This is a genomic window from Sulfuricurvum sp. (assembly GCF_023229695.1).
GTDB lineage: Bacteria > Campylobacterota > Campylobacteria > Campylobacterales > Sulfurimonadaceae > Sulfuricurvum.
This window is the reverse complement of sequence record NZ_JALNYS010000003.1, coordinates 1-115,343: the sequence shown is the minus strand read 5'-3', so window position 1 is coordinate 115,343 and position 115,343 is coordinate 1. Positions and strand designations below refer to the sequence as shown.

The 115,343-nt window shown below is 45.8% G+C and carries 112 protein-coding genes, 1 other RNA gene, 1 pseudogene and 1 riboswitch (1 of these 115 running past the window's edge); of the genes and pseudogenes, 76 read left to right on the top strand and 38 right to left on the bottom strand.

Annotated features, from left to right (window positions below; genetic code table 11):
• Positions 1 to 1,305 carry the 3' portion of a class I SAM-dependent methyltransferase gene (locus M0P91_RS02975; RefSeq protein WP_295064295.1) on the top strand. Its footprint begins 72 nt before the window's first position, so 1,305 of the gene's 1,377 nt are visible here — the last part of the coding sequence; the start codon falls outside the window, past its left edge; it ends in the stop codon at positions 1,303 to 1,305.
• A 51-nt stretch (positions 1,306 to 1,356) separates the two neighbouring features.
• On the opposite strand, the gene lolA is transcribed toward M0P91_RS02975, so the two are convergent.
• Positions 1,357 to 1,869, bottom strand: coding sequence for a LolA-like outer membrane lipoprotein chaperone (gene lolA / locus M0P91_RS02970; protein WP_295064292.1), 513 nt, complete (start codon positions 1,867 to 1,869; stop codon positions 1,357 to 1,359).
• Between the two features lie 118 nt (positions 1,870 to 1,987).
• On the opposite strand from lolA, the gene secA reads away from it, so the two are divergent.
• The 15 genes from secA to rnpB all read left to right on the top strand — a co-directional run bounded on the left by secA (position 1,988) and on the right by rnpB (position 18,340).
• Positions 1,988 to 4,558: a preprotein translocase subunit SecA gene (secA, locus tag M0P91_RS02965; protein ID WP_295064289.1), complete on the top strand. Its 2,571-nt coding sequence runs from the start codon at positions 1,988 to 1,990 to the stop codon at positions 4,556 to 4,558.
• Positions 4,555 to 5,751: an ABC transporter permease gene (locus M0P91_RS02960; protein WP_295064287.1), complete on the top strand. Its 1,197-nt coding sequence runs from the start codon at positions 4,555 to 4,557 to the stop codon at positions 5,749 to 5,751. The genes secA and M0P91_RS02960 overlap by 4 nt, the downstream gene beginning before the upstream one ends.
• 234 nt (positions 5,752 to 5,985) lie before the next feature.
• On the top strand, positions 5,986 to 6,570 hold the full coding sequence (locus M0P91_RS02955) for a cytochrome c3 family protein (protein ID WP_295064284.1): 585 nt from the start codon (positions 5,986 to 5,988) through the stop codon (positions 6,568 to 6,570).
• 227 nt (positions 6,571 to 6,797) lie between these two features.
• Positions 6,798 to 7,781: an endolytic transglycosylase MltG gene (mltG, locus tag M0P91_RS02950; protein WP_295064281.1), complete on the top strand. Its 984-nt coding sequence runs from the start codon at positions 6,798 to 6,800 to the stop codon at positions 7,779 to 7,781.
• A gap of 99 nt (positions 7,782 to 7,880) precedes the next feature.
• Entirely contained in the window at positions 7,881 to 10,055 is a 2,175-nt protein-coding gene (locus M0P91_RS02945) for an NADP-dependent isocitrate dehydrogenase (protein WP_295064278.1), read from the top strand.
• A 186-nt stretch (positions 10,056 to 10,241) separates the two neighbouring features.
• Positions 10,242 to 11,198 (top strand): malate dehydrogenase, encoded by a 957-nt coding sequence (gene mdh / locus M0P91_RS02940; protein WP_295064275.1) that lies wholly within the window; start codon positions 10,242 to 10,244, stop codon positions 11,196 to 11,198.
• A gap of 2 nt (positions 11,199 to 11,200) precedes the next feature.
• On the top strand, positions 11,201 to 12,592 hold the full coding sequence (gene fumC, locus M0P91_RS02935; protein ID WP_295064273.1) for a class II fumarate hydratase: 1,392 nt from the start codon (positions 11,201 to 11,203) through the stop codon (positions 12,590 to 12,592).
• Between the two features lie 19 nt (positions 12,593 to 12,611).
• Positions 12,612 to 13,781, top strand: coding sequence for an ADP-forming succinate--CoA ligase subunit beta (gene sucC, locus M0P91_RS02930; protein WP_295064270.1), 1,170 nt, complete (start codon positions 12,612 to 12,614; stop codon positions 13,779 to 13,781).
• Between the two features lie 3 nt (positions 13,782 to 13,784).
• Entirely contained in the window at positions 13,785 to 14,657 is an 873-nt protein-coding gene (gene sucD / locus M0P91_RS02925) for a succinate--CoA ligase subunit alpha (protein ID WP_295064269.1), read from the top strand.
• A complete protein-coding gene (locus M0P91_RS02920) occupies positions 14,657 to 14,938 on the top strand; it encodes a heavy-metal-associated domain-containing protein (protein ID WP_295064267.1) in 282 nt (93 codons plus the stop codon). The genes sucD and M0P91_RS02920 overlap by 1 nt, the downstream gene beginning before the upstream one ends.
• A 23-nt stretch (positions 14,939 to 14,961) precedes the next feature.
• Positions 14,962 to 15,279, top strand: a complete 318-nt coding sequence (locus tag M0P91_RS02915; RefSeq protein WP_295064264.1) for a 4Fe-4S dicluster domain-containing protein — start codon at positions 14,962 to 14,964, stop codon at positions 15,277 to 15,279.
• Positions 15,280 to 15,290: 11 nt separating this feature from the next.
• The gene (locus M0P91_RS02910) at positions 15,291 to 16,436 is read left to right on the top strand and encodes a 2-oxoglutarate synthase subunit alpha (RefSeq protein ID WP_295064261.1); all 1,146 of its coding nucleotides are present in this window, start codon (positions 15,291 to 15,293) and stop codon (positions 16,434 to 16,436) included.
• Complete coding sequence (locus M0P91_RS02905; protein WP_295064258.1) at positions 16,436 to 17,293, top strand: 2-oxoglutarate ferredoxin oxidoreductase subunit beta; 858 nt, start codon at positions 16,436 to 16,438, stop codon at positions 17,291 to 17,293. The genes M0P91_RS02910 and M0P91_RS02905 overlap by 1 nt, the downstream gene beginning before the upstream one ends.
• Before the next feature lie 11 nt (positions 17,294 to 17,304).
• Entirely contained in the window at positions 17,305 to 17,871 is a 567-nt protein-coding gene (locus M0P91_RS02900; RefSeq protein WP_295064256.1) for a 2-oxoacid:acceptor oxidoreductase family protein, read from the top strand.
• Positions 17,872 to 18,003: 132 nt separating this feature from the next.
• An RNA gene (gene rnpB / locus M0P91_RS02895) (RNase P RNA component class A) lies at positions 18,004 to 18,340 on the top strand.
• A gap of 65 nt (positions 18,341 to 18,405) precedes the next feature.
• Here rnpB and M0P91_RS02890 read toward each other — a convergent pair.
• Complete coding sequence (locus tag M0P91_RS02890) at positions 18,406 to 20,175, bottom strand: diguanylate cyclase (protein WP_295064481.1); 1,770 nt, start codon at positions 20,173 to 20,175, stop codon at positions 18,406 to 18,408.
• A 356-nt stretch (positions 20,176 to 20,531) separates the two neighbouring features.
• Between M0P91_RS02890 and M0P91_RS02885 the strand changes: the two genes are divergently transcribed.
• The 6 genes from M0P91_RS02885 to M0P91_RS02860 all read left to right on the top strand — a co-directional run bounded on the left by M0P91_RS02885 (position 20,532) and on the right by M0P91_RS02860 (position 25,933).
• Positions 20,532 to 21,605 (top strand): HD domain-containing phosphohydrolase, encoded by a 1,074-nt coding sequence (locus M0P91_RS02885; RefSeq protein WP_295064254.1) that lies wholly within the window; start codon positions 20,532 to 20,534, stop codon positions 21,603 to 21,605.
• The gene (locus M0P91_RS02880; protein ID WP_295064251.1) at positions 21,602 to 22,576 is read left to right on the top strand and encodes a SpoIIE family protein phosphatase; all 975 of its coding nucleotides are present in this window, start codon (positions 21,602 to 21,604) and stop codon (positions 22,574 to 22,576) included. Before M0P91_RS02885 ends, M0P91_RS02880 begins: the two co-directional genes overlap by 4 nt.
• Positions 22,573 to 23,373 carry an STAS domain-containing protein gene (locus M0P91_RS02875; RefSeq protein WP_295064248.1) on the top strand — a complete coding sequence of 267 codons (801 nt, stop codon included), beginning with the start codon at positions 22,573 to 22,575 and terminating at the stop codon, positions 23,371 to 23,373. Before M0P91_RS02880 ends, M0P91_RS02875 begins: the two co-directional genes overlap by 4 nt.
• The gene (locus M0P91_RS02870) at positions 23,370 to 24,134 is read left to right on the top strand and encodes a GGDEF domain-containing protein (protein ID WP_295064245.1); all 765 of its coding nucleotides are present in this window, start codon (positions 23,370 to 23,372) and stop codon (positions 24,132 to 24,134) included. The genes M0P91_RS02875 and M0P91_RS02870 overlap by 4 nt, the downstream gene beginning before the upstream one ends.
• Positions 24,135 to 24,264: 130 nt before the next feature.
• Positions 24,265 to 25,080, top strand: coding sequence for a transglutaminase family protein (locus M0P91_RS02865; RefSeq protein WP_295064243.1), 816 nt, complete (start codon positions 24,265 to 24,267; stop codon positions 25,078 to 25,080).
• Complete coding sequence (locus M0P91_RS02860) at positions 25,067 to 25,933, top strand: transglutaminase family protein (protein WP_295064241.1); 867 nt, start codon at positions 25,067 to 25,069, stop codon at positions 25,931 to 25,933. The genes M0P91_RS02865 and M0P91_RS02860 overlap by 14 nt, the downstream gene beginning before the upstream one ends.
• 7 nt (positions 25,934 to 25,940) lie before the next feature.
• Here the strand turns inward: M0P91_RS02860 and M0P91_RS02855 are convergent, their stop codons facing one another.
• Positions 25,941 to 26,357 carry a hypothetical protein gene (locus M0P91_RS02855; protein ID WP_295064238.1) on the bottom strand — a complete coding sequence of 139 codons (417 nt, stop codon included), beginning with the start codon at positions 26,355 to 26,357 and terminating at the stop codon, positions 25,941 to 25,943.
• A 322-nt stretch (positions 26,358 to 26,679) separates the two neighbouring features.
• Between M0P91_RS02855 and M0P91_RS02850 the strand changes: the two genes are divergently transcribed.
• Together M0P91_RS02850 and M0P91_RS02845 are read left to right on the top strand one after the other, a co-directional pair.
• Entirely contained in the window at positions 26,680 to 26,982 is a 303-nt protein-coding gene (locus M0P91_RS02850) for a DUF1778 domain-containing protein (protein WP_295064235.1), read from the top strand.
• Positions 26,972 to 27,499, top strand: a complete 528-nt coding sequence (locus tag M0P91_RS02845) for a GNAT family N-acetyltransferase (protein ID WP_295064232.1) — start codon at positions 26,972 to 26,974, stop codon at positions 27,497 to 27,499. Before M0P91_RS02850 ends, M0P91_RS02845 begins: the two co-directional genes overlap by 11 nt.
• Before the next feature lie 43 nt (positions 27,500 to 27,542).
• Here M0P91_RS02845 and M0P91_RS02840 read toward each other — a convergent pair whose 3' ends face one another.
• The 10 genes from M0P91_RS02840 to M0P91_RS02795 form a co-directional block, all read right to left on the bottom strand.
• On the bottom strand, positions 27,543 to 29,033 hold the full coding sequence (locus M0P91_RS02840; protein ID WP_295064230.1) for a DUF2779 domain-containing protein: 1,491 nt from the start codon (positions 29,031 to 29,033) through the stop codon (positions 27,543 to 27,545).
• A 28-nt stretch (positions 29,034 to 29,061) separates the two neighbouring features.
• Positions 29,062 to 29,982 (bottom strand): DUF2971 domain-containing protein, encoded by a 921-nt coding sequence (locus M0P91_RS02835; protein ID WP_295064227.1) that lies wholly within the window; start codon positions 29,980 to 29,982, stop codon positions 29,062 to 29,064.
• Between the two features lie 97 nt (positions 29,983 to 30,079).
• Positions 30,080 to 30,301, bottom strand: a complete 222-nt coding sequence (locus M0P91_RS02830; RefSeq protein ID WP_295064224.1) for a KTSC domain-containing protein — start codon at positions 30,299 to 30,301, stop codon at positions 30,080 to 30,082.
• A 14-nt stretch (positions 30,302 to 30,315) separates the two neighbouring features.
• On the bottom strand, positions 30,316 to 32,088 hold the full coding sequence (locus M0P91_RS02825; RefSeq protein WP_295064221.1) for an ATP-binding protein: 1,773 nt from the start codon (positions 32,086 to 32,088) through the stop codon (positions 30,316 to 30,318).
• Positions 32,081 to 33,355, bottom strand: coding sequence for an SIR2 family protein (locus M0P91_RS02820; RefSeq protein WP_295064218.1), 1,275 nt, complete (start codon positions 33,353 to 33,355; stop codon positions 32,081 to 32,083). Before M0P91_RS02820 ends, M0P91_RS02825 begins: the two co-directional genes overlap by 8 nt.
• On the bottom strand, positions 33,352 to 33,765 hold the full coding sequence (locus M0P91_RS02815) for a hypothetical protein (protein WP_295064216.1): 414 nt from the start codon (positions 33,763 to 33,765) through the stop codon (positions 33,352 to 33,354). Before M0P91_RS02815 ends, M0P91_RS02820 begins: the two co-directional genes overlap by 4 nt.
• Positions 33,766 to 33,810: 45 nt before the next feature.
• Positions 33,811 to 33,951 (bottom strand): hypothetical protein, encoded by a 141-nt coding sequence (locus tag M0P91_RS02810; protein ID WP_295064214.1) that lies wholly within the window; start codon positions 33,949 to 33,951, stop codon positions 33,811 to 33,813.
• Position 33,952: 1 nt separating this feature from the next.
• Positions 33,953 to 34,942, bottom strand: coding sequence for a RhuM family protein (gene rhuM / locus M0P91_RS02805; RefSeq protein WP_295064211.1), 990 nt, complete (start codon positions 34,940 to 34,942; stop codon positions 33,953 to 33,955).
• Between the two features lie 11 nt (positions 34,943 to 34,953).
• Positions 34,954 to 35,112 carry a hypothetical protein gene (locus tag M0P91_RS02800; RefSeq protein ID WP_295064208.1) on the bottom strand — a complete coding sequence of 53 codons (159 nt, stop codon included), beginning with the start codon at positions 35,110 to 35,112 and terminating at the stop codon, positions 34,954 to 34,956.
• Positions 35,113 to 35,162: 50 nt separating this feature from the next.
• On the bottom strand, positions 35,163 to 35,471 hold the full coding sequence (locus tag M0P91_RS02795; RefSeq protein WP_295064205.1) for a DUF3293 domain-containing protein: 309 nt from the start codon (positions 35,469 to 35,471) through the stop codon (positions 35,163 to 35,165).
• 284 nt (positions 35,472 to 35,755) lie between these two features.
• Here M0P91_RS02795 and M0P91_RS02790 point away from each other — a divergent pair, with 284 nt between their 5' ends.
• The 3 genes from M0P91_RS02790 to M0P91_RS02780 are packed head-to-tail and all read left to right on the top strand — an operon-like array spanning position 35,756 to position 36,535.
• Positions 35,756 to 35,944: a DUF3596 domain-containing protein gene (locus M0P91_RS02790; RefSeq protein ID WP_295064202.1), complete on the top strand. Its 189-nt coding sequence runs from the start codon at positions 35,756 to 35,758 to the stop codon at positions 35,942 to 35,944.
• Complete coding sequence (locus M0P91_RS02785; protein ID WP_295064199.1) at positions 35,910 to 36,131, top strand: tyrosine-type recombinase/integrase; 222 nt, start codon at positions 35,910 to 35,912, stop codon at positions 36,129 to 36,131. Before M0P91_RS02790 ends, M0P91_RS02785 begins: the two co-directional genes overlap by 35 nt.
• 26 nt (positions 36,132 to 36,157) lie before the next feature.
• Entirely contained in the window at positions 36,158 to 36,535 is a 378-nt protein-coding gene (locus M0P91_RS02780; protein WP_295064196.1) for a YbgC/FadM family acyl-CoA thioesterase, read from the top strand.
• Here the strand turns inward: M0P91_RS02780 and M0P91_RS02775 are convergent.
• Genes M0P91_RS02775 through M0P91_RS02755 form a run of 5 tightly spaced genes read right to left on the bottom strand, consistent with a single transcriptional unit; the run spans position 36,527 to position 39,934 of the window.
• Positions 36,527 to 36,985 carry an ankyrin repeat domain-containing protein gene (locus M0P91_RS02775; protein ID WP_295064193.1) on the bottom strand — a complete coding sequence of 153 codons (459 nt, stop codon included), beginning with the start codon at positions 36,983 to 36,985 and terminating at the stop codon, positions 36,527 to 36,529. The genes M0P91_RS02780 and M0P91_RS02775 overlap by 9 nt on opposite strands.
• Positions 36,982 to 37,491 (bottom strand): ferritin-like domain-containing protein, encoded by a 510-nt coding sequence (locus tag M0P91_RS02770; protein WP_295064190.1) that lies wholly within the window; start codon positions 37,489 to 37,491, stop codon positions 36,982 to 36,984. The genes M0P91_RS02775 and M0P91_RS02770 overlap by 4 nt, the downstream gene beginning before the upstream one ends.
• Positions 37,492 to 37,549: 58 nt before the next feature.
• Positions 37,550 to 38,215, bottom strand: a complete 666-nt coding sequence (locus M0P91_RS02765; RefSeq protein ID WP_295064187.1) for a Crp/Fnr family transcriptional regulator — start codon at positions 38,213 to 38,215, stop codon at positions 37,550 to 37,552.
• Positions 38,193 to 39,275 (bottom strand): hypothetical protein, encoded by a 1,083-nt coding sequence (locus M0P91_RS02760; RefSeq protein ID WP_295064184.1) that lies wholly within the window; start codon positions 39,273 to 39,275, stop codon positions 38,193 to 38,195. Before M0P91_RS02760 ends, M0P91_RS02765 begins: the two co-directional genes overlap by 23 nt.
• On the bottom strand, positions 39,272 to 39,934 hold the full coding sequence (locus M0P91_RS02755) for a uracil-DNA glycosylase (protein WP_295064180.1): 663 nt from the start codon (positions 39,932 to 39,934) through the stop codon (positions 39,272 to 39,274). The genes M0P91_RS02760 and M0P91_RS02755 overlap by 4 nt, the downstream gene beginning before the upstream one ends.
• A gap of 134 nt (positions 39,935 to 40,068) precedes the next feature.
• Between M0P91_RS02755 and M0P91_RS02750 the strand changes: the two genes are divergently transcribed.
• A complete protein-coding gene (locus M0P91_RS02750) occupies positions 40,069 to 42,120 on the top strand; it encodes an SMP-30/gluconolactonase/LRE family protein (RefSeq protein ID WP_295064177.1) in 2,052 nt (683 codons plus the stop codon).
• A gap of 17 nt (positions 42,121 to 42,137) precedes the next feature.
• Here M0P91_RS02750 and M0P91_RS02745 read toward each other — a convergent pair whose 3' ends face one another.
• From M0P91_RS02745 to pta, 3 genes are all read right to left on the bottom strand, one after another.
• Positions 42,138 to 42,818: a hypothetical protein gene (locus tag M0P91_RS02745; protein WP_295064174.1), complete on the bottom strand. Its 681-nt coding sequence runs from the start codon at positions 42,816 to 42,818 to the stop codon at positions 42,138 to 42,140.
• Positions 42,819 to 42,921: 103 nt separating this feature from the next.
• Entirely contained in the window at positions 42,922 to 44,031 is a 1,110-nt protein-coding gene (locus tag M0P91_RS02740) for an acetate kinase (protein ID WP_295064171.1), read from the bottom strand.
• Positions 44,028 to 46,115 carry a phosphate acetyltransferase gene (gene pta / locus M0P91_RS02735; RefSeq protein WP_295064168.1) on the bottom strand — a complete coding sequence of 696 codons (2,088 nt, stop codon included), beginning with the start codon at positions 46,113 to 46,115 and terminating at the stop codon, positions 44,028 to 44,030. The genes M0P91_RS02740 and pta overlap by 4 nt, the downstream gene beginning before the upstream one ends.
• A gap of 150 nt (positions 46,116 to 46,265) precedes the next feature.
• On the opposite strand from pta, the gene corA reads away from it, so the two are divergent.
• Complete coding sequence (gene corA / locus M0P91_RS02730) at positions 46,266 to 47,333, top strand: magnesium/cobalt transporter CorA (protein ID WP_295064165.1); 1,068 nt, start codon at positions 46,266 to 46,268, stop codon at positions 47,331 to 47,333.
• Between the two features lie 32 nt (positions 47,334 to 47,365).
• Here corA and M0P91_RS02725 read toward each other — a convergent pair whose 3' ends face one another.
• Entirely contained in the window at positions 47,366 to 47,695 is a 330-nt protein-coding gene (locus M0P91_RS02725; RefSeq protein WP_295064163.1) for an SHOCT domain-containing protein, read from the bottom strand.
• A gap of 299 nt (positions 47,696 to 47,994) precedes the next feature.
• On the opposite strand from M0P91_RS02725, the gene M0P91_RS02720 reads away from it, so the two are divergent.
• Complete coding sequence (locus M0P91_RS02720; protein WP_295064160.1) at positions 47,995 to 50,601, top strand: chemotaxis protein CheW; 2,607 nt, start codon at positions 47,995 to 47,997, stop codon at positions 50,599 to 50,601.
• A 39-nt stretch (positions 50,602 to 50,640) separates the two neighbouring features.
• Here the strand turns inward: M0P91_RS02720 and M0P91_RS02715 are convergent, their stop codons facing one another.
• Positions 50,641 to 50,961 (bottom strand): hypothetical protein, encoded by a 321-nt coding sequence (locus M0P91_RS02715; protein ID WP_295064158.1) that lies wholly within the window; start codon positions 50,959 to 50,961, stop codon positions 50,641 to 50,643.
• Positions 50,961 to 52,145 (bottom strand): NifS family cysteine desulfurase, encoded by a 1,185-nt coding sequence (locus tag M0P91_RS02710; RefSeq protein WP_295064155.1) that lies wholly within the window; start codon positions 52,143 to 52,145, stop codon positions 50,961 to 50,963. Before M0P91_RS02710 ends, M0P91_RS02715 begins: the two co-directional genes overlap by 1 nt.
• Positions 52,146 to 52,279: 134 nt before the next feature.
• On the opposite strand from M0P91_RS02710, the gene M0P91_RS02705 reads away from it, so the two are divergent.
• The 3 genes from M0P91_RS02705 (at position 52,280) to M0P91_RS02695 (ending at position 57,518) form a co-directional block, all read left to right on the top strand.
• On the top strand, positions 52,280 to 53,278 hold the full coding sequence (locus M0P91_RS02705) for a virulence RhuM family protein (RefSeq protein WP_295064152.1): 999 nt from the start codon (positions 52,280 to 52,282) through the stop codon (positions 53,276 to 53,278).
• Between the two features lie 204 nt (positions 53,279 to 53,482).
• Complete coding sequence (locus M0P91_RS02700; RefSeq protein ID WP_295064150.1) at positions 53,483 to 54,967, top strand: hypothetical protein; 1,485 nt, start codon at positions 53,483 to 53,485, stop codon at positions 54,965 to 54,967.
• Positions 54,968 to 55,244: 277 nt separating this feature from the next.
• Positions 55,245 to 57,518, top strand: a complete 2,274-nt coding sequence (locus M0P91_RS02695; protein WP_295064147.1) for a glutamine--tRNA ligase/YqeY domain fusion protein — start codon at positions 55,245 to 55,247, stop codon at positions 57,516 to 57,518.
• Positions 57,519 to 57,539: 21 nt separating this feature from the next.
• Here the strand turns inward: M0P91_RS02695 and M0P91_RS02690 are convergent, their stop codons facing one another.
• Both M0P91_RS02690 and M0P91_RS02685 read right to left on the bottom strand, forming a co-directional pair.
• Positions 57,540 to 57,815, bottom strand: a complete 276-nt coding sequence (locus M0P91_RS02690; RefSeq protein WP_295064144.1) for a type II toxin-antitoxin system YafQ family toxin — start codon at positions 57,813 to 57,815, stop codon at positions 57,540 to 57,542.
• Entirely contained in the window at positions 57,815 to 58,069 is a 255-nt protein-coding gene (locus M0P91_RS02685; RefSeq protein WP_295064141.1) for a type II toxin-antitoxin system RelB/DinJ family antitoxin, read from the bottom strand. Before M0P91_RS02685 ends, M0P91_RS02690 begins: the two co-directional genes overlap by 1 nt.
• 329 nt (positions 58,070 to 58,398) lie before the next feature.
• On the opposite strand from M0P91_RS02685, the gene M0P91_RS02680 reads away from it, so the two are divergent.
• The gene (locus M0P91_RS02680) at positions 58,399 to 59,304 is read left to right on the top strand and encodes a macro domain-containing protein (protein WP_295064138.1); all 906 of its coding nucleotides are present in this window, start codon (positions 58,399 to 58,401) and stop codon (positions 59,302 to 59,304) included.
• A complete protein-coding gene (locus M0P91_RS02675) occupies positions 59,301 to 60,281 on the top strand; it encodes a DarT ssDNA thymidine ADP-ribosyltransferase family protein (protein WP_295064135.1) in 981 nt (326 codons plus the stop codon). Before M0P91_RS02680 ends, M0P91_RS02675 begins: the two co-directional genes overlap by 4 nt.
• 13 nt (positions 60,282 to 60,294) lie before the next feature.
• On the opposite strand, the gene clpX is transcribed toward M0P91_RS02675, so the two are convergent.
• The 3 genes from clpX to M0P91_RS02660 form a co-directional block, all read right to left on the bottom strand.
• Entirely contained in the window at positions 60,295 to 61,509 is a 1,215-nt protein-coding gene (gene clpX / locus M0P91_RS02670; protein ID WP_295064132.1) for an ATP-dependent Clp protease ATP-binding subunit ClpX, read from the bottom strand.
• Complete coding sequence (locus tag M0P91_RS02665) at positions 61,509 to 62,105, bottom strand: ATP-dependent Clp protease proteolytic subunit (protein WP_295064129.1); 597 nt, start codon at positions 62,103 to 62,105, stop codon at positions 61,509 to 61,511. The genes clpX and M0P91_RS02665 overlap by 1 nt, the downstream gene beginning before the upstream one ends.
• Positions 62,106 to 62,217: 112 nt before the next feature.
• On the bottom strand, positions 62,218 to 63,048 hold the full coding sequence (locus M0P91_RS02660; RefSeq protein WP_295064127.1) for an SIR2 family protein: 831 nt from the start codon (positions 63,046 to 63,048) through the stop codon (positions 62,218 to 62,220).
• Positions 63,049 to 63,326: 278 nt separating this feature from the next.
• Positions 63,327 to 63,419, top strand: a riboswitch (guanidine-I (ykkC/yxkD leader).
• 47 nt (positions 63,420 to 63,466) lie between these two features.
• Here M0P91_RS02660 and M0P91_RS02655 point away from each other — a divergent pair.
• The 11 genes from M0P91_RS02655 (at position 63,467) to M0P91_RS02605 (ending at position 76,099) form a co-directional block, all read left to right on the top strand.
• Positions 63,467 to 64,585, top strand: a complete 1,119-nt coding sequence (locus M0P91_RS02655) for a putative urea ABC transporter substrate-binding protein (protein WP_295064124.1) — start codon at positions 63,467 to 63,469, stop codon at positions 64,583 to 64,585.
• Between the two features lie 3 nt (positions 64,586 to 64,588).
• The gene (locus M0P91_RS02650) at positions 64,589 to 65,398 is read left to right on the top strand and encodes an ABC transporter permease (RefSeq protein ID WP_295064121.1); all 810 of its coding nucleotides are present in this window, start codon (positions 64,589 to 64,591) and stop codon (positions 65,396 to 65,398) included.
• Positions 65,398 to 66,189, top strand: a complete 792-nt coding sequence (locus M0P91_RS02645) for an ABC transporter ATP-binding protein (RefSeq protein ID WP_295064118.1) — start codon at positions 65,398 to 65,400, stop codon at positions 66,187 to 66,189. The genes M0P91_RS02650 and M0P91_RS02645 overlap by 1 nt, the downstream gene beginning before the upstream one ends.
• The gene (locus M0P91_RS02640) at positions 66,143 to 66,907 is read left to right on the top strand and encodes an urea amidolyase associated protein UAAP1 (protein WP_295064115.1); all 765 of its coding nucleotides are present in this window, start codon (positions 66,143 to 66,145) and stop codon (positions 66,905 to 66,907) included. The genes M0P91_RS02645 and M0P91_RS02640 overlap by 47 nt, the downstream gene beginning before the upstream one ends.
• Positions 66,900 to 67,541, top strand: coding sequence for an urea amidolyase associated protein UAAP2 (locus M0P91_RS02635; protein WP_295064113.1), 642 nt, complete (start codon positions 66,900 to 66,902; stop codon positions 67,539 to 67,541). The genes M0P91_RS02640 and M0P91_RS02635 overlap by 8 nt, the downstream gene beginning before the upstream one ends.
• Positions 67,542 to 67,719: 178 nt before the next feature.
• Positions 67,720 to 71,319 carry an urea carboxylase gene (gene uca / locus M0P91_RS02630; RefSeq protein WP_295064110.1) on the top strand — a complete coding sequence of 1,200 codons (3,600 nt, stop codon included), beginning with the start codon at positions 67,720 to 67,722 and terminating at the stop codon, positions 71,317 to 71,319.
• Positions 71,319 to 71,660 carry a multidrug efflux SMR transporter gene (locus tag M0P91_RS02625; RefSeq protein ID WP_295064107.1) on the top strand — a complete coding sequence of 114 codons (342 nt, stop codon included), beginning with the start codon at positions 71,319 to 71,321 and terminating at the stop codon, positions 71,658 to 71,660. The genes uca and M0P91_RS02625 overlap by 1 nt, the downstream gene beginning before the upstream one ends.
• A complete protein-coding gene (atzF, locus tag M0P91_RS02620; RefSeq protein ID WP_295064103.1) occupies positions 71,657 to 73,423 on the top strand; it encodes an allophanate hydrolase in 1,767 nt (588 codons plus the stop codon). The genes M0P91_RS02625 and atzF overlap by 4 nt, the downstream gene beginning before the upstream one ends.
• 62 nt (positions 73,424 to 73,485) lie before the next feature.
• Positions 73,486 to 74,715, top strand: coding sequence for an FprA family A-type flavoprotein (locus M0P91_RS02615; protein ID WP_295064101.1), 1,230 nt, complete (start codon positions 73,486 to 73,488; stop codon positions 74,713 to 74,715).
• Between the two features lie 44 nt (positions 74,716 to 74,759).
• Entirely contained in the window at positions 74,760 to 75,089 is a 330-nt protein-coding gene (locus M0P91_RS02610; protein ID WP_295064098.1) for a nitrogen fixation protein NifQ, read from the top strand.
• Complete coding sequence (locus M0P91_RS02605; protein WP_295064095.1) at positions 75,086 to 76,099, top strand: MoxR family ATPase; 1,014 nt, start codon at positions 75,086 to 75,088, stop codon at positions 76,097 to 76,099. Before M0P91_RS02610 ends, M0P91_RS02605 begins: the two co-directional genes overlap by 4 nt.
• Before the next feature lie 254 nt (positions 76,100 to 76,353).
• On the opposite strand, the gene M0P91_RS02600 is transcribed toward M0P91_RS02605, so the two are convergent.
• Positions 76,354 to 76,698, bottom strand: coding sequence for a HepT-like ribonuclease domain-containing protein (locus M0P91_RS02600; protein WP_295064092.1), 345 nt, complete (start codon positions 76,696 to 76,698; stop codon positions 76,354 to 76,356).
• Positions 76,691 to 76,990 carry a nucleotidyltransferase family protein gene (locus M0P91_RS02595; protein WP_295064089.1) on the bottom strand — a complete coding sequence of 100 codons (300 nt, stop codon included), beginning with the start codon at positions 76,988 to 76,990 and terminating at the stop codon, positions 76,691 to 76,693. The genes M0P91_RS02600 and M0P91_RS02595 overlap by 8 nt, the downstream gene beginning before the upstream one ends.
• Positions 76,991 to 77,412: 422 nt before the next feature.
• Between M0P91_RS02595 and M0P91_RS02590 the strand changes: the two genes are divergently transcribed.
• The 6 genes from M0P91_RS02590 (at position 77,413) to M0P91_RS02565 (ending at position 81,652) form a co-directional block, all read left to right on the top strand.
• Positions 77,413 to 77,703, top strand: coding sequence for a hypothetical protein (locus tag M0P91_RS02590; RefSeq protein ID WP_295064086.1), 291 nt, complete (start codon positions 77,413 to 77,415; stop codon positions 77,701 to 77,703).
• 245 nt (positions 77,704 to 77,948) lie between these two features.
• Complete coding sequence (locus M0P91_RS02585; RefSeq protein WP_366934052.1) at positions 77,949 to 79,091, top strand: VWA-like domain-containing protein; 1,143 nt, start codon at positions 77,949 to 77,951, stop codon at positions 79,089 to 79,091.
• Positions 79,066 to 79,773 carry a hypothetical protein gene (locus tag M0P91_RS02580; RefSeq protein WP_295064083.1) on the top strand — a complete coding sequence of 236 codons (708 nt, stop codon included), beginning with the start codon at positions 79,066 to 79,068 and terminating at the stop codon, positions 79,771 to 79,773. Before M0P91_RS02585 ends, M0P91_RS02580 begins: the two co-directional genes overlap by 26 nt.
• Complete coding sequence (locus M0P91_RS02575) at positions 79,766 to 80,008, top strand: hypothetical protein (protein WP_295064081.1); 243 nt, start codon at positions 79,766 to 79,768, stop codon at positions 80,006 to 80,008. Before M0P91_RS02580 ends, M0P91_RS02575 begins: the two co-directional genes overlap by 8 nt.
• Complete coding sequence (locus tag M0P91_RS02570) at positions 80,008 to 80,421, top strand: ArsC/Spx/MgsR family protein (protein ID WP_295064079.1); 414 nt, start codon at positions 80,008 to 80,010, stop codon at positions 80,419 to 80,421. Before M0P91_RS02575 ends, M0P91_RS02570 begins: the two co-directional genes overlap by 1 nt.
• A 400-nt stretch (positions 80,422 to 80,821) precedes the next feature.
• The gene (locus tag M0P91_RS02565; RefSeq protein WP_295064076.1) at positions 80,822 to 81,652 is read left to right on the top strand and encodes a D-alanyl-D-alanine carboxypeptidase family protein; all 831 of its coding nucleotides are present in this window, start codon (positions 80,822 to 80,824) and stop codon (positions 81,650 to 81,652) included.
• Between the two features lie 8 nt (positions 81,653 to 81,660).
• On the opposite strand, the gene M0P91_RS02560 is transcribed toward M0P91_RS02565, so the two are convergent.
• Together M0P91_RS02560 and M0P91_RS02555 are read right to left on the bottom strand one after the other, a co-directional pair.
• Positions 81,661 to 82,176, bottom strand: a complete 516-nt coding sequence (locus M0P91_RS02560; protein WP_295064074.1) for a hypothetical protein — start codon at positions 82,174 to 82,176, stop codon at positions 81,661 to 81,663.
• A 41-nt stretch (positions 82,177 to 82,217) separates the two neighbouring features.
• Complete coding sequence (locus M0P91_RS02555) at positions 82,218 to 82,691, bottom strand: hypothetical protein (protein ID WP_295064072.1); 474 nt, start codon at positions 82,689 to 82,691, stop codon at positions 82,218 to 82,220.
• 223 nt (positions 82,692 to 82,914) lie between these two features.
• On the opposite strand from M0P91_RS02555, the gene nifB reads away from it, so the two are divergent.
• The 14 genes from nifB to M0P91_RS02485 all read left to right on the top strand — a co-directional run bounded on the left by nifB (position 82,915) and on the right by M0P91_RS02485 (position 96,419).
• The gene (gene nifB / locus M0P91_RS02550) at positions 82,915 to 84,330 is read left to right on the top strand and encodes a nitrogenase cofactor biosynthesis protein NifB (RefSeq protein WP_295064069.1); all 1,416 of its coding nucleotides are present in this window, start codon (positions 82,915 to 82,917) and stop codon (positions 84,328 to 84,330) included.
• 94 nt (positions 84,331 to 84,424) lie between these two features.
• The gene (nifV, locus tag M0P91_RS02545; RefSeq protein ID WP_295064066.1) at positions 84,425 to 85,540 is read left to right on the top strand and encodes a homocitrate synthase; all 1,116 of its coding nucleotides are present in this window, start codon (positions 84,425 to 84,427) and stop codon (positions 85,538 to 85,540) included.
• On the top strand, positions 85,531 to 86,358 hold the full coding sequence (locus M0P91_RS02540; protein ID WP_295064063.1) for a GNAT family N-acetyltransferase: 828 nt from the start codon (positions 85,531 to 85,533) through the stop codon (positions 86,356 to 86,358). The genes nifV and M0P91_RS02540 overlap by 10 nt, the downstream gene beginning before the upstream one ends.
• A gap of 9 nt (positions 86,359 to 86,367) precedes the next feature.
• Entirely contained in the window at positions 86,368 to 86,592 is a 225-nt protein-coding gene (locus M0P91_RS02535) for a FeoA family protein (protein WP_295064060.1), read from the top strand.
• Between the two features lie 195 nt (positions 86,593 to 86,787).
• Entirely contained in the window at positions 86,788 to 88,134 is a 1,347-nt protein-coding gene (locus tag M0P91_RS02530; protein ID WP_295064057.1) for a Fic family protein, read from the top strand.
• Between the two features lie 77 nt (positions 88,135 to 88,211).
• Positions 88,212 to 88,409 (top strand): CCE_0567 family metalloprotein, encoded by a 198-nt coding sequence (locus M0P91_RS02525; RefSeq protein WP_295064054.1) that lies wholly within the window; start codon positions 88,212 to 88,214, stop codon positions 88,407 to 88,409.
• A gap of 11 nt (positions 88,410 to 88,420) precedes the next feature.
• On the top strand, positions 88,421 to 88,699 hold the full coding sequence (locus M0P91_RS02520) for a hypothetical protein (RefSeq protein ID WP_295064051.1): 279 nt from the start codon (positions 88,421 to 88,423) through the stop codon (positions 88,697 to 88,699).
• 173 nt (positions 88,700 to 88,872) lie between these two features.
• Positions 88,873 to 89,457, top strand: coding sequence for a cytochrome c family protein (locus M0P91_RS02515; protein WP_295064048.1), 585 nt, complete (start codon positions 88,873 to 88,875; stop codon positions 89,455 to 89,457).
• 9 nt (positions 89,458 to 89,466) lie between these two features.
• Entirely contained in the window at positions 89,467 to 90,999 is a 1,533-nt protein-coding gene (locus M0P91_RS02510; RefSeq protein ID WP_295064045.1) for a GGDEF domain-containing protein, read from the top strand.
• Between the two features lie 397 nt (positions 91,000 to 91,396).
• Positions 91,397 to 92,314, top strand: coding sequence for a nitrogenase iron protein (gene nifH, locus M0P91_RS02505; RefSeq protein WP_295064042.1), 918 nt, complete (start codon positions 91,397 to 91,399; stop codon positions 92,312 to 92,314).
• A gap of 192 nt (positions 92,315 to 92,506) precedes the next feature.
• Positions 92,507 to 92,866, top strand: coding sequence for a hypothetical protein (locus M0P91_RS02500; RefSeq protein WP_295064039.1), 360 nt, complete (start codon positions 92,507 to 92,509; stop codon positions 92,864 to 92,866).
• Positions 92,867 to 92,880: 14 nt separating this feature from the next.
• The gene (gene nifD, locus M0P91_RS02495) at positions 92,881 to 94,347 is read left to right on the top strand and encodes a nitrogenase molybdenum-iron protein alpha chain (protein ID WP_295064036.1); all 1,467 of its coding nucleotides are present in this window, start codon (positions 92,881 to 92,883) and stop codon (positions 94,345 to 94,347) included.
• A 154-nt stretch (positions 94,348 to 94,501) separates the two neighbouring features.
• Complete coding sequence (gene nifK / locus M0P91_RS02490) at positions 94,502 to 96,046, top strand: nitrogenase molybdenum-iron protein subunit beta (protein ID WP_295064033.1); 1,545 nt, start codon at positions 94,502 to 94,504, stop codon at positions 96,044 to 96,046.
• Positions 96,047 to 96,230: 184 nt separating this feature from the next.
• Positions 96,231 to 96,419: a hypothetical protein gene (locus M0P91_RS02485; RefSeq protein WP_295064030.1), complete on the top strand. Its 189-nt coding sequence runs from the start codon at positions 96,231 to 96,233 to the stop codon at positions 96,417 to 96,419.
• A 10-nt stretch (positions 96,420 to 96,429) separates the two neighbouring features.
• Here M0P91_RS02485 and M0P91_RS02480 read toward each other — a convergent pair whose 3' ends face one another.
• Positions 96,430 to 99,078 carry a PAS domain S-box protein gene (locus tag M0P91_RS02480; RefSeq protein ID WP_295064027.1) on the bottom strand — a complete coding sequence of 883 codons (2,649 nt, stop codon included), beginning with the start codon at positions 99,076 to 99,078 and terminating at the stop codon, positions 96,430 to 96,432.
• A 239-nt stretch (positions 99,079 to 99,317) separates the two neighbouring features.
• On the opposite strand from M0P91_RS02480, the gene M0P91_RS02475 reads away from it, so the two are divergent.
• The 6 genes from M0P91_RS02475 (at position 99,318) to htpX (ending at position 105,508) form a co-directional block, all read left to right on the top strand.
• Positions 99,318 to 101,414 carry a diguanylate cyclase gene (locus M0P91_RS02475; protein ID WP_295064024.1) on the top strand — a complete coding sequence of 699 codons (2,097 nt, stop codon included), beginning with the start codon at positions 99,318 to 99,320 and terminating at the stop codon, positions 101,412 to 101,414.
• The gene (gene glgP / locus M0P91_RS02470; RefSeq protein WP_295064021.1) at positions 101,401 to 103,548 is read left to right on the top strand and encodes an alpha-glucan family phosphorylase; all 2,148 of its coding nucleotides are present in this window, start codon (positions 101,401 to 101,403) and stop codon (positions 103,546 to 103,548) included. The genes M0P91_RS02475 and glgP overlap by 14 nt, the downstream gene beginning before the upstream one ends.
• 63 nt (positions 103,549 to 103,611) lie before the next feature.
• Positions 103,612 to 103,830 (top strand): hypothetical protein, encoded by a 219-nt coding sequence (locus tag M0P91_RS02465; RefSeq protein WP_295064018.1) that lies wholly within the window; start codon positions 103,612 to 103,614, stop codon positions 103,828 to 103,830.
• Between the two features lie 12 nt (positions 103,831 to 103,842).
• Positions 103,843 to 104,055 carry a hypothetical protein gene (locus M0P91_RS02460; RefSeq protein ID WP_295064015.1) on the top strand — a complete coding sequence of 71 codons (213 nt, stop codon included), beginning with the start codon at positions 103,843 to 103,845 and terminating at the stop codon, positions 104,053 to 104,055.
• 87 nt (positions 104,056 to 104,142) lie between these two features.
• Positions 104,143 to 104,628, top strand: coding sequence for an ankyrin repeat domain-containing protein (locus M0P91_RS02455; protein WP_295064013.1), 486 nt, complete (start codon positions 104,143 to 104,145; stop codon positions 104,626 to 104,628).
• Positions 104,615 to 105,508 carry a zinc metalloprotease HtpX gene (gene htpX / locus M0P91_RS02450; RefSeq protein ID WP_295064010.1) on the top strand — a complete coding sequence of 298 codons (894 nt, stop codon included), beginning with the start codon at positions 104,615 to 104,617 and terminating at the stop codon, positions 105,506 to 105,508. The genes M0P91_RS02455 and htpX overlap by 14 nt, the downstream gene beginning before the upstream one ends.
• Here the strand turns inward: htpX and M0P91_RS02445 are convergent.
• The 4 genes from M0P91_RS02445 to aspS all read right to left on the bottom strand — a co-directional run bounded on the left by M0P91_RS02445 (position 105,505) and on the right by aspS (position 109,306).
• Positions 105,505 to 106,248: a molybdopterin-binding protein gene (locus tag M0P91_RS02445; protein ID WP_295064007.1), complete on the bottom strand. Its 744-nt coding sequence runs from the start codon at positions 106,246 to 106,248 to the stop codon at positions 105,505 to 105,507. The genes htpX and M0P91_RS02445 overlap by 4 nt on opposite strands.
• Before the next feature lie 65 nt (positions 106,249 to 106,313).
• Positions 106,314 to 106,961: an adenylate kinase gene (gene adk, locus M0P91_RS02440; protein ID WP_295064004.1), complete on the bottom strand. Its 648-nt coding sequence runs from the start codon at positions 106,959 to 106,961 to the stop codon at positions 106,314 to 106,316.
• Between the two features lie 11 nt (positions 106,962 to 106,972).
• The gene (locus tag M0P91_RS02435) at positions 106,973 to 107,548 is read right to left on the bottom strand and encodes an adenylate kinase (protein WP_295064001.1); all 576 of its coding nucleotides are present in this window, start codon (positions 107,546 to 107,548) and stop codon (positions 106,973 to 106,975) included.
• A 3-nt stretch (positions 107,549 to 107,551) separates the two neighbouring features.
• Positions 107,552 to 109,306, bottom strand: coding sequence for an aspartate--tRNA ligase (gene aspS, locus M0P91_RS02430; protein ID WP_295063998.1), 1,755 nt, complete (start codon positions 109,304 to 109,306; stop codon positions 107,552 to 107,554).
• Between the two features lie 261 nt (positions 109,307 to 109,567).
• Here aspS and M0P91_RS02425 point away from each other — a divergent pair, with 261 nt between their 5' ends.
• The 4 genes and pseudogenes from M0P91_RS02425 to M0P91_RS02410 all read left to right on the top strand — a co-directional run.
• Entirely contained in the window at positions 109,568 to 111,241 is a 1,674-nt protein-coding gene (locus tag M0P91_RS02425) for an EAL domain-containing protein (RefSeq protein ID WP_295063995.1), read from the top strand.
• On the top strand, positions 111,229 to 112,731 hold the full coding sequence (locus M0P91_RS02420) for a response regulator (RefSeq protein WP_295063992.1): 1,503 nt from the start codon (positions 111,229 to 111,231) through the stop codon (positions 112,729 to 112,731). The genes M0P91_RS02425 and M0P91_RS02420 overlap by 13 nt, the downstream gene beginning before the upstream one ends.
• A gap of 40 nt (positions 112,732 to 112,771) precedes the next feature.
• Entirely contained in the window at positions 112,772 to 114,322 is a 1,551-nt protein-coding gene (locus M0P91_RS02415; protein ID WP_295063989.1) for a PAS domain-containing sensor histidine kinase, read from the top strand.
• A 14-nt stretch (positions 114,323 to 114,336) separates the two neighbouring features.
• Positions 114,337 to 115,343, top strand: a pseudogene (locus tag M0P91_RS02410) (chemotaxis protein); the annotation flags it as partial.

The following is a 115,343-nucleotide window of genomic DNA, read 5'->3' as shown; positions in this document are numbered from 1 at the left end:
GATTTTGGATGGGACAAAGGCTTGATAAATGCCCGAAACCACGGCTACAAAGAGGAGTGGATCGAGAAACTCCCTACGGCGATGTGGGACTATTGTGCCGCAGTCGGCAATCCTTTCTCGCTCGGGGAATTTCCTGAAGGTTTAACCGTGTTGGATTTGGGATGCGGTGCGGGTGTCGATCTGTGTGTTGCGGCATTACTCGTGGGTGAGAGGGGAAAAGCCATCGGGGTGGATATCACGCCGTTGATGGTTGAAACCGCACGCCGTCACGCCAAAGAAGCGGGTTTAGAGAATGTCGAAGTGATGGAGGGTAATCTTGAAAATATCCCCATTGCAAACGAAAGCATCGACATCGTCATCTCCAACGGCGCGATCAATCTCGCATCCTCCAAATCCAAGGTATTCGAAGAGATTTTCCGCGTCCTCAAACCTGAGGGCAAACTCTATTTTGCCGATATGATCGATATATCGGAGGGGAGCTGCACCACATCGTGCTGCTCACAAAGCGCTTCAGAGGGGGACTGGGCCAACTGTGTGGAGGGAACCCTTAAAAAAGAAGCGCTGACCCTGATGATGAGCGAAGCGGGGTTTGTAAGCGTCGAGTGCATGGGAACCAACCACTACACGACTGCCCCGACCACTGCGGGAGCGACGTTTCGCTCAACCAAAGGGGACGGTAACGTCAAGCAGCGCCACTGGGAAAACGTCTACACGACCAAAGATGTGAGCAAAGTAGGGTGGTATCAACAAGAGCCCTCAATCTCCCTCGCACTGCTGCAAAAAATAGGCTCGACGCCCAAAGACGTGGTTATCGATGTCGGGTGCGGTGCTTCTGCATTGGCGGATCGTCTGATCGAGAGGGGATACCCCGATATTACGCTCCTCGATATCTCATCAAACGCGCTGGAGATCGTCAAACAGCGGCTCGGTGCATCTGCGGATATTCCCCATTACTGTGTCGGAGATGTGTGCGCTTTTACGTCGGAAAAACACTTCGATGTATGGCATGACCGTGCGGTGTTTCATTTCCTGCAAAAAGAGGAAGAACAAAATGCCTATATGGAAACGCTGCACAATTCACTCTCTCCAAAAGGGTACGCCATAATCGGTACGTTTGCGGTAGACGGTCCTGATAGTTGCAGCGCATTGCCGGTGCGTCAGTATGATGAAGAGCGGATGAAAAAACTTATTAAAGAGCGTTTCGAACTCCTTGATGTCATCGAAGAGAGACATATTACACCAAGCGGCAGTAAGCAGAAATACTGCTTTTTCGTATTACGTCCGATGGAGAAAAGTGGGGTGTAGCGGACATCTGTCCCCGCCACTTTACGGGCTATGGGCGGAAAGTGCGTAACGTCAGTTAATGATATCAAAATCAGCGGGGATGGTCGGTTTGAAGCGGGAGGGGTCGATATTTTTGTTTTGGACGGGTGAGAGAAACTTGATGGTTACACGGTTGTCGTATCCGTCGGTATAGCTGATACTGCTGAGGAGCTCATTATGAAAGACGATAGCGTAGGTTTGACCCTTGACCGTGGCACTGTAGTGTTCATCATTGAGACGTTTCGCTTTTTGGATGATTTGTAAAAAATCGATCTCGTTATCGAGAGAACGGAGGGTTACTTGCTCAATTACGGGTTCAATGACCGTCACTTTATTTGCGTTGACATAAACACTTTTCTGAATCGGTTTTTGGTAAATCCAGAGGGCATTTTGCGGTTTCGAAGCCCAAAGCTCCCCTTTATAGAGGATAGTTTTGCCGTTGTCGTCGATAATCGTCTGTTCGAAACGGGAATTAAATGAACTCAGATCTTTCGGAGCGGCATATAAAAATGCTGAAATCAGCAAAAAGACGGGGAAAAAACGCACAAAAACTCCTCGATTGTAATGATTGTAACATTGTATCCAATGCTCATTAACCAAAACAATAGATTTCCTATGCTAAAATCAGCGACTTTTTAAATATTGCATATAATGAAGGCTTTTAATGATCCAATCGCTCGTCGGAAAAATCTTCGGAACCAAAAATGATCGTGAAATTAAAAAATATATCAAACGTGTTGGACAAATCAACGCGCTGGAGAGCAAATATTCGGTATTGAGTGATGAAGAGCTTCAAAATGCATTCAACGCTTTAAAAGAATCGGTTCTCGTTAAGACGAAAACATTGGACGATGTTTTAATCGACTCTTTTGCCATTACGCGTGAAGCGAGCAAACGGGTTCTCGGGATGCGCCATTTCGATGTTCAGCTGATCGGTGGGATGGTTTTGCATGAGGGGCGTATCGCCGAGATGAAAACGGGGGAGGGGAAAACGCTGGTCGCTACCCTTCCGGTTGCTTTGAACGCGATGAACGGCGAGGGGGTTCACGTTGTGACGGTAAATGATTATCTGGCCGGGCGTGACGGAACCCAAATGTCGGCTCTGTACACTTTCCTCGGCTACACGACAGGAATTTTGCTGGAAGGGGGATACGACCCGGCTAACAAACGTCTCCAGTATGCTGCCGACATCACCTACGGTACCAATAATGAATTCGGATTCGATTACCTGCGCGACAATATGACCTATTCCAAAGAGCACATGGTTCAACGTGCCCATTCGTTTGTTATCGTCGATGAAGTAGACTCGATCCTCATCGATGAGGCACGGACACCGTTGATCATCTCCGGTCCGACGAACCGCACGCTGGAAAATTACATTCATGCCGATACGGTAGCCAAAGCGCTGGTCAAAGAGGAGCATTTTACCGTTGATGAAAAAGATCGCCTTATTTTGACGACGGAAGAGGGGATTGCCCGTGCGGAGGAGCTCTTTGGAGTCGGGAATCTCTACAGTATCGAAAATTCGGCATTGTCTCATCATCTGGATCAGGCACTTAAAGCGAACTATATTTTCGAACGGGACGTCGATTATGTGATTCAAGACGATCAGGTTGTGATCGTCGATGAATTTACCGGACGCCTCTCCGAAGGGCGCCGCTATTCCGAAGGGCTCCATCAGGCGCTTGAAGCCAAAGAGGGGGTCGTGATCAAAGAAGAGACCCAGACGCTTGCCGATATCACGTTTCAAAACTATTTTCGTATGTACGATAAAATTGGCGGGATGACCGGTACGGCACAGACCGAAGCGACCGAATTCGCTCAGATCTATAATCTGGATGTTATCTCGATTCCGACCAATGTCCCGGTTATTCGTCAGGATCTTAATGACCTTATCTATAAAACGGAATCGGAAAAATTTGATGCCGTTATCGCCAAAATCAAAGAACTGAATGGAAAAGGGCAGCCGATTCTGATCGGTACCGCATCGATCGAAAAATCGGAAAAGCTCCATTTGCTTCTAAAAGCCGAAAAAATGGCACATACGGTTCTTAATGCAAAAAATCACACCCAAGAGGGGGAGATCATTAAGAATGCCGGTGCGAAAGGGGCGGTGACGATTGCGACCAATATGGCCGGACGGGGTGTTGACATCAAAGTCAGCGATGAAATAAAAGCATTGGGCGGATTGTATATCATCGGAACCGAGCGGCATGAAAACCGTCGTATCGACAATCAGCTGCGCGGACGTTCAGGCCGTCAGGGAGATCCGGGGACAACGCAATTTTATCTAAGCCTTGAGGACAGCTTGTTACGTATTTTCGGTTCGGACAAAATCAAAGCCATTATGGAGCGTTTGGGTGTCGAGGACGGTGAATACATTGAATCGGCCATGGTGACGCGAGCCGTCGAAAAAGCGCAGAAAAAAGTGGAGAACATGCACTTTGAGGGGCGTAAACATATCGTTGAGTACGATGATGTTGCCAACGAACAGCGTAAAATCGTTTACAAGTTTCGCGGTGAACTGCTTGACCCCCATTACCATATTGCGGATAAAGTTGATTTGATCCGCTCCGAATACGTTGACCGTACCGTTGCATTGTGCGGTATTTTTGACGGAATTCCCGAAGATGAAATTGAAATCGAGCGTCTTGTCTTGATGCTAAGAGAAGAGATGAATGCCGATATCGAAGCCTCCGATTACAGCGAAAAAACATTTGATGCGATTCGTGAGACAACGTTGAAAATGTTGAAGTCGCAATACGACGAAAAAATGGCGGTTGTGGATGAGACGCTTCGTTCCAATATCGAACGAGAAATCTATCTTAAAACACTCGATACCGCATGGCGTGAACACCTTTATCAGATGGACAGCATGAAAACGGGGATCCGTTTGCGTGCATACAATCAAAAAGACCCTTTGGTTGAGTACAAAAAAGAGAGCTATAATCTCTTTAGCGAATTGGTCGAAACCATTAAATACGATACGATTAAAACGCTTCATATCATCCGTTTCAAAGTGGACAGTATTGAAGAGGAAGCGGCAGCATTCGCACGAAAACTAGAGTTAGAGAAAAAGCAAGAAGCGTTTCAAATGTCTCTTAATCTGAGTGAACACGATGAAAATGAAGAGAAAAAAATTGCCCGAAACGATGAGTGCCCCTGCGGAAGCGGTTTGAAATACAAAAACTGCTGCGGAAAATCAGGACCTAAAAAAGGGGTATTTGCCTCTTGAGTATCGTCTCGTATCTGGTCAAACGCTTTTTACGTTTCGATAAGGAGCAGCCGTTTATTTTCCTCTCCGCACTCCTTGCTTTTTCGGGGATTGCCCTTGGGGTAATGGTATTGATCATTGCGATGGCGCTTATGAACGGTTTCGACAATGAGTTTAAGAAGAAACTCACCGTCATGAATTATCCGCTTACGATCCAGCCAAAATTTTACGGTTCAACCGATGCCGCCTTAGTGACAGCACTGCGTACACAATTCCCCGACCTCTCCTTCAGCCCTTACGTCACTTCAGCCGTTCTTTCGCGCAATAACGATCAAATGGAGGGGGGTTACCTCTTCGGAGTCGATTTTAAAGCCGAAGGGGAGGTCAATTCGGTTGTTAAAGAGGGGATGAAAACGGGCACGCCCAAAGGGTTTGAGGTGATGATCGGCAAAAGCCTCAAAGAGGAGTTTGTACTCACACCCGGTGATAAACTGACCTATATTTTCACCCAAATGGAGCCGGGCGGACTGGCACTCACCCCCAAGATCAAACGTTTCAAAACCGTTTCGACGTTTAATTCGGGATTAAGTGCTTACGATAAGGGTTTCTCTTATACCTCCCTTGATGCCTTGCAGCGGATATTGGGGGTTCCTGAAAATCTTTATGACGGTATCCATGTATTTTCTCCTAATCCCGAAGTTGATATCGTCCGCATTGGTGCGGTTTTGCCCAATACCGTATCGATACGGGGGTGGTGGGAAGATAACGGCAATTTTTTTGCTGCTCTGAAAATGGAAAAGATGTCCCTTTTTATTGTGTTGATGCTGATTATTCTGATTGCCGCGATTAATATTATCTCCTCGCTTCTGATGACGGTAATGAACCGTCGGAGTGAAATTGCTTTATTAATCTCATTGGGGGCTTCGAAACAGGAGGTTAAAAAAATATTTTTGACCCTCGGGATTGTGATCGGGTTTTTTGGAATTGTGACGGGGACCCTATTGGGCCTTTCGGGAATATGGATATTGGGGACATTTGAGATTATCTCCCTTCCCGCTGACGTCTATCCTACGTCAACTCTCCCGCTGGATCTGAATCTTTTTGACCTTTTTTCCATTATCAGCGGTGCTTTTGTCATTGTCCTCCTCTCCTCCTGGTATCCGGCCAAGAAAGCTTCGGAGGTGGATATTTTGACGGTCTTGCGAAATGAATAGTTACGTTGTTTTGGGAAAAAATCTATTCGTATAAAATAATATTATAATAGACATAGGTTGTTCAAGCATAAAATTTATTTATACCTAAGTGCGTCGTTATTACAATACGTCTTAACAACTCAAAAAAGACAATATATGTTTGATTTCAACTCTTTAACAAAATCTGTTCTTCTTATTGCCTTTTTGAACACCAGTCTATTTTCCGTTTCAAATATTCGACTCACGAAACACAATTTGGTAGCTAAAATCGGAATGCTGGAAGCGCAGAATGAAGAGTTATGTGTTTTTTGTCACACTCCCAATACGATAAAAGGGGGAAGCGGAGAGATTCCCGCCTGGAGTAAACGTATCACGCTGGAATCATTTAAAATATATTCGGCGGCAGAGCTTATCTCAAACGACTCTCCGGAATCTTCTAACCCCTCGATGGCCTGCCTTAGTTGTCATGACGGCATTAACGCGATCAATGTTATCGCAAATGTCCCGGGTTTGACAGAAGGAGTCACTTTAAGCCGAGAGAGCAACCTTGCTCAACCGAGGGATATTTTGTCGATGGCGGTGAGCGGACCGGTTACTATGAAAATCAGAAACGATATAAATCACCCCATCTCCGTCGAATACACCACCGGGAAAGCCAATTTAAAAATGACCAATTCACCCCTCATCGGTTGGGCAGGTGCAGACTCCATCAGTGCTTTACTCCGAAACAATAAAGTAGAGTGCGGAAGTTGCCATGATCCGCATGAAGCGACCAATGCAACGTTTCTTCGCGTTTCGAATGCAAATGCGGCATTGTGTACCGGCTGTCATGCTAAGTAAACCCTTCGTATTTTTATTCGGGATATCGATCCCTCTTTAGAGAAGTGTCTGAAAAGCACTCCAAGCGGGTGATTGTAGCCCGAAAATAGCTGATTTTCACTCTATTACGAGATAATTAATGGGATGGGCTAGAGAAAAATCTCCCCATTTAGGTATAATCCCATTTATCGGATTCCATCTATTCTATGATGATCACGCCATTACCCTCCACTTATAAAGCGATAATTGTGAAGAAAACAGCTAAAAAAATCAAAACAATCAAAAAAGTAATTAAACCCAAAAAGAAGAGTTTGAAATGGATGGCGGGTGTTGTTGCAGGTATTGCGGTGATTGTAACCCTCTACCTCTCCTCTACGGTCACTTCGCCTAAAACGGTCTATATCCCGCAAGGTTCTGTCTTTAAGTGTGTCGCCCATCTTCAAAGTGAAGGGGTTAACCTGTATAAAATCGATGCTTTGATTTTACGCCTTATCGGTAAGCCCCAGCAGGGTTGGATTGATATCAAGGATGAAAAGCTAACCCGATTCGGATATTTGTACCGTCTTACTACGGCAAAAGCGGCTACCCGTGTAATAACGCTGATCCCGGGCGAAACGACCGCACTTTTTTTGGAACAGATTTCAAAAGAGCTTCATCTGGATCTGGAGAAACTGAAACATGCGTATGAGACGTATGCCCCCTCACGGGAAGGGAATTTTGTCCCCGATACCTATAATATTCCTAATAGTATTACAGAAGAGAAACTGATCCGATTTCTATTAAATAGGTCAGAAGAAACCATGAAAAAATGGTCGAGAGAACTAACAGGAGGGTATGATAAAGATAAATGGTTACAAATTGTAACAAAAGCTTCCGTCATACAAAAAGAGGCCGCTTCACAAAGCGATATGCCGCTGGTAAGTTCCGTAATCGAAAATCGGCTGAAAGAGGGGATGCGATTGCAGATGGACGGAACGTTGAATTATGGAGAATATTCCCATCAAAAAGTAACGGCACTTCGGATCCGAAGCGACAAAACTCCCTATAATACGTACAAATACAAGGGTTTGCCGAAATCATCCGTTTGTAATGTAAGCAAGAGTGCCATCGTTGCCGCGATCCATCCGAAACAGACAAATTACCTCTATTTCGTTCGCGGAAAAAATGGGGAGCATATCTATAGTAGTTACTTTTCTACACACCGCAAAAACATAGTAAATGCTACAAAATGAAACATTTTTGCAACTTTTTTTCTCGTGCTAATCGACAAATAGAAAAAAAGATGAAGTAAGTGTTATGATGCTTGAATAAAAAAATAACAGGAGAACCTGATGGCAAAAATCATTTGGTCAGTAATTGATGAAGCTCCGGCGTTAGCGACATACTCGCTACTTCCAATCGTAAATGCATTCACACAAGCGGCAGGTGTAGAAGTTGTCACCAGTGATATTTCATTAGCAGGACGTGTTCTTGCGGCAATGGGTCTTGCAGAAGATGAGCTATCTAAGCTAGGTGAGGTTGTTTTTCAAGAAGATGCAAACATTATCAAGCTTCCAAATATTTCAGCTTCTGTTGGTCAATTGAAAGATTGCATCGCTGAACTTCAAGGTCAAGGGTATGATATTCCTAACTACCCTGAAAATCCGGCTAATGATGAAGAAAAAGCTCTCCAAGCCAAATATAGTACATGCCTGGGTTCAGCGGTTAACCCGGTTCTACGTGAAGGTAACTCAGACCGTCGCGCGGCCAAAGCGGTTAAAAACTTTGCAAAGAAAAATCCGCATAAACTTCGGGCATTCTCTGAGAATTCGAAAGCGTATGTTGCGCATATGGAAGGAAAAGGGGATTTCTACGGAAATGAGAAATCGGTAACTTCTGCAAAAGATCAGAAAGTGACAATTGCTCTTAACGGTAAAGAGTTGAAAACCATCAATGCACTTGCCGGTGAAATTCTTGACGGTACATTTATGTCAGTTTCTGCACTTAAAGCTTTCTATAAAAAGACCATTGAAGATGCAAAAGCAAATGGCGTATTGTGGTCATTACATCTTAAAGCAACCATGATGAAAATCTCTGATCCGATTATGTTCGGTTATGGATTTGTAGCATTTTTCGAAGATGTATTTGCAAAACATGCAGATACATTTAAAGAGTTGAATGTAAATCCAAATCAGGGTATGTCGGATTTAGAGAAAAAGATCAAAGGTCACGCCAAGGAAGCTGAGATCAAAGCTGACTTTCTGGCAGTACTTGAATCAGACTCTCCAAAACTGGCAATGGTTGATTCGGATAAAGGGACGACCAACTTCAATGCTTCGAATGACATCATCATCGACGCTTCGATGCCGGTAGTTGTACGTGAAGGTGGAAAACAGTGGGACAGAACGGGCGCTGCATGTGAATGTGTTGCCGTTATTCCGGATTCAACGTACGGAATGTTTCATGCCGAGATGGTAGCGGATTGTGTAAAACACGGTCAATACGATGTAACCACTATGGGTACCATGCAAAATATCGGTCTTATGGCTCAAAAAGCGGAAGAGTACGGTTCTCACCCGACAACTTTTGAACTCTCAGAAGCGGGTACTGTAACGGTTAGCGCTGAAGACGGTACAGTATTGATGAGTTTTGAATGTGAAGCGGGCGATATCTGGCGTATGTCCAGAGCAAAAGATATCCCAATCAAAGACTGGGTACGATTGACGGTTGAGAGAACAAGAATTGAGGGGATCCCTGCCGTATTCTGGTTGGATGAAAACCGTGCTCACGATGCTGAGATGATCAAAAAAGTTAAAACCTATTTGGCTGATTATGATACCGCTGGTTTGGATATTCAATTCATGGATATTACGAGTGCGACACGTTTCACTAACACACGTATCCGTGAAGGTAAAGATACTATTGCTGTAACGGGTAACGTTTTACGTGACCATTTGACCGATATGTATCCGATCCTTGAGCTTGGTACATCGGCTAAAATGCTCTCTATCGTTCCATTGCTTGCAGGTGGCGGTTTGTATGAAACCGGTGCGGGCGGATCGGCTCCTAAACACGTTGAGCAGTTCTTGAATGAAGGACACCTTCGCTGGGATTCACTCGGTGAGTTTTTGGCATTAGCTGAGTCTTTGCGTTTCCTTGGAAACAAGCACTCCGATGCGAAATTGGTGGCATTGACTGCAGGTCTTGACAAAGCGAACGATGCTTATTTGGATAACTCAAAAGAGCCTGGACGTAAAGCGGGCGAGCCGGATAACAAAGCGTCGCATTTCTATGTAGCTCAATACTGGGCTAAAGCACTTGCTGAAGGGGATAACGCTGAATTGGCCGCTAAATTTGCGCCGGTTGCTGCGTCACTGGTTGAGAACGAAGCAAAAATCATGGAAGAGCTTCTTGCCGTTGAGGGCAAGCCTCAGGATATCGGTGGATATTTCCATCCGGATAACGCAAAAGCATCTGCAGCAATGCGTCCATCTGCTACACTTAACGCGATTATCGACGCGATTTAAGTACTTTTCCGGCTTTGCCGGAAATCGTTTTTTATCTGCAGAGTTTACTCTACAGATAAAAGACGATAAACTCGTCTTAGACTATTTGCCCTTGACCGTATGCTTATGAATATTTTCACTGGAAAGTAGTATTGAGTATATTGGAAGAAATAGGGTGATGCCAAATATGACACCAGGAGTACGAAAATGGTTAAAGGAAAACGTGTCGGAATCGTAGGAGCCGGAAACGTCGGTTCTACTATCGCTTATTCACTTGCAATGAATGGGTCATGCCACGAAATTATCTTGCGCGATAATAAAATTGAAATTGCTAGAGGTAAAGCTCTGGATATGTCACAAGCCGCAGCAGCGGTTCGTAGCCACTCTGTCGTTATTGTTGCTGAGAGCATGGCGGATATGACCGATTGTGATGTTGTCGTTATCACCGCAGGGAGTCCCAGACTTCCGGGGATGAGCCGAGACGATTTGTTGATGATTAATGCGAACATTACCCGTGAAGTCATTGTCGGTGTAGCCAAATACTCTCCGAACGCTATTGTCATTATGGTTTCCAATCCGCTGGATGCAATGACCTACGTTGCTTTAAAAGAGAGTGGATTTGACCGCAACCGTGTTATCGGGATGGCAGGGATCCTTGACAGTGCCCGAATGGCCGCTTTCATTCAGGAAAAGCTTGGGTACGGAGGGGGACAAATCCGTGCCTCCGTAATGGGAGGTCACGGTGATGATATGGTACCGTTGCCACGCTATTCGACAGTAGCTGGGGTTCCGTTATCGGATCTCTTGAGTGCTGACGAGATTGAGGAAGTAGTTCAGCGCACACGAAAAGGGGGGGCAGAAATTGTAGCACTTCTGCAAACCGGATCGGCTTATTATGCACCGGCTAAGTCAACCGTTATTATGGTCGAAGCGATTTTGAAAGATACGAAGCAGATTCATCCGTGTGCCGTTTATCTGGAAGGCGAATACGGATATCATGATGTAGTCAGCGGCGTGCCGGTTATGTTGGGCGCCAACGGTGCCGAAAAAATTATTGAAATCACCCTTGACGATTCCGAAAAAGAGATGTTTGACAAATCATGTTCATCGGTTCAATCTTTGATTGACACCCTTAATTCTAATAATTTTTTTGAAGGAGAGTAAGTATGGATTTTCGCGTAGAAAAAGATACAATGGGTGAAGTTCGGGTTCCGAATGACACTTACTGGGGAGCGCAGACTCAGCGTTCTTTAGAAAATTTCCAGATTGGCGAAGAGAAGATGCCGTATGAAATTACCCGTGCATTTTCCTATTTGAAAAAAGCGGTTGCATTGGTCAACTGCGATCTTGGGATGCTTAGCAAAGAGAAAGCCGATGCCATTGCACAGGCAGCTGATGAGATGCTTGAGGGTAAACTTGATGAGCACTATCCGCTTGTCGTATGGCAAACCGGTTCGGGAACCCAATCGAACATGAACAATAACGAAGTGTTGGCTTCTCGTGCAACCGAGATCCTCGGCGGTGATTTCCGTACCCAAAAATTGGTTCATCCGAACGATGATGTCAACAAGTCGCAAAGTTCGAACGATACCTATCCGACCGCGTTGCACGTAGCCTCGGTTATTGCTGTCGAAACTCGCCTTCTTCCGGCAATTGAGCATTTACGTAAAACATTGCAAGCAAAAGCAGAGGGATTCAGTGATATCGTCAAAATCGGACGTACCCATTTGCAAGATGCAACTCCGTTAACATTGGGTCAAGAGATTAGCGGATGGGTAGAGATGCTCAATAAATGTGAAAAGATGGCGAAGGATTCTCTCGAATCGGTTCGTGAGCTTGCCCTTGGCGGTACGGCAGTCGGTACAGGGCTGAACGCTCATCCTGAACTCGGGAGTCGTGTTGCTGCTAAATTGAGTGAGCTTACGGGACACCAATTCATTACCGCTCCGAACAAGTTTCATGCGTTGACATCACACGACGCCCTTGTGTTTGCTCATGGCGCGCTAAAAGCACTGGCAGCCGATATGATGAAAATTGCCAATGATGTCCGTTGGCTAGCCTCCGGGCCGCGTTGCGGAATCGGCGAAATTACGATTCCTGAAAACGAACCGGGTTCATCGATTATGCCGGGTAAAGTGAACCCGACGCAAAGCGAAGCGGTCACGATGGTCACCTGTCAGGTGATGGGGAATGATGCGGCAATCGGTTTTGCGGCAAGCCAAGGAAATTTCGAGCTGAACGTTTTTAAACCGGTTATCGCCTATAACTTTTTGCAATCGGTCCGTTTATTGGCCGATTCAATTGTCTCGTTTAACGACAACTGCGCCGTTGGAATCGAGCCGGTACGGGATCAAATCGATCACTACCTAAATAATTCGTTAATGTTGGTGACGGCATTGAATCCGTATATTGGATACGAAAATGCGGCGAAAATCGCCAAAACCGCACACAAAGAGAACTCGACGTTAAAAGCGACTGCCGTTAAACTCGGATTGTTGAGCGAAGAAGAGTTTGATAAATATGTCGTCCCCGAAGAGATGACAAGACCGATCGCGTAAATTTAAAACAGGAGGAATTATGAATATACATGAATATCAAGCGAAGCAGTTATTCAAAAAATATAATGTGCCCACTCCACGTGGCCACATTGCCCTAACACCCGATGAAGCTGTCAAAGCGGCACAAGAGTTAGGCGGCACGATTTGGGTTGTCAAAGCTCAAATTCATGCCGGTGGGCGCGGTTTGGGCGGCGGTGTCAAATTGGCCCGTTCAACCGAAGAAGTACGTGCTTTGGCTCATGAAATTCTAGGAATGCAATTGGTAACGCACCAAACCGGCCCGGAAGGTAAGCTGGTTCAAAAAGTATACATTGAAGAGGGTGCCGACATTGCCAAAGAGTACTATCTTGGCATTCTTCTCGATCGTGCGTCTGAAATGCCGGTGATGATGGCTTCTACGGAAGGGGGGATGGCGATCGAAGACGTTGCTCATGACAGCCCGGAAAAAATCATCAAAGTTTCAATCGATCCGTTGACCGGTTTTCAATCGTTTCATGGTCGTAAATTGGCCTTCGGTCTCGGTTTGCCGGTTGCAGAGATCAATACGTTCATTAAATTTGCATCGGCTTTGTACAAAGTGTACATGGACCATGATGCGGAGATGATCGAAATCAATCCGTTGATTAAAACGGGTGACGGTAAATTTTTGGCACTGGATGCAAAAATGGGCTTTGATAACAATGCCCTTTACCGTCAAAATGAAGTACATGAAATGCGTGATTTAAGTGAGGAAGAGCCTACCGAGATCGAAGCGGGTCAATACGGACTTAGCTACATCAAACTCGACGGTGATGTCGGTTGTATGGTAAACGGTGCCGGTCTTGCGATGGGTACAATGGATACGATCAACTACGAAGGGGGCCGTCCGGCAAACTTCCTCGACGTCGGCGGAAGTGCGAGTGCCGAAACGGTGGCGAAAGGATTCGAGATTATCTTGAAAGATCCGAACGTTAAAGCAATTTTTGTCAATATCTTCGGTGGAATCGTACGATGCGACCGTGTTGCGAACGGTATTTTGGATGCAACAAAACTTACAAAAGTAGACGTTCCGGTCATCGTTCGATTGGATGGTACCAATGCAGTCGAAGCGGCTGATATTCTTAACAATGCAGGTATTTCAAACATTATCGCTGCAACAGACCTTGCAGACGGTGCACGAAAAGCCGTTGCAGCAGCGAAAGGAGCATAATTAATGTCTATTTTGGTTAACAAAGATACAAAAGTAATCGTACAAGGTTTTACCGGTAAAGAGGGTACTTTCCATGCCGAACAGTGTTTGGCCTACGGTACCAAAATCGTCGGCGGCGTTACGCCGGGCAAGGGCGGTCAAGAGCATTTGGGACAGCCGGTATTTAATACGGTTGCCGACGCTGTCGCTTCTACCGGAGCAACGGTCTCTATGATTTTTGTTCCGCCCGCTTTCGTTTCCGATGCGGTTATGGAAGCGGCTGATGCGGGGATCACCCTTGCGGTAATCATTACCGAGGGTGCTCCGGTCAAAGATATGATGTACGCAAAGGCGTATGCTACGAAGAAAAACATGATGACCATCGGGCCGAACTGTCCGGGAATTATCACGGCTGATGAGTGCAAAATCGGTATCATGCCGGGTTTCATTTTCAAAAAAGGGAATATCGGACTGATCTCTAAATCAGGGACATTGACCTATGAGTCAGCCAATCAGGTTGTTAAAGAAGGTTTCGGTATTACGACGGCTGTCGGTATCGGCGGGGATCCGATCATCGGTTTGAGCTACAAACAGCTTTTACCAATGTTTGAAGCGGACCCGGAAACGCATGCGATCGTTATGATCGGCGAAATCGGCGGAGATCTTGAGATTCAGGCAGCTGCCTATATTAAAGAACATATCACGAAGCCGGTTGTTGCATTTATCGCCGGTCAAACAGCGCCTGCGGGCAAACGGATGGGGCATGCCGGTGCAATTATTTCCGGCGGTGCCGGTACGGCAGCAGAAAAGATGGCTGCTCTTGAAGCGGCCGGTGTAAAAGTGGTTGTTTCCCCGGCGGACATCGGTAAAGCGATCGCTGAGGTAATGAACAAATAATGACTGAGATCTTTGAGGTAGATAATATTCGTTGCGGCGGATGCGCCAATACGATTACAAAAGCCCTTGAAGAAGCCGGTTTCCAAGAGGTTAGTGTTGACACGACGTGCGAGCCTCGTACCGTAACCGCAACAATAGCGGACGAGGCGCAATTAGCACTTTTTAAGTCTATATTAATAAAACTCGGATATCCTCTAAGTCATTCGAATAGAGGGCTTGTTGAAAATACGATACTGAAGGCCAAGAGTTTTGTATCGTGTGCAACAGGCAAAATAAATTAGTTGAATTTATCAAAGGAGAAGAAATGTCAATAATTAAAGCGCCTGAAAATACTCCGGTGTGGGTTGATGAAGCAAGATGTAAAGCATGCGATATCTGTGTCTCTGTGTGTCCTGCCGGTGTACTTGCGATGAGACTGGAACCGACGTCAACATTGGGGGCAATGGTTGAAATTATTGCTCCTCACTCTTGTATCGGTTGTAACGAGTGCGAGCTTACCTGTCCTGACTTTGCTATTTATGTAGCCGACAAGTCAGAATTTAAATTCTCAAAACTTACGGATGAGTCAAAAGAGAGACAAGAAGCTATCAAGAAAAATAAATACATGAAGCTTAGCGCTTAAGGAGAGATAGTATGGAATTGAGAGAAATAATTTCAACCGGTAACGATTTGGCGGCTGAAGCTGCGGTAGACGCAGGATGTATGTTTTTCGGAGGGTATCCGATTACACCGTCATCTGAAGTTATGCATACCATTTCAGATCTTTTGCCTGAAGTTGGCGGAACATGTATTCAGATGGAAGACGAAATTGCAGGTATCGCTGCGGCAGTAGGTGCCGGTATGGCGGGTGTCAGAACAATGACCGCTACATCAGGTCCGGGAGTATCGCTTAAAGCAGAAAACCTTGGTTTGGCTCAAATGGCGGAAGTTCCTTTGGTACTGGTTAACGTTATGCGCGGCGGTCCATCAACAGGTCTTCCGACACGTGTATCCCAAGGTGACGTTCGTCAGGCACGTAACCCCTCTCACGGTGACTACCGTTCAATCACCCTGTGTGCGGGTAACCTTGCAGAGTGTTACACGGAAACAGTACGTGCGTTTAATCTTGCGGACCGTTTCATGCAGCCGGTTATCGTCCTTTTAGACGAAACGATCGGGCACATGCACGGTAAAGCGATGATCCCAACGGTTGAAGAGGTTAAAAAAGGGATCGTTCCTCGTAAAGTTTTTACGGGAGCACCGGAAGATTACCGTCCGTACGGTGTCGGTGATGATGAAGCAGCGGTTCTTAATCCGATGTTTCAAGGATACCGCTACCACTTTACAGGGCTTCACCATGACGGCAAAGGGTTCCCGACCGAAGAGATCGAAACGTGCCGTAAATTGATCCAGCGTCTTGAAGATAAAGTCATGATGCACACGGATGAATTGGAATTAAACGAAGAGTATATGTGTGACGATCTCGAAGAAAACGATGTATTGATCATCGCGTACGGTTCGGTATCGTTGGCTGCAAAAGAGTCGATCCGTCACCTTCGCGCAGCAGGGATCAAAGCGGGTCTTTTCCGCCCGATTACCCTTTGGCCAAGCCCGGCAACACGTATCAAACATTTCACGGACAAAGTGAAAAATGTCCTGTGTGTTGAGTTGAACATTCGTCAATACACCGAAGAAGTTGAGCGTGTTGCAAGCCGTCTCGATATTCACGGTTTGTACAAAGTGAACGGACGAGCTATCTCTCCGTATGAAATCGTTAACAAAGTGAAGGAGATCATCTAATGGCTTTCAATTATGACCAATATTTACGTTTAGAAAAAATGCCGACACTCTGGTGTTGGGGATGTGGTGACGGTGTTATCCTGAAAGCGGTTATCCGTGCAATCGAGACATGCGGATGGGATCAAAACGAAGTGTGTGTTGTTTCCGGTATCGGATGTTCAGGCCGTTTTTCATCGTATGTCGATTTTAACACGGTTCATACAACACACGGTCGTACGGTAGCGTTTGCAACCGGTATTAAATTGGCATTTCCTGACAAAAAAGTTATCTGTGTAGCGGGTGACGGCGATGCATTGGCAATCGGCGGTAATCATACGATTCACGCATGTCGCCGTAACATCGACATTAAATTTATTGTAATCAATAACTTTATTTACGGATTGACCAATTCACAAACGTCACCGACGACTCCGCAGGGTATGTGGACAGTGAGCCAAAAATCGGGGAATATCGACCCAACGTTCGATGCTTGTAACCTTGCAATCGCTTCGGGTGCTTCTTTCGTAGCGCGTGAGACGATGCTTGACCCGAAAAAATTGGAAAAAGTATTGGTAAAAGGGTTCCAGCACAACGGTTTTGCGTTTTTTGATATTATGTCAAACTGCCATATCAACCTTGGCCGTAAAAACAAAATGGCAAGCGCTATGGAAAACCTTGCATGGATCGACAGTATCACTACACCGTTGAAAAAATGGCAAGCGCTTTCGGATGAAGAAAAAATGAATAAATTCCCTACGGGTGTTTTGAAGCACGACGAAAACGCGAAAGAATATTGCGATATGTATAAAGACGTTCAGGCTTATCATCAAGGTAAGCGAAAAGCGATCACTCAAGACGATTTCGCGAAGAAAATTTAAGGAGATACACAATGGCTAGAACATTAATGAGATTTACAGGTGTTGGTGGACAAGGTGTACTTCTTGCGGGTGAAATTTTCGCTGCCGCAAAAATAAAAGAGGGGGGACACGGTCTCAAAACCGCAACCTATACATCACAAGTTCGCGGCGGACCGACCGTTGTTGATATCACTTTGGACGATGAAGAGATTTTCTATCCGTATGCAAATGACGGTGAGATCGATTTCATGCTCTCCGTTGCGCAAGCGAGCTATAACCTTTTCAAAAACGGTGTTTCTGAGGGCGGAACGATTGTTGTCGAACCAAATTTAGTTCATCCGACTGAGGAAGATCGCAAACGATGGAACATTGTTGAGATCCCCATTATTACCATTGCGAAAGATGAAATCGGAAACGTTATTACTCAATCCGTTGTAGCATTGTCAATTGCTAATACTTTTATGAAAGCGTTGGATGATGATTTGCTTCGCAGCGTCATGCTTTCAAAAGTACCTGCAAAAGTACACGATGTAAATAATAAAGCGTACGATTTGGGCAAAAAATATGCCCTTGAAGCACAAGCGGCAATGGCATCGTAATTCCCTTTTATTTTCCCGCTCTTGCGGGAAAACCTTTTCTTCTTTGATGGATCTTTCCCCTTTAGTATTTTCATAGTTAACGGTTTTACGGTGCAGATTAGTGATCTTAATAATAGATTGCGTATAATTGCATCAGGTACACAGGTGATAGCTTGAACAACAAATTCAAGAGGAAAGTCCGGGCTGCTGTAGGACACGGTTCCATCTAACGGATGGCCACGGTAACGTGAGGGACAGTGCAACAGAGAGTAGACCGCCTTGTTTGCAAAAGCAGGGTAAGGGTGAAACGGCGGGGTAAGAGCCCACCAGTCTTCTGAGTAATCAGAAGAGCTATGTAAACCCAACCGCGCAGCAAGAAACAGATGGTTAGCGTCCTACATCGCTATTGTTTCGCTAGAGGCCCTGAGTGATCAGGGCAGTAGATTAATTATCACTAATCCAGAACCCGGCTTATTGTGTACCTAACTTCTTAAATCCGTTGCAGTTTTTTTACGCATGCGCCTTAAATAAGATTGTGTGCTATCACTGTAACATTCACCCTACTACGATTCTATTTCGTCCTTTTTCTTTTGCACTATAGAGTAACCCATCAACGCGTTGCACCAACGTATCTTCAACCTCATTTTCACGCAGACTGCTGACTCCGAACGAACAGGTGATGTGTCCAACTGCATTAAAATTTTCACGTTCAATCGTTTTACGCAAATTTTCAGCGACTTGTGCTGCAAAAACCACCGCTGTTTTGGGAAGAAGGATGATAAATTCCTCTCCTCCCCATCGCGCGATCACATCGCTTTGCCGAAGCATATTTTTTACCAAAGCTGCAATCTGGCGTAATACGTCGTCTCCTGCCAGATGACCGAACACATCGTTCACTTTTTTAAAATGATCAATGTCAAAAAATATGACGCTTAAGGGAGTGTTTTCTCGCTGTGCAATATGTAAAGCGTGTTCAAAAAGTAGATCAAAATGGAGTCGGTTGGCAACATGGGTGAGGGCGTCGCTCGTTGATTGATTTAGCATCAATGAGATATTCGTAAAGATGGCAATTGCACGAAATTGTTTTTTATCCCCTACCTTGGATACATCAATTTTAAAAATTGTGGTTTTGCTACTTATTGTGATTTTGGCTTTATGCTCACGTTCAGGGTGGGATAAAACGTATTGAATCCATACCTGATCGTCCATTTTTGGCTGGAGATATTCATCCGTGTCCCCCTCTTCAAAAAAATCGCACACACAATTATGGTTATCTTTTAAAGCCTCAAAGCTTTTATATCCCAGAAAAACAAGCATAGCTTTGTTTGCGCTGATTAAGAATTCTCCATTGGTTACAATAGTAGGATTCGGTGAAACATCGAGAATTGATTTGACATAGGCTTTTTCATATGAGTTTTTACGGTACATCCACCCCATTATTAATAAAAAGATTACGGTAATAAATGCGAAAGAAAAAATCATGATTCCGTATTTAGCCCAGATGTCTTTTAACGTAAAGATTTCAGGCTTGTCATAGGGAGGGATTCGGAGTGCCTGAAACATTTCATGTATTTCACTGTACTCCAGCGGAGATGACCATCCTATGTCCCCCTCTTTAGATGTTTTGGTGTCAATATGACGCCGAAGTAATGCGATAACTACTTTATTGGAGAGTTCTTTGGGTGTGTGTATCAACCGTGCAATAGGCCATTCGGGGTAGAGTGCCGTTGAAAGAAGATAAGGAAATTCTTTTGATTTTTGAGAATGAATAATTTTGAATTCACTTAGATCAATACTCCCTTCGCGTGACATACTTTCCAAAACATCCGTACGGATAAATCCGGCATCGGCTTTTTCCGCAAGGACCTCTTTGATTACTTTATGATGGGGCATCCCGGTAAAATACATATGGGCATTCTCTGCATCCATTCCATACCGAAACAGTTCAAACCTCTGAGCTGCATAGCCTCCCAGAGATTCGGCATCAACCGCAGCTATGGTTTTCCCTTTGAGATCATCGATCGTATTGATATCAGAGCGTCCGCTTTGTGTAAAAATAACCCCCCCGAAACGATCAATCCATTGGCCGTTTTGAAAACGCATCATTGTTGCAATACGTGAAATATGATACTGCTTTTCGAGATATACGTAATGGCCGGAATTGGTGATGATAAAATCAAGTTGTTTGTTTCTGACCGCTTTATTGATTTCGGGGTAGTCCATCGGGAGAATTGTAAAAGTATATTGGGGCTCTATCTGATGTAGATAGCGTGCTGTCGCTCCCCACTCTTTTACTGTTTCGGCTTTGGAACGAAATGCTAAAATGCCGATTTTAACGTTTTCAGATGAAAACGCGGCAGTAACAAATATGAATAAAACTAATTATATATTAATAATCATATTAACTATTCCTTATAATCACTTATGATTACATGGTACAGTAAATAATTTAAAAAAAAGAAAAATACGGGTAATAAAATATGAGAAATAGCTGTGTGAGATTGGTAGAAACTAAAATGGTCTTATAGGGTGTTTTGTATCATTTTAATTCATATAAATAATAACACTTTTGCTGTATTTGGTAAAAATATTTTATATTTATCAAAGAGTCATAAGAGTATATTCATAAATATGTCGAATAATGTTGTAAGTAACTCGGATACAAAAATAGATGGGGTTAAATGGGCCATTCAAATGAAAAAAGCAATGAGGAGCAGATTGTAGATGCTTTAGTCGCTACGATAGAGTTACGCGATGCCTATACCAAGGGGCACTCTAAGCGGGTTGCCCATCTTGCAGCACAGATTGCGACAACATTAGGGCTTTCCGAACAGGAAATCGGAGATCTCTATTTTGGAGGGTTGGTGCACGATTTGGGGAAGATAGGGATTCCGGATGCGGTTTTACTCAAGCCGGAGCGTTTGAGTAAAACCGAATACGAGATGATTCAGCAACACAGTACCCTCTCGGGGGTCATCATCGACCGGATGGAGAGCTGGCGCCATCTGATTCCTCTCGTTCGGCACCATCATGAGCGAATGGACGGAAAAGGGTATCCTGATGGTCTTGCGGGTGAAGAGATCCCTTTGGGTGCCCGGATTTTAGCGATTGCCGATATCTATGATGCCTTAACGAGCCGCCGTGTGTATCGGGATAGAATGAGTGCCGAAAAAGCGGTTGAATTGATGAAAAGCATGGCGGAAGAGGGGCATATTGATCCGGTATTAACCGAAATATTTCTTGCTAATGTTGAGCGCTACACTATTGCTGAAGAGTCAGAAGGGATTTATTTACCCAATCTTGAAATTGCGCGGAACACCTTTTTTTATAAAGATCCGCTCACCTCGTTATTTAACCGCAATGCCCTTTTGGTTTTTATCAAAAAAGGGGTTGCGAAAGGACTGCGTATCTCGTTGCTAAAGTTTGACATTAAGGGATTCAAAGAGATCAATAGCCGTTTCGGTCTTTCGCACGGCGATAAGCTTTTGACCAAGATCGGAATATTACTGCAAGATTTTTCCCCCTCAGGCGAACTTATGGAGGTAAAAGAGGGGGATATCCGGGCATGTAGAACGATGGCAGACCGTTTTTTTCTCCTCTATTTCGGAAATGCCGTCGATTTTTTTGAATTTAAATCGAATACCATTTTAAATAAGCTTCGCACTGAGACCGGTGTAGAGATTAAGCAAAACATGATTATCAATAACTATCATGCCGATCAAGCCAATAGCCTGGAGTGGGGATATTTGCTTTGAAACGTCTGCGCCGTTTTTTGGTCACCAATAAAAGTGATATTATTTATGCAAAAATCGAAATCGGGCACTTTTTTTCCGATTCTCATGAAAGAGAGATCTATCTTTTCGCCGTTATGGAGTTGGGAAGCAATATTCTGAAACATGCTCAAAGCAACGGTGAATTGTGGCTTCTCGAAAAAGGGGGATTTCTCGCCTTGGCAGCGTGTGACCGCGGAATCGGGATCGGAAATACGGAACTTGCATTGCAAAAAGGGTACTCCACCTTTACCGAATCGTCGTTAGGGATCGGGTTGAGTTCCCTAAATTCGACAGACGGGTATCAATTGGAAATTGTTTCACTGAATAAAAAATCACTACACGGTACCGTTGTTTATTTTGGTAGAATCACTGCCGATGAACAGGTAGATTGGCTTTCCATACCGTTTGATGAAAATTATAATGGGGATTTTTCACTTCAAAAAGGGAGACTCATTGCCTTCGGGGATGTATCCGGTCATGGGTTGAAAGCAGCTGCGGCTGCTATGGTCATTATGGATTTTTTTAAACGCCATTGTCACTCTATGTTGACAATTGACGATTTTTTCAAATCGCTTCACCGCTATTTATTGGAACAAAATGCTCGAAGCTGTGATTTAATCGTCGGTGCTGTCGAACCGGACGAACTCCTATTTGCAGGGCTTGGGAATATGACCCTCTGGGAACCGTCCGAGAATAGCTACATTTCCCATTCGCTGCATGCCGGGAGTCTTGGAACCCATTACAGTCGATCGACACACGGTCGGTTTGAATTATCTGCTTCAGGTCCACTTTTGATTACCAGTGATGGAGTGCTTAAAGGATGTTTTGAAAACTTGAGTGCTACAATATTCGGAAGTCAGACCAATGCAGCAATGTGTGCTGTCTTATATTTTTGCGGGTCACTTTCGGATGATGCGTCGATCATTTATATTAAAAAGAAGGAAATAGCATGAATGAGCTTTTAAACCCGTTAGTCGATATCGTACGGCAGGAGAGAAGTGCACTGATAGAGGGGTGGATTGAGTATTTTTCCCCCGAAGAACGGGAGAGTGAAATGCGCTATTATGCCGATTTTCTGAGTTTCTTTGAGGAGTGTTTGCAAAGCGATCTTGATCCGATGAGTGATGAATCGGTTGCGCTGTCCAATTTTTTGAAAAAAGTAGCCGAAATACGGGGGGATGAACGTTTTTACAATTTTCGAAACTCGGTGTACACCTGCTATCTAAAATTCCCTTTGTTTAAAGCTCTCGATAAAAAAGGGGTATTTCATTACGAAATCGCTGCAAAAATGACTGCATTTTTCGAATCGCTGACGTCTCGTCTCATTTTTAATGTATTGCAGGAAAACAATCGGATTCAGCAGGCATCAACTGCAGAACTCTCTGAACGTGAAGCTCCGATTAGTGAAATCTGGAAAGGGATTTTACTTGTCTCTATTGTGGGGACACTCGATTCCAATCGGGTTATTCAAGTAATTGATAAAATTCTCGGGACCCTCGAACGTCTTGAATCCGAGCATGTTATTATCGATATCAATGCCATTTTCGATGTCAATACCGAAGTGGCCAATCAGCTGCGGAAGCTCTACAGTGCCATATCGATGATGGGTTCGCAAGCGTATTTAACCGGTATCAGTAAAAATATCGCCAAGGCGATGACCCATCTGGACCTTTCGATCGGGGAAGTTAAAACGTTCCGTTCCACCCGGCAGGCGGTAGAGTTTATTTTAAAAGGGACAACGGTTTCGTGAAATCGGTATGTTCTCAAACCCTCTCTTTTGATAAAAAAACGGGTAAGAGAGTTTCTCCGGATCCGCTTCAGGAAAATGATTCGTTGCCCTCATCATGGGATGAATTTATGTCGTTATACCAAATCAAACAGGGGATCAAGGCATGCCCGTTATGTGACATATTGTATGATGAACAACCGCATGTGATCATAGTCTACCCGGAAGAAGAGAGGATTGTCTGCCATTGCATTGCAGCATCGCGGTTGAAAAATCTACTTGAATTACCCGATATGAATTCTTTGTATGACCCCTTGACCGGTGCCTTACGCAAAGAACATGCGCAGATGGAAACCGAAAAAAATTTGCGTAATTTTGTCCAATTTTCCATACCGTTTTGCGTTATATTTATCGATTTGGACCATTTTAAAGCGGTAAACGATACGTATGGGCATTTAATCGGGGATCAAGTCCTCAGTGAAATATCGCAACGGATCAAAAATACGTTACGGGAAGAGGACTCTCTCATCCGTTACGGAGGAGAAGAATTTATTGCCATTCTTCAACACGCTTCTTTACCGGTCGGTTTAAAAGTAGCAGAGCGTATTATCGGATCCGTTAATGCTCTACCGATTACGGTTGAGGATAAAAAAATAACCATGAGCGTCAGTATCGGCATAACGACTCCTGAACGTTCCGATACGGGGAGTTCTTTAATCGAACGTGCCGATACTGCACTTTACAAAGCAAAACGAAACGGTAGAAACCGTATTGAATACCTTTAAAAGTGCAATGAAAGTTTAAAGTCTAATTCTGAATGGTTCTACTTTAGGGGAACAAGTTGATTTAGCGGTATTATGCTGTAAGATAATCGTTCGATCACTATTCTGTTTTACGAATCCAAAGGATTTTCCGATGTGGCTCCATACTAGCTGTGATTTGACATTCAACATTGAAGTACCGACCCCATTTGTCCTTATGCTTCGACCGCAAAGTGGAGTGCAGCAATGGATTGCTTTCGAAGAATACCGGATTGTCCCCACAATTCCCGTATTTGAATTCATCGATAATTATGGTAATTTCTGTCAGCGGCTTATTGCACCGCCGGGAGATTTTGCCATATTTACGGCCGCAGATGTGATGACATCCGATTATATAGATCAAGCACCGGGTGCGGAGTTCGTTGAGATTCAAAACCTTCCGAACAATGTGTTGTGTTACTTATTACCCAGTCGTTACTGTGAATCCGATAGTTTTAGCCAGATGGCGGGCGAAATTACGGCAGGAAAGAAATTAGGGTATGATCAGGTGAGTGCCATTGTAGAGTGGCTGCGTGCCCGAATCCGTTTTGAACCTAATCGTAACAATATGCCGGTCTCAGCAAAAGAGGTCAATGTTCGAGGATGGGGAGTTTGTCGTGATCTTTCGCACCTCGGTATCGCCTTGTGCCGTAGTCTCAGTATCCCGGCAAGGATGGTTGTTGGCTATCTTTATGAATTGGAACCGATGGATTTGCATGCCTGGTTTGAAGTCTATGTCGGAGAGCGCTGGTACACTTTTGATGCAACACAAGTAGAAATGAAGGGGGGATATGTAGCTCTTGGTTATGGCCGTGATGCCGCAGATGTTGCTGTTTATAACCAATTTGGGCCTGGATTGCAACCAATATCTCAACAGATTAACGTCGTGCAAATAAATCACCAAAGCAAGACTCCCCATGCAGCGCTATAAAATTATCCATCGCACTTACTATAATTATTCTACTAATGTAACGCTTGGTTCTCATAATCTGCTACTGCGTCCCAGAGAAGACTATGAACTTCGGATTGAGTCTTTTTCACTTAAGATCATACCCGATGCAACCCTCCTATGGCATCGAGATGTTGAAGGAAATTCAGTTGCCATTGCCAATTTTATTCTCCCTGCACGTCAGCTCGTGATTGAGAGTGAAGTGATCATTCAACAATACAATGAATCTCCTCTTGATTTTATGGTGAGTGGTTATGCATTGCGTTATCCCTTCAGCTATCAAGATGAAGAGAATATCTTACTCTCAGCCTACAAATCATTACCCGATCAGATGACCATCGATGTCGTCAATAAATGGATTGCCAAGTTTTGGCAATCGGGGGAATCCATTCAAACGTATACTCTCTTGCAACGGATTGCCGATTACATTTATAAGACACTTACCTATCGTGTGAGAGAAGAACCCGGGGTACAAAGTGCAATGGAAACACTTCGATGCGGTACCGGTTCCTGTCGTGACTTTGCTTTTCTCTTTATGCAGGCGGTACGATGTCTGGGACTTGCTTCACGTTTTGTAAGCGGATACCTTTATGCCCCGCTGATGGCTGAAATCGGCTCGACTCATGCATGGGCGGAGGTGTATCTACCGGGTGCGGGATGGAAAGGATTTGACCCTACAATCGGTAAGATTGTCGGAAGCGACCATATCGCCGTAGCGGTAGCCAGACTTCCCGAATCCATTCCGCCTATAGCCGGCTCATTTTCGGGGGATGCGCTTTCAACCCTTAGCGTGGGAGTATGGGTAAGCCAATGTTTAGGCTATGCAGTAGGATAACACCGCATTAAAAGTCTTGATTATCACCGTGTTCTCTGATTTTAAAATTTGCAAAAGCCCCTTCGACACTCATGGAACTTTTATATTTTGATGGGGTCAGTTTAACGCTTCTTCTCATCAAATTACAGACGGCAATGCGAAAATAGGATCCCGTAAACGGTTCGACGATACAGATAATATTTCCATCAATTTCACGTGTGGCATGGATTATCCCCTGTAGGTTATGAAAAAAATATTTAGGATAACTCAGCGGCGTGATCTCTACCACCTCTGCATATCGGCTCCTATCGAGGGTATCTGCAATGAGTCTGGCATCGTCATAATTGTCAAACTGTACACACCACTCATCAAATATTTTGTTATAAAACTTTAAATCTTCATCCAAAAATCCACCTGCCGGGGATTGTAAAGCATAGATACTCACTGCATAAGCCTTAAATGGGGGTTTCAAAACAGATCAATACGATATCTGTCAAAACCTAATTGATTTTAGAATAGTACTAAACAATAATGTCAGGAGAAATAAAATGGAGAAAGAAATAGAGTAAAGTGCACACTTTTCGTTAGACTGCAGCTCAACGCAGAGTCCGAGAGTATCAAAGGGTAGGGTATCTACGACCTATTTCGTGTGCTATTTCTTTGGATGATCTTGTATAAATTATACTTCTGTCACACCTCAATTCTTTTAACTCTGTTAATCATAAATATGTTATAATGTCCGTACATAATCCGTATAGGAGTTAACAATGCAAGCACTCTCTTTTTACAATGGGATGTTAGACAATACTAAAGATGCAAGGTTTGAAGCGAAGCTAAATTCTAAACTCAAAGATTTCATCCAACTAGCCGCTGGATTACAGGGATGTGATTTGAGCGCCTTTGTCCTTTCGGCGGCAGCAGAAAAAGCAAGAGCAGTAGTCGCCGAAGCTGAAATGATCGCTTTGAACGAGAAAGACCACAAGGCATTCATGGAAATTTTGATGAATCCTCCGAAAGCCACTCCACAATTGAAAGAATTGATGGCAATGGATAGTTTGAATGAGCGTTAATACAATCGTATTAGAACGCTTCGATATTACAAAAAGCTACAACGGGATCAAAAAATTCGATTGTGGCCATGAGATGATCAATCGCTTTGCAATAAATTCTCTGAAACAAAATGTCAAAAATAATATGTGTCAAGCGTATGTATTGCTCGATACGTCATTAAATGACAAGTTTATCGGTTACTACAATATTATGGCTTTTTCAATCGCCAAAGAAGCGTTTAACACTGCTCCAAGTGGTTCAACAAGGCAAATACCGGCTTTGAGATTAGTAATGCTTGGTGTAGATCTCGCTTATGCGGGACAAGGACTTGGTAGCAAACTTTTAAAACATAGTCTCGAATTGACCCACAAACTTGCAGCACAAACAGGCATTGCAGGGCTTTATTTGGATGCCGAGGATGGTAAACATGATTTTTATCGGGATAGGGGCTTTTCGGAAATTCAAGAACCTGACTCAGTAACAAATATTCTTCCTATGTTTATCAGCGTTGCTACGATTGAAGAGGCAAAACAATAGGATTAGAACTTAATAATTCTGTAATAATTTGAAACAAATGTATCTATTTTTCTAGCAGTATTCTTTTTATTGCATTCAAAACTTTGACCATCGCCAGTGTATCGAGTTTACAGTATTCGAGAAGTGCACGGCGGATACGTTCTTGCTTTACCTCTTCCATTGTCGCAAGCTTCGCATAGCTATTCATCGCTTCACCCCCGTTTTGCACACCGTTGAGCTCTTTGTAGGCGTCTGCCATCTCGGGGACGAGGGCGGGGAGGACGTATTTGATCGAGTAGCTTCCGTTCATGGATGGGGTGACGTAATGTCCCTTTTGAAACGGCACCATCAGATCACGGATATTGGGAATGATACTTTTGAGGCGTTCGCTGAGATCGGGGAAGCTAAGGGCTAGCTTTTCGATCACCCCTTTTTCGAAGCTCATGTTATACGCCAGTACCGTGACGTTGCCCGGGATATCATGTATCAGCTGTTGTGCCAATGCGTAGCGCGGATCGGCTCCTGCGGGTGCTAAAAATTCCCGATGCTCCAGCTCCCCGTTCGCGTGTTCGATATGGAGCGAATACTGAAACGGTATCTGCTGATAGGGGCTGATCCCGTTCCATTGTGGAACCGCCTGCTGAAACGTCTCGAAATCGAGATGGTAAATAGGATAGGTGAGGGTGGAAAGGAACTCACGGATCGCGTCGCGGTCGATGTAAGTGCGCTTGGCTTTCCAGTTATCGACCTTTTGCTGTTGGATGGCGGTCATTTTATAGCTATCGGGAATCTCTTCGATCCGAACGATCCCCTGATTGTACAGCTCAACCTGATTCTTACTCCCGAGGTTAAAGATATTAAAGACGGAGTAATCGGGGATGCTTCGCTGTACTTTCCAGCAGTAGTGCATTGCGTCGCACTCATAGGGGGTTTTGCAGTGTTTTCCGATCTCGATGGCGGGTTCGTTCTCTCTATCTGCGAGATGGGCTTCAAACTCGGCAAGTTTGGCAGGGACACCGTTCATCAGTGCATCAACCGCACCGCTCACGTCGGCGATACTAAAGAGGGCGCTTAGATCGAGTTCATCGCCTCGAACATAGGAGGTGTCGATATGGACGACATAGCAGTTGGTGACGGTATGCCCGAGGCTCTCAATGACGTAACGCTGTACCGAGACATCGTGCAGATAGATCTCCTTGACCTCCGAGGAGCTTTTGACCTCGTATATCTCTACACCATCGGGAGTAACGCGGAGGACATCGACCATGACGACTACGCCATAATGGATAAACGTCGCCTCGTAGATGCTCTCTTGCCCCTCATCCATCCACTCCCGTGTCAGCTCCGCCATCCCTGCAAAGTTCTTCTCCCTATAGGGGATTTCACGACCGTTCGGGAAGAGGGCACATGCCAGATCACCGACGATGTTTCCCGTCTCGAACCGTGCGAGTGCGGTGGCATCGGGAGGGGTCAACACCTCAGAGCTGTACTTTTTCAGCCAGAGGGATTTTGAGCATTGGATTCCGCGGGTGTAAAGTGACTTAGAGAGGGTCATAATTTACATACAAACTTTATATTTTTCATCAACTGTTAATACTGAGCAAATTTAAATCAATGGAATGATCAACTCTCACTGCTTTAAAAAAATCTATTTTATAATCGAAACATTCTGAGCATAAAGAGATAATACTTTCAATATTGCTTTCACTGCAATTCAATCCAAAAATTATTCTTACTAGTTTTCCTGGGTAGTCATATAAACCAAATTTTTCTCTAATGTATCTCCATTCTTTTTCATATGCCCATTCGGTAGTTTTTGTAAAAAATATTTTTTGTAACTCAGGATCTTTAATTTGAAGAGAACCTTTTGATTCTAATTGCCCAGAGTCATTATAAAAATAATTAATTTCCACTAACCTTCCATTTGACAGCTCAAAATTTAAAGGCTCATCAGTATACTTTACATTATTAAAGTATTTTTGATTATATAAAATTGAATTATCATCAACTTCAAAGCCTAGTGCTATGCCTTGATGACTAGATGAATAATGTGACCACATAAGTTTATTCAATGGGTCTTCAGATAAACTAAAAATACCAATATTGTCTAATATATAATCTACTGATTCTATAAAATCTGTGGGTTTTGAAAAAGCTTTACCAGCTTTTTTTTCCATAATATTATTTGCAAAATCATATCTTTCTTCTAGAGAATTGGTTCTTTTTAATCTCCTTAATATTGATTTGACATCTTTTTGTCTCAAACCAAAAATGGGTTCTTGATTTTTTAATGCATGATTAAATGTCATAAAAAAGCCCATGAGCTGATTTATCATCGTACTTTCTTTTTCTTTTAAATATTCTTCTTCTGTGAATGCTCTGATTTTGCATTCATATGGATCATTGAGAGTATTAGGTTTAGCTAACCATATTTTTTTGTTTTTGAGAATTTCTATAGTTCTATCACTCATATCACGGTATTTATAGAAAATTTTGTTATTCATTTTTGCACTACTTTAGAAAATTTATTATATGGTTCATTGTAGGAAATGTCCTATTTAGGTACTATCAATGAGTTTCAATCATTGTATGTGGTTACAATTATTCAATTCGTTCGTATGGATAAACATTTTTAAAATTACGATGTAAATATGAACCTACCGATGGTGCATTCTTGAGTCCTTCAAATTCATGGGCCGGAACACCTTTGTAAACGTATAAACTGCCATTTAAAAACCTTACGCAGACTGTTTCTGTAGCTTCGTCGTAGCCAACACCTTGAATATTTGATGAACAAACTTGGATCATTTTATCTTCACACATTATTTTTCCTTTATTTATGAATTAAAATTTTGAGTTCGCCATGAAGCGATTGTTTTGCGATACTCGTCAATACTTGGGCTGTCTTTTTTCCATTGTTCAGTAACCAATGGGTCAGAACTTTTTGGAGCACTTGACGTTTTATAAAACTTTACCCTAGATGGTATTTTTACCGCTTCGCCAGAAATTAGACCTTCTCCTGTTCGAAGACTAGGCAATAAATCTACCATAGTCTGTAATTCATCTTGAACAGCTGATCTAATATGACTACGGTCTTTAGAATTATTCATACGCAATGCAATTAATGTCCCACATTGACTTAAAACTGTTTCATCCAATTCAGAAGGTCTTTGAGTAATTAATAAAAGTCCTGCACCATATTTTCGACCTTCTTTCGCAATAGTTTGCACGGTTCTTGAAGCAATAGAGTTTTCGCCTGCTTTGAGATAGTTATGAGCTTCTTCTAATACGATTAGTAGCGGTTGCTGCTTACCACCAGCTTTCGTATTCTGCCCCCAAAAAAGGGTATCATAAACAATTTTGAGTAAAGTCCCCGAAATAGAAACCATTATATCACTAGGAATACCTGATAAATCCAATATCGTAATTGGCTTCTCATCACCAAGCCATCCAAACAGTAATTGATCTAAATCTTTAGTAATTTTTCCTGTAAGGTCAGCTTCCCATTCTCCAGGATGAAATAAAAATTTATAGCGACTATCTTTTAATTTAATACGTATCCCATCTAAAAAACTCAAAAAACCTTTTGCCTTATTATTTAAGAAAGGTTCCCCTCCACCTGGGCTAGCAGGTGTATATTCTGAAGACTTTAAGCTTTCAGCATCACCCTTTGTTATTAAACATTCTGTAATACGATCTTTTCCAAAAGTTTTTCTTTCAAAATCATCTAGTTCAAACCATAATTGCTTTATGCTAAAAGGTATGGGGCTATCTGCCGTGACCATTTCAGCTTCAACAGTCAAACTATTTACAGTTATATTTTCAATCTTTTTCTCAACAATTTTTTCCCTAAGATATTCTCGTTGTGTATCTGATAAATTACCTGGGAAAATACTTATTAATTCATTAAATGGAAGTGCCCAATAAGGTATATAAAGTTTTTTAGTATCAGTTACTGCATTTATCTGGTAGACTTTGCTTTTATCTTTGATAACTTCACTATATTCACCATGCGGATCAATAACCAAAATTCTCGAACTATTAAATTCTCGCTTTGCAATAGCTTCGAGTAAAACAGATACAGTATTGGACTTTCCACTTCCCGTAGAACCAACTATGGCACAGTGCCGAGAAATAAGTTTATTCAAATCAAGTTTGGCTGCAAGACTTTCAGATACACTGATATTACCTACTGTAATGGAATCATCTTCTTTTAGTCCACCGTAAATTACGTCTAAATCATCAATTGTTACTAAATGGACTTTGTCATTAGTTGCTGGAAACTGAGTAATTCCTCGTTCAAATTTTTTGCCAACTTGTTCACCTACAAGTACAAGGCTAAGCCATTGTGTATTTTTCGCATGTTCATAATCACTGGCTAGCACTTCTCGAAGTGCTTCAGGTATTGCACTAGATCCAATTTGTGTGACAATTCCATAAAGATTAGCATACCCTAGAGGAATTTTTAAAAAAGAACCTATTTGCCCAACTCTATAAACAACCCCATCAATAATTGGCATATGAGATTTTATATTGTCAAATAATCGAATAGATATTGTATTGCCATTAATACTATCAATCTCACCAATTGCAGTTTGTTGATTAAGCATATTTCGCCCATCCAGCTATTTCATTTTCTGGCATTACTGAGCTTAAAAAACCAACTAGTCTTTTGAAGTCTGGCAAGATAAAATCACCTTTACCGCTCCAATATGCAGTACCTGCATCATGTGCACCTAATTCTTTAGTATCATCAAAATCCTCGTCGAAATAAAGATTTACTTGAACAGTGTCATCTTTATCAGGTTGATTTTTTAATTGCCATTCTCCATATTTTCCGCCAATAATAGCGTTTCGCATACCATAAACAGATATTTTATTATTTGTATTAGCAAATTTATATAGAGGGTGCTCATCATTCAAAGCGAATTTATATGTTTTACTTGTGTCACACCAGTACTTATCAAAAAGTAAAAAAATAACATGTGATGTAGTATTTGAATTCAGTGCCGCCTCAACTCTAGCATTGATATGTTCATCACCAAATGAATAACCACTAACAATAAGAATAGAATCATTCGTTTTCAAAAAATTAGACAAACGGTCCATTAAACTTTCGTAGGGTTGCTTCTTTGAGTCATTATATTTGAGCACTGATGGATAAATTAAAATATCTTGGTCATCACTGTTTGTACGAATAATCTTTTGAGAGGTTTCATCAATATGCCAACCAAGTGATCCGTGAATTTTCCATAACTTGGTCTGCTTAGGTAAAAAATTCATTTCTTCAACTGAGCTAGAATTGAAAAATGGTTTAAAACTGCCAGTAAACCCATCATAATACGGTACATTGCAATATTCCAGACCTAGTTCAAACAAATAATCATAGTTTGTCGTAAATATTTCCACTGGATATTTACGGTGAATTTGTCCAACCCATCTGGCAAAATCGGTTTGTACCATGTGAGGTGCGATCTCTTGTGTAAATGCTGTATGGATACTGATTCTGTCCCTTATTTCTTCTTTGAAATTGGTAATGAGGTTAATAAAACCGTCCTGATCTAATCCATTAAGTAGACCTTTTCCGATAATTTTGCATTTTTGTTCCAGATTGGTCAAAATTGTTTCGATATTGAATTTACTTCCAAGTTCTTCTTCAAGTTGTTCAAACAAAGTTTTGTACTTTGGATCCTTATCGGATAGAATTTTAACGATATCATTTGTTAGTGGACCAATAGCAGGTACTATCAAGGAGTGCTCATCTTTTTCCGCCATTGAAGTCCCAGCTCCGAATAAAAAGCCAATACGCTTCTTGTCCGAAATTAGTAATTGCTGAAGTCCTCTTATATATTCTGATGGATCATGTACCATACTCATTTATTCTCTCCAATTTGTTTAATACGACTATATTTTGAAAATTGTTTTTGAATAATTTTTTCTTTATAGGCAATAAGTTGTTTACGTTGTCGAATTGTAAAAAACAAAATAAAAGCAAATAAAGCAATCGATATAAAGCCTGCATAGAGCAGGGAATCAAGAATAAATGGAACTGCTGTTTTAATACCATCTACTGAATATTTTTTTCCTTCTTCGATGAGATTCATACTAAACCCGGATATAGAGGACAATATTGCACCGATTGAAGCCATGCTAATACCCATAAACCATTGTATTGTTTTTGTAAAGTCAGCTTCATTTTGTTGAATGAGTGTATTAACATGCTGATGTTCTAACTTTAGAACTTCAGTATTATTTATTGATTTTAGTATTTCTTCCCTAATTTCCATATTTTTCCTTAATTAACTTTAGTTTAATTTGAATATTTTTAATCATTACAACTCTATCACCCTCTCAAACATTTCCTTAATCTCCGTCTCATGAGAGATCAGAAATATCTGCCGATACGATTCGCTGATCGTGTGAAACGCTTCCATGATCTGGATGCGCCGTTCCTCGTCTTGGGATATAAACACCTTACCCCTCCGCCAACATATTGACGATCAACCGGATCACCGTATCTTTTTGCTGAGGGATACTTTTGGCAGTCATGAGGGCGAGGGCTACGAGGGCGTTGTCGTTGATTTTGAGTTCGCCGCTTTGTTTGTAGCGTGCGCGGTTTTTCTCCAGAAAGAGGATAAATAAAAACGCGCCGATCCGTTTGTTGCCGTCGTTGAACGGGTGATCTTTGATGATGTAGTAGAGGAGGTTGGCCGCTTTTTCTTCGATGCTTGGGAGGAGGTCGTCACCTCCGAAAGTTTGATAGATGTTTCGGACGATCCCCTCGAATTCGTTCGCTTTTTCCCGTCCGAAAAGGTCGCTGGCTTCCCCTTTGCGGAGCAGTTCGTGTTTAAGTACCGCTATCGCCGCTTTGGCTTCGTCGGCATCGAGGATAAAGCGCTGATCGTGTCCGAGTCGGTATTCGGGGAGAGAGTCTTCGTCGTACCCTTGCAGCAGCGACCATGTGCGCGAATAGTTTAGGATGATGTCGAGCATCCCTTTGGCTTCGTCCAACCCGATTTCGCTCTGTTGGATCGTAGAGCGTAATAGCTCCATCGTCTGGGTGAGTTCGTCCAGCCCTTTTTGCGCTAAACGTTTCTGGTTGAGGGTGTAGCCTTTGACAATATGCTCTTTGAGGATTTTGGTCGCCCAAATACGAAACTGGGTGCCGCGTGCCGATTTGACTCGATAACCCACGGAAATAATGACGTCGAGATTGTAATACATTACATCGTAGGTTTTGCCGTCACTTGCAGTTGTCCGGAAATTCCGGACAACTCCTTCCTTGATCAGTTCACCTTCTTTGAAGATATTGCTGATATGTTCAGATATGGTTTTTTTACTCTTATCGAAAAGCTGCTCCATTTGCTTTTGATTCAGCCAAACCGTCTCATCCTGAAGTTCAACGTCTAACCCGATCGTCCCGTCACTGCTTTGAAAGATGATGACGTTTTGCCGTTCTTCCATTATCTCCTCCCTCATAACTCTACCACTCTCTCAAACATCTCCTTAATCTCCATTTCATGAGAGATTAGAAATATCTGTCGATACGATTCGCGCTGGTTGATACCAGAGTCGTTGACGATCTCAAGATCGTTAAACTCCAGATGGGTGTCGGAGAAGTGGAGGATTCTCAACGCTAACCTTTGCACTTTCAAATATGTTCAATAGAGTAATATCTCTTTGCTTAAAATCGCCATATTTGGTTATTTTTAGATATCCGAATGATCGATGGGGAGTTTCGCATCACTTTGCACATCAAAGAGAAACCCAAACGACTGGACGGATGACCGTATTCTAAAAGCTTCTCAAAGAGCTGTTCATTGCGAATGGTATTTTCCTCAAGACTTAGTGGCTGATTGTTCGGATTCCATGCGGTGAGAATGGCAAAGGGTGCATCGAAGGGTGCGTAAATAGGTAGGGTGTCAATGGTAAAATCGATCTCTTCAAGATTGTGAGAGATTCTAAAATGGGTGTTATCGTAAATTTCTTTCATGCAATCAGTCTAGCATCAAGATGGCTTGAGCTTAGCTTAATGCCAAAGTCAAGCTTTGATGTCGAGATTTTGACCCAGAGGTCAGCTCAGCACCCAGAGATGTATTGGAATCTTGAGGAACGGGAACACTCTCAAGCAACTTCATAATATAAAAATCGCCGTGAAATCAAAAATGAAGTTATCACAGAGGATATCACACCAGCTAATAACCCTACTACAAAAAGGATTTTGCAAAAAATCGGTAAAATGGCTCCGCGTGAAGAGACTCCGAAAGGAGATGTTCTTTGAAAAATAATTACAAATATCAATTTGGGGATTTAGTTTTTACGATCCGCGATATAAAGGGAATTTGGAAGCTTGATTTTATTTATGATGGGAAACGACAACGTCCCTCAATGGAGATGAAAGCTACATCTGAGAATCTCGAAACGATTAAAAGTGAGATTTTACCAGGCACAGCGCAATATCTATAATACACGGCATACATTTGCCTCTCAGATGTTAGTGAAGAAAATTGATTTAGGGTGGATATCAAAAACGATGGGGCATTCTAATATTCAGATTACGCTTCAAAAATATGCGAAATTTGTACCAAAAAATGAAGATGAAAGAGAAGCATTTCTCAAGGGATTTGTCACACCTAAAGAAAAAATGGCTTAAAAAACCCTAAAATAGGAGGTTAGCTAATGCAAATACGTGTCTATTATGAAGACACCGATGTCGGCGGGGTCGTTTATCACTCCAATTATCTCAATTTTTGTGAGCGGGCGCGGAGTGAGCTTTTTTTCCGTGCGGGGCGTTCTCCTATTTTGAGCGGGGGGCATTTTGTTGCGAAGCGCATCGAAGGGGATTATCTCAAAAGTGCAAAATTTGGGGATGTTATCGAGGTGAAAACGGGTTTAGTGGAAATGAAGAAAACCTCGTTTCGTCTGTTGCAACAGATTTATCGAGGGGAGGAAGAGTTGTTTCGATTGAGTATTCTACTTGTTCATCTTGATTTTGAGGGGAAGATAACTAAAATTCCCGATTCGGAGAAAGATTTCTTGCGAAAAACTCTACAATAACGGTTTAAGCTTGGGGATTGTTTTTTCAATCTCTTTGGCGAGTATTTGGTTCTCTTTCATCCGTGCGATGTCCAGAGGGGTCATTCCGTCACTGCTTGTGATATTACCGAATGCGCCGTGTTGCAGCAGGTACAAGGCAATCGGGGTATTGGATTTCCACGCTGCCAGATGCAAGGCGCTCACCCCGTTCGTATCCTGGACATTGACTTTGGCTCCGGAGGCGACGAGATGTTCAACCGCTTCGCTGTTGCCGATCCAGCTGGCATACATCAGGATCGATTTGTTGTTGTCGCTGCGCATCGTATTGGCATCGTCGGGGGTTGTAATCAATGATTTGAAGGTACCCGTATCATTTGCATCAAGGGTGCGTACCAACTCCAGAATATCGGCCCCGAAGAGGGGATTGCCCAACATAAAAAATGAGAAGAGAAGGGGAGAGATGTGTTTCATGCGCGCTTCAGCTCTTGGATAAACTCTTCGATATCATCAAAAAGCGCTTGCAAATCCTCTTCATGTTCCACCTCATCGGCTAAAATCTGAGAGATGATATCGTAGGTCACGGTATCTTTTTCACGGGTAATGTCGAGCAGGCCGGAGTAGACGCCGATCGCGCATTGTTCCCCTTTAATGGCCTCTTGCAAAACGGTTCGGACATCGGGGTTTAACGGCGCGTCGTAGCCGCAGTTGGAATGGGTCAGCCAGTCGCCGGGATGGAGTATCGGCGTTCCCCCCAGCTGGATGATCCGGTCGCTGAGGAGCGTGGCGTGTCGTAGCTCATCGGCAGCATGTTGGGTGAGTTCGACGATGGCGGCATCTTTCATCAGCCCTTTCACGACTTTGGCTTCGATAAAATACTGGTAATAGGCCAGCCATTCATCACAGTAGGCTTTGTTTAGCAAATCAACAACATGCTGCGCTTCGATGCCTCGAAGCAACGCTATCCCTCTTTTTGCCATGGGTTCCCCCTTTTTTAGATAGGGCTACTTTATCACCCGCTCTCTTAAAGGAAAATTATCATCCGCAATAGTTTTCCAACCCTTGCAGATTTATAAGGGTAAATGATTTGAGGCCGTTTCCGGCGATAATCCCTTCTGTTTTCAGTTTTTTGATCATACGGGAGAGTGTTTCGGGGGTGATCCCCACCATCTGAGCGATCTCTATCCCTTTGCGGTGCTTGAAAATATCGGGTTCATCCCGTATCAGTTGGGCGACTTTGGCCATCGCGTTGGGGGCGCCGTGACGTTTGAGGGAAAGTTCCAATACCCCTATTTTTTGGGTCAGGGAGGCGATCAGTGAGATGCTGAGAGCCGGATCTTCGTGAAGGAGTTTCAAAAAAGCTTCCCGTTCGATTTTTAAAATTTCGGCAGCAGCGGCACACTCGGCGGATGCGGGATAGGGGATCTGTTTTAGGGTGGCGACTTCGGCGATAAGGGAGGGGGCATGAAAGCGATGAACCAGGATCGGGCCGCTGCCGGCCGAAGTTTTGAGAACGGATACCTCTCCTTTGAGGAGCAGATGGAAATAGGAGCTGTTTTCCCCTTCGTAAAAGATGATCTCCCCGGGTTCGAATGTGCGATTGATACTGATGTGCGAGAGCGATTGCAGCTGCTTGGGTGTCAGATGGCTAAAGAGATCAAATTTTTCGAGCATTTTTGCCTCACTTTGCCGTAATCGGTTCAAAACCGAACTCTTTTGCTTTGAGCAGTTGGACCGGATAGATCACCTGCGAACCGACGATGCGCATGGAATAGTCCCTTTCGCTGTTTTCGAGTTTGGCAACGAGATAATCGGTCCCGACGCTCGTGGCGTATTGGATCCAGTCAAAAGCGATATCGTTGTTCATCATAGCATTGGCATCGTCGATGCGGGCTGCGTGCTCGACGATCGAGTTGGCTAAAATCATATTTTTACGGTCATTATACTGAGTCAGGCTGATGAGCGTCGGATCGATGTTGATCTGGGTAGAGAGGATATTGCGCTCCTTGATACCGGTGAAGGTCATATGGGCGGTTAGGATCGCACTTTTAACGACCGGGATGTGGAGAATAACGCTTTTTTTAGCAAATGCCGACGGTTTGGAAAGATGGGCGATGATGTTATCCCCCTGTGCATCTACCGGATAGGCTGCGACACTTTTTTTGGCTCTGTCGCTCTCCAGAAAAAGCTCTTCGGTGATTTGTTTAAGCTGCGTACCTACCGCCGAATTATCGTAAAAAATGGAGATACCGTTACCCATATAGGGGAGGAGGGCTTCAATTTGTTTCATGTAATCGATCGCACCGAAGACAAAGTTTTCGGGCGCACCCGGAACATCGCGCTTATGGACGGTCGGGATGAATGTATCGATTGAATTCTCAAGATGAGAGAGACGCTGCACTCCGTTCACGGTCAACGGAGCGAGTATCGCATTGAACCCTTGCTGATGTATCGTAGAGATGACCTGTGCAAGAGATGCTTCGGATTCGTCGGGGATATCAAAGCGTGTGAGGGTATAGTTTTCGGGATGCTTTGCCAGCAAGGTCGCCAATGCAACGTTATAGGTCGATTGAGCGTATTTTCCGATCACTTTGGGTGCGCCGATCAGGGCAATTTTCATCTCTTTGGCCGGGGAATGCGGGGGGAGAAATACGTTCTGCGCGGAGGGTTGACGTGCTTTTTGGATCATGATACTGGTAACGGCCTCGGCGTTGAAAGAGACGAGGATACCAAGCAAGAGAAAAAATCGGCTGAAAAAATTCATTGTAAGCGCCCCTTAATGGTTTGCAGATCCCGCATCGCCTCTTTTTTGAGAGAGGGGTTGCGGATGAGAAACATCGGATGGTACATCGGGATGAGGAGGGCATCACCGTAGGGGATGACTTCACCGCGAAGCCGTTCAAAATCACGGGTATCGTTGGTCAAGAGGGTGTAGGCATCACTCCCCAATGCGACGATAAGGCGCGGCTTGATAATGGAGAGCTGTTGGGATAAAAACGGGGCACAGCTGCTGCACTCGCTGGGGGATGGCTGTTGAAAACCGAAAGGTTTGCATTTGACGGCATGGGTAAAGTAGACCTCATCGATGCCGAGCATCAGTACCTTTTCGATCATATCGCGCAGCATCATCCCGGAACGTCCGAGATAATATCCGTTCCCCTCATCTTCCGCCGTCGAAACATAGGCATCGACAAAGACAATCTGTCCGTTCGGATTGCCGAATCCCGGCATACTTTGCGAGCGTGATTTGCTCAAATCACACAGAAAACATGTTTCGATCGCGTTGTTTAAGGCAGTGAGCGATTTCGGAAGGGAAGCGGAGGGGTGCTGAACATTGGGAGTAATGGGGTCAACATACGAATAACCCAGAGCTTTAAGGCGGTAAAGGTTTTCAAGTAAAGCGAGATTTTGGTAGGAGTTCATAAAGATGAGTATAAGAAAAATGGTGTTAAAAGGAGATAAAACCCTCTGCAACGTTAAACAAGCGGGAAGAAACCGTTTAGGTCGCTTCGGTATAATGGCGGTACGTATTTATTAAAGATTCGGGAGCGGCACACGTGAAAGTTACTCTATCGGTTTTATTGTTTTTGATGACGCTTATAATGACGGGATGCGGCGGCGGAAGCAGCAATGACACCTCCTTGAGCGGGATTTCCGATGCATCGTTTGTGGAGTTGAAAACCATTTCCCATGCGCAAAGCTATGCAAAATTTTATAAGCCGGAACGGATTATCCAAGACGACGTATACCTCTATGTCAGCGATACCGCCAATAACTGTATTCGGAGAATTTCTCCGGACGGAACCGTTATCACGGTGATCGGGAGTGTAACCGGCGTTGCCGGCGACAATACCGATACGGCGCAGAAGGGGACGTCGGCGCTATTGTCGGGTCCTACCGGGATGGTAGCCGTGACGATCGGTGCCGAGCGGCACCTTTTTATCGCGGATACGGGGAACAACAAAATTCTCGATGCGAATATCACCGGCAACCCAAAGCTTCCGAGCGTGGTTAAAATCGCCGGAAACAAATCGAGTGGTTATCGGGATGATAGCAACGGAAGCAAAGCCTCCTTTTTCCAGCCGCACGGTCTGTATTCGATCGCCAATACCCTCTACGTTGCCGATACGATGAATCATGCCGTCCGATCGATTGACATTACGTCGGGGGGGAGTTATGGGGTTTCCACCCTGACGGACTCGATGGAGGCCACGTCTCAGCCCGTCGATTTGAGCGTGGACGGGAACACTACCCTTCTGGTTTTGCTCAAAGGGGCCAATCGCGTCGATGCCGTCTCGATCAGCAAACCGACGGTGATTGCATCGGGCGTTGTAACAGGGCTGAATGCTCCTGAGGGGTTGGTGCTTGATGGGACGACCCTCTATATCAGCAGTACCCAAGATCATACGGTGCTGGCATACGACATCACTACATGGAAAGAGCTTCCGAACGCGGCGGCAGGGGCCAAAAGCAAAAAAGGCAATTATGAGGGGACAACCCTTCGAAGTGCTTTGTTTGATGAGCCTGTCGGACTGTTTGCCACAACGAATGAGCTGTTTGTCGTGGATCGCGGCAACCACAAAATTCGAAAAATTTTAAAAACCGAAAAATTGGTGCGGACCGTCATGGGGAGCGGCGAAGCGGGGATAGACCTCGTCGCAGACGATACGAAACAAAAGATTGAAGAGTTTTACAAACCGGAAGGGATCATTGTGAACCCGGAGGGGAAACTCTATTTCTGCGATACCCAAAATCAAAAAATTCGTCGTATCGACATCGGCTCGGGGAGCAAAACGATCATTTCAACCTTTATCGGGCAAAACTCGGCGGGAAGTACCCAGGGCAACAGTGTCGGGACCCTGAGTACGACCAAATTGTACAATCCGACATCCCTCGTCGGATTATGGGATACCAATCAAACCTTCTACATCGTCGACAGCTACAACCATGTCATTAAAAAAGCGGTGGGGCAGAGCACGACGTTTTTTGCGGGAAGCAGTGCGGGATATGGGGACGGCAATACAACGCAGGCTCAGTTTAACCGCCCCTACAGCGCTGTAGCCGATCAGGGGGGGAATTTGTATGTCACCGATACCTATAACCATCGCATCCGTAAAATCACCCCCTCCGGAGTGGTGACGACGCTGGCCGGAAAGAGTGAAGGGGATACGGATGGTCAAGGGATCAATAGCCAATTTTCCTATCCTACCGGCATCGTTTTCGACGGGTCGAATACCTTGTACGTATTGGATAACGGAAACAAAAAAATCCGTAAAGTGACGTTGTCCGGTGCCGTCAGTACCGTGACGATCACAGGACGTTCGTTTATCAACCTTTACGGCATTGCAATCGCTCCGAAGCGGGGAACTTTATACGTATCGGATATCGGGGAAAATAGAATCTGGGCCATCAATCTTGCGACGTTGAAGGCGAGAAGTTTGATCGATGCGACAACGGGACAGTGGGTAGATGGAAACAATTCGAATACCCCCTTTACCCATGTGCAGATCAACCACCCCAAAGGGATGTTTTACGATGAAAACTCGGATAAACTTTACATCAGCGATACGGATAACAATATTATCCGGATCTTGAGCGTGAAATATTAGAGTAATGGCGGAGAATTTTAGCGGGGGTCGAGACTCTGAGCTTTGGATGCTGCCTCTTTTGCCTTGAGCCTATTTCCCCCTTTCGCATAGATGATTGATGCTTTGCGAAGATACTCCGGATCATTGACATTATCGATCTCTAAGACAACGGTGGCATTGATCAATTGATGAAGTTCCACGAAACATTCGGCTATCTCCAGCGAGTGTGCCTGCTGTGCATGCGATTCAAAACTGTAGTACAAACCGGTTTCGTAAATGGCGTCGCGTGTCGTTTTGGCCCGTGAATATACCGAAGCCGCTTGGGTGCATTTGCCGTTTTTGAGAAGATCGGCGATCTCTACGATTTGAGAATGGTAGAGATCTTGAAGTTCTTTCACTTTCCGGTGTTCCCTCTCTGAAAGGATAATGACGGCGGCAACGGCGGCAATCGTAAAAATTGCAGCGAGCGTCATAACGGTAGAGAACACTTTTTTTGATCGTTTCGGTGTCGGTACCGATTCGCGTTGTTTGCTTCCTGGCAGAACCGATACCTCTTTTGCCTCTCCCCCATGGGGGGAAAATTCGGCTTCGGCTCCGGTATAGGGTTTCGGGGATGTCGGGGTGCACTCTTCGGCTAAGAAGCGGTATTTAGAGCCGTCTTCCCCTCGAATATATCCGATTGAAGTTGTATCGGTATACTCTAAAATTTTACCTCGCATGGTCACTTTTCCCTTTCTAATCTATTTTTCATGGTTGATGTAATATGTAATAAAAAAAACCAATGAATCATCAGCACGTATTATAACGTTGAATTAAGTTTTATTATCGCAATTGCAGCACCTCTTTGACTTCCAACGCGATCTGCAGCTCTTCATCGGTGGGGATGACCAGCAGATCCAGTGCGCTGTACTCATCGTGGATCATCGTCTCATGGGCGTTGTTCTTGGTCTCATCCAGAAGGATCCCTATGTGTTCGAGCCCGGTACAGATCATGGCACGAATCCGCGCCGAGTGTTCGCCGATCCCTCCGGTAAAGACGACGGCATCGACAGGACTCATGATCGCCATGTAGGCGCCGAGCTGTTTTTTGAGGCGGTAGGCAAACATTTCAAGTGCCAGCTGCGCATGGTTGTCCCCTCCGTCGGCGGCATCGATGATAATGCGCATATCGTTGCTCCCCGCAATCCCCGTGAGGCCGCTTTGTTTGTTGAGCATGGCGTCGATTTGATCGGGGCTCATCGAGGCCTGACGCATCAGGTAGGTGATGATTCCCGGGTCGATGCTTCCGCTGCGCGACCCCATCATAAGCCCCTCCAGCGGGGTCATCCCCATCGTCGTGTCGATGCTTTTCCCTTTGCGGATGGCACAGGCACTCACCCCGTTACCGATATGAAAAGTGATCAGGTTGAGCGATTCGCTCGGTATGTGGAGTGCTTTGGCCGCCTGCGACGCGACGTAGCGGTGCGAAATCCCGTGAAATCCGTAGCGGCGTACATGGTACGATTCGTAGACGCGAGTCGGGATAGGGTAGAGGTAGGCGTATTCGGGGATGCTTTGGTGGAATGCGGTATCGAAAACGGCAATATGAAAGGCGAGGGGGGCGATTTTTCGCGCCGCAACGATCCCCTCGATATTGGCAGGGTTGTGCAGCGGTGCGAGGGGGGAGAGTACTTTGATCTCTTCGAGGAGTTCGTCATCGATCAGGGTGGGTTCATGAAAACGTTCCCCACCGTGGACGACTCGATGGCCGATAGCCTCGATTTGGGTAATATCGATATTATGGATCTGCAACTGGGTGCGCATCACCTCAAATCCTTCGTGATGGTCGCTAATCTCTTCAATAAGGCCGTGATCAATGACTCTGAGCGTTTTGGACTCAAAGAGGGTATACTTGATGGAGGAACTCCCCGCATTGATGATGAGTAGGCTCATAGTGTCTCGCTTTGTGCCTGAATGGCGGTAATAAGGATGGTATTGACGATATCGGGAATCTCACAGCCGCGACTGAGATCATTCACCGGTTTTTTAAGCCCCTGGAGCATGGGACCGATGGCGATGGCTCCGGATGAGCGCTGTACCGCTTTGTAGGTATTGTTTCCGGTATTGAGATCGGGAAAGATAAAGATGGTCGCCTGTCCGGCAACCGGATTGTTCGGAAGTTTTATCCGGGCGACATCGGGATCAATCGCCGCGTCATACTGGATCGGCCCTTCGATGAGGAGGTCGGGACGGCGATTTTTGACGATTTGGGTGGCAAGGCGCACTTTATCGACATCATCCCCTTTTCCTGAAGTTCCCGTAGAGTAGGAGAGCATCGCGATGCGCGGTTCGATTCCGAACGCTTTGGCACTTTGTGCCGAAGCGATAGCGATTTCGGCCAATTCGGAGGCGGTGGGATCCTGGATGAGGGCACAGTCGGAATAGACCAGTACTTTCGTATCCAGACACATAAAAAAGAGGCTGGAGACCAAGGAGATGTCGGGGGCGGTTTTAATGATCTGCAAGGCGGGAAGGACGGTCTCTTGCGTCGTATGGAGCGCACCGGAGACCATACCGTCCGCTTCGCCGTGATGAACCATCATGGTGGCGAAATAGGTGGAGTGGGTCATCGCCTCTTGTGCCGTTTGCCGACTCAACCCTTTATGGCGCCGCAAGGCATAAAAATCGTCCACATACCCCTCCATCCAGGGGGAGTGGGCGGGGTCTATGATCGTTGCTTTGGAGATATCGAGACCAAGGGCCGTGGCATGATGCAATACGGCGGCCGGATCACCCAGTAAAATCAGATCAACGACATCACGCCGCAATACGATTTCGACGGCACGTAAAATACGTTCGTCATCGCTTTCGGGGAGGACGATCCGTTTGCGGACCTGACGGGCACGCTGATAGAGGCTGTATTCGAACATGGCGGGGGTGGTAACGCTGCTGTGCGACGTACGTATCCGTTCCTGAAGCATCTCTATATTGACGGCATTCATAAATGCCCCCATGGCGAGGGCAATTTTACGGGTCTGTTCGGGGCGGAGGGTTGCCGGGATGTGATCAATCAGCTGCGTGGTTCGGTAGGTATCGTAACGGATCGTGAGGATCGGGATGTTAATGGAGTTGACTCCGGTGATGAGGTCTAAAAAACGCTCCGGCGGCGTCAACCCTCCGGTGAGGAGGATACCCGAGATGGAGGGAAACTTTTTGGAGGCATTGGCATAGAGGACGGTCAAAATAATGTCAAGCCGATCCCCCGGGACAATGATCAAATCCCCCTCTTCAAAATGGTCCAGAATATGTTCAACGTTCATTGCCGCGATCTTCGGGCGGCGGACGATCCGGTCAAGATCCGCTTTTCCCCCTACAATCTGATCGCATTGAAGGGCATGTTTGACTTCCCCCATCGTGATGCGGTCGAGTTCATCGATCTCGGTCATAAAAAAGAGAGGAACATCGCAAAAAGGGTCGGCGTCACAAAAATGTCGATGCGCATCGGGATCAAGGCGGTTGATAAAAATCGCAAGGTGCTCGATATGCTGATTTTTGATGGCCGTCACCTCCAGGGTGATTTCGGTGGAGAGGTGCTCATACGTTTTGTGGTGTCCGCTGATGACGCTCAGATAGAGGGACTGGAGATTTTTGGCGATGAGGTGGTTCAGATTATAGTTAATGACTTTACTGTATAAACTTTGATTTAACCCCTGAATGAGGACAAAATCGTATTCGGACTCCAACGCACGGTAGAGCTCGATGATCCGTTCGATAAGATAGTGCTCTTTCTCCTGCGCCAGAAGCGATTCCACTTCGTTGAGCTCAAATGCGTAGCAGCTCTCGATTCTCTGATCGAGGTTGAAATGGTTGAGCATAAAGTGGATCGCCGTGTCGTGGAGGGGGTCTTCTTCGATAACGGGACGGAAATAGGCAATTTTGCCGACACGGCTTTTAAGCAGCTCCATAATCCCCATCGTAACAATGAATGAACCTGCATTCGGTTCCTGCGAAGCAATATACATGTTTTTGACATTCATGGAAATTTTCCTTATAGTTTGTAGCTGACCTTACGCCCTTTGTCTAAACACGTGCGAAAAGGTTGGCAATCTCCCGTATCCGAAAGATACGGGAAGCTTCAGGGGGTTGCATAACATTTGTAAGAGGATGATACCGAGAATAGATTACGAGTGCAACGTTTCGGAGAAATTCAACCGTTTCGTAACGGCATCGTCGCAATCGGATGCTATACTGCGATACGAATACAAGATCAAGGTAATACAATGGTGACCTGTTATACGCGTGATGAAAACCGTTACTCCGCATCGGTTTTTACTCCACTAAACGACCCGGTTTCGAACGACGGTATCGTCTGGATCGATATGGTTCAGCCTACGGAGAAGGAAGTGAAGGGGATCGAAGAGCGTTTTTCGATTGAATTGCCGACCAAACAAGAACGCGAAGAGATTGAGATCAGTTCGCGCTACTGGGAAGATGACCGGAGCATTATGATCAATGCCTACTTTTTTGTCTCTTTCTTTTTTGTCGATCAGTCCAAAGCCCCCTATAATGAAACGGTTACGTTCATCCTTCAGGATAATATGTTGATTACGGTACGCGATACGCAGCTTCAAACGTTCGATGCGGTGCACAAAATGATTACCACTACCACCCATCCTAAAGGGGTGTTGTCGGGATATGACGTTTTCATGGAAATTTTCGATATCCGTATCGACCGGGATGCCGATCTCCTCGAATATGCGGCCAAAGAGAGCGATGCGATCCGGAAAATACTGCTGTGGGATTCGGGGGGAAAAGCGGCGGAGACCCTCCGGAAAATCTCGACGCTTCAGGAGTTCACCCTCAAAGTGCGTCAGTCGGTTTTTGACAAGCGGAGGATTTTGACCTCTATGGCGCGCTCTTCGAAGCTGACCAAACCTCTCAAAGAAGAGCTGTTCATTATGATGAAGGATATCAACTCGTTGGTGGAGTTTACTACCGTCGATATCAATACGCTGGACAATCTCCAGAACCTTTTTTTGGCGCAGATCAATATTGAACAAAATAAGATTATCAAACTCTTTACCGTTGCCAGCGTCGCGTTGATGCCGCCGACTTTGATTGCGAGTATTTACGGGATGAATTTTCAGTTTATGCCGGAGCTTGTTTGGGCAAAAGGGTATCCGCTCTCGTTGATGATGATGGTTATTTCAGGGGCGATACCGCTTCTGTATTTTCGAAAAAAAGGGTGGTTGTAAAACCTCTTTTTCGGAAATCGAAATTGGAGACATTAGCGTAAAAGTTTCTCTTTTTCGGCTTCGAACTCCTCTTGGGTAATCACCCCATCATCTAAAAGATTTTTGATTTTTGCCAGATGATCGTATTTTTTGTTGGTCTCATCGTCGTTCGGGGGGGAAATTTTTTTCATCGACCGGCCGATTAACAGATAGACCACCATTCCGATAAAAGGCAAGAAAAAGACGACCAACAGCCAAATCACCTGCATCAAATCTTCGGTAAAACGGGAGGTAATAATATCGATAAGAGCCCAAATCCATAAAATAAATGCCCCTATCACCATAAACAGTAAAAAGAGATTCAAACCGATAAACATTTCCATATTAATCCTTCTTCCTGATGTTACGCACTTTTCGGGCGAAGCTCGTAAAGTGGCAGGGACTAAAGTCCCTACAACCCCCTAAAGCTTCCCGTATCTTTCGGATACGGGAGATTACTAACCTTTTCACACTTCTTTAACTAAAGTGCGTAAGGTCAGCCTCTTACTTTTAATTTACGTATTATCGCAGTTAATGGTAAATAGAACAGAGGAGGTGAGTACTATTAGTTATTTTTATAGTATAGAATAAAATATGCATACAATCTCCGGCTATCGCCTATGTTACAAAGAGGGAGTAATGGATGGATCATCGTTTATTGAAATACATGCAGTCGGTAGAGCGATACCAAAAAGGGCTTGATGCGCTGTCGGAAAAGTGGAATCTTTTAACGATGCTGGGAAAAATGAGCAATACCGAAATGGATATGAATGATACCCGTTGCGCTTTTGAGACGCTGACGGCAGAGCTACTCGATAAACTCGGAGCGGAAATACTGAAAAAAACCACCTCCGAGATGGAGGCTAAGGCTCAGGTAGCGGTGGATATCGTCATACGAAACCTTTTTGAACGGACGGCAGACATCGGTTTTTTGGCAACGGATGACGATATACGGGCATTTTTACTGAATACGCAAACCCTGCCCGCCGATGAGGTCGCACGCCATTCACTACGAGAACAAAGACAAGCGCTGAAAAATAGATTTAAAGAGTATGTCGCCAAATACAGCGTTTACAGCAACATCATCCTCACCGATACGCGCGGTTTTGTCGTCGCGCAACTCGATGAACGCAACGCCATCACCGGCAGCACCGATCCGTTGATCAAAGAGGCGTTAGGGACCTCTGCGGAATACGTAGAGGTTTTTCGCCATACCGATTTGGTCCCGAGTGCCGAAAGATCGCTGGTCTACAGTTACCGCGTGAGCCGATCAAGCCGCGATGAGTCGGAAAATATCGGCGTCTTAAGCCTGATTTTCCGGTTTGAAGACGAGATGGAGGGGATTTTCAAGAATCTGATTAGCGAGAAAGAGTGGATGGAGATACTGCTCCTGGATTCGGACGGGTATGTGATCAGCAGCAGCGATACCAATCATATCCGTCTCGGTGTCAGAATGGAAAAGGTGCTGGACGAACCGTATAAAATCGTCCGTTTCGCCGGCAGGGAATATCTGGCAAAAACCTGCGCGACCAAAGGGTATCAGGGATTTTTCGGCTTGGGCTGGTACGGTCATGTCATGGTTCCCCTCGAACACGCATTTGAAAAAGCTCCCCATCCGTATGAAAGTATCACGGCCGATATCCTCGACACGGTTTTGAAATACTCTTCCCTTTTTTCCGCAGAGTTGAAAATTATTCCGCAAAAGGCCGATCAGATCCAAAAAGAGCTTGACGTGACCGTTTGGAACGGAAATGTCCAAATCGCCAACTCGAAAGCGAGTGAGAACTCGTTTTCCAAATCGCTTTTGAATGAGATTTCCAAGACCGGATATCAAACCAAAAAAGTGTTTGAAGACTCCATCAGTAACCTTAATCAGACGGTCCTTTCCGCCTATCTCGACGATGCCCGGTTCAATGCCTCTTTGGCGATCGATATCATGGATCGGAATCTGTATGAGCGGGCAAACGACTGTCGATGGTGGGCATTGACTTCGGTGTTTAAGGAGAAGCTCTCCTCTGTGGAGCTTACCGGCGATGATCTTCGTGAACTCGAAGCTATTTTGCGCTACATCAACAACCTCTATACGGTCTACAGCAACCTCTTTTTATTTGATCGAAGCGGGACGATCCTCGCCGTATCCAATCCGAACGAGAAGCGTTTGGTGGGGAATAAAGTGGATGAGGGGTGGGTGGAGGAGTCGCTCAAAATGAGTGATTCGCAGCGCTACAGCGTCAGCCACTTCTATAAAACCCCTCTCTATGACAACCGCTATACCTACGTCTACAGTGCGGGAATCAGCGATCCGTTATCCGAAGAGATCGTCGGAGGGATCGGGATCGTTTTTGACTCTCAGCCCCAATTTGAAGCGATGCTTCTGGACGCGCTTCCCCATGACAAAGAGGGGAATCGGCTGGAGGGGAGTTTTGCCCTCTTTTGTGATCGCCAAAAAAACATTATCGGATCGACAAGCTCTGCGTATGCGGTCGGTTCGCGTCTGCATGTGGATGATGGCTATTTTCTCCTCGAAAAGGGGAGTGGCAATTCGGGAATTGTCGAGTTGGACAATGACTATTACGTGATGGGGCTGTTTACATCGAATGGATATCGTGAATACAAAAAACACGATTTTTACCAAAACGACATTATCGCTTTTATTTTTCTTTGCATCATAAAACGATCAGACCTCCCTCAAGTATGCAGTATCGTCAACCATTATCAGCCGTGCAGTTACCCGAGCGTGCAGGGGTCGGAAGAGACGGTGGATATCTCGACCTTTTATATCGGCACCAAATTTTTCGGTGTTGAATCCCATAATGTAGTCGGTTCGCTCAGTCATCAAAACATTACCCGTATTCTGGGGAGCGATGCGAACTTTTTGGGGGTAATCGGTACGAAAGAGGGGGGGACGATCGGTGTGGTGTCGTTAAATGAGCTTTTGGGAATGCCGAGCAGTTACAATCCGAATGTCGATGAATTGATCGTATTGAAATCGTCCCGTGAAAATGAGACCAAATTTGCCATTGTCATCCGTCATATCAAAGATAGTCCTGAAATTCCTCTTCGCTGTATCAAATCGTATTCGGGTTCACTTGCGGGGGTCTCTCCCCTTACCAAAGCGGTTGTTGTCCCCGATGAGGGGTCCGTTCGGGGTGAAATGCTCTCCATCCTCGATATCGAAGCGATCTTTAAAACGCTGATTAAAAAGAGGGAGAAGCTTTCGGGAGTAGATGGAGTGAACGTTAAGCGCTAATCGGGGACAACCGTCCGCTAACGGAGGGGCCCGTCGCTTTTAAACGTTTTTGAACAGATAGAGCTGTCCGTAGCAGTCACAAAATTTCTTGCAGCCGCAGGAGGTGTAGATGTTTTTCCCCGTTTGGAGGTTGTAGCTGCCGAAATCGGTTTTGATCACATCCCCCGAAATCCTTTCAACGGTAATGGTTTTCACCAGACACGGATCAAGAGGATCAAGGCGCTGAAATTTTTCACGGGTTGAATGGACCCATAGAATCTGAGCCGGGAGGGGGAGCGAAAGGGCCGTTTTGATATCCCATTCGCGTGTGGCACCGAGTGTTTCGAGTTCGATATCGGTGATGTTTCGATAGGGGCGCATTAGCCCACTTCGTTCGTATAGGCGTAGGTGGAAGAGATGGCGCGCAGACGCTCAGCGGCTTTGATGAAAACGTCGATCGTATAATCGATCTCTTCGGCGGTGGTGAAACGGCTGAGGCTCAGGCGGATTGCCGTATGGGCGAGTTCCGGGTCTTCGCCGATGGCGGTCATGACGGGATTGGCTTCAAGCGACTCGGAAGCACAGGCACTTCCTGTAGAAGCGGCGATACCGGCACGGTTCAAGTCCCACAGCATCGATTCGCCTTCGATCCCGCGCAACGAGATCAAAATGGTGTTCGGGGTGCGGCGTGCACGGTCTCCGACGATGATTGTATCGGGGATGAGGGCCAGTGCGTCTTCGAGACGGTCACGCAGGGCACGCACGTCGCTGTTCATTTTGTCCAGATGGCCGACAGATTGTTTCATTGCCAATCCCATCCCGATGATGTAGGCGACATTGAGAGTACCCGCACGACGGCCGCCCATCTGCTCACCACCGTGAAGAAGGTTCGGGAGTTCGGACCCTTTGCGGACATACAATCCGCCGATCCCTTTGGGACCGTGGAATTTGTGGGCAGAGAAGGTGAGGTAATCAACCGGCGTTTTGGTCAGATCCACCGCTACTTTTCCGATCGCCTGTACGGCGTCGGTATGAAACAGTATCCCTCTCTCTTTTGCGATGGCCGCTACCTCTTCGACGGGGAAGATCATCCCCGTCTCATTATTCGCCCACATCATTGAGATGAGGATCGTTTTGTCGGTGATTGCCGCCGCGATCCGCTCCGCACTGACGTATCCGTACTGGTCGACATCGACGAAGGTCACTTCCGCTCCGTGTTCTTCCAAAAAGTGGAGGGTTTCGAGGACGGAAGGGTGCTCCACCGCCGAAGCGATAATGTGGTTTTTGGACGGATTTGTCAGAATATGTTTGAAAAACACCCCTTTCAGGACAGTATTGTTACTCTCGGTCGCACACGAGGTAATTAGGATGTCATCGGCATCGGGAGCATTTAGCGCATCGTACATGTATCCCATCGATTCGTTCAGGTACGGGCGCACTTCGATCCCGTACTGGTGGAGGGAATTGGGATTGCCATACAACTCTTCGAAAAAGGGCTGCATTTTGACTTTGACGATCGGATCGAGTTTGGTGGTGGCGTTGTTGTCGAGATATACACGTTTCATGGTTTGTCCTCATAATGTCGGAGATTATGAGGAGAGAATGCAAGATTTGTTCGAGAATAGGGGATGTGACAATTTGTCATATAAAAAATGAATTCTTTTTCATCCTGATATAATATCTTGAGTAAAGGAAAAGAATGTACGAGAATAACGTTATTATTTACAATACTTCGGATGGAAAAACATCGGTATCACTTCTTGCACGTGACGGCACTGCGTGGATGAATCAATCCCAAATTGCAGAACTTTTCACCACCTCAAAACCGAACATCAGTATGCACATTTCAAACATTTTCGAAGAAGGGGAATTGGATGAAAATTCAGTTGTTAAGGATTACTTAACAACTGCCGCCGACGGTAAAAACTACTCCGTATCATATTATTCTCTCGAAATGATTTTAGCGATCGGATTTCGGGTACGGAGCAAACGGGGAACACAGTTTCGCCAATGGGCAAATAAAAACCTGAGCGAATACATGGTAAAAGGTTTCATCATGGATGATGAACGGCTTAAAAATCCTGACGGGAAACCTGATTATTTTGATGAGCTTTTAGCACGTATCCGAGATATTCGTGCTTCCGAAAAGCGTTTTTATCAAAAAGTACGAGACCTATTCGCGCTCAGTAGTGACTATGATCCGACCGATAAAGCTACACAACTTTTTTTTGCAGAAGCTCAAAACAAACTTCTTTACGCGATTACAGGGCAAACCGCCGCTGAGATTATTGTCAACCGTGCCGATGCAGCGGCACCGAATATGGCACTGACAAGCTTCAAAGGTTCTGTGGTTAGAAAACAAGACATTTATACAGCAAAAAACTATCTAGTCGAGGATGAAATCGACAGTTTGAATCGTTTTGTCATGGTATTCCTCGAAACGGCAGAATTACGGGCTAAAAATCGTCAGGATGTCAGAATGGATTTTTGGAGAGAGAATATCGACCGTATCATAGAGTTTAACGACAAAGAAGTTCTCAAAGGGTACGGAAGCATAAGCCATCAGCAGATGGAAATTATGGTCGAAAAAGTTTATGAGACATTTGATACTGAGCGCAAACGATTGGAAGCCATCGGGGCAGATGAGGAAAATCTGAAAGAATTACAGCAAATTGAAGAGAAGGTTAAATCGAGATAATATTGTTTCTCCTCATGTGTCGGAGATTATGAGGAGAGATTGCAAGATTTGTTCGAGAAGACTGAGAGTTGTTGAATAATTAATATTTGCATAAATTGATAAAAATTATTTATCAATGCAAAAAAAGTTTATTTTTAAGGTAAATATAAATAAAATAAATATTTTTAATATATGATTTATTTTAAATTAATGAGGTAATTATAGATGGACATTAAAGACTGGTTTCCTGAATTTCAGATTTCTGCTGAAACTGATACAGATTTGCAAAGTTATTTTTTTCAATTACCGGAAGTGAATCAGATTACAAACAGCCGATCGTGGCTCGTTTTGGGCCGAAAAGGTATGGGGAAGACAGCAATATACGAATATTTAAAAAATTCAGGTGCAAGTGCACTGAATGGTTATCATACTATCTGTATTAATTTTAGCGATTATCCGTGGCCAGCTCATCAACTATATAAAGAATCATTGGCCGGTGAGCTTTCTGCTTATCAGAAAAGCTGGAAATATTTATTTTTGGTTAAAGCATTGTCAAAACTAATTGAGATAAAAGAGTCAAATAATGAAACTCTAAATAAAGAATTAAAATGGGCTAAAAATTATATTGAGAAAATATATGGAAACCCCGATCCAAGTCTAGCAGAAGTCATATTTTCAAAAATAGGACGTATATCGAAAATTGGTGGGCCGGGTATAGATTCTGATGATATATCATTTGATATTGGAGAAATTTCTTTCGAGGATGTAGCCAAAGATAAAGAGCTTCAGTCAAAACTTCGGTCTAATGCATTTACGCTACTGAGTTTTTTTGAAAAAATTTTTAAAAATAATTGTGTGAAATATAAAATTCTTATTGCTTTAGATCAGTTGGATGAAAACTGGCTACATGGAGAGATTGAAGAATATAGCAAGGTGCTTATCAATCTTGTTAATGTTTGTAGGGCAATTTCAATTGAAATGGATATTAAAGATAAATTAAAAGTAGTTCCATTTTTAAGAATGGATATTTATAATTCATTACGATTTAACGATAAAAATAAGCTTCTGCAAGACAGTGCTGTTGTAATTTCATGGGACACAGAGAGTTTAGATGAAATGTACTTTGAACGGATTAAAAAATATGCACCTGATGATTTTGTAATCGATGAGAAAAAAAAGTCTGGAAATATATTTGATTTCAATTTTGCAAGACAGGGGACACCTCCTTTTAAATACATTACGCGCCGTTCATTCTTTAGACCAAGAGATGTGATTGTTTATTTTAATAAAATTCGAGAGTGTCACCAACCTAATAAAAGTGGTTTATACACGACAGCTGAATTATATGAAGCAGATCGGGAAGCCTCTGCTAGTGTTTATAATGAATTAATTGATGAATGGTCCAATCAATTTCCAGAAATAGAAGCTTTGCTTTCTGTACTTCAAACAATACAAATTGAAACATTTTCATATAATGATTATTCTGAAAAGTATATCAATGAATTTCTAAATGTGACAGAAAGCCAAAAACGTGAACACTTGGCATTTTTATTCGAAAACTCAATAATTGGGCAAAAAAAGCAAGGCCGATGGGAATATGTTTGTAGTATGCCTAATCTAAAAATGAACATTGAACAAGAATTTAGAACCCACCATGCGCTTAAATATCGATTACACCTTGTCGAGAGTAGACCTAGTCAAATGTGCTAATTTCGTATGAAATTCATTCTTACTATTCGTAACAAATCAAAAAAATAAGTTTTTAACTCATTCCCATCGTCCTCCTCTATGGGAATGCATACTGCAAACTGGGCCACCCCTTTGGTTGAATTCCCACATTCCCATCCGCACAGTCTGAAATTGCTGAGTTTTTAGTCATTATATTACGCGATTCATCTCAGCAATATCGTTATAATTCGGCTATTACAGACAAATTCGATAAAATACGCCCAAATAAAGCAGTTTCACAATCAAGAAGGTTTTTTATATGAATGAGAGCAAAGATTTTTTACGCGTCATCGTCGAAGAGGATTTAAAAAAAGGCAAATACAGCGAGGTCGTGACCCGCTTTCCCCCCGAGCCAAACGGCTTCCCCCACATCGGACACGCCAAATCGATCGCGATCAACTTCGGTATTGCGCGCGACTACAAGGGGCACTGTAACCTTCGGATGGATGATACCAACCCGACGACTGAAGATACCCGCTACGTCGAGGCACTCAAAGATGCCGTCGAGTGGCTGGGCTTTCAGTGGGAGGGGAATGTCCGCTACACCTCCGACTATTTCCCCGAAATCTATGAATATGCGGTTCAACTCGTGAAAATGGGCAAAGCCTACGTCGACAGCCTGAGCGAAGAGGAGATCCGCGAGTACCGTGGAACGGTGATGGAGCCGGGTCGCCGCAGCGTTTATGCCGAGCGCAGCGTTGAAGAGAATCTCGACTTGCTGGAGCGGATGAAAGAGGGCGAGTTCAAAGACGGTGAGCACGTTTTGCGTGCCAAGATCGACATGAGTGCGGCGAACATGAAGATGCGCGATCCGCTCCTCTACCGTATCCGCCATGCGCACCACTACCGAACGGGTGATGCGTGGCATATCTACCCGATGTACGATTTCGGTCACTGCCTCTCCGACTATATCGAGGGGGTGTCACACTCCATCTGTACTCTGGAATTTGAAAACAACCGCGACATTTACGACTGGGTGCTCGAGACACTTGGGTTGAGCGCTCCGCGCCCGTATCAGCACGAGTTCGCACGTCTGGGGATCAACTACACCGTCATGAGCAAACGAAAGCTTCTCGAACTGGTCAACGAGAAATACGTCAGCGGCTGGGACGATCCGCGCATGCCGACCATCGCGGGATTGCGTCGACGCGGGTACACCCCCGAGTCGATTCTGAACTTCTGTCATCAGATCGGTATCGCCAAAGCCAACTCGATGGTCGACGTCGCACAGCTGGAGTTCTGCATCCGCGATGATTTGAATACCAAAGTGCCGCGCGTGATGTGCGTCCTTGACCCGCTCAAAGTGACGATCGAAAATTACGAGGGGAGCGAAGAGCTCGATGCCTCCTACTACCCTGAGGATGTACCAAAAGAGGGAAGCCGAAAACTTCCGTTCTCCCGCGAGATTTTCATCGAGCGTGAAGACTTCAGCGAGAACCCTCCGCAAGGGTTTTTCCGTCTCACGCTGGAGCAGCCGGTAAGACTCAAGCACGCCTACATCATCACCTGCAAAGAGGTGATCAAAGACGGCTCCGGCACCATCACGGAGATTATTGCAACGTACCATCCCGAATCCAAAAGCGGTTCCGATACGAGCGGGATTAAGGTCAAGAGTGCGATCCAGTGGGTCGATGCCCGGAGCGCCAAAACGGTCGAGGTCAGACTCTACGACCGTCTCTACACCTGCGAAGCGCCGGAGGGGGTCGAAGATCTCAACCCAGACTCGCTGAAAGTGATCAAAAACGCTCTGGTCGAACCGGCTCTCATCACCGAGAAACCCGACGTCCGCTTCCAGTTTGAGAGAGAGGGGTATTTTTATGCCGATCCGGTCGACTACAGCGACGAACATCCGGTCTTTAACAAAATCGTAGGGCTCAAAGACTCTTGGAACAAAAAAATAGAAAGAATCGAAGCTTCTGTCGATAGAATCAGTGCATCTGTACCAAGAATAAAAGCAAAAATTGTCCAGATCGATGGTGAAGTCTCACCGATGAGCGAAGCCGAGCAGGCACGTTTTGAGAAATATACCGGCGAGCTGAATCTGAACAATGAAGTCGCCAATACCCTCACACGCGATGAGAAACTTTCAAGCTTCTTCGAAGCAGGGCTGGCAGACCATAACAGCCCCGTAACCCTCGCCAATATCGTGGCAAACGAGGTGGCTCGAGAGCTGAAAGAAAAAGAGGCGAGTGAGCTGAAATTCACTCCCGCGCAGATCGCCGAGCTGGTCAAAATGCTCGATGATGAAATCATTTCGAACAAGATCGCCAAACAGGTATTCGAAGAGATGGTCCAAAGCGGCAAAAATCCCGCCCAGATCGTCGAAGCACAGGGGCTGGTACAGATCAGCAATCCCTCAGTCATCGGGCCGATCATCGATGAAGTGATCGCGAAAAACCCGGACAACGTAGAAAAATACAAAGCGGGGAATACCAAACTGTTCGGTTTCTTTGTCGGACAGGTACTCAAAGCGACCGGCGGAAAAGCGAATCCTCAAGTGGTCAATGATCTGGTGACGCAGAAGTTACAATAAGAAGGTCAAAAAGGATGCGGTTTATCTAAAAAGTTGAGCGTGTGAACCGATCCGCATGAGGACGATTTGTTTATTGTCTTCATCGATGTGGTAGATTAGGAGCATATCTCCGCCCAGATGAAATTCCCGAAAATTTTTCCATTCTCCGTTTAGCGGATGATCTTTCGATTCTATCGGTAGATCATTGTCTTCGATCAGTAGTGAGAGATATTGAATCATCTTGGCAAACTGCTGATCGGTTAAGGTGACTTTATCGAGGTCTTTTTTGAAAAGCTTATGCCGTATGAGTTGGCGCATTAGGCAGTTTTTCTCTCTTTTTTCAAATCATCGAGTGAAAACGATTCGAGGTTTTTCCCTTCCAAAACGTCTCTCATTACCGCTTGGGTCTCTTCGTTTGGGATTTCGATGTCGAAAGGGATCCCTTTGCGCAGTCGCACCTGATTTAAAAAGAGGTTGACTGCTTCACCGAGACTCAGCCCCAGTTCATTGAAGATTTTTTGGGCTTCTTGTTTGACTGCAGGGTCAAGTTTGATACTGGTAGTCTGACGCATGGGTGACCTCCGATTTAAAATAATACTATAGTATTATATATTCTCTATATCGGAATGTCAAATTGAAATTTTTACGCCTCCGCATGCTCTTCTTTGTAGATGAAAATAGGGTCCTGCGTCGGGTCTTCGATGAGGGCTTTCTCGTTCCCACTTTCTAAGTGGGAACGCAGATGTTAGGGATACCAAGATACACTCCCACTCGGGAGATGGGAGCGAGAGAAAATCAGGTGTAAAGTAATACTTGACAGCTGACACAATGCTATACTTATGATTATTTTCATCCTATCTTGATATAATGTAATTCAATTTTATACGAAGAATGATTATATATGATTACTTATGTACGTACAAACATTTTTGAATCTAATGCGCAAGTGTTGGTCAATACTGTTAATACGGTTGGAGTAATGGGAAAAGGGCTTGCTCTTAAATTTAAGCAATTATATCCTGACATGTTTTCCAGCTATCAAAAGTATTGTGAAAATGGACTATTGAATATTGGTAAACTTCAACTCTTTAAAACATCAAATAAATGGATTTTAAATTTTCCGACGAAAAAAGAGTGGCGTAAAGCTTCTCGTTTAGAGTATATTGAAGCAGGTTTGCAAAAATTTGTTGACCATTATCAGCGGCTTGGTATTCGTTCGATTTCTTTTCCGATGTTAGGTTGCGGTAACGGAGGTCTTGAATGGGATGAAGTACGTCCTTTAATGGAACGGTATTTAAAAAATCTACCGATAGATGTGTATATACATATAGCTGAAAAAGATGATTTGACTCCTGAACATTTACAAACATCTGCAATGGAATCGTGGTTAAAGAGTGATGCCGTGTATTTAAGTAATCATGAGTTTGTTTCTTTAGTGCGAAAAGAATTTGAGTCTCTTATTCCAAAAACGATTCAGACATTGGATGGGTCTTTGCTTGAAGTTGTGTGGGAAAATTATGGAGAGGATGATGGCATAAAAATATCAAGCGAAAGTTTTGAAGTACATATGTCAACAGATACATTAATTAATTTATGGTCGGAATTAAAAGCGAACGGTATTGTTCGCAAATCCATGTTACCTGCGCATTTGGCTGTTCATGGTGATGCAGTCATGAACGTGTTGAGTTCTATGGATTTGATGACCACGACAAGAATCGGAGAAGGTGATAAATCAGAAGTAGGGCTTAGATTATTACCTCATATGCAACCTAAAACGGAAAATGAGTCAGGAACATTCGCAGCATGACGAGAGAGGATTTCGTTAAGAAGTTTCAAGCTGAATTGTTAGCAAATTTCCCAAGCGGATTTCAAAGTTGGTGGCCAAAATTTATTTTTCATTATAGTGATGTGAATAATATCGCCTCTGTTCTTAATGCAGGGATTCTTTATAGTCGTGATCAAGCAATTAGACAAGGTTTGATGAACAATGATAATGCAAACGATGCGGTGATCAGTGGGACAGATAATGAACTAAAAAAATACGTACGATTTTATTTTGGAGCGAAAACACCTACCCAATTCCGCAATGAAGGGATTAAGACTCTTGCTTCTATCTCGAATAATGCGCACTGTCCTGTGCCAGTATTTCTACTCTTCGATTTTGTAAAATTGCTCTCATTACCGGACATTCACTTTAGTAATGGAAATATTGCAGCGGCTAAACCTGAAATCTATGATGACATTACCGATTTGAAAAAATTGGAATTCAACTATATCTATAACAGAGAGTCACTTCCTTCTGACCCTTACAGTCGGCATGTTATTTATTGCCGACATGCAGAGGTGTTGGTACGTGATAAGTTGAAAATAGAGGAATTTTTGAAGTATATCTGTGTCAGATCAGAAGCTGAACGAGAAACGCTTTTGAGTCTAATGAATAAAGATGTCCAAAAATTGTATAGCGATAAAATAAAAGTCTTTACCAAAGATGGGATATTTTACCGAGATCGATTATATGTCAATAAAGTGACTCTAAGTGGGCAATTACTAACAATAGAATTGGCGAATACAAAAATGAATTTATTTGATGTGAAAACACAATATACAGTCATCGATAGTGGTCTGACGCGCATATCGAGCTATTTGCAGATGGCTACACCAACACCATTGAGATTTAGTTTTTCAGTACCAGTTGGTCCAAACGGTATCGATTTTTCCTTATTTTTTGATGAAAATTTGGTTTATAAAGGTCGATTACTTCCTGATACGGATGTACCTTTCTAAAATTTAAGAAGCCTCACGCTTCCGCGTGCTCTTCTTTGTAGACGAAAATAGGATCTTGCGTCGGGTCTTCGATGACTGCCTCGGTGATCGTGACGCTTTGGAGGTTCTTTTTCGATGGGCAGCTAAACTGTAATGGAAGCATCGACTCTTCGATGATGCTGCGCAGTCCCCGTGCTCCGACACCTCGGTCGATCGCTTTTTGGGCGACGGCGTCGAGGGCTTTGGATTCGAAATTCAGCTCGATGCCGTCCATGTCGAACAGGGCCTGAAACTGTTTGATCAGGGCGTTGTCGGGTTCCTGAAGGATTTGTACCATCTGATCTTTGGTCAGTTCGCGCAGTTGGGCGATGACGGGGATACGGCCGATGAATTCGGGGATGATTCCGTAATGGACGAGGGCTTTGGCATCGATTTTTTTCTCTTTTACCTCCCCTTTTTCGGTTGTTTTGCTGAATCCCACTTTGTTCGATTTTTTCGTGTGGGTATCTGGGACGAGTCCGACGAATGCTCCGCCGCAGACGAAGAGGACATGGGAGGTGTTGAACAAGACCGTCTCGGTCGTGGAGTTTTTGCGACTCCCTTTTACGGGGACGTAGACTTCGGCCCCTTCGAGGATTTTGAGGAGTCCCTGCTGAACCCCCTCTCCTGAAACGTCGCGCCCCATCGTGGAGCTCTCCGCTTTGCGGGCGATTTTGTCGATCTCATCGATGTAGATGATCCCCCGCTGTGCGAGGTCGATGTCGTAGTTGGCCGCAGCGAGGAGGCGGCTGAGGATGCTCTCGACGTCTTCGCCCACATATCCCGCTTCGGTCAGTGCCGTTGCATCCGCTACGGCGAAGGGGACCTGCATGATTTTGGAGAGAGATTTGGCCAGAAGGGTTTTACCGCTTCCCGTCGGTCCGACGAGGAGGATGTTGGATTTTTCGAGTTCGACGTTGTTGTAGACCGGGTTCTCGATCCGTTTGTAGTGGTTGTAGAGGGCAACGGCGAGGACTTTTTTGGCATCGAGCTGACCGATGATGTATTTGTCCAGAAACTGGACGATTTTTTCGGGGGTAGGGAGCTGCTGCTGCATGGCGGAACGCTGTTCGTAGCGTACCTCTTTTTGGAGTATGCTAGAGCAGGTCGTGACACATTCGTTACAGATATGGGTCGTCTCCGAAGAGAACATTTTTTTGACTTCACTTTGTTTGCGTCCGCAGAACGAACAGGTTTTTTCAGTACTCATCACACATCCTTAGCGCTGAATTTGGTGAGAATCTCATCGGCCAGACCGAAGCTGATCGCCTCGGAGGCTTCCATATAGTTGTCCCGATCGGATTCTTTTTCGATCACTTTGACGCTTTTTCCGGTCGCGTCGGAGAGGATCACGTAGAGGCGGCGTTTGAGATTGAGAATGTGTTTCGTATGGATTTCGATATCGCTTGCCTGACCCGAATAGCCCCCCAGCGGCTGATGGATCATCACTTCAGCATTGGGGAGCATGTAGCGGTGCCCTTTTTCGCCGCAGGTGAACAATACCGCCGCCATCGAGGCGACAAGCCCCATCGCGTAGGTATATACGGGAGCATTGATCAGATTCATCGTATCGAGTATGGCAAGCCCTGCCATGACGGAACCGCCGGGTGAGCTGATGTAGATATGGATCGGCTCTTCCGAATCCATCGCTTCGAGATACAGCAGCTGGGAGACGATAACTCCCATCATGTGATCATCGATCGCTTCGGTGATAACGATGACGCGGTCGCCCAAAAGTTTGGAAAACAGATCGAAATATCGTTCTCCGCGAGGCGAAACATCTTTTACGGTTGGTATCATTGGCATGACGGTCTCCTTTTAGATAATTGTCATTCTGGTATACACGAAGCGGAAGTCACTCTCCCGCTCCAACGCCGGCCGCTTTACCCTAACCAGCCGTCCCCGGGGGGAGGGCTGCTTAGACAAACGCCTTGATAAATTCACTGAGCGGCATCGGAATCACTTCCAAATGGTGTTTGTCAATAAATTTTTTTTCTTTCTTTCCGAGCTCTTTATCGGTGATGACGTAGCCCCCTTCGAGATCGAGACTCAGTTCGTTGGCTACCATCCGATCGGTATCACGGTCGAACGAGGTCCCCAAAAAGAGGTATTTTTTCGCTTTACGGTAGGTTTTGAGCACTTTCGGGATGGCGAATCCCCCCATCGCTTCGGTGAGCCAATCGACGTAATCGGCGTCGCTGATGACGAAACTGGGCTCCGGAAGGGGAGATCCCATCGGTTTAAAGAGGATTTTTTCGGCGGTTTCGAGGACCTCCTCTTCTACCTGAAAATATTTCTGGTTTTCGATGTCGTATTCGTACACTTCATAACGGTAGTCATTTCCCATAATCCGCGATTTTCCGATGACAAGGCAGTGGGGGGTGTAGGCCAGTAATTCCTGAAATTTCGTATCGCGATTGGTATCGACGATGTAGCGCGGTAACATATCGACAATCGCTTTGTGCAGCGGTGTCGGGTCGAACGGTTTGGTATATATATGGTTGATGAGCTGGGTCATGTATTCGACCCCGCGTCGCTGTTCGAGGTGCATCGCGGCGCGGGAGTACTCAAACATCAGCCTAGCCGACATAGGGCGTCCGTTATTCATCGCCAAAATCAGCGAATCACTGTCATAGGGGACGGCTTCGCCGTCCTTGGTCACAATTGCTTCAAACACACCCAATCCGAAGTAGGGGATAGTGGTTTGATTGCGCAGCTCTTTCTTGATCGTCTCTATTAGTATGTCCATCGTGATCCCTTTTGGAACTTTGATAGAGATTTGCAATTTGTATTCTTGTTTAAATAAGAGTTGATTTGTCTTATTTTGTCGCTTCAAAAGGGCGAAAAAGGGTAAAATAGGACAAAAATGTTTACGAAACGACTTCAAAGCCGATTTTATGATAAAAAAGTAATTTTTTTAGAGAGTGATTAAAATTTAATCAGTAATATCCGTATTAGCTGCACCGATTTTATTATAATTTCTGCATGTAGAAAATTCGGGGGGAGCATATCTCCCAATAATGTTTGACAAATGGATGCTAGGGTTCCGACTGAAAAGTGCTGGTCCGAGAGCATCCGGCCTCGTAAGCGGCTACACGGAGGGACAAAAGCCCGGGAGAGAGATATTTCTCCCCGTTTTTTCTCGATACACCGTTTAGGAGGATTTTATGACACATTCATTCACTCAGTGCACATCTGCTGCAGGCTCATCCAAACTTACCTCACCGAAACTTTCCACCCGCCTTTCATTGGCTCTCTTAGCGCTCGCGGTAGCTTCATCGACCGCATTTGCCGCTCCGAAAACCCATTTTAAAGTGGCATGGACCATTTATGCCGGCTGGATGCCGTGGGATTACGGCGCCCGTAAAGGGATCGTCAAAAAATGGGGAGACAAATACGGTATCAAAATCGATGTCGTTCAGCTCAACGATTATGTCGAATCGATCAACCAATACAGCGCGGGATCATTCGACGGATGCGTCATGACCAATATGGATGCGTTGACGATTCCGGCGGCGGGCGGGGTCGATTCGACCGCCGTTATTATCGGAGACTACTCCAACGGCAATGACGGTATCGTCTCCAAGAGTGCCAAAAGCATGAAAGAGCTTAAAGGGCAGAAGATCAACCTCGTCGAGTATTCGGTTTCCCACTATCTGCTGGAGCGGGGGCTTGCATCGGCGGGTCTGAATGCAAAAGCGGTCAAAACGATTAATACGTCGGATGCGGATATCGTTTCGGCGTTTAATTCCCCATCCATGAAAAACGTCGTCACCTGGAACCCGCAACTGGGCGAAGTGAAAAAAGCTCCGAATGCGACGCTGTTGTTCGATTCGAGCAAAATCCCCGGCGAGATCATCGACATGATGGTCGTCAACACCCAAACCCTCAAGGACAATCCGAAACTGGGCAAGGCGTTGAGCGGAGCATGGTATGAGATCATGGGAATCATGGCGAAAAACGATGCCAAAGGGGTAGAAGCGCGTACTTTGATGGCAAAAGCGTCCGGTACATCGCTCAAAGAGTATCAGTCACAACTTGCCACCACCAAGATGTTCTATACGGCGGCCGAAGCGCAAAAATTCACCGAAGATCCGAAGCTGATCGCGACGATGGGAGAAGTGAGCAAGTTTTCATTTTCTCATGGACTTCTGGGGAGCAAAGCGAAAAGCGACGGTTTCATCGGGATGACGTTTCCGACCGGAAAAACCCTCGGGAATACCAAAAATACGAAACTCCGGTTTACCTCCGAATACATGAAACAAGCGGCAGAGGGGAAACTGTAAACCATGCGGCTGATCAATCTGAACGCTGGACGGTTCTCACCGCTTTTAAAGATTTTACCGTTTGTGATTCTCGGGTTGGTCTATTGGATTGCGGCGGATGCCCGCCATGCGCTGAACCCGGAGGATAAACTTCTGCCGACGTTTGAAGCGCTTGGTGAGGCGATCAAGACGATGGTTCTGGTACCGGACGAACTGACGGAGGAGCCGATTTTGTATACCGATACGGTGGCAAGCCTCACCCGGATTGCCAAGGGGTTGGGGATTGCGACCGCGATCGGCCTGGTTCTGGGGATTTTACAGGGGACGTTGCCTCTGTTTCGGAGCCTTTTTTCGCCGTTTTCGGCGGCGGTGTCATTGATACCGCCGATTGCGGTTCTGCCTATTTTACTGGTGCTCTTTGGGATGGAGGAGTCGGCGAAAATAGCGCTGATCGCGATTGGAGTGGCGCCGTTTCTGGTACGCGATACGCAGCAGCGTTCGATGGAACTCTCCGAAGAGCTGCTGATCAAGGTGCAGACGCTGGGGGCATCGACCTGGCAGATCATCCTCCGTGTCGTATTGCCCCATGTTATGCCACGATTGTTGGACGCACTGCGTCTTTCATTGGGGGCTGCGTGGCTGTTTTTGATCACGGCAGAGGCGATCGCCTCGTCCGAAGGGCTGGGATACCGGATCTTTTTGATGCGCCGTTATATGGAGATGGATGTCATCTTGCCTTATGTCGCATGGATTACGCTGCTGGCATTTCTGATGGACTGGGCACTTGCGGTGATTATCCGTAAAGCATTTCCGTGGTACCGGAAGGAGAAGTGATGAGTTATCTGCAAATACGAAACGTATGGAAAACCTATGAAGAGAACGTGATTCTCGAAAAACTCAACTTTACGATCGAAAAAGGGGAGTTTTGTACCCTGATCGGACCTTCGGGGTGCGGGAAAAGTACCTTTTTGCGGATGCTGCTGGGGCAGGATACCCCATCTCGCGGCACGATTTTGCTCGAAGGGGAGCCGCTGAGCAACGAGCCCGGCAGCGACCGGGGGGTTGTCTTTCAAAAATACACCCTGTTCCCGCACTTACGTGCATTGGAAAATGTGATGCTGGGGCTGGAGATGGAACACTCCGCGTTTCTGGGAAAAACCTTCGGAAGTACCCGCCGGCGCATCAAAGCCGAAGCGATGGAGATGCTTTCATCGGTCGGGCTGGAGCAGTCGGCGAGAAAGTACCCCTCCGAACTCTCGGGGGGGATGCAGCAACGTCTCTCCATCGCTCAGGCGTTGGTAAAAAAACCGAAAATCCTCCTGTTGGACGAACCGTTCGGCGCACTCGATCCGGGAAGCCGCTCCGATATGCAGGAGCTTGTGAAGGGGCTGTGGAAGCAGTACGGACTGACCGCATTCATGGTCACCCATGACGTCAAAGAGGCCTTTGAACTGGGGACGCGGCTGCTGGTCTTTGATAAGGTCCGCAACGATCCCCAATCACCAAATGCATTCGGTGCAACGATCGTCAATGATATAAAACTCGATAAAAACAAACGAAAGAATAAAGGAGAAGAGCATGTCAAAAATAATGAAACCACTATTGCCACAGAACGTCCTCTTTGACGAGGTCCTCCCCGGCGGCGGACGATGGAGCAAAATCATCCGCAAAGGGCAGGTTCTGCGCATCGTCAACACAGAGGCAACAAGCGGTCTATCCGCACTGTTTTACAATGTCCATGAACGCACGGAGCGTTACAACGCCGCCGATACGGTCAAAATCCAGTACAACGCTTATCTCTCGGAGGGGAAAGCCCTCTACTCGGATATGGGACGGATTTTGATGTCGATCATCACCGACAGCTGCGAAACGCACGATACGGTCTGCGGCTATACGATGGCCGCCGATATCGAAAAACTCTGCGGAATCGGAAACTATCAGAGCAAACGCAACTGCTACTACAAAAACGATTTCGACAACTTCCTCGTGGAACTGGGGAAATACGGGATGGGACGCCGCGACATTATGCCCTGTCTCAATCTTTTTGCCGATGCGAAAATCGGCGGGAGCGGAGAACTCCTCTATCGTGAGGATACGATTAGCGCGGGGAGTTTTATCGAACTGCGCGCCGAGATGGACGTGCTGGTGATCCTCTCCAACACGGTGCACGTACTGAGCGAGAACGAATCGTACGAGGTGAAACCGGTTGCTTTGAGCATCTATCAGGGTGAGGAGACGGCAGCGGACGATACGTGTGTGATCGACTCGGAGCGGAGTGAGCGCGCCTTTGTCAATACCCGAAACTACATGAAACAATTTACCCTAGGGGGCGCAAATGTCTGAGATGATTACGGTCGATTTGACCCTGAACGAACCGATATATGATGAAACGATCCCTGCGGGAGAACCGTGGTACCGTGTGGTGAAGGCCGGAGAAATATTGCGGATCGTCGATACGGAGGGGTGCCAGGCGGTGGATACCCTTTTTTACAACGCCCATGATGTAACGGAGCGCTACAGCGCTCCCCAAACCATTGTCCGCCAAAAAAATATCTTTGTCGAGACGGGGACGGAGCTGATCTCCAATCTCGGAAACGTCATGATGAAAGTGATCAGCGATACCTGCGGCCGCCACGATACACTAGGGGGAGCGTGCAGCGCGGAGAGCAACACCGTCCGCTATGCGCTTGATAAACTCGACATGCACTCGTGCCGGGACAATTACCTTCTTGCGCTAGGGCAGATGGGGATGGACAAGCGCGATCTTGTCAGCAATATCAATTTTTTCATGAACGTTCCGGTCGAAGCGGACGGCACGCTGGCAATTATCGATGGGATATCGAGTCCGGGAAGTACGATCGAATTGATAGCACTGATGGATACATTGGTATTGATTTCGAACTGCCCGCAGCTCAACAATCCGTGCAATGCGTTTAATCCGACTCCCGTTCGACTGAGTATCTATAAACCTTTTTGATGTGATGTTACACACTTTTCGGGCATAGCCCGCAAAGTGGCAGGGACAGATGTCCCTACAACCCCCTGAAGCTTCCCGTATCTTTCGGATACGGGAGATGACTGCTCTTGCAGTACTTGTCTAGACAAGGTGTGCAAGGGCAGATGATAATTTATATTCTATAATATGAGGAAAGAGTATGTTTGCTAAAGTATTGATAGCCAACCGTGGAGAGATAGCGTGCCGTATTATCCGCACTCTCAAAAAAATGAAGATTGCATCGGTTGCGGTGTATTCGCATGCCGATGCCGGATCGCTTCATGTGATGATGGCGGATGAAGCGATCTGTATCGGGGAAGCGCCGGCAAAAGAGAGCTATCTGGATGCGGAGAAAATCATTCGGGCGGCGAAAGAGTCGGGGGCGGAGGCGATCCATCCCGGATACGGTTTTTTGAGTGAAAACGCCTCGTTTGCCCGCCGATGTGCGCAGGAGGGGATCGTCTTTATCGGTCCGACACCCCTGCATATGGAAGAATTCGGTCTCAAACACACGGCGCGTGCAATGGCAAAAGCTCAAAACGTTCCGCTCCTGCCGGGGACGGAACTTCTGGAGAGTGTAGAGGAAGCGTTGAATGCGGCCGAGGCAATCGGTTATCCGGTCATGCTCAAAAGCACCGCCGGAGGCGGGGGGATCGGCATGCAGCTGTGCGGCAGTGCCGAAGAGCTGCAAAACGGGTTTGATTCGGTCGGACGTCTGAGCAAGAGCAATTTTTCGCAAGGGGGGATTTACCTCGAAAAATTTGTCGCTTCCGCCCGCCATATCGAAGTGCAGATCTTCGGTGATGGAAAAGGGGAGGTGATCGCATTGGGTGAGCGGGACTGTTCACTTCAACGCCGCAACCAAAAAGTGATCGAAGAGACGCCGGCACCCGGCCTCTCCGAAGCAATCCGTGACGCGTTGCGCGGCGCGGCACTCAATCTGGCCCGATCCGCATCGTACAAATCGGCGGGAACGGTCGAATTCGTCTACGACACGGTCGAAGCAAAATTCTATTTCCTCGAAGTGAATACGCGGCTTCAGGTCGAGCACGGGATTACCGAAGAGATTTACGGGGTGGATCTGGTCGAGTGGATGATTCTCGAAGCCTCCGGAGAACTGGGGGAGACACTGAACCAACAGTTTGAGCCTCACGGCCACTCGATTCAGGTGCGGGTCTATGCGGAAGATCCGCTGAAAAACTTTCAACCCAGCTCCGGGGTACTCAGCGAAGTGGTTCTGCCCGATGGGGTGCGATGCGAGACATGGATCGAGCGCGGTAGTGTCATCTCTCCGTATTACGATCCGATGATCGCCAAACTCATCGTCCATGCCTCCACGCGCGATGAAGCGATCGCATCGATGCGATCGGCGCTTCGAAAGACAACCCTGTACGGGATCGTCACGAATCTCGGATATCTGGAATTCGTACTGGGTCAGGAGGTTTTTGCCCGAGGGGAACAGACGACGAAATATCTCGGGAGCCTTGCTTATGCCCCCAAGATTGTCGAAGTGATCAAACCGGGGACCCATACGACGGTCCAGTCGGCCCCCGGACGGATCGGCTACTGGGACATTGGCGTACCTCCCTCAGGTCCGATGGATGCGCTCTCGTTTCGGCTGGGCAATCGTCTTTTGGGCAATGATGAAAAGGCTCCCGGTCTGGAGATGACCGTGACGGGTGCGACGCTGAAGTTTCATTATCCGACGCGGATCGTTTTGTCCGGAGCCGCCATGAAAGCGCAGCTCAACGGAACCGAAGTCGCGTATTGGGAAACGATTCCAGTCTTGGCGGGCGATGTCCTGAAAATGGGAATGATTGAGGGGGCTGGTGCGCGCACCTACCTGCTGATTGATGGCGGATTCAACGTACCCGAATATCTGGGGAGTACGGCGACGTTCACGCTGGGAGAGTTCGGCGGCCATGCGGGGCGTATCCTTCAAATCGGCGATCAGCTGAGCTCCCATCCATCGGATACGTTGAAGACTCCGGCGGTTTTGGATGCCGCGCTGCGTCCCCAACTCTCCAAAGGGTGGAGTATCGGTGTCATGTACGGCCCGCACGGGGCCCCCGATTTTTTCATGGAAGAGTACATTCGGACGTTTTTTGAAACCGATTGGGAGGTGCACTACAACTCAAACCGCACCGGAATCCGCCTCATCGGTCCCAAACCCCTCTGGGCCAGAGAAGACGGAGGAGAGGCGGGGCTGCATCCGTCCAACCTCCACGACAACGCCTATGCGATCGGTGCGGTCGATTTCACCGGAGATATGCCGGTGATTCTGGGGCCTGACGGTCCCAGCCTGGGCGGGTTCGTATGCCCGGTGACGATCATCGGCGCGGAACTGTGGAAAATGGGGCAGCTGGGTCCGAAAGACCGGGTTCGGTTCGTCCCCGTAGCGTATGCGGATGCTGTATTGATGGAGCAGGAACTTGAAGAGAAGATCGCGACGCTGGAGGGGGCATTACCGTCTATCTCACCCTCCGCCATTGTCGATCCGGTTGCGCTTGAGATAGCGGCGAATGATCGTCACGATGCGGTGAAAATTCGTCTCTCCGGGGATCATAACGTTTTGATCGAATTTGGTCCGATGGAACTCGATCTGACATTGCGTTTTCAGGTGCACGAACTGATGCGCCGTCTCAAAACAGCAGAGGATACGCGGCTGATCGACCTGACACCGGGGATCCGGTCGCTGCAGGTCCATTACGACTCCTTGAAACTTCCCCTCTCAGAGCTGTTGGATCGAATTCAGACCCAGTTATCGGAAATGCCGGCGACACGCGATATCGTCGTCCCCAGCCGTACGGTGTATCTTCCCCTCTCATGGGATGACCCGGCGACCAAACTGGCGATCGAGAAGTACATGCAGTCGGTACGCAACGACGCTCCGTGGTGTCCGAGCAACATCGAATTCATCCGCCGTATGAACGGTCTGGAGAGCATTAGTGACGTACAGAACATCCTGTTCGAGGCTGAATATCTCGTTATGGGGCTGGGGGACGTTTATCTGGGGGCACCGGTTGCGGTTCCCGTCGATCCGCGTCACCGTCTGGTCACGACCAAGTACAACCCGGCCCGTACCTGGACGCCGGAAAATGCCGTCGGAATCGGCGGCACCTATATGTGCGTCTACGGGATGGAAGGCCCCGGCGGGTACCAGTTCGTCGGACGGACGGTACAGATGTGGAACCGATACAAATCGACTCAAGATTTCAAACCCGGCAAGCCGTGGCTTTTGGAATTTTTCGACCGTATCCGCTTCTATCCCGTAACGCAAGAAGAGCTTGCCCGAATGCGTCAGGAATTTATCCACGGGACGTTTTCGCTGACCATCGAAGAGGGGGAATTCTCGCTCTCCGAGTATCTCTCCTTTTTGGAACACAACAGTGAAGAGATTGCCGCATTTAAAAAAGTACAGCAGGAGTCGTTTAAAGACGAACGCGAGCGCTGGGCGGCATCGGGCATTTCGGCGTACGTGAGCGAAACCCTCGAAACGAACGATGAGAGCGATTTTGCGGAGATTCCTGCGGGATGCGAGGCGATTTCGAGTTTTCTCTCGGGGAATGTGTGGGAAATATCGGTCAAAGTGGGCGATCGTGTCGCTGAGGGGGACACCCTCGTCGTTATCGAAGCGATGAAATCGGAAGTGATGATCGAGTCGCCGGTTGCGGGTGAAGTGGTGCAGATTCTGTGCTCCCAGGGGGATACCGTCCATACGGGCAACACCCTGGTTATCATCAAAACAGAGGGTGTGTGATGAACAGCTGGCTTTTACTGGCTTTGGCCATTCTCCTCGAAGTCGCCGGGACGACATCGATGAAGCTCTCGGATGGGATGCAGAAGATTTTTCCGACGGTGATGATATTTGTTTTTTACGCGATGGCCTTTGTATTGATGCCGTTCGTGATGAAAAAAATCGAGATGAGTACGGTCTATGCGATCTGGACGGGTGCGGGGACGGTGATGGTGACCGTGATCGGGATCGCCTATTTCAGCGAATCCTCCAATCCGGTCAAACTGGCCAGTATCGCGCTGATCGGTCTGGGAGTCGTAGGACTCCATTTTGCTGAACGGACACAACAGGGAGGTTTGGGATGAGTCAATTGAAAACAATCGGGGATTATTTGCGCCGGTATCGCACCGATGGGGCATCGGTCCGCGACGTCATACAAAATTGTCTGAAAAGCGCCGAAGTGTACGACGCTCACAACATCTGGATCACCAAAGCGGATGCGAGTTTTCTGGAACCCTATTTTCGTCGACTGGAGGGGTGTGATCCCTCCTCTTTGCCTCTCTACGGCGTTCCGTTCGCGGTCAAAGACAACATTGACGTCGCAGGGATGACCACAACGGCGGGATGCGCCGAATTCGCCTACGTTGCCGAGGAACATGCGTTTGTGGTCGGGCAGCTGATCGAAGCGGGGGCGATTCCGATCGGAAAGGCCAACCTCGATCAGTTCGCATCCGGTTTGGTAGGGACGCGAAGCCCTTATGGAGAGGGGATCAACCTCTTTAACCCTGAATACGTCTCGGGCGGGTCGAGTTCGGGCTCCGCACTGGCCGTGACGGCCGGGATCGTCCCGTTTTCGCTGGGGACCGATACGGCCGGCTCCGGCCGTGTCCCCGCCGCTTTCGGCAATATCGTCGGATTGAAACCGACGCGGGGGGCGCTGAGTATCCGAGGCGTCGTCCCCGCGTGCAAAAGTCTCGACTGCGTCGCGATCTTCGCCCAAAACTGCGAGGATGCCGCCCGTGTGTATGACCTGTGCAGTATCCGGGATGAGGAGGACTCATATTCGCGTTCGAAACCTTTCGTCAAGAGCTTCAGCGGGACATTTCGTTTCGGAGTACCGCGTCCGGATCAGCTGGAGTTTTTCGGAAACGGGGCGTACGAATCGCTGTTTTGGGAGAGTGTCCGAAACCTCGAATCTTTAGGGGGGATTCAGTGCGAAATCGATTTTTCCCCCTTTATGGATACGGCCAGACTCCTCTACAGCGGACCGTGGATCGCCGAGCGCTATTGCGGGATCAAAGAATTTGCCCAGACGCGCAGCGATGCGATGCTCGATGTGACCCGGGGGATTGTCCTCTCAGGGGCCAACCCCAGCGCGGTCGATGCTTTTGAGGGATTCTACCGCCTCGCAGAGCTCAAACGTCTCAGCGACCGGATACTGAGAGAGGTCGATATGATCCTTACCCCGACGGCCGGGACGATCTATCGTAGAGACGAGATTCGCGAGGAGCCGCTTGCACTGAATACGAATCTGGGGTATTACACCAATTTCATGAACCTCCTCGATCTGAGCGCATGCGCCGTTCCTGCGGGATTTACCCCGGAGGGACTCCCCTTTGGGGTGACGCTCGCGGCACCCGCCTGGAGTGAACACGCACTGATTGCCATCGGGGCAAAACTGCACCGGGTAGCCGGATTCGAGAGCGGTCTCATCGACGTTGCCGCGTCCAAATCGGTCGTTTTAGCCGTCTGCGGCGCCCATATGTCGGGATTGCCGCTGAATCATGAACTCACCGCAAGGGGGGCAAAGCTGGTGGAAAAAACCTCTACCGCCGCGCTGTACCGATTTTTTGCGTTGGAGAGTTTTTCCCCGCCGCGTCCGGGCCTCGTACACGTCAGCGAAGGGGGCGGGATGGTTCAGGTCGAACTGTGGGAAATCCCCTCCGAGAACTTCGGATCGTTTTTCAACGGTGTCCCCTCACCGTTGGCATTGGGAAGTTTGATATTAAATAATGGAAAAATAGTCAAAGGCTTTTTGTGTGAAAGCTATGCGGTAGAAGGGGCAAAAGAGATTACGAAACTGGGTGGATGGCGAAGCTATCTCTCCCAAAGCAGTGCCGTCCTCTAAAAGGGGACTGTATCGTGAACATAATATGCATTAATCTCTTAAAGATTTAAGAAGGAAACTAAATGCTCCCCGATATCGTCGAAATAAAAAACGGTGTCTACTTTACCGGTGCGTTTGACCCAAAAATCCGCACCTTCGACATCATCATGAAAACCGCCAACGGCAGTTCGTACAACAGCTACGTCGTTCGCGGAAGCGAAGGGGTAGCCGTCATGGATACCGTCAAAAAAGAGTTCAGCAATGATTTTTTCGCACGGCTGGAGCGGGTTTGTACTTATGATGAGATCCGCTATATCGTACTGCACCATCTCGAACCCGACCATTCCGGCGCGTTGATCGAGCTCATGCAGCGTGCCCCCGAAGCGAAACTCATCATATCGGGGAGAGCGGTGATGATGCTCAAAGGGATTGTCAAAACCGATATCGCTTATGAACTGGCAACACCGGGGAAAAGGATCTCTCTGGGAGATAAAACGATTGAGTTTATCATGACCCCTTTTCTCCATTGGCCCGACACGATGAGCAGCTATCTGCAGGAAGAGAAGCTCCTTTTCAGCGGAGACGTATTCGGGAGCCATTACTACGATGAGCGTCTTTTTGATGATAAGGTCGGCGATTTCATGTATGCGTTTCAATACTACTACGACCATATCATGCGCCCCTTCAAACAGCATGTTCTGAATGCTCTTGAACTCTATAAAAAGTTTGACATTGACCTGATTGCCCCTTTACACGGCCCGATTTTGCGTACCCATCCCCAAAGCTACATTGACCGATATGCTCAATGGAGTTCGCAGGCGAAATTTCGTAAAAACGAACTCGGGATGAAGATGCTGTCGGTTTTTTACATCTCCAGTTACGACAATACCCACAAAATGGCCGAAAAAATGATGCAGGGGGCGGACTCGGTCGAGGGGATACGGGCGAGCATGTACGATCTTGCGTCGCTGGATGAAAACAATATGATTGATTTGCTCGAAGAGTCCGATGCGATACTGATCGGTTCTCCCACCATCAATGGCGATGCGGCGAAGCCGGCTTGGGATCTCCTCTCCTGTATGGCGTATCTGGAGAGTGCGGGAAAAATCGGGGCGACATTCGGATCGTACGGATGGACCGGGGAAGCACCCGAGATGCTCCATGAGCGGCTGCGCGGGCTGAAATTCAGAGTACCGGTCAAACCGTTTAAAATCAAGCTGATCCCGACCGAAGAAGAGTTGGAAGGGTGTGTCGCATACGGACGCGAGATTGCCGAGATCGCGATGGGAAAAATGATCGAGATGGAGTTGTAGTACAAAAATTGCATTTTCTTTTGAAACCGTTCAGGGGGAATAGAATGAGTGAACACGACACACTCCGCCATGAGATCGAAGGCTATCTCAAAAAATATGCCATTGACGATGAAACACGCTATGTCATTGCACCGCATATTGCTCTTAAATCATTGGAGATGAACCATCTGTATCAGGATCTGGGGTTTAAAAGCCGTACGCAGATGGGGGCCTATATGTCCCAACATTTCCCCCGCCTCGCGGAGATGAAACCCAAAGACAAATTGTGGAAAAAATTCCTCTACGATGCGATCGGTAAAGTGGCCCCCGCCTGTGCGACGTGCAATGATCAGGAACACTGTTTTACCTGTCTGATCGCGGAGGCGAGCGCGTGAAGACCCCATCGATTACGACTACGGAACTCTACCGCCATCTCGATACCCTCATCGCCGCCGATATCCCTGTCTTTATCCACGGAAGCCCCGGAATCGGTAAATCGTACATTGTCGCGGAGATTGCGGCAAAACACAATCTCGAATTGGCCGATGTACGCCTCTCACAAATGGATCCGGTCGATTTGCGCGGTGTACCTGCTATCCGAGATGAGCAGACGGTATGGATGGCTCCGGTATTTTTCCCCCGCGATCCGGATTCCAGCGGAATTTTGTTTCTGGATGAACTCAACTCCGCCCCCCCTTCGGTGCAAGCGGCGATCTATCAGCTGGTTTTAAACCGGAAGATGGGGGAATATGAGCTTCCCAAAGGATGGCGTATCATTTGCGCCGGTAACCGTATCAGTGACCGAGGCGTCGTTTTCCGCCTTCCGACACCGCTTGCCAATCGTATGGTGCATCTGAGCGTCGAGGCGCGGTTTGAGGATTTTAAACTCTTCGCGATTCGTGAGGGATTGCACTCGTTTGTGATCGGATTTTTGGGATTTCGTCCCGATCTGCTCACCTCTGAGAGCGTGAGCGAGGATGACAGCAATCCTGCATTTGCCACGCCGCGCAGTTATCACATGCTCTCCAATATCCTCAAACATTCCGATAACACGGCTCAAATTGCTCCGATCATCTATGGTTTGATCGGATACGGTGCAGGAATTGAGTTTTTATCGTACGTCAAGGTGTACGAAAAGCTCCCCGATGTTCAGGCGATTTACCTTGGTGAGTATCCGAGTATCGATAAGAGTGAACCGGCGTTGCTCTATGCACTCGTTTCGGCGATGGTGGAACTGTATCGCGGAGGCTCAGAAGCCTCGAAACATCTGTTCGGTTTCGCCCAAATCTTGCCGACCGAGTTTGGGGTGATGTTGATCAAAGATGCCATCGTCAAAGATGCCTCTATCGCGGAGTGTCGTGAGTTTGATGAATGGATAGAGAAGTATGGGGATTATATTCTTTAACGAGGACTGGAACTGTACGGCTGTTTATTATCAGCTGACCTATTTCGCACCTTTTTAAAAAGGTGCGAAATAGGTCAGCAATCTCCCGCATCCGAAAGATGCGGGTAGCTTCAGGGGGTTGTATGGGTGAAAAGCGTTAAAAAAGCCAACTGCTTGGCTTTTTTAGCTTTGGAACCCGGCCGATGTACGCAGTACCGGCTGGGCCGTCCCTGCCATTTTCTGGGCTTTGCCCAGAAAGTGCGTAACATCAGTTATCAGGTGTATTTTACTGTTAATATTTTTATATCATTTTTCAGTGGCAAAAGCTTATTGTTAATAATATCCCAAATTTCATCCGCATCAATACCGAAATAATCATGCGCGATAATATTTCTAAAATCTTTTATTTTTTGCCAAGGTATCTCTGCATGATCCGTTTTGAATTTTTCATCCAAACGAGCAATAATTTCACCTATAACGACAAATTGCATCATGGATGCATCAAAACTCTTTTGGTCATGATAAAACCCATCTGCATCTTCAAAATCTTTTGAATATAACTCTATTTTTTCAATAGATTCAATCAGCGCATTGAGATTAAAAGCAATGTTGCTATACATATAATGTATCTTTTAAAATTTGTTCTCTTGCATACGATTTTAAATATTTTTCACGAGCTATATCTACGCTACGGTTAAAAGATAGGGAGAGAAATTGTTTAAGAGAATCTTTTAGATCATAAATATTTTGGGTTCCCTCTTCGAGTTCTATCAATAGATCAACATCACTGTTCTCTTTTTGTTCATTACGGGCGAATGAGCCGAATAAACCTATTTTTGTAACATGATATTTTTCCAAAAGCAGGTTACGATTGTTTTGCAAAAATTCAACTATTTCATGTTGTGTGTTCATGAGGTGTATTCTATCATATTCATGTCAATATCGTATCTCATACACGGAATCTATCCGCTTTTCTTTTTACCCACTGCCCATAAATAAATCACGCAATCTAACGAAATATTTTCAAATACAATTTCATCTTGCTATAATAATCCAAACTAACAGAGGGGATAGTATGGTTCGTCGCATCACGACTACTTCCCCAGCTCTGCGCTCTTCGAGAGAGAGAGAGAGAGAGAGAGAGAGAGAGTAAACGCGGTGTTGCCGCACACTGCTTAGTTTTTAATTCCGAATTTCATTCTACCATCCTAAACGCCACTTCCCCACCTTGAATCCTCTTGTGTTCGTCATCCCGTGCTTGACACGGGATCTAGATTCTGAATCAAATGCAAAATGACAAAGAAAAAAAACATAAAACCTAAAAAGGAATCTCCATGAATTTTAAAAGTGCAAAAATCCTAACAACCCTGATACTCTCAGTGTTGTTGTTTATCGGATGCGGTGGGGGAGATGATGCCCCGCCTACATCTGATACCACTGCTCCCGTCTTTAGCTCTGCTGCCGTAGCCGATGATTTACTCGACGGTAACTTCACCACCTCTACGGTCATTTATGACGCAACGGCGGATAATGATATTAACGTCACCTACACCCTCGCTTCAGGAGTAGGAAGTAACGATTTGTTTAAAATGCCTATGATTCATTTAAGTTGCCCAGCTGTATAATTTCGCCACTCCTCAGAGGGTGTCGAACCGTTCAAGATGTTTGGCTGTATCAGCTTTGAGCTGAAACTCTCTGAGATTATCCCTACGGACTTTCCCTAAAACCAAAATCTTTTTTGTAATCTAATCACTTAATTTTTGCATCGATTTGAATAGCTCTTATTTTAGCCAAAAATATAATTAATTGTTGTATTTTATGACACATAGTATGAAAATTGCATTTTTTAGGGATAAAGTAATCCAAGGATATTCCCATCAAAAATCGTCTCGAAAAAATACGGGTTCAGTTTCTCTTTGATCACCCGTTTTTAAGCGTTCTGGCCCTCTCGATCCCCCATAAATACCAAAACAACCCCCACATGCTTTTCGAAACCGACGGGGTGAGTATCCGGGTTGATGAGACCAAAACGCTGGGCTACGACGATTCCCGTCTCAAATACCTCTACGCCCATGTACTCTTGCATATCCTCCTCAAACACCCGTTTCGTATGCGCGGACGGGATAAAGCGACCTGGAACCGCAGCTGCGACATCGTCATCGGATTGCTCCTGAGTGATTTTCAGCGGGTCGGAGAGCCGGATGAGGAGGCGATCGTGATCGAATCATTCCGCGACAAAAGTGTCGAGGAGGTGTACCATGCCCTCTACCGAGAGAGTGACGAGGGGGAAGGGCAGCAAAGCGAGGATAATCCCACTCAGCAAAAGATGGACATCATAGAGCATGAGGGGGACACGCAGGTCGCGGAGGAGGAACTCGACGCGCTGATCATTCAGGCTATGGGGGCGGCGCGGAAGCAGGGAAATCTCCCTTCCTCTTTGTTGGAGATGTTTGATGAGATCACGAAACCCTCCATCGATCTGCATACGCTGCTGCACTCCTATATGTCGGAGAGTTTTTTCGATAAAGAGTCCGATTTCTCTCACCCCAACCGCCGTTTTATTCATCAGGGGCTTTATCTCCCCGGTTATCGCTACGATTGCAACCGTTTGAGCTTTTTTATCTTTTTGGATCGGTCGATGAGTATCGCATCGGATGTATTTGCCCGCTTTTTAGGGATTATCGACTCTATCGTTCGCATGAGCCACGATTTCGAGGTGAGCGTCATCCCTTTTGATGAGCAGGTTTATAGCGAGGAGAAAAAGAGCTACGACGCGCAAGGGATATTACCGGATATTAGCTTTGCTAAGGGGAACGGCGGGACGCAGTTTGGTCCCGTATTGGAATATCTGAACACTCATGCAGGGGAGAAGAATCTTGCCGTCATTTTGAGCGACGGCTATTTCACGGTCGAAAAAGCCCCCGCGATGCAGACACTCTTTTTGCTGAGTGAGAAAAAAAATATGAAAAGGTTTGAGCGCTATGGAGATGTCGTCTACTTTGACCTATCGTGAGCATATCGAAACTCTGAAAGACGATTTGGATTTCGAGGAGCAGGGGGATGCGACCTATTTGCATCATCCTGACGATGAAGCACGGCTGTTGTGGGCCTTTCACCGTCCCAGCGGTTCTCATCCCATTCAGGTGGGTGATCCCAATACCGATGTCGCGATTATGGCGTTTAACCACTCCCGTCTGGGGGCATTGGAGCGGTTTACGCGACTGAACCCCGCCGTGATCAGCGATCCTGATCTGCGCCGCCATATCCGCAACCGCAGCCGGATGCTCTTTCGCGCCCTCGTCGATAACGATTTTACCGAACTGCTGGCGGTCTTGAAGTTCGCCCCCGTCTTTATGGACCAGGCCTGTGATCAGATGATCAACGGGCGTATCTGGAATGAACACTATGCTTCCCCTTTTCTGGCATCGGAGTTTTTGACGATGGCGGGGGAAGAGTGCGACGAAAAACTGACAACGGGGGTGATTCGACGGCTAAAGCCGCTGAATCGTTACACTTTTGATGAGGCAAAAGAGCTTTTGAGCGAGCTGAGTACCCAAGTACAAAAATTGCATGATTCCCTAAAAGAGCATTACCTCCAAGCGTTTGAACGGTGGATCGGGGTTGAAAAACTTCATCCGCTTCAAGCCATTGTGCTTAAAAAACAGTTACACCAGCTAAAGGGATCTTATGAATGAGACAACGATCAAAGTGATGAAAACCATTTTCAACCTCAGTGACGAAACCGAGTACAACATCTACGATGCCGCCGATATCGCCGAATATGCCCGTCTCGATTCGGATGAAGTCCATTCCATCATTCGTGAACTCTACGACGAAGGGTATTTGGGGGAGTGTATGAGCATGGGGGATGACGGGTATGAGACCTTTTATTTGAGCCGAAAAGGGCGCATTTTAATCGGAGTCGAGTGATGCGTCTCGTCGTCTTTTACGAAAAACCGTTTTGTGCGGCCAATGCCAAGCAAAAGCAGATACTCCGCTCCTGCGGATGCACTCTGATCGAGCGCAATCTCCTCGAACACGGATTAAAGGGAGAGGAACTTCGCATTTTTATGGGAAAAAAAACGATTACTGAATGGTTCAATCCGGCCGCCCCCGCCATTAAAAACGGCTTGATCCATCCGGAAACGTTAAACGAAGAGGAAGCCCTCGCCTTGCTGATGGAAGACCCAATCTTGATCCGCCGCCCGTTGATGGTGATCGGGAGAGAGAAATTGTGTGGATTTGATGCGGCGAAAGTAGCTGAGCTTCTTGATCTATACGTCGAACCGATGCCTAAAATCAACTGCATGGAAAAAGGGTGTCTACAGAAGCAGGGAGAATAAGAAACTGACCTTACACACCTTGTCTAAACAGGTGCGAAAAGGTTAGTAATCTCCCGTATCCGAAAGATACGGGAAGCTTTAGGGGGTTGTATGGGTGAAAAGCGTTAAAAAAGCCAACTGCTTGGCTTTTTTAGCTTTGGAACCCGGCCGATGTACGCAGTACCGGCTGGGCTGTCCCTGCCACTTTACGGGCTTTGCCCGAAAAGTGCGTAAGATCAGTAAGAAAATAAAAAAACGTTCCGATTCCCCACATGTGGATAAAAAAGGGGATTGCATTTTTTAAATTTGGAGATACGTTCACTTTTTTAGGGAATGATACGATTACATTATGGGGGACTCAAAAATAATTTTTGAAAATAAAATCGATAATGAACAATAAACCGCAAAGTAACCGTTACGAATGATATATCGATATTTTACCTTCTTATGTTTTCTCCTCACATTTTCGCTTTATGCCCAAATCGATAAAGAGGGGCTCGATAAACTCGATGTTGAAGCTCTGTTGGTCAAAGAACTCACAACCGGGGAAATGATCTACTCCAAAGAAGCGCTAAAGGAGGTCAAACCCGCGAGTCTGACGAAAATTATGACCGCCATATTGGCCATAGAACAAGGGGATTTGAACCGTTCGGTTATAATCACCCCGGAAATGATCTCCGTCGAACCGACCAAAGCAGGATACAAAGCGGGGGAAATGATTCTCCTGGAGGATCTTGTCAAAGCGGCAATGATCCAATCCGATAATGACGCGGCCATGGCGATTGCCGTTGCGGTAGGGGGGAGTGTAGATACCTTTGTCGAAAGGATGAATGAAAAAGCCAGACAGATCGGGATGAACAATACCCGCTTTACCAACCCGTGCGGTTACGACATCGGAGATCACCATTCAACACCGGTCGATCTTCTCGCTTTGGCGGAATACGCGATACAAAATCCCCTTTTCAACGACATGACCCGACAAAACCGGCATCTCTATTATTCGCTCAATACGAACCGAAAATTTGTTGCCAAAACGCATAACCGCCTTTTGGGGCGCTATGAGTATGCGGTGGGGGTCAAAACGGGGTACACCTCCAAAGCCGGTCCGTGTTTCATTGCCCGTGCAAAAAAAGAGGGGAATGATTGTCTGATCGTTATGCTTAACTCGAAAGCCAACCGATGGAGTGTAGCCCGGCAGATATTCGAACAGGTTTTTGTTCAGCCGGCCACTGCGTTATCGGAAGAGGCGTAAACCGTACTTTAATGGCACCCTTTGCCCGTATAGCAGTTATTGGCGGCAGCGATTTTGGAGAGGGCTTTTTCGAGTGAAAACAGAGTGTTCAGATCGTTTGGAATGTCGTTGTAAAAGAGTGCTCCGTCTTTGGAGACGATGAAGAGGGCTTTGGCAAATTCACCGCCGAGTTCCCCTTTAGCGAGACGGACACCGTAATAATCTCCGAACGCCTCGTCCGTATCGATACCAAACTGCCACCCCTCTATCTGCGGATCGGTATGTGAGTCATTGGCAACGATGAGCGTTTTACTGACTCCTGTGAGGGCATTGAGACTCAATAGGGTATTCAACTCCTGAAGCTGTGCGATCAATGGCTCATCGATAAAAGGGACCGAGAGGATAAGCTGGGTGAAACCGTTTTGTCCTCCGAGGGCAAACGTTTCGCCGGAGGGGTTTTTGAGGGTCACCTTCTCAGAAGCATAGCCGACGTCGAGGGGCATATCTTCGAGGTGGAGGGTGGAATTTTGGTAGTTGATCTTCAAAAGAGACTCCTTAAATGGCGTGATATCCTCTATAACTGCATTTAACGTTCTTGAAGTCTTGCGGTAGGTGAGGGTGCTGTGAGATGGATACGGCGTAAATCATCGGCGATTCCCGAACCGATGATAAAATGGTGGATCGCTTCATCGCCGTTTTTAATAAACGGAGGGAGTTTATAAATTTTGATCCCGACATCGCGCATGGTATAGAGGGTATTGAGACAATACAGATCCGCGAGGAGGTAGTCGGTCTTCCCCAATGCTTTGAGCAGCGTATAGTGCTCACTGATGTGTTGCGGGTCTTCTTTTTTTTCGTTGCTGCATTGACACGCTTTCATGTCGGGATCACGTACCATCTCCCCTTCCCATTTTTCCCAGGGATTCAGTTTCGTCTCCAAAAAACGGTAGTGAACATGATGACGATCTCCGTTAACTTCATAAAGCGCAAAGAATGTCGCACTGCATGGATTCTTGTGGTAAACACGTTCGCGTGCATCCATCGGTATGGCTACAATCATTGTCCAACTCCTTTATATTAGGTAATAACTGCAAATATTGTTCTTGATTATTTTACGGTTGTTTTGAACCCCAGGCGCGGACCGGATTGTTGGTTTGGATACAAAAATGTCGTATTTGTCTTATTCGCCCCCCAAAAAGGACAAGAACGGCAGTTGCATCCGTTTCGAAAATGGTTGGTGCTGGATGAGGCAGGATCATTGCAATTAATTTAAAGGAGTTACTATGAGCTGTTCGTCAAGTGGAAACGAAGCTTTTATGCCCGATGACATCAAGGAAAAGATCCATAATCATCCATGCTATTCAGAGGGCGCACACCATCACTATGCACGTATTCACGTAGCCGTTGCTCCGGCGTGTAATATTCAATGCAATTATTGTAACCGTAAATACGACTGTTCGAACGAAAGTCGCCCCGGGGTAACCTCTGAGCGCCTGACTCCCGAAGAGGCGGCAAAAAAAGTGCTTCTCGTCGGCGGTGAAGTACAGCGGATGAGTGTCCTTGGGATCGCCGGTCCCGGAGATGCGCTGGCCAATCCGGGCAAGACGTTTGAAACATTTGGGATGGTACGCGAATTTGCCCCCGATCTTAAACTGTGCCTCTCGACGAACGGTTTGGAACTCGCGACGTATATCGATGAGATGGTCGAACACAACATCGACCATATCACCGTCACGATCAACAGTGTCGATGAGACCGGAGAGATCGGAAGTCAAATCTATCCGTGGATTTTCTACAACAACAAACGTATTTACGGAAAAGAGGCGGCACAGATTCTCCTCGAACGTCAGTTGGAGGGGATGAAAAAATGTGTTGAAAAGGGGATTTTGATCAAAGCCAACTCGGTATTGATCCCGGGGATCAACGACAAACATCTCCCCGAAGTCTCTAAAAAACTCAAAGAGATCGGGGTTTTCTTGCACAACATTATGCCGATCCTCTCCGAGCCAGAATTCGGAACGGCGTTTGCCCTAAACGGAGTACCGAGCGCGACCGATCAAGAGCAGATGGCGGTCCAAGAAGCGTGCGGCATGGACATGAAACTGATGCAGCACTGCCGCCAATGCCGCGCCGATGCGGTAGGACTGATCGGTGAAGACCGCGGAGCGGAGTTCACCAAAGATACGTTTGCGGGTCTTAGTTTTGACGAGCTCCAGATCAAATACGATCTCGAAGCGCGCCAAGCGGCTCAGGCGAAGATCGAAGAGTTCCGATTCTTCCTCGATCAGGCCAATGAGCGTGTCCGCAAAGAGAAAGAAGAGCTCAGCTCTACGGGTGTGACGATCCTTGTCGCCGTTACGACCGCAGGGGAGGGGATGATCAATCAGCACTTCGGAAGCGTTAAAGAGTTTTTAATCTACGAAGCGGGGGATAAAGGGATCCGATTCATCCACCACCGTAAAGTCGATTATGAGTACTGTGCTGGGCCTGATGGCACCAATCCGCTTGCTCCGATCTTGGAAAAACTTAAAGACGTGCAGCTGATTCTCACCGCGAAAATCGGCGGATGTCCTCAGGATGATCTCAAAGCTGCCGGTATTATCGCCGATCAAAGTTATGCGTATGAGCCGATCGAAATCTCGGTCCTCAAAGCATCCCGTAAATACTTCGGTATGGATGAAAATGCGGAAGTGAATTAATACATCGTCATTCCCGCGAAGGCGGGAATCCAGCTACGCATTTATGAAGATGGATCCCCGGGTCAAGCCCGAGGATGACGGAAAGGAAAAAGTTATGGCTCTTATAAATGACACTACATTACGTGATGGAGAACAAGCTCCTTATGTCGCGTTCAATACCGATGAGAAAATCAAAATTGCGACGCTGCTTGATGCGTGCGGAGCCGATGAGCTTGAAATCGGTATTGCGGCGATGGGTGTCAAAGAGCGTGAAGATATCAAAGAACTTTTAGCATTAGGTCTAAAAGCACGGATGATGACGTGGAACCGGATGAAAATGGAAGATTTGGATGCTTCTCTCTCCTGTGGTGTTAAAGCGGTCGATCTCTCTATCCCCGTTTCAGATATTTTGATCGATGTCAAATTCGGCGGAAGCAAATCCAGAGTATTAAGCGAACTCGAACGCGTTGTAACCTCCGCAACGCGTGAAGGGTTATTTGTCTGTATCGGCGGTGAAGACAGTTCACGCGGCAGCTACGAATTTATCCGTGACGTGATGGAACTTGCCCGCGAATGCGGTGCACACCGTTTTCGTTACTGCGATACGGTCGGTATACTGACACCGACGGAAACGTATAAGGCAATCAAATCGTTGTGCGACCTGAATCTCCTCCCGATAGAGATGCACACGCACAATGATTTCGGACTTGCCAACGCCAATGCCCTTAGCGGAATAGACGCGGGGGCGATCAGTTTAAATACGACGGTTATCGGACTGGGCGAACGTGCCGGAAATGCCTCATTCGAGCAGATACTCATGGCACTGAAACATCTCTATGGCGAGGCACGTCCCATTGACCCGGGCATGATCCGTAATTTGGTGCAGACGGTGGCGGGGGCGGCCAATATGGTCCTCTCCCCCAATGCCCCTATCGTGGGTGAACGTATATTTGCCCACGAGAGCGGCATTCATGCCAGCGGTATGATGAAGGATTCGCATGCCTATGAGCCGTATGAACCGCAGGAGGTGGGGCTTAAAAGTTCATTCCCTATCGGAAAACACTCCGGCAGTGCGACGATCCGCTACCATTTGAGTCAAATGGGGATCAGTGCCGACAATATTATCCTCAGTGCAATGCTCCCCAAAATTCGCGATATCGTCACTTCACGCAAGCGGGTACTGGAATCGTATGAACTCAAATCTCTTTATCAGGATCTCGCATGTATATAGGTTGGCTAAAATACGGTGATGTACCGGAATTGATCAAGATCGCCGAAGAGGTAGGGTGGCTGCTTGATGGCTACCATGTCAAACTGATGATGATGCATGCCCCCCATTTGTGTTACGGTGCGTACGAAGAGGGGGTTTTGGTCGGTGCCGTTATGGCCATCGAGTTTGAGTTCTCGGCAATGATCAAGTATTTTATGGTCAAACCGACCCATCAGAAACAGGGGATTGGACGGAGGCTTTTCACTACCCTCTTCGGTGTTCTCAAAGATGAACATCCCTCCCTCTACCTCCATGCCAATCCCGATTTGCGCACTTTTTTCGAAAAGAGCGGCTTTGAATCGGTGATGGAGGTGGGGAGGTTTTTAAATGTCGGGAAAGTCCCCCCCTTCAGTTTTACGAATGCCCAGGCCAAAGAGCTTGACGGCGGTAATTTCGATGCCACGATTCGCCGTATCGATCTGGAAACATTTGGAGAAGACAGGATGGCATTTATGCTCGATGAGATGGAGCGGAACAGTTCGCTTAAATTCGCTTTGCCGAACTCTTTTCAGCACTCCAGTGTGATTAATGCGCGCGGGGTCTATCTCGGACCGTGGCAATGCCGCGAAGGGTTCGAGGAGGAAGCGGAGAAGATGATGCAGGGGGTCTTGTATTTTCGGGGTCTGAAAAAAGTGATTGCCGATGTTCCGATGGATAACCAAAAAGCGGTGGAACTGTTTGAACGGTATCACTTCCAAAAGAAAGGGAAGTTTCTTCACATGGTATACGGCAAAGGGAAAAAGGTGAAGTTTGAAAATATCTATTCCTTTTCATTATAGGGGTAGAAGATGAATTTATTAGAAAGCTGTGTGAACGAAAAATGCAGAGTCTTGTCAATCGATCTCGATGATACTCTCAAAGAGCATCTATGCGCGATGGGACTGTGTACGAATGCGACGCTGTGCGTTAAGCGCTACGGTTTGTTTAAAAGCAGTGTTCAAGTACAGATAGGAGAACGGCTGATCGCACTTGGAAAATCGCAAGCCCGAAGCATTGAGATACGGGTTGCGTAAATTAAACTGCTTACTTCTGTCACATTATCATTCTTAACCTTCCACTTTTTACATTAGATGTCAAAAAATTATTATTCATTTTCTGTTGCGCTATAATATTCTCACTGAAAAGCCCTAAAATCGGCCAAATCTTATGTGATTGGAAAAGATAATGAGCTATGAACGCAACAATGATTGCTTATCATGGAACACACAATGAACACGAAAGAATCCCAGCTTCTCGAATGGAAAGAATCGTGGAGGGACGAATATCTTAAATGGATTTGTGGTTTTGCGAATGCAGAGGGGGGCACGCTCATTATCGGTAAGAGCGATGATGGTGTGATCGTCGGGATCGATAATGCCAGACGGCTTCTCGAAGATATACCTAACAAAATTCGAGATATATTAGGTATTATCGTCGATGTCAATCTCGTCATGAGTGATACTTTAGAGACCATAGAGATCGTTGTTGAGTCTTATCCCTATCCTATCAGCTACAAAGGTGAGTATCATTACCGTAGCGGCAGCACCAAACAAGAGCTAAAAGGTGCTGCACTGGATCGATTTTTACTCCGAAAACAGGGAAAAACATGGGATGGTGTACCCGTTCCCCATGTGAGCTTAAGTGATTTTGACCCGAAATTGTTTGATAAATTTCGTAAAAAAGCTCTAAAAGCCCAGCGATTAAGTCAAGAAGCAATGGGTGATACCAATGAACAACTTTTGGAAAAATTGCATCTCGTTGAAGGAGACTATCTCAAGCGAGCAAGCATTCTCCTCTTTCATCCTGATCCACAGAGATTTTTTACGGGAGCGTATATTAAAATAGGATTTTTCAAAAATGATGCTGATTTGATGTATCAAGATGTAGTGGAGGGTGATTTATTTACGCAAGCCGAAACAGCACTCGATCTTTTACAAACCAAATATCTCAAAGCTCGTATCACCTACGAGGCTCAGCAGAGGGTTGAAAAGTTCGATTATGCTCCCGCAGCACTTCGAGAGGTTTTGCATAATGCAGTGGTGCATAAAGACTATGCTAGCGGTGCTCCTATCCAAATCAGCGTATATGATGACAAACTGATGTTTTGGAATGCAGGGCAACTGCCTGAACGTTGGACGGTGGATACTCTAAAAGATAAACATCCCTCTCATCCGTTTAATCCGGATGTTGCGAATGTATTTTTTAAAGCAGGTTTTATCGAATCATGGGGACGGGGAATCGAAAAGATTATTACTGAATCACAAAGCTACAACGGGACAACACCACAATTTAGATACGATGGAGGACTTTGGGTTACTTTTAATTTCGCTCATGTGGAGGATAAAGCGCAAGTCACCACGCAAGTCACCACGCAAGTCACCACGCAAGTCCACAAACTCTTAGAGATTATGAACGGTGAAATGTCGCGGGCAGATATGATGAATGCTTTAGGGTTAAATAATCGAGAACATTTTCGAAAAGAATATCTCGTACCCGCAATAGATTTAAAGATGATTGAGTTGACTATACCCGAAAAACCTACGAGCAGTAAACAAAAATACAGGCTAAAAATTTAGATTAAGTCTAAGAAAATCGCCACTAAAAGTTAATACCATGAATAGAAATTGCATAAAAGATTCAAAAAGGAGTGATTATGTCTGAAATGACCGAAGTAGAACACAAAAAAGAGTTGGCAAAGCTCAAACGCCTTGCCGTTGAGATTGCATCGGAGATTCATGATATCGTCGAGGATACGGTGTGGAGCAATCATGTCAAAATGCCGGAGTTGGCTGAAAAACTGTACAATGCGGTTGAAAAAGCAAACCGTTATAAAGCAGAGCATTCTCTGTAAAGGAGGCTTTTATGCCTACCAAAGATGAAGTTTTAGCGTGTGAAATCTGCGAATGCGGCGGCAAGAGCGTCGCCGAAGCGATCAAATTATTTCAAGAAACGTCGCTTCCGTACAAGAAAGCAAAAAAGCTGGTGACTGAGTGTGATAAGAGCTGCTGTCGTACAGCCCTTACCAGACTGTTTGACATGGCCTATTTCGGAAATTTTGATTACGACGAGATTCATCGTCTGATACAGCTGCGTCACGATAAATTAGGGGAGATGATCGAGAGGATGAAAAGTGGACGCTGAGGTCAATCGCTTTTTATCAAAAAGACGGTTTTGAAACCGGTCGTATAGGATTACTCTACCGATACGCCTAGCCTGCATAAGAGGGCTTTATCCCTCCGCCTCCTCCCTGATGGACTATGTTTTTTTAGTAAATTTATGCTATAAGATTCTTTAGTTACAGTATATGAGGAATTATGAATTTTAGGCATTTAACGGCAGTTTTTACGGTGCTCTGTCTCTGTACGGCGGATGGATGGTGCAGTGAGAACGCACGGGTAATGGATGAATTAAACAGTCCGTTGACCCCAAATCCTCTTAAAAGTGCGATAGGCGAAGCGCTTTATAATGAGGCGATAGCGTCGGGAGAATACCGTTACACGGGGAACGATAAATGTCGTTTGTGCCATCGCGATTTCTTTATCGGACGCAAACACGATCAGCATGACCATTCGATGGACTACATCAGTTCCGGTGAATTTAAAAACAATCCCCGCTGTCTGGTCTGTCACTCAACCGGATACGGGACGCCGAGTGGATTTGTTTTGCTTGAAAAGACACCCCGTTTGTCCAATGTTCAATGTGAAGGGTGTCACGGTCCCGGAAGCAATCACATCAAAGTAGCCTCTCTTAAAAAAACGGGAGGGGGGCTTCTTGCCGGCGAAGATAATCCCGAGCGACTCAAGAAGATGTGCAAAGTGTGTCATACCTCACGATGGAACCGCTCTTACAACGATTTTGAAAGTGCCTATTCAAAGTATAAAAAAGCCGTTCCCAAGTAAAGGAATTGAATGATTGAGTTTTGGAAACGGTACAATATTACGATTGTACTTTTTACCCTTGTATTCTCCCTTAGCGGACTCTCTTTTTATAACTATTTGATCCAAAAAAACCTTCTTCTTGAACAAATGCGCAATGATGCACAAGATACCGCCGGTTCCATCATCGCTGCTATGAACCGTTTTCACGATATCAAATCGACGATGAAAGTTCAAAAACTGGTGAGTGATATCTCATTAGGGCTTGAAATTTTTGAATTTCGTTATATTGAACCCGACGGGGTGATTCGCAACTCGATGTTTAAAGAGGAGATCGGAACCGTCTATCAGGGGAAAAGTTTCCAAGAGACGCGTACGGGTACGATCCCCATGGGAAAGTTTTTCTTTGAAACACGCGATTTTGTCCCGGTCATGTCGATCTATTACCCGATCAGGATGGACGATCAGCTGATCGGGATTGTCGATCTTTGCGTGGACATTTCAGAGTATAAAATTCTTTTGTCCCCAGCCCAAACCGATTTTTTATTGATGCGGCGGCAGGTGGATATCCTAAATCTTCTCAAATCGATTGAAGGTTCGGTCCATAACAGTGTAGAGATCACCTCCAAAACCGATTTCCATAATTTTCTAAAAAAGTATGTTGAAACGGCCAATAATATCATTCAGATCTCTCTGGTCGATCAGCAACACCGGATCATCATGAGCAATGAGGGTTCGATCATCGGAAAAAGGGTGGATCGTACCTACGTCTCTTCAACGGAAATTTTTGAGATGAACGGACGGCCGACCTATCGGATCGTGATGCCGGATATTAACATGAATGGCAGCAAGAAAAAGGAGCAGCTGATTCTCCTGCTTGATGCGGGATCGTACGTTAAAAATGAACACCGTATCCTCCGGACTGCCTTGTTAACATCGGCCATGGCGATTCTCTTTGCCTTGTTTATTGCCCGGATCATCTATTACAGTGCGATTGAGAGTTCTCGCAAAGAGACCGAACGATTGGAACAGCTTGTGAAAGAGCGGACGCAAGCCATTGAGTTTTTGAGTAAAACCGATGCGCTGACCGGATTGTGGAATCGCGGTTATCTTGAAGAGATGATGGAACTGGAGTTTAAACGCTCCCGCAGGTACCATAAAGATATGGCGATTATGGTGATTGATCTGGACTATTTCAAAAAAATCAACGATACCTACGGACACCTTGGCGGAGATGAAGTACTGCGCAGAGTCGGCAAGAGTCTGTTGAGCGGTTTGCGTGAAACCGATTTTATCGGCCGATACGGAGGAGAAGAGATAGTCGTCATTCTCTCCGAGACCCGTGCTGAAAAGGCTTTTGAACTGGCCAATAAAATTTGCAGCGATATAGCATCTGAACCGATCGAATTCGGCGATGCCGTGATCTGGGTAACGGTCAGTATCGGGGTCAGTGCTCTGCGCCCTGAACATACGACGTATGAAGAGATCTTTTCTGAAGCCGATGATGCCCTGTATGCATCGAAAAACAACGGACGAAATCGCGTAGGTCTCTATTCACACTCTTAACTGATGTTACGCATTTTTCGCTCATAGCCCGTAAAATGGCAGGGACTAAAGTCCCTACAACCCCCAAAACAAGCGAAGCGCTCCCGAAGGGATGTTTCCTGAAACGTTACCCGCATCTTTCGGATGCGGGAGATTACTAACCTTTTCGCACTTGTTTAGACAAGGTGGGTAAGGTCAGTTATTCATTTCCCATTTCTTTAAAGAGTCAGCTTTTAAAATAGAGGAATTGAACACGTTTACTTCCCCTAAAATAGTCACTTTTTTACACCTGCAAAACCTATTCCTACAAATTTGTATCATTGTCATCTTTTTGTCGCGCTACTTTTGCTAAATGTCCCAAAAACCATAGAACAACCATTGCATCAACCTAAGTGAAGTTCAAAAATAAGGGGATAACATGGCTGGATCAGCTAGCTTGCGTCAAATCGCGTTCTACGGAAAAGGTGGGATCGGTAAATCTACTACATCTCAAAATACATTGGCAGCAATGTCACACTATTTCGATAAAAACATTATGATTGTTGGATGTGATCCGAAAGCGGATTCAACTCGTTTGATTCTTCATGAGAAAGCTCAAGATACTATTCTTTCTCTTGCAGCAGAATACGGCACGATTGAAGATGTTGAGATGGAACAAGCGCGTCTTTGGGGTAAAGGTCTTTTTGATAAAGAAACTCCGGGCGGTTGGATCAACTGTACAGAATCTGGCGGACCAGAGCCGGGAGTAGGGTGTGCAGGTCGTGGTGTTATCACCGCAATTAACTTTCTTGAAGAAGAGGGTGCATACGATGAAGAAGGTTTAGATTTCGTTTCTTATGACGTTCTTGGTGACGTTGTTTGTGGTGGATTCGCTATGCCAATTCGTGAAGGTAAAGCACAAGAAATTTACATCGTAATGTCAGGTGAAATGATGGCGATGTACGCGGCAAACAACATCTCTAAAGGGATTTTGAAATACGCAAACACTGGTGGAGTTCGTCTTGCCGGTCTAGTATGTAACGCTCGTATGACAGACAAAGAGTACGATTTGGCACTAGAGCTTGCTCAACGTCTTGGAACTCAATTGATCCACTTCGTACCACGTAACAACATCGTTCAACATGCTGAACTTCGCCGTATGACGGTTGTTGAGTACAGCCCATATTCTGACCAAGCTCGCGAATACAAAGAGCTTGCTCGTAAAATCGTTTATAACGATATGAAAATTATCCCGACTCCGATCAGTATGGATGAGCTTGAAGACTTGCTCCTTGCATTCGGTCTCGAAGACGAAGTTGATGAGTCACAAGTCGGTAAAGCGGCGCACGAAGCGTAAGCAACAAAACGGTTCCTCTTTTGAGGAATCTTCAATGGCCATTGGTTTAATGCTGAATTCTTTTAATAAGCACCATAGGTGCTTGGGCCTACTGCCGAAGTAAACTCAGCGTTAGCGTAGTGATAGGGGCTTTGCTCCTATCGCGTATAACATCTTACTAATGAAAAGAAAACAACAGAAAAAGGAGATTAGATGTTTGTATTAGGTTTTCACTTCCCAGCTTCAATGGGGAATATTATTCCAGACGAAAAAGTAATTGAAAAGTTAGGTGATGTAGATGTCAGTGACGTTAAAGAGATCAAACTTTTGATGGGTACAAAAGATAAAGATAAAGAGTGGATCAGCTACACCAACAAAGATACATTTTTGTTCAAAGCTATGGTTCATTACTTCAAAGAAGAGAACCCTGAAAAAGCTCAAAAATACATGATCTACATGAACCGTTACCAAATGTCTGCTATCTCTAAACGTGTCGATGCAGCTGATGATGAAACAATGAAATTGTGTCATAACCTAGATTCGATGGAACAATTCCGCATCGAAGTCGCGTAAGGAAGGGGTGTAGTATGGGACCAGAATCACTAGAAGCCAAACAAAAAGCGGCCATTGAAGAGATCTTAAAAGCGTATCCGGAAAAAGCGGCAAAAAACCGTGAAAAACACCTCGGTGTCGGATCTCCGAATGATGAAAATCAAAAAACCTGCGGTGATGTCCGCTCTAACAAAAAAACCGTTCCGGGTGTTATGAGTCAACGCGGTTGTGCTTATGCAGGGTCAAAAGGGGTTGTATGGGGTCCTGTTAAAGATATGATCCATATCTCTCACGGTCCTATCGGATGCGGTCAATACAGCCGTGCCGGTCGTCGTAACTATTATATCGGAGTAACCGGTGTTGATACATTCGTTACCATGAACTTTAGCTCGGATTTCCAGGAAAACAACATCGTTTTCGGTGGAGATAAAAAATTGGGAATTTGTATCGATGAGATCGAAGCACTTTTCCCATTGAATAACGGTATCACGGTTCAGTCCGAGTGTCCGATCGGTTTGATCGGGGATGATATCGGTGCGGTTGCAAAAACAAAAGCAAAAGAGATCGATAAAACAATCGTTCCAGTCAACTGTGAAGGTTTTCGTGGGGTTTCTCAATCACTCGGTCACCATATCGCCAATGACACCGTTCGTGACTATATCTTTGACGGAAAAGTCAACGTAACAACCAATGATGTTGAAGTAACCGATTATGACGTTGCAATCATCGGAGACTATAACATCGGTGGTGATGCATGGTCAAGCCGTATCCTTCTTGAAGAGATGGGTCTTCGTGTTGTTGCACAATGGTCAGGCGATGCGACGATCAAAGAGATGGCATTGACTCCTAAAGTGAAATTGAACTTGCTTCACTGCTACCGTTCAATGAACTACATCAGCCGTCACATGGAAAAAGAGTACGGGATTCCTTGGATCGAGTACAACTTCTTCGGACCGTCACAAACGATCAAATCTCTCCGCAAAATCGCGGCGTTCTTTGACGAAAGTGTACAAGCTAAATGTGAAGAAGTGATCGCGAAATATCAGCCGATGATCGATGCGGTTATCGCAAAATACAAACCTCGTCTTGAGGGCAAAACGGTTATGTTGTTCGTCGGCGGTCTTCGTCCTCGTCACGTAATCGGTGCCTATGAAGATTTGGGTATGGAAGTAATCGGAACCGGTTATGAGTTCGCTCACGATGATGACTACAAACGTACCAAAGAAGAGATTTTCCGCTCAACCGTTATCTACGATGACGTCAATGAGTATGAGCTCGAAGCATTCGTTAAAAAACTTCAGCCGGATCTTGTCGCTTCGGGGATCAAAGAGAAGTATGTATTCCAGAAAATGGGTCTTCCGTATCGTCAGATGCACTCATGGGATTACAGCGGACCGTACCATGGGTATGACGGATTTGCGATTTTCGCCCAGGATATGGATCTCGCGATCAACTCTCCTGTATGGGCACATTCAAAAGCACCATGGGAGAAAGAAGGCTGAAGCCTTCTATTCTACGCTGACCGAACGAAGTCCGGCTCAGCTGCTTTATAAACACTGAGTTGGCTTTTTCGTGAGGCCCTTGCGCCCTCTGGCGCTTTGAAAAAATTCCTTGCCTCGTATGAGGCAGAATATTGTCTATACCAAGGAAAATAAGATGCAAGAAGTAGAAAAAATTGTAAACGGGAAAGACCTGTTTAAACGCCCTGAGTACCAAGAAGTCTTGGCTAACAAAAAACAATTCGAATCCTCAATGCTTGCGGTTAACCCTGCGAAAGTGGAAGAGATTGCGGAATGGACCAAATCATGGGATTACCGTGAGAAAAACCTTGCTCGTGAAGCGATTACCGTTAACCCAGCAAAAGCGTGTCAACCCCTTGGTGCGGTTATGGTTGCTCTCGGGTTTGAAGGTACTATGCCTTACGTTCACGGTTCACACGGTTGTGTCGCGTATTTCAGAAGTTACTTTACCCGTCACTTTAAAGAGCCGACTCCATGTGTATCGGATTCTATGACTGAAGATGCAGCGGTATTCGGTGGTTTGGTAAATATGAAAGAGGGTCTTAAAAACTGTGCTGCAGTTTATAAACCTAAAATGATCGCGGTTTCTACTACTTGTATGGCGGAAGTTATCGGGGATGACTTGATGGCGTTTATCACTGCGGCAAAAGAAGAAGACGGTGGAGAATACCTACCGGCTGAATATCCAATCCCGTATGCACACACTCCATCATTCGTAGGAAGTCATATTACTGGATATGATAACATGATGCACGGTATCATGTCTCAGCTTACTGAAGGTCAAAAAGGTGAAACGAAACAACGTATCAATATCATCCCTGGTTTTGAAACGTATATCGGAAGCCTCCGCTCTGTAAAAAGTATCGTAGAAGCATTCGGAACTGACTACATCATGTTGGGTGACCACTCGGATCAGTGGGACATGCCGGCTGGTAGTTACGAAATGTTCCAAGGCGGAACAAAATTGGATGATGCAAAAGATTGTATCAATTCAAGTGCAACGATCTCTCTTCAAAAATATGCAACGTCTAAAACGATGAAAATGGTCGAAAAACGTTGGAAACATGCTGGTGGATTCTCTAACCCGATCGGTCTCAAAGGGACAGACGAGTTCGTTATGAAATTGGCTGAATTGACAGGAACCGAAGTTCCACAAAAACTTAAAACTGAGCGCGGTCGCCTTGTCGATGCTATGCAAGACAGCTATCCGTACATGCACGGTAAAAAATTCGCGATCTGGGGAGATCCTGACTTCCTAATCGGTGCCGTATCATTCTTGTTAGAGATGGGTGCTGAGCCAACTCACGTTCTTTGCCACAATGCGCCTAAGGGCTGGGCTGAAGAGATGAGAGCAATGCTTGATACCTCTCCTGCTAAAGATAGCTTGAATGTATGGGCTGAAAAAGATTTGTGGGCAATGCGTTCACTTCTTTTCACTGAGCCGGTTGATTTCATGATCGGTAACAGCTATGGTAAAGAGTTGATGCGTGACACCGGTACTCCGTTGATCTACATCGGATTCCCGATTTTCGACCGTCATCACCTACACCGTTACTCTATCAGCGGATACGATGGAGCGTTGAACCTTCTTACTTGGATCACGAACAAAGTTCTGGATCAGTTGGATGAAGATACCAAAGGTATCGCAACAACGGACTACTTCTTCGACCTCGTTCGCTAACATTTGCTTTAAACGCCAACGGAGCTTTGCTCCGTTGGGCTACGCTTTAAAGCTTACCTCTATGAGGTAAAATCTGTTCTATCTTGGAACAAAACTTCATTGATTCTTCGTCACTTTCTCCCAATTGGGAGATTTTTTTGGTTAAATCTTTTTCGAAAGATTAAGTCAAAAAACAGGACACTTTATGGCCGCCGTACACGATAAAATTAAAGCCGAGCTTATGGTAGAAATCTACGCAAGCATCGACCGGATTTACGATTCGATCGAACAACATTTCGAACTCGATGAGACACGCCGTAATAATGTCGTCAAATCCCTCAATGCCTTAAAAGACGAACTCTATTTCGTGGTTCAAACAACACCGCTTTCGTAAAGATTAAAAATTAATCGTAAGTGAATTGAAACCCTTTTTCGAGAAAAAGGCGGCTGCATGCATCGACGACGGCGGAATCATACTGGATCCCTTTGCCCCTTTCGATCTCATTCAAAGCCGGTTCTATCCCTAAAGCGGCGCGGTAAGGGCGGTGAGAAGACATCGCTTCCATAATGTCGGCTACGGTGATGATCTTCGCTTCAATTCGTATTGCATCCCCTTTGAGACCGTTTGGATAGCCGCTGCCGTCGAGTTTTTCATGGTGCTGGAGAATGGTTTCGGCAATCGGCCACGGGAAATGGACCTCTTTGAGGATATTGTACCCCTCTTGCGAATGGGTTTGAATCAGCATGAATTCGATGGCGTTGAGCCGTCCGGGCTTGGAGAGGATTTCGGCCGGTATATGGATTTTGCCCAGATCGTGGATGATGGAAGCAAAATGGATTCCCCGAATTTGCTCTTCCTCAAGTTGCATCTCTCGGGCAATCGCCGTTGCCAGTTCGGCGACCCGGCGCTGATGACCTGCGGTATAGGGATCGCGCGCTTCGACCGTAGCGGCGATTGTCTGGATCGATTCTTCCAGACTTTGGCGCAGAAGTGCCGCTTGCTGTTCGTGGGCAACCCGGGTACGGAGGTTCAGTATCCCGTAGGCAAGATCGTCCGCGAGCTCTTCGAGAAGCTTGATTTCTGCCGTATCGAAGGCATTTTCTTCGGTTGAATAAATACACAGGGCACCGAAGGGTATCTCATCGTTGAAAAGGGGCAGAGCGATATTGGAGACATACCCCTGAGAGAGGGCACTCTCTTTCCATGGATTGAATCCGATTGCACAGGCGATATTGTGACACACCTGTGTCTCTTTGCTCCGTATTGCGAGAGAGACGGGCAATTGTCCCTGCGGAGTATCCGCCCATGTGAGCTGTGCCGCCCAGTCGTGGTCTTGGCCGTTCATCCCGGCTCCCGCCATGAATGAGATCGTTTTTTCGGCGTTGTCATCGGCATATACGACGGCAGCGAGGCTGTATCCCGCTTGGTCGACAATAATGTCGCATACCGTTTTGAGGAGATCGTTTTCGGTTTTGGTCCGAACCAGAGCCATATTTCCGGCCGAGAGGGTTTTGAGGGCGCGGTTGGCGCGGTAAAGAGACTCTTCGGAACGTTTGCGTTCGGTGATATCCCGGGTAATGGTAAACGTCATCGCTCTATCGTCGATTCTCAGTCCGCTGATGCTCACCTCCGCATCGTAGTACGATCTGTCCTTGCGGCGATGACGGGTTTCGATCGTCATATTGACGTTGGGGATGTCGGCAAAGTTTTTCCGGATAGCGTTTTCATCCGATACCCCCTCAAAATCCCATACGTGCAAGCCGAGCATCTCTTCGGGGGTATAGCCGAGCATTTTAGCCATTTGGGCATTGGTCTCGATAATCTGGAAGTGATCGTCAATGACGGCAATGCCGTCATGGGAGTTTTCCATCAGCAGTTGACGCCGATGGGCTTCATTGCGTAACCCCTCTTCAGCTTTTTTCCGCTCTGTAATGACGTCAAAAACGGCTACGAAATAATCTTTCTGGGTGCTGTAAATCGAAATAAAAAACCACATCTCCATCGATTGCAGATAGATTTCAAACTGCTCCGGTTCACCTCCTTGCGCCACTTTGGCATAGCGCATGAGAAGCTCCGGATCCGATTCGCGTATGCCCGGGATCACTTCGCTGACCCGTTTTCCGGTGACGTTTGTCAATCCGGTCTGCTGTTCAAACGCTTTGTTGACCATCAGGTAGATGAAATCGATCGGATTTCCCCCCTCATCATAGAGCATCCGGCAATAGGCAAAACCGTTGAGCATCGTTTCAAAAAGGGAGCGGTATCGCTCTTCGCTCTCCCGCAGACCATTTTCTGCGGCTATCCGTTTGGTAACGTCCCGGTCGATTCCCCGGTACCCGGCAAACTCCCCCTTTTCGTCAAAATAGGGAACCCCGCTGGTTTCGAGGGTTTTGAGGGTGCCGTCCTTGCAGAGATTGGTATTTTCCAACCCCACGATGGGGGAGCGTTGGGTGATAAGGGTTATGAATTCGTCGGAAATTCGCTGTGCCTCATCCGGGAACATTAAATCAAAAGGAGATTTGCCCAGTACCTCTTGCGGAGTGTAGCCCAATAAGGTTTCGATACGCGGACTGACATAGGTATAGTGTCCGGTAGCGTCGACTTCCCAGATCCAGTCGCTGGTGGATTCGACGAGGGCGCGGAATTTCTCTTCGCTCTGGCTTAAGGCGTGTTCCATTCGCCGTTTTGCGGTGATGTCTTCCAGCGTATGGAGGGAGTAGAGGTACTCGCCGCCGTCGTTTCGGATCGAGTAGGAACGGGATCGAAAAGTAGTTCCGTCAATTTCTATCTCCTCTTCTTTCGCTTCGGATTCGGGATGCGTCAACACTTCGAGACAGTGGTGAAGCGGAGCACCGGTTTTTGGGAGGAGGTCATAATAGGGTTTTCCGATGATTTCGTTAAAAGAAAGCCCGCTAAGCTGCTGATAAGCACGGTTGCATCGAAGGATACGAAATTCGCGGTCATGCATAAAAATAGGGTATTCCACTACATCCAGTGCTGCTATCCACTCTTGATGTGCTTGTTCGATTTGCCTGCAGTCGGTTGCTTCCATGGCATCACTCCCTATACTGAATCACTTTATTATATCACGAAATCAACACGGTCGAAGAGATATCTCAAAAAAAAACTACTCTTTCTAATATCTAAATTATTTCTTTTAAAAATAAGACAAATCCTTTTACGGGCAATAAATTTTATAATCAGATGTAGAATTTTTAAAATAGAAGAGAGATGAGTTTGTGATATTTAGTGCCATCCGGTAAATAAAAAGGGGGAAGGGAGGATCCGTTCATGCTCTCGCCGAAGAATATGACCGTACTGAAAAGGGCGCTCATCGGACTGATTGCAATTTCTACCGTAACCTTGATTACTCTGATTACGATCGGATGGGAGGTGCGCAATACCATTCGAAACAACGGATTGGAGCGGCTGGAGAAAATCCTTTCCCATAAACTTGAACAAATCGGGACGTATGCGCGCCATCAGTACGTCGCACTGCACACTCTCAATCAGCTGATTTTTTTTGTCTCTCGTCACCATCTTATTTTTGAAAAATCGTTTTGGGACAATTCTCCCCGGTTATTACGTAGTAATTTGGCTGAATTTGCCGAAAAAAACGGATTTTACGACATATTTGTCATTACCCCCTCCGGGGATATCATTTTTACCGTCAAACACGAAAGCGATTTCTCTACCAATCTGCTGGAGGGTCCCTATCGCGGTACGCAACTGGCTCAGGTATTTCATGCCGCACTTCGCAATGCCCCCCCGAAAATCTCAAATTACGAATTTTATACTCCGAGTAACGATTATGCCGCCTTTATAGCCGAACCGATTATCAAAAACGGTAAAACCGTCGGAGTTTTAGCGGTGCAAATCGATAATAGACAAATACAGAAGGTTATTAATGACTATTCGGAACTGGGTAAAACGGGGGACGTTATCGCGATGTTCCAATACAATAGTCTCCCCTTGATCGCCGCACCGTTAAGGTTCAATAAGGTTGAAGCATTTAACCCCTCGGGGGTATCGGACATTTTGCCGATTGTTAATCTTTTGGAAGGGGAGAGCGGACAATGTTACCTTCCACGGCAGGATGGGGATGATCTTGCGGCGGCATGGGGATATCAAAATGATTTTCGTATGAACGTTGTTGTGACGATTGACCAGAAAGAGCTGTTGCAAACATGGCATCGTCAGGCCGTGTCCATCTTTATTTTATTTTTGATCGGCGTGAGTATTGTTATCGGGATGGTCGTTACGCTGATTCGTACCTTTTCCCATACGATTGAAAAGTTGACCCGGTATGCCGATCAGATTTCGAAAGGGGATTACGTCATCGATGAGGAAGAGTGTTCGTACGATCAGGAGTGGCAGCTGCTGATCCGGACATTCCGGAAAATGTCCCGCGATATCAATCAGAAAGTGACGCAGTTGAATGGACAAAACATACAGCTTTTAAAACAAAAAGAGGAGATAGAAGATCTTAACCGTACACTCGAAGATCGAATTCGGATCAAATCAATCCAACTGCGACAATACATCGACACGGTCGATAAGTACGTTATCACTTCCCAAACGGATAAAGCGGGTACCATTATCTATGCATCAGAAGCATTTTGTAAGATCAGCGGCTACACCAAAGAGGAGCTGATCGGAAAGAACCACCGGATTATACGCCATCCCGATATGCCCGATCTCTTTTTCGATGAACTGTGGCGGACGATTCAAAAAGGGAAAATCTGGCAGGGTGAAATTAAAAATCTCAAAGCCGACGGCGGATATTACTGGGTTGATACGACAATTTCACCGGATTTCGAAGAGGGGAAAGTTATCAGTTACACCGCAATTCGGCATGATATTACCGACAAGAAAATGGTTGAGGAGCTGGCAATCACCGATCCGATGACGGGATTGTACAATCGCCGTTTTTATGTCAAGACAATGAAGGAAGAGATGAATCGTATCAAGCGGCACGGTTCGACTCTGGCGCTGATGATGGTTGATGTTGACCATTTTAAATTGTATAATGACACCTACGGGCATCAGGAAGGGGATAGGGTATTAAGCCGGATCGCCGATGTTTTGAAAGGGTATACATCACGAAGCGGTGAATACGCTTTCAGGCTTGGAGGTGAAGAGTTCGGTGTAGTGTTAAGCGGTTTGAATGAAGCGCAATATCGAGAACTTGCCCGTCGAATTTGCAAAGATACCGAAGCGCTTTTAATACCGCATACAAAAAATACGGTATCACCCTATGTAACGATATCGATCGGAATAGCCGTTTACTATCCCGATTCTACGCTAACTTGTGAGGAACTTTATAAACAAGCCGATAAACAACTCTACAGCGTCAAGGAGAACGGAAGAAATCATGTTAGGATCTGATCTTACCCAAGGAACGAAAAATATCGTTATCCCCCAACTGCCTGAAGCGCTCAAAGGGTTAGGGGAGATTGCGTTGAATTTATGGTGGACATGGAATTCAAGAGGGAAAAAAATTTTTAGAAACTTAAATCCCTATTTGTGGAAAGAGAGCGAACATAACCCCATTGCGATGCTTCAAAAAATCTCTCCGGAAGCGCTGGAAGCAGCGAGTAAGAATGAGCGTTTTATGAGAGAGTACAGCTATGTTTATGCGCTGTTTCGCGACTATATCAACGATAAGAACAGCTGCTTGAAAGAGGAGCTCTTTCCGATCGCCTATTTTTGTGCAGAGTACGGATTGCACCATACGGTTCCGATCTATTCGGGAGGATTGGGCTTTTTGGCCGGAGATATTCTCAAAGAATCGAGTGATATGGGGCTGCCGATGGTCGGGATAGGATTTATGTATCCGCAAGGGTATGTACGTCAGGTTATCGGTACGGACGGGTGGCAAAACGGTACGAAGGAGCCGATCGTGCAGGATGCCGCACCGATTGAACGGGTTTTGGATGAAAAGGGGGACCATTTTACGATTCAGGTCCCTTTTATCGATCCGCCGGTGTATGCGAGCATCTGGAAGATTAATGTCGGCCGTGTCACGCTCTATCTTCTTGATACCGATATCGATCAAAATGATCCCTGGGACCGTCAAATCTCCTCCAGACTCTACACCTCCGATATCAATCAACGCCTCCGACAGCAGATCGTATTGGGGATAGGGGGGTATCGGGTTTTGGAAAAACTGGGGATTGAATACGCCATTTTGCATCTTAACGAAGGGTATCCCGCATTCGCCCTCTTTGAACGGGTACGAAACTGTATTGAAAATAACCATTTGACTCTGGATGAAGCGATTGAGAGGGTAAAAAAAACATCGATCTTTACGACCCATACCCCTTTGCAAGCGGCAACCGATGTTTACAGTTTTGATATGATCGGGAAATATTTTCAGGAGTATTGGCAGCGTCTGGGGATGGATAAAGAGACATTTATGAGTTACGGACTCAATCCGGACGATCCGAATGCCGGTTTTAATATGACGGTATTCGGTCTTAAAATGTGCAACAATCGCAATGCGGTGAGTAAAAAGCATTGCGATGTGGCGCGGGAGATGTGGAAAAATATTTTTCCGAAAGATTCAATCGATCCGGTTCCGATCGATTACGTGACGAACGGTATCCACCTTTCCACCTGGGTGGGGGGAGAACTGAACCAAACGCTGGAACACACCTTGGGGAGTCGGTGGTTAACGATGCAAGATGACCCCAATCTATGGGGGTGTATCGAAGACATCAATGATGAAATAGTGTGGAATATCCATTATGCAGGGAAAGTGCGGATGGTGAATTTCATCCGGGAACGGGTGCGTCGAAAATGGTCGGATGAGGGGATCGATCCGGTTGTTGCGATGGCAGAGGGGGTAATGCTCGATCCGGATGTTCTTACGATCGGTTTTGCACGCCGTATGACCGAGTATAAGCGTCCCGCCCTTATTTTGCACGATTTGGAGAGGCTGGAGAAAATCATCAACAACTTTTCGATGCCGGTACAGATCGTTTTTGCCGGAAAAGCACACCCCTCCGACATTATGGGGAAAAAAATATTGCAGAGAATTTTTAAAATCGCACAAGACCCGCGATTTCGCGGCCGTATCGCATTTATCGAAGATTATGGTGAAAATGTGGCGAAATATCTGGTTCGGGGAGTCGATGTATGGCTCAACAATCCGCTTATTCCGATGGAAGCATGCGGTACAAGCGGAATGAAAGCGGCACTGAACGGAACACTGCATCTTTCGGTTTTGGACGGATGGTGGTCGGAAGGGTTCAACGGGAAAAACGGTTGGACGTTCGGCGGTGAAATTTCAAACAATGACACCGATGCGGCATCCCTTTACGATACGATTGAAAAGGAGATTGTACCGCTTTACTACAACAGCTGCAATGGAAATCTTCGGTACGGATGGGTAGCAAAAATGAAAGAGTCGATGATGAGTGTCTCTCCATACTTTAGCGCCCGCAGAATGATGAAAGATTATTTGAAAAAATTTTACATACCGATTTCAAAAGAGCTTCAAGTCGAAACTAAAGGGTGATCATTAGGGGCGACAAGAACATCTTATGCATTTGTTTTTCAAATTTGGTATCGGAGAAATAAGATGGAACATCATGTTGTAATCGAAAAATTGTGCAGCTGTGCAAAAAAAGAGGAGATGTCTCAAATCACGACCTATGAAGCAAAAGATGCGGCCTATGAGGCGGCACAAACCCAATTGGCTTATATGCAGGGGAGTTTTTGCGGTAAACACCAGTTCCAATTGGTGGAGGTGAATGACAATTTTGTCATTGGTATGGTCGGCGGCTGCGGCTGCAAGTAAAAGGGAGATATTATGGAATATCATGTTGTAGTGGAAAAGCTTTGCAAATGTGCCGTCCGCAAAAAGATGCCGCAAATCAAAACCTTTGACGATAAAGAAAATGCTTACCGTATCGCACGGGCATGGGCACAGGAATTAAATGAAAGCTTTTGCGGCCAACACTCTTTCAATGTCATGGAAGTCAACGAGAACTATCTCATTACCGTCGGAGAGGGGAGCTATTAACAATTAAGAATCGGATGTTATCCATAAATTCTAAGTCTGCGTTGAAACACACATGATATACTACCGGATATTATTTATGGGCATATTATGGAAAAATGGATTGAATTATTAAAAGAGGACAATTATATCGGTATTAAACACTACCTCAACAATGGGGGAAATGCCAATGAAACCGAAGAGAACGGGGAATCGGTTCTTTGTTTTGCACTTCGGTACCGGTGCGAAGAGGCCATTATCGATCTCTTGATCGAACACGGGGCTGATATCCATCATACGGATAATGAAGGGGTCAGTGTTTTTGATGTAGCGGTTACCTACAATAATCTAAAACTGGTAGAACGGCTTATCCGAGATGGATTTGATGTGAATCATGCAACACGCCGAAGCGGATTTACTCCGCTGATGGGAGCCGTATGTTACGGGCGCGTGGAGGTGATTCGCACATTGCTTAAAATGGGTGTAGATGTGGAAGCACGTGATTCACACGGTTTTAGTGCACGCGATTTCGCCCGTAAAATGGGTAAAAAATCGATCCTAGCTCTGTTGCAAGGGGATAGAGATGGAACAATTTAAGACCTTTTTACTGTTAGGTTCTCTCAGTGCAGTGCTGGTATTTATCGGCGGTTTTTTGGGAGGAGCGGCAGGAATGATCCTTGCCCTTTTGTTTGCGGGGGGGATGAATTTTTACGCCTACTATTTTTCGGATACGATGATTCTCAAACATTACAATGCCCAAGAAATTGATCCCCGTCATGCTCCGGTACTCTACCGCGTTGTTGAGCGGCTGGTGGAGCGGGCCGACATACCGATGCCGAAAGTATACCTGATCCACGATCATATCCCCAACGCTTTTGCTACGGGGAGAAATCCTGAACATGCCGCTGTCGCGATTACGACCGGATTACTGGAACTGCTTAACGAAGATGAATTGGAAGGGGTGATGGCACACGAACTTTCCCATGTGACCCATCGGGATATCCTCATTGCGACGATAGCGGCAACCATCGCCGGGGCAGTCGCTTTTATTGCCAATATACTTCAATTCGGTGCCCTGTTCGGGCGTAATAACCGTAACGCCAATCCCCTCTTGATATTGGTTATGGCGATACTCCTCCCCATTGCGGCGGCCGTTATTCAGATGACGATCAGCCGTTCACGCGAATTTATGGCGGATGAGGGTGCTGCACGACTGACCGGCCATCCCGAATGGCTCCAAAATGCGTTAATCAAACTGACCAATTACAACGCACACGGCGAAGTGCAGGGGGCTACACCGGAAAATGCCCATATGTTTATTATCAGCCCTTTTGCGGGGAAAAACATCTCCTTTTCGAATCTTTTCCGTACCCATCCGACAACACAGCAGCGGTTGGAGCGGTTAGAAGCGTTAAAAGCGGAATTTCAAACGAACAACCCCCGCCCCACAAAGCTCTACAATCGCCATTACCGTTAAAGGCGAATCTCATAGGGGATGGATCTCTCCCGCAACGCGCTAATAAACATCCCAAACGCGGTATCGCACATGATTTTATCCTTCGAAGCGACCGATATTTCTACGATCGGATTTCCCCCGTTGATCATCGGGAGGGATGAAAAATCAATCTCTGAATCGAGTTTCTCCATAACGTCGATCAATGTATTTTCACTGGTATAGGCAAGCAACGTTTTACGATACGTCACAGGAGCGTGCGGATAAAAGCGATCCAATCCGTATTCGGTCATGGGATGGGACATTTCAGGAAATCCCGGCATGAAAAAATAACGCTCCTCCAGAGCAAACCCCGACATATTATTGATCGGATTGGGGAGGAGCTCTGCACCTTTCGGCAAATCGGCCATATGGATCCGGTGGGGAAATGCGGTTTCACCGAAACGTTCAATAATATCGGAACAAAACTGCGGATGGGGGGACAATACCCCGTCGCTGAAAACATCGGCAGCAATCTGACGTGTCAAATCATCCGGTGTCGAACCGATTCCGCCAAAGCTAAAGAGCACGGCGTACGGATCATTTTTAACGAGAGAAAAGACGGTATGGATAAGGTGCGGATCATCTTTGATGGTAAAAGAGGCGAAGAGGGGGTGTCCGCGTTCCGACAAAGCGTCACGTATAAAAGAGAAATGTTTGTCCTCTCTGCGCCCGTTGAGAATTTCGGTTCCGATAATGACGGTATAAAAATGGGATCTCTTCATACAAAAGATTATAGCATGGAATAAGGAACGATTCCCGCATTAAAGCGGGGAAATCGTAGAAACGGTTAGTTCAGTTTGGAAAGGATCTCTTTTTCTACCGCATCGATCTTTTGTGTTCCGTCGATGGTGATGTATTTGACTGACGAGTCTGATGCGGCAACCCCTTTGTAGTAGTTGACTAGCGGAGCGGTCTGTTCATGATAGACACGCAATCGGTCCAACACCACTTCGGCTTTGTCATCGTCGCGCAGAACCAAATCTTCACCGCTCTCATCGTCTTTTCCTTCCACTTTCGGCGGATTGAAAACAACATGGTAGGTACGTCCCGATGCAAGGTGGGCACGGCGTCCGGACATCCGCTCTACGATAACACTGTCGGCAACATCGATTTCAATGACGGCATCGATCGCAACCCCTGCCTCTTTTAAAGCATCGGCTTGCGGTACGGTACGGGGAAATCCGTCGAGAAGAAACCCGTTTTTGCAATCTTCTTGGGTAATACGCTCTTTTACGAGACCGATAATGATCTCATCGGTAACGAGTTTACCCGCATCCATAAACGATTTGGCAAGCGTTCCGAGTTCGGTGCCCGCTTTGATGGCAGCGCGTAGCATATCACCCGTCGAAATCTGCGGAATGTCGAACGCTTTGGTCAAAAATTGTGCCTGGGTCCCTTTGCCGGCGCCGGGTGCGCCTAAAAGAATAATTTTCATATTAATTCCTATTAATTAAATTTTGATTGAATAAAGCTTTCTATCTCATCGACAATGGTTTCGATTGAGCGTTCTCCGTCGATTTTTACGAGACAATTTTTGGCTTCGTAAAACTTTTGGATATCGGATAGGGGATCGGTATAAACCTTCATCCGATTATTAAATACTTTTTCATCATCATCCGCACCGCGTGCACGCCCGAGGACACGCTCGCGTGCTATGGCTTCACTCACAGCAACTTCAATGACGCTGATCAGTTCGATTGAAGTGTCGTTTTGCAGATATTTATCCAGCTCGTTCATCTGTTCAAGGGAACGCGGATAACCGTCGAATAAAATAACATCCGCCGGTGCATTTTTAATCGCACCGGTAATCGTCTCGATAGCGATTTCGATCGGGACGATCATCCCTTTGCTGATAAAGCTGTCGATTAAGAGGCCGCGCTCGCTGCCCGATGCGACTTCGGCGCGAAGAAGGTCTCCCGTTGAATAATGGACGATCCTATCACTGTTTTGTTTGGCTATTATGGCCGCATCGGTTGTTTTACCTGATCCGGGTGCACCGATAATTAAAAAAAGTTTCTTCATCGATTACTTTGCGCTTTCGCGTAAACGGATATGGAGCTCACGCAATTGGGTTAGTTCGACCGGGCTTGGTGCATGGGTCATGATACACGACGCTTTCTGTGTTTTCGGGAAAGCGATAACGTCACGAATTGAGTCTTTTTTAGACAACAGCATCATGAAACGGTCAAAGCCGATCGCAAAACCGCCATGCGGAGGGGCGCCGAATTTGAGTGCATCGAGGAGGAATCCGAACTTCTCCTGCGCTTCCTCTTCGCCGATACCGAGAAGTTTGAAGATCTCTTCCTGAAGCGCCTGTTTATGGATACGGATCGATCCGCCGCCGAGTTCGGTGCCGTTGAGGACGATGTCGTAGGCGATCGATTCGATATCTTCGATATGCTCGTGGTTTAGATCACGCGGCATCGTAAAGGGGTGATGCAGTGCTTTGACCCGCCCCTCTTCGATCTCGAACATCGGGAAATCGACGACCCAGACAAACTCGAAACGCTCTTTGTCGATCAGGTTCATCTTCTCGTGTTCCGCAATGAAGATACGGAATCGCCCCATATAGTCCCATACCGTTTTCTTATCCCCCGCACCGAAAAAGACGACGTCTCCCACTTCCATACCGGTTCGATCAATGAGGAGCTGAAGATCTTCGGGAGCAAAGAATTTCTCCAACGGCCCTTTGAGACCCTCTTCTTTCATTTGAAAATATCCCAGACCTTTGGCCCCGAATTTGCGGACATAGTCTTCGAAACTTTTCATTTCCCGCTTGGAGAACACCAGATCGGCACCCGGTACCCGAAGCGCTTTGATCCGGTTCATTTTCGGATTGGCGGCGATGGAGGTGAAAATCTCATTGTCGCAGCGTGCAAAGATATCGATCACATCGACCATTTTAAGATCGTAGCGGAGGTCGGGTTTATCGGATCCGTACCACTCCATCGCATCGGAGTATTTGATACGGTTGAACGGCGTAGAGACTTCGTGGCCTGCAGAGGCGAACATCCCCGTAATCAGCTCTTCGGCAACACGGATAACGTCTTCTTGATTGCAAAAACTCATCTCGACGTCGATCTGGGTGAACTCCGGTTGACGGTCCGCACGCAAATCTTCGTCTCGGAAACATTTGGCGATCTGGAAATAGCGGTCGAATCCACCGACCATCAACAGTTGCTTAAACAGCTGCGGTGACTGGGGAAGGGCGTAGAATTCCCCCTCATGGACACGGCTTGGGACGAGATAATCACGCGCCCCTTCCGGAGTCGATTTGGTGAGAATCGGCGTTTCGACTTCCAAAAATCCAAGATTGTCAAGGACATTCCGTGCCGCGATTGCCGCTTTGGAACGGAGTTTGAAAGTATTGTACGAAGCGGGATTTCGTAAATCAAGATACCGGTATTTGAGTCGTGTCTCTTCGCCGACACTGTTGTCGCCGATCACAAAAGGGACAGGCTCGGAGCGGTTTTCAATGATCAGCTCTTCGACTACGACTTCAATGCCGCCGGTTTTAAGGCGGGGATTGACTAAACCTTCGCCGCGTGCACGTATACGTCCTTTGGCAATAAGGACGAATTCATCGCGCACTTCACTGGCAACTTTATGCGAATGGGCGTTATCCGTAGGATCACACACAAGTTGAATAAGACCGCTTTTATCGCGAAGATCGATAAAAACGATTCCGCCGTGGTCACGATAACTGTTTGCCCAGCCGCAGAGGACGACGGCTTCTCCGACGTTTTGTTCACTTAAATCGGTACAAAAATGACTTCTCAAATCAAAGTCCTTGATCTTTATTTTTTGAAATTATATCGCTTACAATCTTTTGGTTTGATAATAGCGATACAAAAGGGGCTGAATAAAATCAAAACATCACTTTTTGGTCACTTTTTGTCGGATTTTTTAAGTTTAATATTATTAAATAAGGAGTAAACCCCTCTTATTTTCATTAAAATATACTAATATCGTGTTTTATTTTGTTTAAGATATCTCATCCAAAAGGGTGATCCACGGTTGCATGTGAGCAAGGATGTTAAAATGGGAGAACGGTATTCACTGATCGAACAGACTAAAAAATTAACCCTTCTTTTTGTCGAAGACGATTCGGCTTCACGTGAGGCATTGTCACAGGTTTTTGCCCTCTTTTTTCAGGAAACCCAAACCGCATCGGACGGACAAGAGGGGTGGGAACGGTACCAAAAGCAAAAATTTGATCTTGTGATTACCGATATCGATATGCCTCGTATGGATGGGATACAACTGACTGAAAAAATAAAAGCCGACAATTGCATCCAAAAAATCATCATTTTTTCAGCGTATGATACCGGTGAATATTTAGTAAAAGCGATTCGGATGGGGATTGACGGCTTTATTATGAAGCCGGTAGAGTTGGAACAGTTGATGGATACGCTTCAAAAGGTGACACGCACGCTGCACAGTGAGCAACTGATAACAAACTACTATCAAAGTCTTGAGCATGAAATTTATTTAAAAACCACGGAACTTCGACAATTGGCGATTACCGATCCGTTGACGGGCCTTTACAACCGTAACAAATTTAATGCACTTATCGAAGAAGAGGAAGATAAAATCATTTTACTGCTCAATATTGATAATTTCGACAATATCAATATGAGTTACGGTTATTACAACGGGGATATGATTTTGAAAAAAATTGCCGATTTTTTTCAACAAAACAGCCCGGATAGCGCCGTGCTGTTTCGTTTGGGGCACGATGAATTTGTTTATATTTTTTACTCTTTTTCGGTGGAAGAGGTAGAAACGTTTGCCGAATCGCTCAAAGAAAAAATCGGGAGTTTTCCGATCGAACATGAACATATCTCCGTGCGATTCACCGCGACGATTTCGATTGCCGAGGGGAAAGGGGATTTTTTAAAAAATGCCCATATCGCACTGAAAGAGGCGCGCCAGCTCGGTAAAAACCGGATACACAAATACCAACCCGATTCGTATTTCGAAAACTACCAAAAAGAGATCCAGCGTCATGTCCCGATCCTTTTTGAGGCCATTAATAAAGATTTACTCATCCCCTATTATCAGCCGATTGTTAATAATAGAACGTATAATATTGAAAAATATGAAGTGTTGGCCCGTTTGATTTATAATGGCGAGATTTTATCCCCTTTCTACTTTATCAAAGCAGCTGAATTGACCGGAATGCTTCCGAGTGTTACCCGCAGTATGATCGAAAAAAGCTTTGACTTTTTCAAAGACAACCTTTTTAGTTTTTCCATCAATATCGGTGAACAGGACCTGAATGATAATTATCTGAGCGATTTTCTCCTGACAACGGCCCAACGATATCGGATCAATCCGGATCGTATCGTACTGGAGGTCCTTGAAGGTATCAGTGCACATGCGACGGATCAAAATCTCAATCAGCTAAAAGAACTCAAACGGTACGGTTTTCAATTGGCCATCGACGATTTCGGTGCCCAGAATTCAAATTTTGAGCGTGTTCACCGTCTGAATGTCGATTTTATCAAGATAGACGGTAGTTTTATCAAGGAGATCGATAAAAATGAAAACAGTTACAAAATTGCGAAAAATATCACACAATTTGCCAAAAGTATCGGAGCAAAAGTGATTGCCGAATTTGTCCATAACCAATCGATCCACGAAAAAGTGATGGAGCTGGATATCGATTATTCTCAAGGTTATTTTTTAGGGGAACCCAAATGCACACTATAAAAGAGATTCAGGCATTAACGGAAAACTATACGGTTTTGTATGTTGAAGACGAAGCGATCAGCCGAATTACTATGGCCCCTTTGTTGGAGATTTTTTTTCAAAAAGTGTACGTGGCGGAAGATGGGATGGATGGATGGGATTTTTTTAACCGGTACCCGATCGATATCATCATCACCGATATCCGAATGCCCAATATGAACGGTTTGGAAATGACCCGATTGATTCGGGAGAAATTTCGTGACATTCCGATTGTGATTACGACCGCATTCAGTGACAGAGATTTTTTTATGGACTCCATTCAGCTCAAGGTGGACCACTATCTTTTAAAACCGATAACCGAAGAGAGTGCCAAAAATGTTTTTCATAAAGTTGCCCGGACGTTGGAAGATCGCAAAAATGCGAGAGAGTTGGAAGCGCTAAAGGTCCGGGAGAAGGTGAGCCGTACCTCGCATCAGGTTATTAACCAAATCGCCAACGCCTATCCGAACCCGTGCGTTATTTACGGAGAGGGGGAAGTGCGTTACATCAATGAAGCTTTTGCATCCCTGATCGATCCGATACGTCTGCTGACGTTTCAAGAATATGGTGATTGTCTGAGTGATTTTTTCGATAAGGAGGAGGGGTATCTTCATAATCTGAATGAATACAATCCTCACGATCTCTCGAAAAACAAAGTTTCAATTTCACGAAATAAAAAAAGAAAAATATTTCGTATTATCAAGCGGGAAATCGAGATTGAGACAATGGACGGGAAAAATTGGATGTATACCTTTAATGACATCACGTGGGAAGAGTATCAAAAAGTTAAAATTCAAAATTACAGTGACATTCTAGAGACGTTTATTATCCGTAAACGTTATATCTCATGCAAAACGCCCATGCCAGTAACCGCAAAGGAAAAAGCTCTCCCCTCTGAAAAAACGGGAGGAGAGAGGGGAGAAGCGGCAAAAAACAATTTTTCAACCCGGATGATCAGCGGTAGCGAAAATGAGGTGCTTCGCCGTTCCCATACATACAAAACGACGGCACAAGAGTATCTTGAAGAGTTGGATGGCGAGACATTGCAGGAACTTCAGGAGCTGCATGAATTGGAGAGTGAACTGGAACTGGTACTTGACGAATTGAATGAAGAGAAAAATTTAGAGTTACTCTCTATAGTGGCTACGAAGCTTGACATATATGCCGGAAAAATTGCCCTTTTGTTTCAGTTTAACGATTTGTCGTATGCCATCCGTTCGCTTGCAGCACTCCTTTTTGGCGTTGGTTTTGATAAAATCGATCCCAAAATTTTCAGTAAACTCTATTTTCTTCTTGTCGGGATACAGCAGGATCTTGTTTATTGGAGAAAAAATATTTTTGTCGATCAGAATGCTTTGGACATACACTATCTGGACAGTTCGTTTTTTAGCGCCTGTTTGCAGATAGAGTTGATTTTATCGGACGATATAACAGCGATTGAGAGTTCGGAAGATGATTTCGAACTTTTTTGATTCGGTTATCCTTAGTTGAATCATCGGGGAGGGGAAAAAGATGCTTGACGACAACTATTTTTCTCCAAAAAGAAAACGGTTTCAGTACAAAACAACATTTTTCGCCGGATTATTTATCCTTGCGATCACCATTGTCCTCAGTTATACGGCGGGGAGAATATTTGAAGAGACATTAAATATCGCTATTAATGCAAACAAAGATGAAGTTTTGGCTAAAGCCAAAGAGGGGAAGCAGACACTCTACGCTATTTCCGCAGCTATTTTTATCCTCTCGCTCATAGTGGTCTATTTTATTTCGGATAGGATTGAAAAAGAGAGGATACGATTACGAAAAGAGAAAAGGTATCACAAGAAGTGGTTAAAAAATATTGTTGAAAATAGCCCTCTCGGTATCATATTTACCGACAAAAACGGTATTATCGAATATGTCAATCCAAAATACACGGAAATGACCGGATATACAGTAGCGGAAGTTATTGGAAAAAAACCGAGTATTTTGAAATCCGGGGTACACAATAGAGATTTTTACCAAAAATTATGGGATACCATTACGAATGGAAAAATGTGGCATGGTGAAGTCGCCAATCAAAAAAAGAGTGGTGATGTTTACTGGGAAGAGATGTATATTGTCCCTATTGCAGATGAGAGCGGCAAGATCGGCAGTTTTGTTGCCAGCAAAATTGATATTACGGAGCGTAAATGGCTCTTTAACGAATTGGTCCAAGCCAATTGCGAACTCAATGAGTTGACCGAAAAACTTACAGAGCGTGAAGAGAATCTCAAAAAAATTAACGATCATCTGACCGAACTGGTTCAGGAAGAATCCGCCAATATCATCCATAAAGAGAAGCTTCTTTTTCAGCAATCCAAAATGGCGGCAATGGGGGAGATGATCGGCATGATTGCCCATCAGTGGCGGCAGCCGCTGAATGCCCTCAGCGCCGCTGCTATTAAGATCAATATGCTGAATGAACTGGGGACCCTCTCTAAGGAACAGCTGGTCAGCACAATGGAATTTATTCAGGAGTTGGCACAAAAAATGTCAGCTACCATCAACGATTTTATGGATTTTTCAAGACCCAATAGGGAAAAAGAGCTAGTAAGCGTTAAAAAAGTTTTTGAGAGTGCCATAACCATCATACATCCGCAACTGGAGACGAGAAATATTACATTAACGCTTGATTTGGAAGATGATATTAAACTGTTTATCTATAAAAAGGAGCTTGCCCATATTATGTTAAATCTGCTGGCCAATGCAAGAGATGCTTTTGAAAACAAAGAGATAGTCGGGAAAGCAATTAACATTAAAACATATCAAAATGATAGATATACTATTATCGAAGTTTCTGATAATGCCGGCGGTATTGAACACTCGATCATCGATAAAATTTTCGACCCCTTCTTCACGACCAAACCGACCGAAAAGGGGACAGGGCTTGGACTCTATATGTCTAAAATGATGGTTATGGAACACATGGGCGGGGAGATTAGTGCAACAACGGTGGGTACAAGCGCTCTATTTAAAATATCCATCCCCCATTCCGGAAAAAATCCGATGCGGTTCCATATCAATGACAAACCAGAAAACTAAGGGAGAAAAAGATCATGATGCAGTTTAAAAGTTGGACCATCCGAAAGCGGATTTCTTTACTCGTGACCATGGTATTGGTCAGTATGCTTATCCTGTTTATCTTCGGATACCGTCAATTTAGCGGTATTTTAGAAGAGAGTGTATCATCCGGAGATACGGTTGCCTTGGAGATTGAATATGCACGGAGTGCTCAGGTTGAGTTTAAAACTCAGGTTCAGGAGTGGAAAAATATTCTTATACGGGGTGGTGATGAAACCTCCTTTAAAAAATACCTTTCCGGTTTTGAAAAAACGCATATTAAAACCCTTGAGGAGATTAAAAAACTTGAAACACTTCTGAACCAAGAGCGTGAGCATAATCGAGAAATTATTGCAAAAGTTGCCCTCTTTTACACTGCCTATGGTAAGTTAAATAGCGATTATGCCTCCGCACTCGAAATCTATCGTTCTTCTCCCCCATCGGATGCCCATCTGATCGCCGATAAAGCGGTCAAAGGGAAAGACAGAGAATCATCCGCCATTATTGATGAGATTGTGGAACGTGTAAAAACCAATGCGGAAGAGATAAAAAAAGTGAGAGAGAAGGAACAACAGAGATTGCTCTCGGAGCTTTTTGGTATTTTGTTGTGTGTGTTCTTGGTTAATATCTGGATGGCTGTAGCCCTGATCCGCTCCATTAACAAAGCCATCACCATGAGCGTCACCACCATCCGCGACGGGGCGATGCAGATCACCTCGGCGTCCGATCAGGTGGCATCCTCCTCCTCGTCACTGGCGCAGGGGGCCAGCGAACAGGCCTCCAGCGTCGAAGAGGTGAGCGCGACGTTAGAAGAGTCCACTGCGATCAATTCACAAAATGTTGACAACGCCCGTCAGGCCGATATCCTCGCGAAAAACGCCAACGATTCGGCCCGCGCCGGATATGAAAAGGGAGAACAGCTCTCCCGCTCCATGCACGCGATCACCGAATCGGCGGCAAAAATCTCCGGTATCATCAAAGCGATCGATCAGATCGCCTTTCA

What these genes read in the sequence shown, in the direction of transcription:
- secA (WP_295064289.1), top strand. Translation starts at nt 1,988, where the DNA reads ATGATCCAATCGCTCGTCGGAAAAATCTTCGGAACCAAAAATGATCGT.
- M0P91_RS02945 (WP_295064278.1), top strand. Translation starts at nt 7,881, where the DNA reads ATGGCAAAAATCATTTGGTCAGTAATTGATGAAGCTCCGGCGTTAGCG.
- mdh (WP_295064275.1), top strand. Translation starts at nt 10,242, where the DNA reads ATGGTTAAAGGAAAACGTGTCGGAATCGTAGGAGCCGGAAACGTCGGT.
- fumC (WP_295064273.1), top strand. Translation starts at nt 11,201, where the DNA reads ATGGATTTTCGCGTAGAAAAAGATACAATGGGTGAAGTTCGGGTTCCG.
- sucC (WP_295064270.1), top strand. Translation starts at nt 12,612, where the DNA reads ATGAATATACATGAATATCAAGCGAAGCAGTTATTCAAAAAATATAAT.
- sucD (WP_295064269.1), top strand. Translation starts at nt 13,785, where the DNA reads ATGTCTATTTTGGTTAACAAAGATACAAAAGTAATCGTACAAGGTTTT.
- M0P91_RS02920 (WP_295064267.1), top strand. Translation starts at nt 14,657, where the DNA reads ATGACTGAGATCTTTGAGGTAGATAATATTCGTTGCGGCGGATGCGCC.
- M0P91_RS02915 (WP_295064264.1), top strand. Translation starts at nt 14,962, where the DNA reads ATGTCAATAATTAAAGCGCCTGAAAATACTCCGGTGTGGGTTGATGAA.
- M0P91_RS02910 (WP_295064261.1), top strand. Translation starts at nt 15,291, where the DNA reads ATGGAATTGAGAGAAATAATTTCAACCGGTAACGATTTGGCGGCTGAA.
- M0P91_RS02905 (WP_295064258.1), top strand. Translation starts at nt 16,436, where the DNA reads ATGGCTTTCAATTATGACCAATATTTACGTTTAGAAAAAATGCCGACA.
- M0P91_RS02900 (WP_295064256.1), top strand. Translation starts at nt 17,305, where the DNA reads ATGGCTAGAACATTAATGAGATTTACAGGTGTTGGTGGACAAGGTGTA.
- M0P91_RS02885 (WP_295064254.1), top strand. Translation starts at nt 20,532, where the DNA reads ATGGGCCATTCAAATGAAAAAAGCAATGAGGAGCAGATTGTAGATGCT.
- M0P91_RS02875 (WP_295064248.1), top strand. Translation starts at nt 22,573, where the DNA reads ATGAATGAGCTTTTAAACCCGTTAGTCGATATCGTACGGCAGGAGAGA.
- M0P91_RS02865 (WP_295064243.1), top strand. Translation starts at nt 24,265, where the DNA reads ATGTGGCTCCATACTAGCTGTGATTTGACATTCAACATTGAAGTACCG.
- M0P91_RS02860 (WP_295064241.1), top strand. Translation starts at nt 25,067, where the DNA reads ATGCAGCGCTATAAAATTATCCATCGCACTTACTATAATTATTCTACT.
- M0P91_RS02850 (WP_295064235.1), top strand. Translation starts at nt 26,680, where the DNA reads ATGCAAGCACTCTCTTTTTACAATGGGATGTTAGACAATACTAAAGAT.
- M0P91_RS02845 (WP_295064232.1), top strand. Translation starts at nt 26,972, where the DNA reads ATGAGCGTTAATACAATCGTATTAGAACGCTTCGATATTACAAAAAGC.
- M0P91_RS02840 (WP_295064230.1), bottom strand. Translation starts at nt 29,033, where the DNA reads ATGACCCTCTCTAAGTCACTTTACACCCGCGGAATCCAATGCTCAAAA.
- M0P91_RS02835 (WP_295064227.1), bottom strand. Translation starts at nt 29,982, where the DNA reads ATGAATAACAAAATTTTCTATAAATACCGTGATATGAGTGATAGAACT.
- M0P91_RS02830 (WP_295064224.1), bottom strand. Translation starts at nt 30,301, where the DNA reads ATGTGTGAAGATAAAATGATCCAAGTTTGTTCATCAAATATTCAAGGT.
- M0P91_RS02825 (WP_295064221.1), bottom strand. Translation starts at nt 32,088, where the DNA reads ATGCTTAATCAACAAACTGCAATTGGTGAGATTGATAGTATTAATGGC.
- M0P91_RS02820 (WP_295064218.1), bottom strand. Translation starts at nt 33,355, where the DNA reads ATGAGTATGGTACATGATCCATCAGAATATATAAGAGGACTTCAGCAA.
- M0P91_RS02815 (WP_295064216.1), bottom strand. Translation starts at nt 33,765, where the DNA reads ATGGAAATTAGGGAAGAAATACTAAAATCAATAAATAATACTGAAGTT.
- rhuM (WP_295064211.1), bottom strand. Translation starts at nt 34,942, where the DNA reads ATGGAAGAACGGCAAAACGTCATCATCTTTCAAAGCAGTGACGGGACG.
- M0P91_RS02795 (WP_295064205.1), bottom strand. Translation starts at nt 35,471, where the DNA reads ATGAAAGAAATTTACGATAACACCCATTTTAGAATCTCTCACAATCTT.
- M0P91_RS02780 (WP_295064196.1), top strand. Translation starts at nt 36,158, where the DNA reads ATGCAAATACGTGTCTATTATGAAGACACCGATGTCGGCGGGGTCGTT.
- M0P91_RS02775 (WP_295064193.1), bottom strand. Translation starts at nt 36,985, where the DNA reads ATGAAACACATCTCTCCCCTTCTCTTCTCATTTTTTATGTTGGGCAAT.
- M0P91_RS02770 (WP_295064190.1), bottom strand. Translation starts at nt 37,491, where the DNA reads ATGGCAAAAAGAGGGATAGCGTTGCTTCGAGGCATCGAAGCGCAGCAT.
- M0P91_RS02760 (WP_295064184.1), bottom strand. Translation starts at nt 39,275, where the DNA reads ATGAATTTTTTCAGCCGATTTTTTCTCTTGCTTGGTATCCTCGTCTCT.
- M0P91_RS02755 (WP_295064180.1), bottom strand. Translation starts at nt 39,934, where the DNA reads ATGAACTCCTACCAAAATCTCGCTTTACTTGAAAACCTTTACCGCCTT.
- M0P91_RS02745 (WP_295064174.1), bottom strand. Translation starts at nt 42,818, where the DNA reads ATGCGAGGTAAAATTTTAGAGTATACCGATACAACTTCAATCGGATAT.
- M0P91_RS02740 (WP_295064171.1), bottom strand. Translation starts at nt 44,031, where the DNA reads ATGAGCCTACTCATCATCAATGCGGGGAGTTCCTCCATCAAGTATACC.
- pta (WP_295064168.1), bottom strand. Translation starts at nt 46,115, where the DNA reads ATGAATGTCAAAAACATGTATATTGCTTCGCAGGAACCGAATGCAGGT.
- M0P91_RS02725 (WP_295064163.1), bottom strand. Translation starts at nt 47,695, where the DNA reads ATGGAAATGTTTATCGGTTTGAATCTCTTTTTACTGTTTATGGTGATA.
- M0P91_RS02720 (WP_295064160.1), top strand. Translation starts at nt 47,995, where the DNA reads ATGGATCATCGTTTATTGAAATACATGCAGTCGGTAGAGCGATACCAA.
- M0P91_RS02715 (WP_295064158.1), bottom strand. Translation starts at nt 50,961, where the DNA reads ATGCGCCCCTATCGAAACATCACCGATATCGAACTCGAAACACTCGGT.
- M0P91_RS02710 (WP_295064155.1), bottom strand. Translation starts at nt 52,145, where the DNA reads ATGAAACGTGTATATCTCGACAACAACGCCACCACCAAACTCGATCCG.
- M0P91_RS02705 (WP_295064152.1), top strand. Translation starts at nt 52,280, where the DNA reads ATGTACGAGAATAACGTTATTATTTACAATACTTCGGATGGAAAAACA.
- M0P91_RS02700 (WP_295064150.1), top strand. Translation starts at nt 53,483, where the DNA reads ATGGACATTAAAGACTGGTTTCCTGAATTTCAGATTTCTGCTGAAACT.
- M0P91_RS02695 (WP_295064147.1), top strand. Translation starts at nt 55,245, where the DNA reads ATGAATGAGAGCAAAGATTTTTTACGCGTCATCGTCGAAGAGGATTTA.
- M0P91_RS02690 (WP_295064144.1), bottom strand. Translation starts at nt 57,815, where the DNA reads ATGCGCCAACTCATACGGCATAAGCTTTTCAAAAAAGACCTCGATAAA.
- M0P91_RS02685 (WP_295064141.1), bottom strand. Translation starts at nt 58,069, where the DNA reads ATGCGTCAGACTACCAGTATCAAACTTGACCCTGCAGTCAAACAAGAA.
- M0P91_RS02680 (WP_295064138.1), top strand. Translation starts at nt 58,399, where the DNA reads ATGATTACTTATGTACGTACAAACATTTTTGAATCTAATGCGCAAGTG.
- M0P91_RS02675 (WP_295064135.1), top strand. Translation starts at nt 59,301, where the DNA reads ATGACGAGAGAGGATTTCGTTAAGAAGTTTCAAGCTGAATTGTTAGCA.
- clpX (WP_295064132.1), bottom strand. Translation starts at nt 61,509, where the DNA reads ATGAGTACTGAAAAAACCTGTTCGTTCTGCGGACGCAAACAAAGTGAA.
- M0P91_RS02665 (WP_295064129.1), bottom strand. Translation starts at nt 62,105, where the DNA reads ATGCCAATGATACCAACCGTAAAAGATGTTTCGCCTCGCGGAGAACGA.
- M0P91_RS02660 (WP_295064127.1), bottom strand. Translation starts at nt 63,048, where the DNA reads ATGGACATACTAATAGAGACGATCAAGAAAGAGCTGCGCAATCAAACC.
- M0P91_RS02655 (WP_295064124.1), top strand. Translation starts at nt 63,467, where the DNA reads ATGACACATTCATTCACTCAGTGCACATCTGCTGCAGGCTCATCCAAA.
- M0P91_RS02650 (WP_295064121.1), top strand. Translation starts at nt 64,589, where the DNA reads ATGCGGCTGATCAATCTGAACGCTGGACGGTTCTCACCGCTTTTAAAG.
- M0P91_RS02645 (WP_295064118.1), top strand. Translation starts at nt 65,398, where the DNA reads ATGAGTTATCTGCAAATACGAAACGTATGGAAAACCTATGAAGAGAAC.
- M0P91_RS02640 (WP_295064115.1), top strand. Translation starts at nt 66,143, where the DNA reads ATGTCAAAAATAATGAAACCACTATTGCCACAGAACGTCCTCTTTGAC.
- M0P91_RS02635 (WP_295064113.1), top strand. Translation starts at nt 66,900, where the DNA reads ATGTCTGAGATGATTACGGTCGATTTGACCCTGAACGAACCGATATAT.
- uca (WP_295064110.1), top strand. Translation starts at nt 67,720, where the DNA reads ATGTTTGCTAAAGTATTGATAGCCAACCGTGGAGAGATAGCGTGCCGT.
- M0P91_RS02625 (WP_295064107.1), top strand. Translation starts at nt 71,319, where the DNA reads ATGAACAGCTGGCTTTTACTGGCTTTGGCCATTCTCCTCGAAGTCGCC.
- atzF (WP_295064103.1), top strand. Translation starts at nt 71,657, where the DNA reads ATGAGTCAATTGAAAACAATCGGGGATTATTTGCGCCGGTATCGCACC.
- M0P91_RS02615 (WP_295064101.1), top strand. Translation starts at nt 73,486, where the DNA reads ATGCTCCCCGATATCGTCGAAATAAAAAACGGTGTCTACTTTACCGGT.
- M0P91_RS02610 (WP_295064098.1), top strand. Translation starts at nt 74,760, where the DNA reads ATGAGTGAACACGACACACTCCGCCATGAGATCGAAGGCTATCTCAAA.
- M0P91_RS02600 (WP_295064092.1), bottom strand. Translation starts at nt 76,698, where the DNA reads ATGTATAGCAACATTGCTTTTAATCTCAATGCGCTGATTGAATCTATT.
- M0P91_RS02595 (WP_295064089.1), bottom strand. Translation starts at nt 76,990, where the DNA reads ATGAACACACAACATGAAATAGTTGAATTTTTGCAAAACAATCGTAAC.
- M0P91_RS02590 (WP_295064086.1), top strand. Translation starts at nt 77,413, where the DNA reads ATGAATTTTAAAAGTGCAAAAATCCTAACAACCCTGATACTCTCAGTG.
- M0P91_RS02580 (WP_295064083.1), top strand. Translation starts at nt 79,066, where the DNA reads ATGTCGTCTACTTTGACCTATCGTGAGCATATCGAAACTCTGAAAGAC.
- M0P91_RS02575 (WP_295064081.1), top strand. Translation starts at nt 79,766, where the DNA reads ATGAATGAGACAACGATCAAAGTGATGAAAACCATTTTCAACCTCAGT.
- M0P91_RS02570 (WP_295064079.1), top strand. Translation starts at nt 80,008, where the DNA reads ATGCGTCTCGTCGTCTTTTACGAAAAACCGTTTTGTGCGGCCAATGCC.
- M0P91_RS02565 (WP_295064076.1), top strand. Translation starts at nt 80,822, where the DNA reads ATGATATATCGATATTTTACCTTCTTATGTTTTCTCCTCACATTTTCG.
- M0P91_RS02555 (WP_295064072.1), bottom strand. Translation starts at nt 82,691, where the DNA reads ATGATTGTAGCCATACCGATGGATGCACGCGAACGTGTTTACCACAAG.
- nifB (WP_295064069.1), top strand. Translation starts at nt 82,915, where the DNA reads ATGAGCTGTTCGTCAAGTGGAAACGAAGCTTTTATGCCCGATGACATC.
- nifV (WP_295064066.1), top strand. Translation starts at nt 84,425, where the DNA reads ATGGCTCTTATAAATGACACTACATTACGTGATGGAGAACAAGCTCCT.
- M0P91_RS02540 (WP_295064063.1), top strand. Translation starts at nt 85,531, where the DNA reads ATGTATATAGGTTGGCTAAAATACGGTGATGTACCGGAATTGATCAAG.
- M0P91_RS02535 (WP_295064060.1), top strand. Translation starts at nt 86,368, where the DNA reads ATGAATTTATTAGAAAGCTGTGTGAACGAAAAATGCAGAGTCTTGTCA.
- M0P91_RS02530 (WP_295064057.1), top strand. Translation starts at nt 86,788, where the DNA reads ATGAACACGAAAGAATCCCAGCTTCTCGAATGGAAAGAATCGTGGAGG.
- M0P91_RS02525 (WP_295064054.1), top strand. Translation starts at nt 88,212, where the DNA reads ATGTCTGAAATGACCGAAGTAGAACACAAAAAAGAGTTGGCAAAGCTC.
- M0P91_RS02520 (WP_295064051.1), top strand. Translation starts at nt 88,421, where the DNA reads ATGCCTACCAAAGATGAAGTTTTAGCGTGTGAAATCTGCGAATGCGGC.
- M0P91_RS02515 (WP_295064048.1), top strand. Translation starts at nt 88,873, where the DNA reads ATGAATTTTAGGCATTTAACGGCAGTTTTTACGGTGCTCTGTCTCTGT.
- M0P91_RS02510 (WP_295064045.1), top strand. Translation starts at nt 89,467, where the DNA reads ATGATTGAGTTTTGGAAACGGTACAATATTACGATTGTACTTTTTACC.
- nifH (WP_295064042.1), top strand. Translation starts at nt 91,397, where the DNA reads ATGGCTGGATCAGCTAGCTTGCGTCAAATCGCGTTCTACGGAAAAGGT.
- M0P91_RS02500 (WP_295064039.1), top strand. Translation starts at nt 92,507, where the DNA reads ATGTTTGTATTAGGTTTTCACTTCCCAGCTTCAATGGGGAATATTATT.
- nifD (WP_295064036.1), top strand. Translation starts at nt 92,881, where the DNA reads ATGGGACCAGAATCACTAGAAGCCAAACAAAAAGCGGCCATTGAAGAG.
- nifK (WP_295064033.1), top strand. Translation starts at nt 94,502, where the DNA reads ATGCAAGAAGTAGAAAAAATTGTAAACGGGAAAGACCTGTTTAAACGC.
- M0P91_RS02485 (WP_295064030.1), top strand. Translation starts at nt 96,231, where the DNA reads ATGGCCGCCGTACACGATAAAATTAAAGCCGAGCTTATGGTAGAAATC.
- M0P91_RS02480 (WP_295064027.1), bottom strand. Translation starts at nt 99,078, where the DNA reads ATGGAAGCAACCGACTGCAGGCAAATCGAACAAGCACATCAAGAGTGG.
- M0P91_RS02475 (WP_295064024.1), top strand. Translation starts at nt 99,318, where the DNA reads ATGCTCTCGCCGAAGAATATGACCGTACTGAAAAGGGCGCTCATCGGA.
- glgP (WP_295064021.1), top strand. Translation starts at nt 101,401, where the DNA reads ATGTTAGGATCTGATCTTACCCAAGGAACGAAAAATATCGTTATCCCC.
- M0P91_RS02465 (WP_295064018.1), top strand. Translation starts at nt 103,612, where the DNA reads ATGGAACATCATGTTGTAATCGAAAAATTGTGCAGCTGTGCAAAAAAA.
- M0P91_RS02460 (WP_295064015.1), top strand. Translation starts at nt 103,843, where the DNA reads ATGGAATATCATGTTGTAGTGGAAAAGCTTTGCAAATGTGCCGTCCGC.
- M0P91_RS02455 (WP_295064013.1), top strand. Translation starts at nt 104,143, where the DNA reads ATGGAAAAATGGATTGAATTATTAAAAGAGGACAATTATATCGGTATT.
- htpX (WP_295064010.1), top strand. Translation starts at nt 104,615, where the DNA reads ATGGAACAATTTAAGACCTTTTTACTGTTAGGTTCTCTCAGTGCAGTG.
- M0P91_RS02445 (WP_295064007.1), bottom strand. Translation starts at nt 106,248, where the DNA reads ATGAAGAGATCCCATTTTTATACCGTCATTATCGGAACCGAAATTCTC.
- adk (WP_295064004.1), bottom strand. Translation starts at nt 106,961, where the DNA reads ATGAAAATTATTCTTTTAGGCGCACCCGGCGCCGGCAAAGGGACCCAG.
- M0P91_RS02435 (WP_295064001.1), bottom strand. Translation starts at nt 107,548, where the DNA reads ATGAAGAAACTTTTTTTAATTATCGGTGCACCCGGATCAGGTAAAACA.
- M0P91_RS02425 (WP_295063995.1), top strand. Translation starts at nt 109,568, where the DNA reads ATGGGAGAACGGTATTCACTGATCGAACAGACTAAAAAATTAACCCTT.
- M0P91_RS02420 (WP_295063992.1), top strand. Translation starts at nt 111,229, where the DNA reads ATGCACACTATAAAAGAGATTCAGGCATTAACGGAAAACTATACGGTT.
- M0P91_RS02415 (WP_295063989.1), top strand. Translation starts at nt 112,772, where the DNA reads ATGCTTGACGACAACTATTTTTCTCCAAAAAGAAAACGGTTTCAGTAC.